The sequence below is a fragment of the Micromonospora sp. AKA38 genome (genome assembly GCF_027925725.1).
Classification (GTDB): Bacteria; Actinomycetota; Actinomycetes; order Mycobacteriales; family Micromonosporaceae; genus Micromonospora.
Window position 1 is genome coordinate 1,340,226 of record NZ_BNEI01000003.1, and the last position, 112,909, is coordinate 1,453,134.

At 73.2% G+C, this 112,909-nt stretch carries 105 protein-coding genes and 1 pseudogene (2 of these 106 only partly in view); 49 read left to right on the top strand and 57 right to left on the bottom strand.

Translation table 11 applies throughout. The features are described 5' to 3' along the window. Positions 1–2,563: the 5' portion of a VWA domain-containing protein gene (locus tag TPA0908_RS14795; protein ID WP_281938226.1), read on the bottom strand. Its footprint begins 362 nt before the window's first position; only the first 2,563 of its 2,925 coding nucleotides appear in the window; the start codon lies at positions 2,561–2,563; its stop codon lies off the left edge, out of view. Positions 2,564–3,168: 605 nt separating this feature from the next. Then, positions 3,169–4,287 carry a glycerophosphodiester phosphodiesterase gene (locus TPA0908_RS14800; RefSeq protein ID WP_281938227.1) on the bottom strand — a complete coding sequence of 373 codons (1,119 nt, stop codon included), beginning with the start codon at positions 4,285–4,287 and terminating at the stop codon, positions 3,169–3,171. Positions 4,288–4,393: 106 nt separating this feature from the next. On the opposite strand from TPA0908_RS14800, the gene TPA0908_RS14805 reads away from it, so the two are divergent. Beyond that, entirely contained in the window at positions 4,394–5,728 is a 1,335-nt protein-coding gene (locus tag TPA0908_RS14805; protein WP_281938229.1) for a TrkH family potassium uptake protein, read from the top strand. Next, positions 5,718–6,386, top strand: coding sequence for a potassium channel family protein (locus TPA0908_RS14810; RefSeq protein WP_281938230.1), 669 nt, complete (start codon positions 5,718–5,720; stop codon positions 6,384–6,386). Before TPA0908_RS14805 ends, TPA0908_RS14810 begins: the two co-directional genes overlap by 11 nt. A gap of 80 nt (positions 6,387–6,466) precedes the next feature. Here the strand turns inward: TPA0908_RS14810 and TPA0908_RS14815 are convergent, their stop codons facing one another. The 7 genes from TPA0908_RS14815 to TPA0908_RS14845 all read right to left on the bottom strand — a co-directional run bounded on the left by TPA0908_RS14815 (position 6,467) and on the right by TPA0908_RS14845 (position 15,193). Beyond that, positions 6,467–8,095: a serine/threonine-protein kinase gene (locus TPA0908_RS14815; RefSeq protein WP_281938232.1), complete on the bottom strand. Its 1,629-nt coding sequence runs from the start codon at positions 8,093–8,095 to the stop codon at positions 6,467–6,469. 71 nt (positions 8,096–8,166) lie between these two features. Beyond that, entirely contained in the window at positions 8,167–9,720 is a 1,554-nt protein-coding gene (locus TPA0908_RS14820; protein ID WP_281938233.1) for a fused MFS/spermidine synthase, read from the bottom strand. A gap of 36 nt (positions 9,721–9,756) precedes the next feature. Then, positions 9,757–10,797, bottom strand: coding sequence for a coiled-coil domain-containing protein (locus TPA0908_RS14825; RefSeq protein WP_374709211.1), 1,041 nt, complete (start codon positions 10,795–10,797; stop codon positions 9,757–9,759). A gap of 181 nt (positions 10,798–10,978) precedes the next feature. Further along, complete coding sequence (locus TPA0908_RS14830) at positions 10,979–11,788, bottom strand: inositol monophosphatase family protein (RefSeq protein ID WP_281938234.1); 810 nt, start codon at positions 11,786–11,788, stop codon at positions 10,979–10,981. Beyond that, positions 11,781–12,233 (bottom strand): response regulator, encoded by a 453-nt coding sequence (locus TPA0908_RS14835; RefSeq protein ID WP_107161837.1) that lies wholly within the window; start codon positions 12,231–12,233, stop codon positions 11,781–11,783. The genes TPA0908_RS14830 and TPA0908_RS14835 overlap by 8 nt, the downstream gene beginning before the upstream one ends. Next, complete coding sequence (locus TPA0908_RS14840) at positions 12,230–13,954, bottom strand: sensor histidine kinase (RefSeq protein ID WP_281938236.1); 1,725 nt, start codon at positions 13,952–13,954, stop codon at positions 12,230–12,232. Before TPA0908_RS14840 ends, TPA0908_RS14835 begins: the two co-directional genes overlap by 4 nt. Beyond that, positions 13,955–15,193 (bottom strand): PP2C family protein-serine/threonine phosphatase, encoded by a 1,239-nt coding sequence (locus tag TPA0908_RS14845; RefSeq protein ID WP_281938613.1) that lies wholly within the window; start codon positions 15,191–15,193, stop codon positions 13,955–13,957. A 270-nt stretch (positions 15,194–15,463) separates the two neighbouring features. Between TPA0908_RS14845 and TPA0908_RS14850 the strand changes: the two genes are divergently transcribed. The 7 genes and pseudogenes from TPA0908_RS14850 (at position 15,464) to TPA0908_RS14875 (ending at position 21,031) form a co-directional block, all read left to right on the top strand. Then, the gene (locus tag TPA0908_RS14850; protein ID WP_281938238.1) at positions 15,464–17,842 is read left to right on the top strand and encodes a M28 family peptidase; all 2,379 of its coding nucleotides are present in this window, start codon (positions 15,464–15,466) and stop codon (positions 17,840–17,842) included. An 86-nt stretch (positions 17,843–17,928) separates the two neighbouring features. Then, on the top strand, positions 17,929–18,531 hold the full coding sequence (locus TPA0908_RS14855) for a dihydrofolate reductase family protein (RefSeq protein WP_281938240.1): 603 nt from the start codon (positions 17,929–17,931) through the stop codon (positions 18,529–18,531). A 521-nt stretch (positions 18,532–19,052) separates the two neighbouring features. Beyond that, positions 19,053–19,244 (top strand): hypothetical protein, encoded by a 192-nt coding sequence (locus TPA0908_RS14860; protein ID WP_281938242.1) that lies wholly within the window; start codon positions 19,053–19,055, stop codon positions 19,242–19,244. Positions 19,245–19,273: 29 nt separating this feature from the next. Next, positions 19,274–19,480 carry a helix-turn-helix transcriptional regulator gene (locus tag TPA0908_RS14865; protein WP_278109326.1) on the top strand — a complete coding sequence of 69 codons (207 nt, stop codon included), beginning with the start codon at positions 19,274–19,276 and terminating at the stop codon, positions 19,478–19,480. A gap of 46 nt (positions 19,481–19,526) precedes the next feature. After that, a pseudogene (locus TPA0908_RS31785) lies at positions 19,527–19,868 on the top strand (SET domain-containing protein); the annotation flags it as partial. Between the two features lie 216 nt (positions 19,869–20,084). After that, positions 20,085–20,534 carry a GNAT family N-acetyltransferase gene (locus TPA0908_RS14870; RefSeq protein ID WP_281938614.1) on the top strand — a complete coding sequence of 150 codons (450 nt, stop codon included), beginning with the start codon at positions 20,085–20,087 and terminating at the stop codon, positions 20,532–20,534. A gap of 41 nt (positions 20,535–20,575) precedes the next feature. After that, the gene (locus tag TPA0908_RS14875; protein ID WP_281938247.1) at positions 20,576–21,031 is read left to right on the top strand and encodes a hypothetical protein; all 456 of its coding nucleotides are present in this window, start codon (positions 20,576–20,578) and stop codon (positions 21,029–21,031) included. 117 nt (positions 21,032–21,148) lie between these two features. Here the strand turns inward: TPA0908_RS14875 and TPA0908_RS14880 are convergent, their stop codons facing one another. The 3 genes from TPA0908_RS14880 to TPA0908_RS14890 form a co-directional block, all read right to left on the bottom strand. Then, the gene (locus TPA0908_RS14880) at positions 21,149–21,403 is read right to left on the bottom strand and encodes a Smr/MutS family protein (RefSeq protein WP_013288724.1); all 255 of its coding nucleotides are present in this window, start codon (positions 21,401–21,403) and stop codon (positions 21,149–21,151) included. A 56-nt stretch (positions 21,404–21,459) separates the two neighbouring features. After that, on the bottom strand, positions 21,460–21,822 hold the full coding sequence (locus tag TPA0908_RS14885) for a tetratricopeptide repeat protein (protein ID WP_281938250.1): 363 nt from the start codon (positions 21,820–21,822) through the stop codon (positions 21,460–21,462). Between the two features lie 87 nt (positions 21,823–21,909). After that, positions 21,910–22,680, bottom strand: coding sequence for an ROK family protein (locus TPA0908_RS14890; protein WP_107161877.1), 771 nt, complete (start codon positions 22,678–22,680; stop codon positions 21,910–21,912). 85 nt (positions 22,681–22,765) lie between these two features. Between TPA0908_RS14890 and TPA0908_RS14895 the strand changes: the two genes are divergently transcribed. The 3 genes from TPA0908_RS14895 (at position 22,766) to TPA0908_RS14905 (ending at position 25,925) form a co-directional block, all read left to right on the top strand. Continuing rightward, positions 22,766–24,403 (top strand): ABC-F family ATP-binding cassette domain-containing protein, encoded by a 1,638-nt coding sequence (locus TPA0908_RS14895; protein WP_281938252.1) that lies wholly within the window; start codon positions 22,766–22,768, stop codon positions 24,401–24,403. Between the two features lie 38 nt (positions 24,404–24,441). Beyond that, positions 24,442–24,750: a hypothetical protein gene (locus TPA0908_RS14900; protein WP_281938254.1), complete on the top strand. Its 309-nt coding sequence runs from the start codon at positions 24,442–24,444 to the stop codon at positions 24,748–24,750. A 449-nt stretch (positions 24,751–25,199) separates the two neighbouring features. Further along, a complete protein-coding gene (locus tag TPA0908_RS14905; protein WP_281938256.1) occupies positions 25,200–25,925 on the top strand; it encodes a methyltransferase domain-containing protein in 726 nt (241 codons plus the stop codon). A 132-nt stretch (positions 25,926–26,057) separates the two neighbouring features. On the opposite strand, the gene TPA0908_RS14910 is transcribed toward TPA0908_RS14905, so the two are convergent. After that, positions 26,058–27,059, bottom strand: a complete 1,002-nt coding sequence (locus tag TPA0908_RS14910; protein WP_281938258.1) for a LacI family DNA-binding transcriptional regulator — start codon at positions 27,057–27,059, stop codon at positions 26,058–26,060. Positions 27,060–27,212: 153 nt separating this feature from the next. Here TPA0908_RS14910 and arfA point away from each other — a divergent pair, with 153 nt between their 5' ends. From arfA to TPA0908_RS14935, 5 genes are read left to right on the top strand one after another with little or no spacing between them, the layout of a single operon-like run. Next, positions 27,213–28,724 carry an arabinosylfuranosidase ArfA gene (gene arfA, locus TPA0908_RS14915; RefSeq protein ID WP_281938260.1) on the top strand — a complete coding sequence of 504 codons (1,512 nt, stop codon included), beginning with the start codon at positions 27,213–27,215 and terminating at the stop codon, positions 28,722–28,724. Positions 28,725–28,762: 38 nt separating this feature from the next. Beyond that, a complete protein-coding gene (locus TPA0908_RS14920) occupies positions 28,763–30,097 on the top strand; it encodes an ABC transporter substrate-binding protein (protein WP_281938262.1) in 1,335 nt (444 codons plus the stop codon). Between the two features lie 6 nt (positions 30,098–30,103). After that, positions 30,104–31,066 carry a carbohydrate ABC transporter permease gene (locus TPA0908_RS14925; protein WP_281938264.1) on the top strand — a complete coding sequence of 321 codons (963 nt, stop codon included), beginning with the start codon at positions 30,104–30,106 and terminating at the stop codon, positions 31,064–31,066. A gap of 10 nt (positions 31,067–31,076) precedes the next feature. Next, positions 31,077–31,901 carry a carbohydrate ABC transporter permease gene (locus TPA0908_RS14930; RefSeq protein ID WP_281938266.1) on the top strand — a complete coding sequence of 275 codons (825 nt, stop codon included), beginning with the start codon at positions 31,077–31,079 and terminating at the stop codon, positions 31,899–31,901. Continuing rightward, entirely contained in the window at positions 31,898–32,920 is a 1,023-nt protein-coding gene (locus TPA0908_RS14935; protein ID WP_281938268.1) for a glycoside hydrolase family 43 protein, read from the top strand. Before TPA0908_RS14930 ends, TPA0908_RS14935 begins: the two co-directional genes overlap by 4 nt. 91 nt (positions 32,921–33,011) lie before the next feature. On the opposite strand, the gene TPA0908_RS14940 is transcribed toward TPA0908_RS14935, so the two are convergent. Then, positions 33,012–34,508, bottom strand: a complete 1,497-nt coding sequence (locus TPA0908_RS14940) for an APC family permease (protein WP_281938271.1) — start codon at positions 34,506–34,508, stop codon at positions 33,012–33,014. Between the two features lie 294 nt (positions 34,509–34,802). On the opposite strand from TPA0908_RS14940, the gene TPA0908_RS14945 reads away from it, so the two are divergent. Both TPA0908_RS14945 and TPA0908_RS14950 read left to right on the top strand, forming a co-directional pair. Beyond that, on the top strand, positions 34,803–36,458 hold the full coding sequence (locus tag TPA0908_RS14945) for a glycoside hydrolase family 10 protein (RefSeq protein ID WP_281938272.1): 1,656 nt from the start codon (positions 34,803–34,805) through the stop codon (positions 36,456–36,458). Between the two features lie 175 nt (positions 36,459–36,633). Then, positions 36,634–37,176, top strand: coding sequence for a phospholipase (locus tag TPA0908_RS14950; protein WP_281938275.1), 543 nt, complete (start codon positions 36,634–36,636; stop codon positions 37,174–37,176). Positions 37,177–37,277: 101 nt separating this feature from the next. Here the strand turns inward: TPA0908_RS14950 and TPA0908_RS14955 are convergent, their stop codons facing one another. Beyond that, on the bottom strand, positions 37,278–40,088 hold the full coding sequence (locus TPA0908_RS14955; protein ID WP_281938276.1) for an ATP-binding protein: 2,811 nt from the start codon (positions 40,086–40,088) through the stop codon (positions 37,278–37,280). Positions 40,089–40,213: 125 nt separating this feature from the next. Next, complete coding sequence (locus TPA0908_RS14960; protein ID WP_281938278.1) at positions 40,214–40,435, bottom strand: FmdB family zinc ribbon protein; 222 nt, start codon at positions 40,433–40,435, stop codon at positions 40,214–40,216. 56 nt (positions 40,436–40,491) lie between these two features. On the opposite strand from TPA0908_RS14960, the gene TPA0908_RS14965 reads away from it, so the two are divergent. From TPA0908_RS14965 to TPA0908_RS14975, 3 genes are all read left to right on the top strand, one after another. Beyond that, positions 40,492–41,853, top strand: a complete 1,362-nt coding sequence (locus TPA0908_RS14965) for a lytic murein transglycosylase (protein WP_281938280.1) — start codon at positions 40,492–40,494, stop codon at positions 41,851–41,853. Between the two features lie 72 nt (positions 41,854–41,925). Continuing rightward, entirely contained in the window at positions 41,926–42,942 is a 1,017-nt protein-coding gene (locus TPA0908_RS14970; RefSeq protein ID WP_281938615.1) for a GNAT family N-acetyltransferase, read from the top strand. Between the two features lie 94 nt (positions 42,943–43,036). Further along, positions 43,037–46,309 carry a lamin tail domain-containing protein gene (locus TPA0908_RS14975; RefSeq protein ID WP_281938282.1) on the top strand — a complete coding sequence of 1,091 codons (3,273 nt, stop codon included), beginning with the start codon at positions 43,037–43,039 and terminating at the stop codon, positions 46,307–46,309. Between the two features lie 24 nt (positions 46,310–46,333). On the opposite strand, the gene TPA0908_RS14980 is transcribed toward TPA0908_RS14975, so the two are convergent. Further along, positions 46,334–46,975, bottom strand: a complete 642-nt coding sequence (locus TPA0908_RS14980; RefSeq protein WP_281938284.1) for a helix-turn-helix domain-containing protein — start codon at positions 46,973–46,975, stop codon at positions 46,334–46,336. A 540-nt stretch (positions 46,976–47,515) separates the two neighbouring features. Continuing rightward, the gene (locus TPA0908_RS14985; protein WP_281938617.1) at positions 47,516–47,857 is read right to left on the bottom strand and encodes a MerR family transcriptional regulator; all 342 of its coding nucleotides are present in this window, start codon (positions 47,855–47,857) and stop codon (positions 47,516–47,518) included. Positions 47,858–47,920: 63 nt separating this feature from the next. Between TPA0908_RS14985 and TPA0908_RS14990 the strand changes: the two genes are divergently transcribed. Beyond that, the gene (locus tag TPA0908_RS14990; RefSeq protein WP_281938286.1) at positions 47,921–48,499 is read left to right on the top strand and encodes an NADPH-dependent FMN reductase; all 579 of its coding nucleotides are present in this window, start codon (positions 47,921–47,923) and stop codon (positions 48,497–48,499) included. Here the strand turns inward: TPA0908_RS14990 and hemB are convergent. The 5 genes from hemB to TPA0908_RS15015 are packed head-to-tail and all read right to left on the bottom strand — an operon-like array spanning position 48,493 to position 54,173. Beyond that, entirely contained in the window at positions 48,493–49,476 is a 984-nt protein-coding gene (gene hemB, locus TPA0908_RS14995; RefSeq protein WP_281938287.1) for a porphobilinogen synthase, read from the bottom strand. The two genes, TPA0908_RS14990 and hemB, sit on opposite strands and share 7 nt — an antisense overlap. A gap of 14 nt (positions 49,477–49,490) precedes the next feature. Beyond that, entirely contained in the window at positions 49,491–51,071 is a 1,581-nt protein-coding gene (locus TPA0908_RS15000) for a bifunctional uroporphyrinogen-III C-methyltransferase/uroporphyrinogen-III synthase (RefSeq protein WP_107162547.1), read from the bottom strand. Beyond that, complete coding sequence (hemC, locus tag TPA0908_RS15005; protein WP_281938289.1) at positions 51,068–52,036, bottom strand: hydroxymethylbilane synthase; 969 nt, start codon at positions 52,034–52,036, stop codon at positions 51,068–51,070. The genes TPA0908_RS15000 and hemC overlap by 4 nt, the downstream gene beginning before the upstream one ends. Continuing rightward, positions 52,033–53,406 carry a glutamyl-tRNA reductase gene (locus TPA0908_RS15010; protein ID WP_281938291.1) on the bottom strand — a complete coding sequence of 458 codons (1,374 nt, stop codon included), beginning with the start codon at positions 53,404–53,406 and terminating at the stop codon, positions 52,033–52,035. The genes hemC and TPA0908_RS15010 overlap by 4 nt, the downstream gene beginning before the upstream one ends. Further along, positions 53,403–54,173 carry a redox-sensing transcriptional repressor Rex gene (locus TPA0908_RS15015; RefSeq protein ID WP_281938293.1) on the bottom strand — a complete coding sequence of 257 codons (771 nt, stop codon included), beginning with the start codon at positions 54,171–54,173 and terminating at the stop codon, positions 53,403–53,405. The genes TPA0908_RS15010 and TPA0908_RS15015 overlap by 4 nt, the downstream gene beginning before the upstream one ends. Positions 54,174–54,562: 389 nt before the next feature. On the opposite strand from TPA0908_RS15015, the gene TPA0908_RS15020 reads away from it, so the two are divergent. Together TPA0908_RS15020 and TPA0908_RS15025 are read left to right on the top strand one after the other, a co-directional pair. Beyond that, on the top strand, positions 54,563–55,867 hold the full coding sequence (locus TPA0908_RS15020; protein ID WP_281938295.1) for a sensor histidine kinase: 1,305 nt from the start codon (positions 54,563–54,565) through the stop codon (positions 55,865–55,867). Positions 55,868–55,982: 115 nt separating this feature from the next. Continuing rightward, a complete protein-coding gene (locus tag TPA0908_RS15025; RefSeq protein WP_281938297.1) occupies positions 55,983–56,639 on the top strand; it encodes a LuxR C-terminal-related transcriptional regulator in 657 nt (218 codons plus the stop codon). Between the two features lie 10 nt (positions 56,640–56,649). Here the strand turns inward: TPA0908_RS15025 and TPA0908_RS15030 are convergent, their stop codons facing one another. From TPA0908_RS15030 to TPA0908_RS15040, 3 genes are read right to left on the bottom strand one after another with little or no spacing between them, the layout of a single operon-like run. Continuing rightward, on the bottom strand, positions 56,650–57,300 hold the full coding sequence (locus tag TPA0908_RS15030; protein WP_281938298.1) for an HAD family hydrolase: 651 nt from the start codon (positions 57,298–57,300) through the stop codon (positions 56,650–56,652). A gap of 14 nt (positions 57,301–57,314) precedes the next feature. Continuing rightward, entirely contained in the window at positions 57,315–57,569 is a 255-nt protein-coding gene (locus TPA0908_RS15035) for a glutaredoxin family protein (protein ID WP_107162553.1), read from the bottom strand. Beyond that, positions 57,559–59,187: an AMP-binding protein gene (locus tag TPA0908_RS15040; protein WP_281938301.1), complete on the bottom strand. Its 1,629-nt coding sequence runs from the start codon at positions 59,185–59,187 to the stop codon at positions 57,559–57,561. The genes TPA0908_RS15035 and TPA0908_RS15040 overlap by 11 nt, the downstream gene beginning before the upstream one ends. A gap of 558 nt (positions 59,188–59,745) precedes the next feature. Between TPA0908_RS15040 and TPA0908_RS15045 the strand changes: the two genes are divergently transcribed. The 3 genes from TPA0908_RS15045 to TPA0908_RS15055 all read left to right on the top strand — a co-directional run bounded on the left by TPA0908_RS15045 (position 59,746) and on the right by TPA0908_RS15055 (position 62,841). Then, on the top strand, positions 59,746–60,717 hold the full coding sequence (locus TPA0908_RS15045) for an ECF subfamily RNA polymerase sigma factor, BldN family (protein ID WP_281938302.1): 972 nt from the start codon (positions 59,746–59,748) through the stop codon (positions 60,715–60,717). Positions 60,718–61,008: 291 nt separating this feature from the next. Continuing rightward, positions 61,009–61,863: a DUF5667 domain-containing protein gene (locus tag TPA0908_RS15050; protein WP_281938304.1), complete on the top strand. Its 855-nt coding sequence runs from the start codon at positions 61,009–61,011 to the stop codon at positions 61,861–61,863. A gap of 51 nt (positions 61,864–61,914) precedes the next feature. After that, entirely contained in the window at positions 61,915–62,841 is a 927-nt protein-coding gene (locus TPA0908_RS15055; RefSeq protein ID WP_374709219.1) for an HAD family hydrolase, read from the top strand. An 8-nt stretch (positions 62,842–62,849) separates the two neighbouring features. Here the strand turns inward: TPA0908_RS15055 and TPA0908_RS15060 are convergent, their stop codons facing one another. The 10 genes from TPA0908_RS15060 to TPA0908_RS15105 form a co-directional block, all read right to left on the bottom strand. Then, entirely contained in the window at positions 62,850–63,707 is an 858-nt protein-coding gene (locus TPA0908_RS15060) for a lysophospholipid acyltransferase family protein (protein WP_281938619.1), read from the bottom strand. A gap of 302 nt (positions 63,708–64,009) precedes the next feature. Beyond that, complete coding sequence (locus TPA0908_RS15065; RefSeq protein ID WP_281938308.1) at positions 64,010–65,083, bottom strand: NAD-dependent epimerase/dehydratase family protein; 1,074 nt, start codon at positions 65,081–65,083, stop codon at positions 64,010–64,012. A gap of 119 nt (positions 65,084–65,202) precedes the next feature. Beyond that, positions 65,203–65,304, bottom strand: a complete 102-nt coding sequence (locus TPA0908_RS15070; protein ID WP_007465623.1) for a 30S ribosomal protein bS22 — start codon at positions 65,302–65,304, stop codon at positions 65,203–65,205. 219 nt (positions 65,305–65,523) lie between these two features. Then, the gene (locus TPA0908_RS15075) at positions 65,524–65,733 is read right to left on the bottom strand and encodes a helix-turn-helix domain-containing protein (RefSeq protein WP_013288759.1); all 210 of its coding nucleotides are present in this window, start codon (positions 65,731–65,733) and stop codon (positions 65,524–65,526) included. Positions 65,734–65,924: 191 nt separating this feature from the next. Continuing rightward, entirely contained in the window at positions 65,925–67,109 is a 1,185-nt protein-coding gene (locus tag TPA0908_RS15080) for an ABC transporter permease (protein WP_107162558.1), read from the bottom strand. Then, the gene (locus tag TPA0908_RS15085; RefSeq protein ID WP_281938309.1) at positions 67,106–67,963 is read right to left on the bottom strand and encodes an ABC transporter ATP-binding protein; all 858 of its coding nucleotides are present in this window, start codon (positions 67,961–67,963) and stop codon (positions 67,106–67,108) included. The genes TPA0908_RS15080 and TPA0908_RS15085 overlap by 4 nt, the downstream gene beginning before the upstream one ends. Further along, positions 67,960–69,357: an efflux RND transporter periplasmic adaptor subunit gene (locus tag TPA0908_RS15090; protein WP_281938311.1), complete on the bottom strand. Its 1,398-nt coding sequence runs from the start codon at positions 69,355–69,357 to the stop codon at positions 67,960–67,962. Before TPA0908_RS15090 ends, TPA0908_RS15085 begins: the two co-directional genes overlap by 4 nt. A 49-nt stretch (positions 69,358–69,406) precedes the next feature. Then, complete coding sequence (locus TPA0908_RS15095; protein ID WP_281938313.1) at positions 69,407–70,726, bottom strand: hypothetical protein; 1,320 nt, start codon at positions 70,724–70,726, stop codon at positions 69,407–69,409. A 1,161-nt stretch (positions 70,727–71,887) separates the two neighbouring features. Next, positions 71,888–72,457, bottom strand: a complete 570-nt coding sequence (locus TPA0908_RS15100; protein WP_281938315.1) for a TetR/AcrR family transcriptional regulator — start codon at positions 72,455–72,457, stop codon at positions 71,888–71,890. After that, positions 72,450–73,244, bottom strand: a complete 795-nt coding sequence (locus tag TPA0908_RS15105) for an alpha/beta fold hydrolase (RefSeq protein WP_281938316.1) — start codon at positions 73,242–73,244, stop codon at positions 72,450–72,452. Before TPA0908_RS15105 ends, TPA0908_RS15100 begins: the two co-directional genes overlap by 8 nt. A 77-nt stretch (positions 73,245–73,321) precedes the next feature. Between TPA0908_RS15105 and TPA0908_RS15110 the strand changes: the two genes are divergently transcribed. After that, complete coding sequence (locus tag TPA0908_RS15110; protein WP_281938318.1) at positions 73,322–73,594, top strand: VOC family protein; 273 nt, start codon at positions 73,322–73,324, stop codon at positions 73,592–73,594. Between the two features lies 1 nt (position 73,595). Here TPA0908_RS15110 and TPA0908_RS15115 read toward each other — a convergent pair whose 3' ends face one another. After that, positions 73,596–74,516, bottom strand: coding sequence for a proline dehydrogenase family protein (locus TPA0908_RS15115; RefSeq protein ID WP_281938320.1), 921 nt, complete (start codon positions 74,514–74,516; stop codon positions 73,596–73,598). A gap of 129 nt (positions 74,517–74,645) precedes the next feature. Between TPA0908_RS15115 and TPA0908_RS15120 the strand changes: the two genes are divergently transcribed. Genes TPA0908_RS15120 through TPA0908_RS15130 form a run of 3 tightly spaced genes read left to right on the top strand, consistent with a single transcriptional unit; the run spans position 74,646 to position 76,672 of the window. Continuing rightward, positions 74,646–74,918 (top strand): hypothetical protein, encoded by a 273-nt coding sequence (locus TPA0908_RS15120; protein WP_281938321.1) that lies wholly within the window; start codon positions 74,646–74,648, stop codon positions 74,916–74,918. A gap of 1 nt (position 74,919) precedes the next feature. Beyond that, a complete protein-coding gene (locus TPA0908_RS15125; protein ID WP_281938322.1) occupies positions 74,920–76,086 on the top strand; it encodes a glutathionylspermidine synthase family protein in 1,167 nt (388 codons plus the stop codon). 19 nt (positions 76,087–76,105) lie between these two features. Further along, positions 76,106–76,672, top strand: a complete 567-nt coding sequence (locus TPA0908_RS15130; RefSeq protein WP_107160407.1) for a CGNR zinc finger domain-containing protein — start codon at positions 76,106–76,108, stop codon at positions 76,670–76,672. Between the two features lie 67 nt (positions 76,673–76,739). Here the strand turns inward: TPA0908_RS15130 and TPA0908_RS15135 are convergent, their stop codons facing one another. Further along, positions 76,740–77,546 carry a sugar phosphate isomerase/epimerase family protein gene (locus TPA0908_RS15135; RefSeq protein ID WP_199199899.1) on the bottom strand — a complete coding sequence of 269 codons (807 nt, stop codon included), beginning with the start codon at positions 77,544–77,546 and terminating at the stop codon, positions 76,740–76,742. 76 nt (positions 77,547–77,622) lie between these two features. Further along, positions 77,623–78,567: a Ppx/GppA phosphatase family protein gene (locus tag TPA0908_RS15140; RefSeq protein WP_281938324.1), complete on the bottom strand. Its 945-nt coding sequence runs from the start codon at positions 78,565–78,567 to the stop codon at positions 77,623–77,625. 74 nt (positions 78,568–78,641) lie between these two features. Here TPA0908_RS15140 and TPA0908_RS15145 point away from each other — a divergent pair, with 74 nt between their 5' ends. Next, complete coding sequence (locus TPA0908_RS15145) at positions 78,642–79,451, top strand: hypothetical protein (RefSeq protein WP_281938326.1); 810 nt, start codon at positions 78,642–78,644, stop codon at positions 79,449–79,451. Here the strand turns inward: TPA0908_RS15145 and rraA are convergent. The 6 genes from rraA to TPA0908_RS15175 are packed head-to-tail and all read right to left on the bottom strand — an operon-like array spanning position 79,448 to position 84,780. Further along, on the bottom strand, positions 79,448–79,933 hold the full coding sequence (rraA, locus tag TPA0908_RS15150; protein WP_281938328.1) for a ribonuclease E activity regulator RraA: 486 nt from the start codon (positions 79,931–79,933) through the stop codon (positions 79,448–79,450). The genes TPA0908_RS15145 and rraA overlap by 4 nt on opposite strands. A gap of 19 nt (positions 79,934–79,952) precedes the next feature. Beyond that, positions 79,953–81,146: an MFS transporter gene (locus TPA0908_RS15155; RefSeq protein WP_281938330.1), complete on the bottom strand. Its 1,194-nt coding sequence runs from the start codon at positions 81,144–81,146 to the stop codon at positions 79,953–79,955. After that, positions 81,147–81,539: a universal stress protein gene (locus tag TPA0908_RS15160; protein ID WP_281938332.1), complete on the bottom strand. Its 393-nt coding sequence runs from the start codon at positions 81,537–81,539 to the stop codon at positions 81,147–81,149. It abuts the gene before it with no gap. Further along, the gene (locus tag TPA0908_RS15165) at positions 81,536–83,038 is read right to left on the bottom strand and encodes a tripartite tricarboxylate transporter permease (protein ID WP_281938334.1); all 1,503 of its coding nucleotides are present in this window, start codon (positions 83,036–83,038) and stop codon (positions 81,536–81,538) included. The genes TPA0908_RS15160 and TPA0908_RS15165 overlap by 4 nt, the downstream gene beginning before the upstream one ends. Further along, positions 83,039–83,767: a tripartite tricarboxylate transporter TctB family protein gene (locus TPA0908_RS15170; RefSeq protein ID WP_281938336.1), complete on the bottom strand. Its 729-nt coding sequence runs from the start codon at positions 83,765–83,767 to the stop codon at positions 83,039–83,041. A gap of 5 nt (positions 83,768–83,772) precedes the next feature. Continuing rightward, positions 83,773–84,780 (bottom strand): Bug family tripartite tricarboxylate transporter substrate binding protein, encoded by a 1,008-nt coding sequence (locus TPA0908_RS15175; protein ID WP_281938338.1) that lies wholly within the window; start codon positions 84,778–84,780, stop codon positions 83,773–83,775. Between the two features lie 99 nt (positions 84,781–84,879). On the opposite strand from TPA0908_RS15175, the gene TPA0908_RS15180 reads away from it, so the two are divergent. After that, on the top strand, positions 84,880–86,526 hold the full coding sequence (locus tag TPA0908_RS15180) for a sensor histidine kinase (RefSeq protein ID WP_281938339.1): 1,647 nt from the start codon (positions 84,880–84,882) through the stop codon (positions 86,524–86,526). Further along, positions 86,523–87,197 (top strand): response regulator, encoded by a 675-nt coding sequence (locus TPA0908_RS15185; RefSeq protein ID WP_281938340.1) that lies wholly within the window; start codon positions 86,523–86,525, stop codon positions 87,195–87,197. The genes TPA0908_RS15180 and TPA0908_RS15185 overlap by 4 nt, the downstream gene beginning before the upstream one ends. Positions 87,198–87,317: 120 nt before the next feature. Here TPA0908_RS15185 and TPA0908_RS15190 read toward each other — a convergent pair whose 3' ends face one another. Then, entirely contained in the window at positions 87,318–88,001 is a 684-nt protein-coding gene (locus TPA0908_RS15190; protein WP_107160420.1) for a response regulator transcription factor, read from the bottom strand. A gap of 21 nt (positions 88,002–88,022) precedes the next feature. Next, positions 88,023–89,303: a sensor histidine kinase gene (locus TPA0908_RS15195; protein ID WP_281938621.1), complete on the bottom strand. Its 1,281-nt coding sequence runs from the start codon at positions 89,301–89,303 to the stop codon at positions 88,023–88,025. Positions 89,304–89,493: 190 nt separating this feature from the next. Between TPA0908_RS15195 and phoU the strand changes: the two genes are divergently transcribed. Continuing rightward, positions 89,494–90,138 (top strand): phosphate signaling complex protein PhoU, encoded by a 645-nt coding sequence (gene phoU / locus TPA0908_RS15200; RefSeq protein WP_281938341.1) that lies wholly within the window; start codon positions 89,494–89,496, stop codon positions 90,136–90,138. 103 nt (positions 90,139–90,241) lie between these two features. Here phoU and TPA0908_RS15205 read toward each other — a convergent pair whose 3' ends face one another. Next, positions 90,242–91,009 (bottom strand): phosphoglyceromutase, encoded by a 768-nt coding sequence (locus TPA0908_RS15205; protein ID WP_281938343.1) that lies wholly within the window; start codon positions 91,007–91,009, stop codon positions 90,242–90,244. Between the two features lie 150 nt (positions 91,010–91,159). On the opposite strand from TPA0908_RS15205, the gene TPA0908_RS15210 reads away from it, so the two are divergent. After that, on the top strand, positions 91,160–92,485 hold the full coding sequence (locus TPA0908_RS15210) for an MDR family MFS transporter (RefSeq protein ID WP_281938345.1): 1,326 nt from the start codon (positions 91,160–91,162) through the stop codon (positions 92,483–92,485). 80 nt (positions 92,486–92,565) lie between these two features. After that, positions 92,566–93,816: an MDR family MFS transporter gene (locus TPA0908_RS15215; RefSeq protein WP_281938347.1), complete on the top strand. Its 1,251-nt coding sequence runs from the start codon at positions 92,566–92,568 to the stop codon at positions 93,814–93,816. 370 nt (positions 93,817–94,186) lie between these two features. On the opposite strand, the gene TPA0908_RS15220 is transcribed toward TPA0908_RS15215, so the two are convergent. The 3 genes from TPA0908_RS15220 to mshA form a co-directional block, all read right to left on the bottom strand. Then, positions 94,187–95,101: a hypothetical protein gene (locus TPA0908_RS15220; RefSeq protein WP_281938349.1), complete on the bottom strand. Its 915-nt coding sequence runs from the start codon at positions 95,099–95,101 to the stop codon at positions 94,187–94,189. 77 nt (positions 95,102–95,178) lie between these two features. After that, positions 95,179–95,712, bottom strand: a complete 534-nt coding sequence (locus TPA0908_RS15225; RefSeq protein ID WP_281938350.1) for a type III secretion system chaperone family protein — start codon at positions 95,710–95,712, stop codon at positions 95,179–95,181. 45 nt (positions 95,713–95,757) lie between these two features. After that, complete coding sequence (gene mshA / locus TPA0908_RS15230; protein ID WP_281938352.1) at positions 95,758–97,119, bottom strand: D-inositol-3-phosphate glycosyltransferase; 1,362 nt, start codon at positions 97,117–97,119, stop codon at positions 95,758–95,760. 171 nt (positions 97,120–97,290) lie between these two features. Between mshA and TPA0908_RS15235 the strand changes: the two genes are divergently transcribed. After that, entirely contained in the window at positions 97,291–98,052 is a 762-nt protein-coding gene (locus TPA0908_RS15235) for an SDR family NAD(P)-dependent oxidoreductase (protein WP_281938353.1), read from the top strand. Between the two features lie 62 nt (positions 98,053–98,114). Then, positions 98,115–98,894 carry a class I SAM-dependent methyltransferase gene (locus tag TPA0908_RS15240; RefSeq protein WP_281938355.1) on the top strand — a complete coding sequence of 260 codons (780 nt, stop codon included), beginning with the start codon at positions 98,115–98,117 and terminating at the stop codon, positions 98,892–98,894. Positions 98,895–99,069: 175 nt separating this feature from the next. Here the strand turns inward: TPA0908_RS15240 and TPA0908_RS15245 are convergent, their stop codons facing one another. Further along, positions 99,070–100,167 carry a UDP-N-acetylmuramate dehydrogenase gene (locus tag TPA0908_RS15245; RefSeq protein WP_281938357.1) on the bottom strand — a complete coding sequence of 366 codons (1,098 nt, stop codon included), beginning with the start codon at positions 100,165–100,167 and terminating at the stop codon, positions 99,070–99,072. A 70-nt stretch (positions 100,168–100,237) separates the two neighbouring features. Here TPA0908_RS15245 and TPA0908_RS15250 point away from each other — a divergent pair, with 70 nt between their 5' ends. From TPA0908_RS15250 to TPA0908_RS15280, 7 genes are all read left to right on the top strand, one after another. Beyond that, entirely contained in the window at positions 100,238–100,993 is a 756-nt protein-coding gene (locus TPA0908_RS15250; RefSeq protein WP_281938358.1) for a maleylpyruvate isomerase family mycothiol-dependent enzyme, read from the top strand. A 178-nt stretch (positions 100,994–101,171) separates the two neighbouring features. Further along, positions 101,172–102,479, top strand: a complete 1,308-nt coding sequence (locus tag TPA0908_RS15255) for an ABC transporter substrate-binding protein (protein ID WP_281938359.1) — start codon at positions 101,172–101,174, stop codon at positions 102,477–102,479. Positions 102,480–102,548: 69 nt separating this feature from the next. After that, complete coding sequence (locus tag TPA0908_RS15260) at positions 102,549–103,538, top strand: carbohydrate ABC transporter permease (RefSeq protein ID WP_107160442.1); 990 nt, start codon at positions 102,549–102,551, stop codon at positions 103,536–103,538. Further along, positions 103,535–104,368, top strand: coding sequence for a carbohydrate ABC transporter permease (locus TPA0908_RS15265; protein ID WP_107160444.1), 834 nt, complete (start codon positions 103,535–103,537; stop codon positions 104,366–104,368). The genes TPA0908_RS15260 and TPA0908_RS15265 overlap by 4 nt, the downstream gene beginning before the upstream one ends. After that, positions 104,365–105,792, top strand: coding sequence for a GH1 family beta-glucosidase (locus tag TPA0908_RS15270; RefSeq protein WP_281938362.1), 1,428 nt, complete (start codon positions 104,365–104,367; stop codon positions 105,790–105,792). The genes TPA0908_RS15265 and TPA0908_RS15270 overlap by 4 nt, the downstream gene beginning before the upstream one ends. Positions 105,793–105,811: 19 nt before the next feature. Continuing rightward, positions 105,812–106,819, top strand: a complete 1,008-nt coding sequence (locus TPA0908_RS15275; protein ID WP_281938364.1) for a LacI family DNA-binding transcriptional regulator — start codon at positions 105,812–105,814, stop codon at positions 106,817–106,819. Positions 106,820–106,912: 93 nt separating this feature from the next. After that, the gene (locus tag TPA0908_RS15280; RefSeq protein ID WP_281938365.1) at positions 106,913–107,818 is read left to right on the top strand and encodes a GNAT family N-acetyltransferase; all 906 of its coding nucleotides are present in this window, start codon (positions 106,913–106,915) and stop codon (positions 107,816–107,818) included. Positions 107,819–107,881: 63 nt separating this feature from the next. Here the strand turns inward: TPA0908_RS15280 and TPA0908_RS15285 are convergent, their stop codons facing one another. Together TPA0908_RS15285 and TPA0908_RS15290 are read right to left on the bottom strand one after the other, a co-directional pair. Continuing rightward, the gene (locus TPA0908_RS15285) at positions 107,882–108,397 is read right to left on the bottom strand and encodes an O-acetyl-ADP-ribose deacetylase (RefSeq protein WP_281938366.1); all 516 of its coding nucleotides are present in this window, start codon (positions 108,395–108,397) and stop codon (positions 107,882–107,884) included. Between the two features lie 26 nt (positions 108,398–108,423). After that, complete coding sequence (locus TPA0908_RS15290; protein ID WP_281938368.1) at positions 108,424–109,215, bottom strand: EI24 domain-containing protein; 792 nt, start codon at positions 109,213–109,215, stop codon at positions 108,424–108,426. A 41-nt stretch (positions 109,216–109,256) separates the two neighbouring features. On the opposite strand from TPA0908_RS15290, the gene TPA0908_RS15295 reads away from it, so the two are divergent. Beyond that, the gene (locus TPA0908_RS15295) at positions 109,257–110,321 is read left to right on the top strand and encodes a helix-turn-helix transcriptional regulator (protein WP_281938369.1); all 1,065 of its coding nucleotides are present in this window, start codon (positions 109,257–109,259) and stop codon (positions 110,319–110,321) included. Here the strand turns inward: TPA0908_RS15295 and TPA0908_RS15300 are convergent. Continuing rightward, positions 110,312–111,226 (bottom strand): SDR family oxidoreductase, encoded by a 915-nt coding sequence (locus TPA0908_RS15300; protein WP_281938371.1) that lies wholly within the window; start codon positions 111,224–111,226, stop codon positions 110,312–110,314. The genes TPA0908_RS15295 and TPA0908_RS15300 overlap by 10 nt on opposite strands. A 75-nt stretch (positions 111,227–111,301) precedes the next feature. Between TPA0908_RS15300 and TPA0908_RS15305 the strand changes: the two genes are divergently transcribed. Continuing rightward, a complete protein-coding gene (locus tag TPA0908_RS15305) occupies positions 111,302–111,973 on the top strand; it encodes a nucleotidyltransferase domain-containing protein (protein ID WP_281938373.1) in 672 nt (223 codons plus the stop codon). A gap of 1 nt (position 111,974) precedes the next feature. Here the strand turns inward: TPA0908_RS15305 and TPA0908_RS15310 are convergent, their stop codons facing one another. Beyond that, positions 111,975–112,712, bottom strand: a complete 738-nt coding sequence (locus tag TPA0908_RS15310; RefSeq protein WP_107160463.1) for an alanyl-tRNA editing protein — start codon at positions 112,710–112,712, stop codon at positions 111,975–111,977. A gap of 11 nt (positions 112,713–112,723) precedes the next feature. Then, positions 112,724–112,909: the 3' end of an alpha/beta fold hydrolase gene (locus tag TPA0908_RS15315; RefSeq protein WP_281938375.1), read on the bottom strand. Its footprint extends 702 nt past the window's final position; the window shows 186 of its 888 coding nt (coding positions 703–888); its start codon lies beyond the right edge, outside the window; its stop codon occupies positions 112,724–112,726.

Genomic DNA, 112,909 nt, shown 5'->3' on the forward strand with positions numbered 1-112,909 from the left:
TGATCGGGGTCGCCGCGTTGGTCGGTGCCGCGGTCAGCGTCCACTCGGTCGGGGCGGCCCTGCCCCAGACCTTCTTGACCAGGGTCAGGTGTGCCCCGTTCGGGTCGAGCTGGCCGTTACGCCAGGTGCAGGTGTACGCGCGGTCCGCGGCCGGGGTGAGCACGTTGCCCGGTGTGGGCGCCGGCTCGCCGGTGTCGTTGAAGACGCAACGCAACTCCGTCAGCTCGTACCCGGCCGGACCGCCGCTCTCGCTGAGGCCGTACGGCACGCCGGCCGTCACCTCGGCGTCGGTCACCGCCGGCTCGCCGCTGCGCCCGCTGACCGGGGTCGCGCCGGAGCCCTGCGGCGGGGTGGCGCTGAGCACCCAGTCGGTCGGCTTCGCGGTGCCGCCATGGGTGTTGCGCACCTCCTTGACCAGGGTCACCTGTGCCGGCTGGGCCTGGTTGACCGCGATGCAGACCACGGTCTGGCCGATCTGCACGGCCACCTGGCCGTTCTCGCCGCCGAAGTCGGGGCTGACGCCCGGTCCGCTGCGGTCGCGGACCCCGCAACTCCAGCTACCGGTGGCCGGCGGCTCGATCACCGCGCCCGGCACCACGGTCTGGGTGAAACCGGGAACGGTGCTCTCACCGAGCGAGTAGACGGCGCCCTCGACGACCGGGTGGGCCGGGTCGCCGCTCTTCACCGTGAACCCGTTCGGCCCGTACGCGGTCAGGTCCCAGGCCGTCGCCGGCGGCGCGGGCGGACCGTACGGGTTCTGCACGGACTTGGCCAGGATCAGCTTCGTCTCGCAGGTCACCGTGTTGGTGATCTGGTAGGTGTTGGTGCCGGCGGCGAGCGTCTGCTCACCGAGGTCGCCGCTGGCCGTGTTGGTGCACCCGGGCGGCAGCGCGGTGACGGTCTCGTCGATGACGACCGACTGCCCCGCCCGGAAGGTGCCGTACGCGACACCCCAGGCCGGCTGGTCCACGCCGGGCAGCACCAGCGCGGCCTGGATGGAGACGTCCTGCCGCGGGTCGGGGACGCTCTGCCCGTTGACCACCCAGGTCTTGTTCACCACCACGGTCGCCGGCTGCGGCTCGGCCTGGTTGATCATCACGCAGGCCACCGCGTCGTTGGCCAGCGCGTTGACGCTGAACCCGAACTCGCCGTTGTTGGCCACCAGCACCGGTTGGCCGCTGGCCGTGCAGGTGGCGTTGACGCCGTCCTGCTGGACCAGCGAATATCCGGCCTGCGGGGTCTCCGCGATCGCCACCGCCCGGCTGGGCTGCCCGTTCAGGTCGAATGCGAGGTTGACCGCGCCGGTGGAGGTGTCGGTGACGGCGCTCGGCGGGGTCACCCCGGTGCTGCTCGACGAGATGGTCCAACCACCGGTCGGCTGCGGGTCACCGCCGCCCGGTGGGATCACCAACTTGACCACGCTGACCGTGCCCCGGCAGTTGTCCAGGGCGAGTTCCCGGAAGACGGCGGCGAGTTGGTCGTAGTCGGTCTGGTAGTAGTCCGAGTTGGCGACCGGCCCGGAGATCGCGACCAGGTTGTCGGGCGCGCCGGAGACTCCGGTGCCCACACCGACCGCCACGACCCGGGTCCCCTTGGCCTTGACCGCGTTGGCGGCGAAGATGCCGTTCTCCACCTCGACGAACCGGGTGAAGCTGCCGGTTCCCTGGACCGGCGGCGGGCCGTACACGGTGGGGTTGCCGTCGGTCAGGATGATCACGGCGTCGTAGTCGTAGGGCGCGGCGGCGACTTGCCACAGCCCCTGGTCCCAGTTGGTGGTGCCACCGGCGGTGAGGCCGTTGATCGCCGCCTTGACCGTGTTCGCGCCGCTCTGGTCGGAGACCGGGATCGGGTTGAGCACCGCGGCGGCGTCGGTCGCGAACGTGTAGAGCGCGACCTGGGACGGGGTGCCGGTCAACGCGTCGACGAAGCCGTTCGCCGCGTTCTTGACCACCGGCAGGTCGGGCCGGATCGACCCGGACACGTCGATCAGCAGCGCGACGCGCAGGCCGCACGAGGCGGGCAGGGCCGGGTTGTCCCGCTCGTCGGCCCACACCGCGCCACGCGCGGTCCGGTTCGTGTTTCCGGTGGTCACCGCCGGGAAGGTGTACGTCCGGTTGTTGGCCACCGCCCCGGTGAACACTCCGTTGTACGGCGTGGACTGGTAGGGCGCGCTGCCGCCGTTGCCGGTGACCAGGCTGTCGACGATCCGCCAGCCGTTCGGCGCGCTGCGCTCGACGATCCAGTAGCCCTGGTTGGTGCCGGTCCGTCCCGGCACGTCGACCGAGCACCTGCCGCTGGCGTCGGTGGTGCAGGACGCGGCCGGCGTGGCACCCGGGCCGGGTCGGGTCCCGCTGACGCCCGCGTAGAAGTCGAAGGTGGCGCCGGCCAGCGGCCCGACGGTCTGTTCGCCGGTGCGGTCGCCGCCCTTGTCGACGACGAGCGTCGCGTTGTTGGCGTCGGCGGCGCGCGCCGGCGTCGCCGCATGCGGTCCCACCAGCGGCACCAGGCCGCCCACCAGAGTCAGGACGGCGGTGGCGCACCAGCGGCGCCGCCCACGTGTCATCGTGAGAATGGACATTCACAACCCCCGTACACGCCTGCCCTTGCCGCAGGACAACCAGGTCAGTATTGGGGAATATGTCCGTTTTTCGGAACGCTTTGCTGATGGTGAGCGTCCGTCACCTCCGCCCGGCGCGACAGCCTCCGGCCCCTAGCAACTTGAGGGCGTAAACGACTCACGCCCAGGCCCGCCAACAGGTCACGCCGGGCCCACAGGTTCACGCCGAACCTACTCCGTTCGTGTTCCACCCGTCGGCTGGGCGGGCCGTGACTGGCACGCGCCCAGGGCGACCCGTTTCCGCCATCAGGTTGTCAGGCAGCGCACCGGCACTTCCCTCGCCCGCCCTCCAGAGCTGACAGCAGCAACGACTCGCCCGTCGATCCGCGTGGCCCGAAGCCACAACCGGGCGCACGACAGAACCACCGCCGAGGCTTCCTCGGGAAGCCCCGCATCCGCGGCAGCGACGACCGCGGTGGCCGGCGGCGCAGCCTGAGTCGTTTCTGCTGTCAGCTCCAAAGGGCGGGCGAGGGGAAGTGCCGGTGCGCGAGCCGAACGCACGTCGGGGCGCCCGCATTGCGCGGGCGCCCCGACGGGGCGAGAAGCGGGCGTCAGCGGCCGGCGCGGGCGGCCACCGCCGTGTCCGGCTGGTCGGCGAACGCGCCGTCCAGGCCCAGGTCGAAGAAGAGTTCGTACTCGGACGTGATGTCACCGCGGGCGTTCGGGTCGGCGCCGAGCCGGAAGTCGGCCGGCAGGAACTGGTTCTCGGCGCGGAACGTCCAGGCGTGCACCACCAGGTGCAGCCGGTGCGCGTCCCGGATCACCGAGGTCGGCGCCAACAGCCGGCCGGCGGCGTCGCGGGGCACGATCAGGTTCTTGTTCAGGCCGACGCCGTCGGCGTACCGGGACACCCAGGCCAGGCCCGCGGCGGTGGCCAGATCGGCGTAGGTCCGGCGGTCCCCGGCCGCGGTGAAGTCGTAGGGTGCGCCGGTCGCGTCCATGAGCTGCACCAGCCGCACGTCGGTCATCGTGTCGAGCTTGCGCAGGTTGGCGGTCTCGAAGCTCTGCACGAAGACCGGGTCGTCGCGGCGGGTCAGCTTGTTCTTCCGGAGCGTCGCGACCAGCGGCTCCTCCAGCGCGCGCCCGATCGACGCGAAGTAGGTCGGGTGCTTCGTCTCCGGGTAGATGCCGATGGTCCGGCCGCGCGCCTTCGACTCGGCCCGCGCCAGGTCGATGACCTCCTGGAACGTCGGGATCTCGAACTGGCCGTCGAACGCGGTGTTGGTCACCCGCACCTGGGGCAGCCGCTCCTTGGCGCGCAGCGTCTTCAGCTCGGCGAGCGTGAAGTCCTCGGTGAACCAGCCGGTCACCGCCACCCCGTCGATGGTCTTCGTGGCCCGGCGGACGGCGAACTCGGGGTGGGCCGCCACATCCGTCGTACCGGAGATCTCGTTCTCGTGCCGGGCGACCAGGACGCCGTCCTTCGTCGACACCAGGTCCGGCTCGATGAAGTCGGCGCCCTGCCGGATCGCGAGCCGGTAGGACTCCAGGGTGTGCTCCGGGCGGTAGCCGCTCGCGCCGCGATGACCGATCACGATCGGCCGTTGGGTCGCGCGGGGGCGCTCGGCGCGCGGGTCCGGGCCGGCCTGGGCGGCCACGGCCGGCACCACCACGGCCGCGGCCGCGAGCAGCGCGCCGGCCACGCCGAGGGCAGAAAGGGTACGTCGCAACGCCGTCTCCTGTCGTCGATGGGTACGCACAGCAGACCCGGCGTGGTTGACGTCCAGTTGGTCGGTTCCTGACCTGCGGGTGAATCTCCGGACGGAAGATGACCTGGTGCGCCGCCTGCTCCGGAAGCCGGTCCGGCTGGTGCCGCTCGGATTCCTGGCGGTGATCCTGGTCGGCACCGGGCTGCTCATGCTGCCCTGGGCCACCCGTACGCAGCACTGGACGCCGTTCGAGACCGCGCTGTTCACGTCCACCTCGGCGGTCTCGGTGACCGGCCTGGCGGTGACCGACACCCCGAACTACTGGACCGACTTCGGGCTCGTGATGATCACCGTGCTCACGCAGCTCGGCGGCCTCGGCATCCTGACCGGCGCGTCCCTGCTGATCCTGGCCGTCTCCCGTCAGCTCGGACTGCGTAACCGGCTGCTGGTGCAGGCCGAGACCGCCGAGTTCGGCCTCGGCGACGTACGCCGGCTGCTGCTCCGCATCGCGGCCACCGTCTTCGTCACCGAGGCGCTGATGACCGCCGTGGTCGGCGGGCGCTTCTGGCTGGCCTACGACTACCCGCCGGGGCGGGCGCTCTGGTACGCGGTGTTCCACTCGGTCCAGGCGTTCAACAACGGCGGCTTCGCGCTCTACTCCGACGGGCTGGTCGCCTTCGCCCGGGACCCGTGGGTGGCGTTGCCGCTCGGCGCCGGCGCGATCATCGGCGGGCTCGGCTTCCCGGCGCTGTTCGAGGCGTTCCGGGAATGGCGCCGGCCGGGCGGCTGGGCGGTCGCCACCAAGCTCACCGTCTGGGGCAGCCTTGTGCTCACCGTCGGCGGCTTCGGCTACCTGCTGCTGGCCGAGTGGACCAACCCGGACACGATCGGCCGGTTCGACGTGCCGGGCAAGGTGCTGGCGACGTTCACCCAGATCGCGCTGAGCCGCACCGGCGGCTACGACGTGATCCACGTCGGGCAACTCACCGAGGAGAGCTACCCGATGCTCATCGGGCTGATGTTCATCGGCGGCGGCAGCGCCAGCACCGCCGGCGGCATCAAGGTCTCCACGTTCTTCCTGCTCGGCTTCGCCATCTGGGCGGAGCTGCGCGGCGAGCCGGACACCACGGTCGGGAACCGCCGGGTGTCCCCGGCCAGCCAGCGGCAGGCGCTGACGGTCGCGCTGCTCAGCGTGGCGCTGGTGGCCGGCGGCACGGTCGGCCTGATCGCGATGACCGCGCACGACCGCTTCTACGCCGCGATCTTCGAGGTCACCTCCGCGTTCAGCACCACCGGGCTGACCGTCGGCCTCACCCAGCGGCTGCCCGCGCCCGGCCAGTACCTGTTGACCGCGCTCATGTACGTCGGTCGGATCGGCCCGCTCACGCTCGGCTCGGCCATCGCGTTGAACACCCGACGACGTCTGTACCGCTACCCGGAGGAGCAACCCATTGTCGGCTAGACACTCGGACGACACCGGTGTCGTCGTGATCGGCCTGGGCCGATTCGGCTACCACCTCGCCCGCGCGCTGACGCGCCTCGACCACGAGGTGCTCGCCATCGACCGGAACCCGGCCCGGGTCCAGCGGTGGGCGGCCGAGCTGGACCGGGTGGTCCAGGCCGACGCCACCGAGGAGACGGCGTTGCGCCAGCTCGGCGTGGCGGACTTCGGCCGGGTGGTGGTGGCCATCGGCGCCTCGGTCGAGGCGAGCGTGCTCACCGTGCTGGCCCTGGCCGAGTTGGGCGTCCCGCAGATCTGGGCGCGGGCCACCTCGGAGAAACACGCCAAGATCCTGCACTCGGTCGGCGCGCACCACGTGGTGTTCCCGGAGGCGGAGACCGGTGAGCGGGTCGCCCACCTGATCGTCAGCCGGATGCTCGACTTCATCGAGTTCGGCGACGACTTCGCCATCGCCAAGGTGCGGGTGCCCGCGCCGCTTGTCGGACGCGCACTGCGCGAACTGTCCCCGCAGGAGCGGTACGGGGTGATGGTGGTCGGCGCGAAGCTGCCCGGCCAGCCGTTCCGCTACGCCGGGCCGGAGACGGTGCTGGCCCCGGAGAGCGTGCTCATCGTGGAGGGCAGCATCACCCAGGTGCAGCGCTTCGCGGCGCTGACCTGACCGGCGCGGACTCCGACCCGACCGTCAGCCCTTCGGTCCCTTGCCCTTGCCCTTGCCGTGCCCACCCCCCTTCGGCTGCTTCACTTCCCTTTTCCCTTGCCGCTCTCCTTGCCGCCCTTGCCCTTCGGCTTCGGCGGCTCGGCCTTGGGCTTCGGCGCCGGCTTCGCCCTGGTCGGCCCGCTCTTCGCGGCCGGCTTGGCGGCCGGCTTGACCGGTGCCTTCGTCGTCTTCGGCGCGGTGGTGATCGGCACCGAGCCGGCGATGCCCGACACCTGCACGCCGCACGTGCTGTTGTCGAGCTTGAACTCCACCGGCAGCGTGTTGCTCCCGGTGTAGCGCCCGCTCAAGGTGAGCTTCGTCGACGCGCCCGGCGCCAGCGTCGCGTCCGGCTTCGGGGCCGCCACCGACACGGTGCGCCCCACCTGCCGGACCGGTGGCTGCGCCGTGGTGACCGCCTGCTTGCCGGGGAAGCTGAAGCTCATCGTCCAGCCGCGCAGCTCCCGGGGGCCGGTGTTGGTCAGCGTCAACTCGGCGGAGAAGTCCCTACCGGTGTCGCGGCGCAGCGAGTAGTCGACCGCGCAGGGCACCGGCTCGGGCAGGCCCATCCGCGCCTCGGTCGGCTCCACCCCGCCGCTGGCCGGGCTCCGCGACGTCAGCCCCCACATCGTCGCGGTCACCGCGAGCAGGCCGGCGGCGGCCACCCCGGCCTCCACCCTGCGCCGCCGGGCCGCCGCCCCCCGGGTCCGGGTGCGGATCGCCGAGTACGGCACCGCGTCGGTCGCCGCCGACCAGGGCAGGATCGTGGTGCCTGCGTTCGCCATCAGCGCCGGGTCGATGCCGCCGAACGCCGGTGACACCGGCACGATCGACGCGATCCCCACCGCCTCGGCGAGCGTACGGGCCACCTCGGCGGTGGGCGGGCGGTCCTCGGGGCGCTTCGCCAGGCACCGCTGGACCAGCTCGGTCACCTGGCCGGGAAGGCCGGGCACCGGCGGCATCGGGTCCGGGTCGTGGTACATGTGCGCACGCAGCATCTCGGTGGTGGTGCTGGCCTGCCACGGCAGCCGGCCGGTGAGCATCCGGTAGAGCAGCAGGCCGACCGCGTAGATGTCGGTGGCGGGCGAGACGTGGCCGTTGTCCAGCCGTTCCGGGGCCAGGTAGGCGGGCGTGCCGAGCAGCGCGCCGTCCGGCCCCTTGTCGCTCTCCCCCACCAGCGCCGAGATCCCGAAGTCGACGACCTTCACGCCGGTCGCGGTGAGCATGACGTTGCCGGGTGTGACGTCCCGGTGCACCACGCCCCGGGCGTGCGCGGTGGCCAGCGCGGAGGCGACCTCCGCGCCGATGGTCAGCGCCTCCCGCCAGGGCAGTTGCCCGTCCCGGCCGAGCCGGCTGCTGAGCGGGCCGCCGTCGACCAGCTCCATGACCACGTACGGCACGGTCAGCCCGACCTGGACGGACTCGCCGTAGTCGTACACGTTGGTGATGTTGGGGTGGCAGAGCCGCGCGGCGGCCTGCGCCTCGACGCGGATCCGGTGCCGGAACGCCTTGTCGCTGGCGAGCCGGGAGGCGAGCACCTTCACCGCCACCTGCCGGCCGAGCACCTCGTCGTAGCCGCGCCAGACCACCGACATGCCGCCGGCGCCCAACTGCTCGACCAGGCGGTACCGCTCACCGAGCAGTTGCACGCCGTTCCTGACCGGTCCACCCATGGTCGGTGCAGTTGCCCGAAGTGGCCCCCGCTACACCTGAGCTGTCGGAATCGGTCAGAAACATCACCCGATCAGGCGGTCGCGAGGAGTTGGTCCACCGGGGCGTAGTCGTCGGTCAGCACCCGCGCGTCCCCGATCCACTCGGCGGTCGCCGCCTCGTCGAGCAGCTCGGCCGGCTCCGGAAGCGGCTTCAGGCCGGGCGGGATCGCGGCCAGCGGCAGCGGCGCGTCCGAGGCGACGATCACGAAGTTCGCGCCCTGCCGGCCGGCGACCGCGTCCGGCGGGGCGATCAGCGCGACGTGGTCGAACACGGCGGAGACGGTGGCCAGCTCGGCCCGGATGAACCGGCCCGGCGGGTAGTCGATGACGTTCTGCACGTAGATCCCGTCCGGGCGGAGCACCCGGCGGATGTCGGCGGCCATCTCCCGGGTGGCCAGGTGCCACGGCACCACCAGGTGGCCGAACGCGTCGCCGACGATGAAGTCCCGGCTGTCGGTCGGCTCGGCGCGCAGCAGCACCCGGGCGTCACCCACCCGGGCGGTCAGCTCCGGACCGGTCCGCAGGCCCAGCTCCCGCCGGTCCAGCTCGACCAGGCCGCCGTCGACCTCGAAGACCAGGTTGTCGGTGCCCGGCCGGGTGGCGGCCAGGTAACGCGGCACGGTGAAGCCGCCGCCGCCCAGGTGCAGCGCGTCCATCCGCTGCTCCGCCGGTCGCGCCACGTCCGCGACCAGGCCGATCCACTGGGTGTACGCGTACTCCAGGTGTCTCGGGTCGGTCAGATCGACGTAGGAGTGCTGGGCCGAGTTGAGGTAGAGCGTGCGCCCGTCCGTCCGGTCCGGGGCCGCCTCGACCCGGGCGCAGTGGTAGGCGGTCTCCACGTCGCACGGGTTCGGCGCCGCCGCGCTGAGCCCCGCGGCGGCGAGCCCGATCAGCGCCAGCGCCGCCTTCGCCCGGCCCGGCGTGGACAACGCCGCGCCGGAGCGTCGCCGCAACCAGAACCCGAGCACCAACCCGGTCACGCCGAGCACCGCGGCCAACGCCAGCACGATCACCGAACTGGGCAGCGCCGCCACCAGGATGAAGCCGGTGCCCAGCGTGGCGGTGATGCCGCCGAGCGTGCCGATGCTGGACAGCTTGCCGACCACCTGACCGGTGCGGCGCAGGTCGGCGAGCTGGAGCTTCACCACCAGCGGGGTGATCCCGGCCAGCAGCGCGGCCGGCAGCAGGACGGTCAGCGCGGTCAGCAGCAGCACCGCGCTTGCCGCGCCGCCGCGCAGCGCCTCACCGGCGTACCTGACGATGGGCAGGGTGACCGCGGTGGCGATGCCGGCCAGCACCAGCGCCGGGGCGAGCAGGGCGCGCGGGTCCCGCCGGTCGGCGAGCCACCCGCCCATCCACGCCCCGTACGCGATGGCGGCCAGCGCCATGCCGATGACCGAGCTGGTCACCTGGAGCGTCACCCCGACGTACGGGCCGACCAGGCGCAGCGAGACGGTCTCCAGCACCAGCACCGCCCCGCTGGAGAGGAAGACCAGGAAGGCGGCCAGCCCGTTCGGCAGGGCCCGCGGCGGGGCCGGCGCGTCGGTCGCCGGCGCGGTGACGAAATCGGACGATGTGCTGCTCACCGTGGCGAGGGTACGCGGCGTTCCTGACCGCCCGGGTCAGTACATCGAGATGTGAACATGGTTTGTGTGGTCGGCGGCCGGACTGCCGCCCCCGCTGTACGCCCGCCAACCGGTGTTCGGCATCCAGATCTGCCGGTACCAGATGACGTACATGATGCCGAGCCGGCCCGCGTTGTTCTTCGCCCAGTTGGCGAGGCTGTCGCCGTACGACTTGTCGCCGCCGGTCGCGGTCTTGTCCTCGAAGCCGCCGCTGGCGGCGGAGAAGTCGCAGGCCCGTCCCTTGGGGTGTTCGCCGCCGCCGCCGCTGCGGTGGCAGGACGCGTACCGCTTGTAGCCGGCGGCCTGGGCCTGCTGGAGCATGTGCAGCGTGCGCGGCGTGATGCAGCCGTCGGCCGGCGTCGGGTCGCTGACCGAGCAGGACTCCGACGGCCACGACCCGTCCGAGTTGCGCGGCGCCGGCTTGGCCGACGAGGAGCTGCCGCTGAACCCGGAGCCGGCGCCGGAGCTGACCTTGGCGAGCGCGACCTCGGCGTCCTTCTTCTTCTTGGCCAGCACGGCGAGCTGCTTCTGCTGCTCGCGCACCTCGGCGTCGAGGGCCAGCTTCGACTCGGTCGCCTCGGCCTTCGCGTCGGCCAGGTCACCGAGCCGCTTGCTGTCCCGGTGGGCCATCATGTCCAGCTCGGCGGCCCGGTGCAGGAAGTCGTCCGGCCCGGAGGCGGCCAGCAGCATCGACGCCGGGGTCAGCCGGCCCTGCCGGTAGGACTGCACGGCCACCTCACCGGCCTGGGCGGTCAGCCCGACCAGGCGTGCCTCGATGTCCTTGAGCTGGGCGGCCAGCGCGGTCTGCCGGCGCTTGGAGTTGTCCAGCCGGTTCTTGGCCTCGATGTGGCCCTTCGCCGCGGCTTCCAGCGCGTCCCGGAGCTTCTTGCTGCCGCCCTCGTCGGGGGCGTTCGGGCTGGGCGCGGCGGCGGCCGGGCCGGCGGTGGCGAGGCCGGCGCCGAGCAGCACGGCCGTCGCGGCGAGCAGCGCGAGCAGCGACCGGCGGACGCGCCGGCCGGTGAGCCTGGTCCTGGGCACGTGATGGTCCTTCCGTCGACCGCCGGCCCCCGATTCGACCGTGCGCGGCGGCGGCTCCACCGGCGCCGGGCGGCGGCCTGCTGGCGGAGACCGCCGGTCACGATACCGGACCGGACACGCCGCGCCAGGCCGGCGACCACTCGGGACACGCAACGTCGACGCAGCGTGCCGCCGTCGACGCTCAGCGTGCCAGCAGCGCCGCATACACCTCGTCCCAGATCTCCCCGCTGGCCGCGACCAGCAGGCCCCGGCCCTCGTCGGCCGGGTGGTAGTCGGTGCCGTCGAAGCGGCGGGCCACCCCGCCGGCCTCCCGCACCAGCAGCGTGCCGGGGGTGTGGTCCCACGGCAGCGTGCGCCAGAACAGCACGAACTGCTGCGCGCCGGTGAGCACGTCCAGGTATTCCCGGCCGGCGCAGTGCTGGCCGGGCAGCAGCTCGCCGATCCGGCGGCCCCCGGCCTCGACGTCGCGGCGGAAGTCGGCGGGCAGGAACTTCGTCATCGCGGTGCCGCGCAACGCGCCCACCCCGGGCACCGGCCGGTCGGGCCGGACGGGCGTGCCGTCCAGCCGGGTGCCCGCGCCGAGCCGGCCGGCCGCCATCGTGTCGTCGAGCGGGTCGTAGACCCAGGACGCCGCCGGTACGCCGTCGGTGAGCAGCGCCACCATCAGCGCGAACGGCCGCTTCCCGGCGGCGAAGTTGGCGGTGCCGTCGACCGGGTCGACCAGCCAGACGTCACCGCCGCCGCGCAGGTGCCGGAGCAGGCCCGGATCCTCGGCGACGCCCTCCTCGCCGACCACCACCGAGCCGGGACGCAGCCGCCGCAGCCCGTCGGAGATGAGCTTCTCGGCCTCGCGGTCGGCGACGGTGACCACCTCACCGGGCGCCTTCTCGGAGATGTCGGACGGGTCGAGCCGACGGAACATCGGCACCACGACCTCGGCCGCGGCCTCCCGCAGCAGCCCGGCGACGTCATCCAGCAGCGGGTCAGCCACGCGGCGGCAGCTTGACCACGCTGACGAAGAACTCGTCGATCTGGCGGACCACCGAGATGAAGCGCTCGAAGTCCACCGGCTTGGTCACGTAGGCGTTGGCGTGCAGCTGGTAGCTGCGCAGGATGTCCTCGTCGGCCTGCGACGTGGTGAGCACCACGACCGGGATCCGGCGGAGGTGCTCGTCCTTCTTGATCTCCTCCAGCACCTCCCGGCCGTCCCGGCGGGGCAGGTTCAGGTCGAGCAGGATCAGGTCGGGCACCACCGCGTCGGTGTACTGGCCCTCCCGGCGCAGGTACGCCAGCGCCTCGGCGCCGTCGGAGACGACCGTCAGGCGGTTGCGGAGCTTGTGCTCCTCGAACGCCTCCTGGGTCATCAGCACGTCGCCCGGATCGTCCTCGACGAGCAGGACCTCGATCGGGCTCTTGCCGTCCGCGGGCGCCGTCATCCCACCGTCTCCTTCATGCCACCGTTGGTTTCGTGCCGGTCCGCCGCCACGGCCGGCTCCTCGCTTGCCGCGCCGTCCGGCTGCCGGGCGACGTCCACCGGGGCGTCCTCGGCCGACTCGGCGGCCCCGGTCTCCTCCGTCGCCGCGTTCTCGGCCGCCTGCGCGGCCTCGACGTCGGCCTCCAGCGCGGGCAGCGTGAACCGGATGGTGGTGCCTTCCTCGGCGTCGGTGTCCACCCAGACCCGGCCGCCGTGGTATTCCACGATCTTCTTGACGATCGCCAGCCCGATGCCGGTGCCCGGGTACGCGTCCTTCGAGTGCAGCCGCTGGAAGATCACGAAGATCTTGTCGGCGAACTCCGGCTCGATGCCGATGCCGTTGTCCCGGCAGCTGATCTCCCACTCGCGGTCGACCAGCCGGGCCGACACGTGCACCCTCGGCGGCACGTCCGGACGGCGGAACTTCACCGAGTTGCTCACCAGGTTGACCAGCAGATTGGTCAACAACGGCTCCTCGCCGCGGATGGTCGGCATCTCGTCCCAGGTCAGCTCCGCGTCGGCGTACTGCCGGGCCGCCTCGGTCTGCCCGGCCACGTCACCCATCACCCGGTTCAGGTCGACCTCGGTGAAGCCGGTGGTGAGCCGGCCGATCCGGGAGAACGCGAGCAGGTCGTTGATGAGCCGCTGCATCCGCTGGGCGCCGTCCACCGCGAACGCGATGTACTGGTCCGCCCGCTCGTCGAGCTGCCCGGCGTAGCGCCGCTGGAGGAGCTGGCAGAAGCTGGCCACCTTGCGCAGCGGCTCCTGGAGGTCGTGCGAGGCCACGTACGCGAACTGCTCCAGGTCACGGTTGGAGCGGGTCAACTCCTCGGCCTGCTTCTGGAGCTGGTCGTTCACCCACTCGATCCGCTCCCGGGCCTGACGCACCTCGTCCAGGTCCTGGGCGATCTTCTGGCGCATCTGGTCGATGTCGTCGGCGAGCCGCAGGAACTCCGGCGGGCCGGAGCCGGAGATCCGGTGCTGGTAGTCACCCTCGGCCACCTCGCGCACCTGGCCGACCAGCGCGGCCAGCGGACGGATCAGGATCCGGTCGAGCGAGACCAGCATGACCGCGCCGGCCACCGCCACCACCAGCGCCGCGATGATCAGCAGCATGACCAGCGTGTTGCTCGTCGAGTTGACCCGGTCGGCGGTCTCCTTCCGGACGGTGAGGATCTCGTCCTGGAGCGTGGTGATCGACGCCCTTATCCCGTCGAACTGCTGCCGCGTCCGGTCGGTGATCAACGCCTGGCCGGCGGCCGGTCCGCCGCGCGCCGTGGTCGCGATCACCGGCTCGGCCACCTGGGCCCGCCACTGCGCGGTCTGCTGCTCGACCACGCCCACCTCGCGGCGCACGTCCGGGTAGCCGGCGGACAGGCCACGGATCGAGGTGATCAACTCCTGCTCGCGCCGCACGCCCTCCTGGTAGGGGGCCAGGTCGCTGCGGTCGCCGTTCACCGCGTACCCGCGGACCGCGGTCTCCTGGTCCAGCAGGACGCTCATCAGCTCCTGCGCCTGGACCCGCAGCGGGCCGGTCCGGAGCAGCACCGCGTCGATGTTCTGCCGGTTCTTCGCGGCGACCGCCGCCTCCGCGGCGGCCAGCCCGAGCAGCAGCGCGAGGACCACGCCGAGCAGCGCGCCCACCCGCCGCCGCAGCGTCCACCCCTGCTGGTACGTCTTCACCTATCGTCCCCCGCCCCGGGTCACCAACAGCATCGCCACGTCGTCGGCGAGCGGGCCGCCGTTGATCTGCTCGGCGCGGCCGACCAGCCACGCGGGCAGCTCGGAGAGCGGCACCGCCCGGTTCGCCGGCTCGGCGAGCAGGCCGGTCAGCCCGGGCACGTCGAGCCGTTCGTCGCCGCCGTCGACGCGACCCTCGATGAGGCCGTCGGTGTACATCAGCAGGGACCAGTCATCGGTGTCGAACTCCAGGTCGAAGGCAACGGGACGACGGGGCCGGACGCCGAGCAGCAGCCCACCCTTGGCCGGCACCGGGGCGACCTTACCGCCGCTGAGCAGCAGCGGCGGCGGATGGCCGGCGAGTCGCACGGTGGCCCGCGCGGACGCCAGGTCGAGGCGGACGGTGGCCACCGTCGCGAAGATCTCCTGGAGCCGGCGCTCGCTCATCAGCACCTGCTCCAGCGCGGGCAGCACCTCGTCGTCCGGCACGCCGGCCAGCACCAGCGCCCGCCAGGCGACACGCAGCTCGACGCCGAGCGCCGCCTCGTCCACGCCGTGGCCGCAGACGTCGCCGACGATCAGGTCGATCCGGTCCGGGCGGGTCTGCACCACGTCGTAGAAGTCGCCGCCGATCAGCGCGGCGTGCCGGCCGGGCCGGTAGAACGTGTGCACCGACACCTCGTCGGTGGTCATCAGCGGCTGCGGCAGCAGACCCCGCTCCAGGCGGGCCGACTCGGCCTGGCGCAGCTCCACCTCGCGCAACCGGCGGGCGTTCTCGTCGGCGCGCTTGCGCTCCACCGCGTACCGCAGCGCCCGGGTCAGCAGCACACCGTCGACCTGCCCCTTGACCAGGTAGTCCTGCGCGCCCTCGGCGACCGCCACGATGCCCAGGTGCTCGTCGGAGCGGCCGGTCAGCACGCAGACCGCGGCGCCGCTGGACATCTCCAGCACCCGGCGCAGCCCGTCCAGGCCCTGCGCGTCGGGCAGACCCAGGTCGAGCAGGACGCAGTCGACGCCCATCACCCGCTGGCGGGCCTCGCTGAGGCTGGTCGCGACCAGCAGGTCGATCATCGAGTTGGTCTCGGCGAGCAGCTCGCCGACCAGGAAGGCGTCGCCCTCGTCGTCCTCGACCAGCAGTACCCGCAGTCGCTCGCCGGGCGGCAGGCCGCCGGGCAGCCCCGCGCCGGCCCGGGGCACGACGGCGGCACCCGGAACGCCGGTCCCCCGGTGCGGCCGGGCCACCGCCGCGAGTCGCGGGAGGTCGCTGGTGATGTCGTACTCCTTCCGAGCGCCGTGGGCGATCCAGGCTAAGACAAACGGCCGCACCCCACCCGACCGCAGTCGGCACCAGCGGTCGGGTGGGCCCGTCCACCCGGACAGCGACGCGGCCGACCCCCGATGTTACGCGGGAGCGTGACCAGTCCGGCAGCGCACCGACCGGGGAGTGCCGCCACGACGGGCGGGGGTGCAGGATGATCCCCACCCCCGTAGATCCACCCCCGAGGAGTCCCCGTGGGCGCACCCCCCACCCGCCCCGCCGACCGGGCGTTCGCCAAGCCCCGCCGCCGGCTGCCCGCCGCAGTCGCCGCGCTGGCCGCGCTGCTCGCCGTCGGTGCGGGCGTCCTGGTCACCCTGTCCACCCCGGCGCCGCGCCCGGCCGACGCGCCGGCCGGTGAGTTCAGCGCCGCGCGGGCGTACCGGAACGTCGAGGTGATCGCCGCCCGGCCGCACGTGGCCGGCAGCGCGGCCAACGACCGGGTCCGCGAGCACCTGGTCGGCACGCTGCGCGGGCTGGGCCTGGAGACCGAGGTGCAGGACGCGGTGGCGCCCGAGGCCGGGCAACTGTCCGGCGCGGCCGGCGGCGCGACGCTGGCCCGGGTCCGCAACGTGGTGGCCCGCCTCCCCGGCACCGACCCGACCGGCAAGGTGTTCCTGGTCGCCCACTACGACTCGGTGCAGACCGGGCCGGGCGGCAACGACGACGCGGCCGGCACCGCCACCATCCTGGAGGTGGCCCGCGCGCTGACCACCGGCCCGCGCCCCCGTAACGACGTGGTCTTCGTGCTCACCGACGCGGAGGAGGCGTGCCTCTGCGGCGCGGCCGGCTTCGCCGCCGACCATCCGCTCGCCGCCGACGGCGGGGTGGTGCTCAACCTGGAGGCACGCGGCTCCACCGGTCCGGTGATCATGTTCGAGACGTCCCGGAACAACGCGAAGCTGGTGGACGTGTTCGGCCGGGCCGCGCCGCACCCGGTGGGCACGTCGTTCGCGGTGGAGATCTACCGGGCGCTGCCCAACGACACCGACTTCACCGCGTTCTCCGACCGTCGCTTCGTGGGCTTGAACTCCGCCTACATCGACGGCGGCGCGATCTACCACACCCCGCTGGACGTGCCGGCCCGGATGGACCGGGGCAGCCTCCAGATGCACGGCGACAACGCGCTCGGCCTGGCCCGCGAGTTCGGCCGCACCGACCTCGGCGACCTGCGTGCCGGCCACGACGACACCTACTTCCCGGTGCCGGGCGGTCTGGTCCGCTACCCCGGCGGGCTGACCCTGCCGCTGGCGGTGGCCGCGCTGCTCGCCGTCGGCGCGCTCGGCTGGCTGCTGCGCCGCCGGGGCCGGGCCACCGTCGGCACGCTCGCCGCCGGGGCCGGGCTGGCCCTGGTGCCGGTCGTCGTGGCCCCGCTGGGCGCCTGGCTGCTCTGGGCCGCGATCACCACGATCCGACCGGGGTACGCCGAGCTGCTCGACCCGTACCGTCCGGTCTGGTACCGCCTCGCGGTGGTGGCGCTCGCCGCCACGGTGCTCCTCTGCTGGTACGCGCTGCTGCGCCGCCGCGTCGGCCCGGCCGCGCTGGCGTTCGGCGGGCTGCTCTGGCTGGCCCTGTTCGGCGTGCTGCTCGCCGTGCTCGTACCCGGTGGGGCGTACCTGACGACCCTGCCGGCGCTGGCCGGCGCGGTCGCCGGCCTCGCGGCGCTGGCCACCCGCCTGGACGGCCCGTGGCCGGTGGTCGCGGTGACGCTGGCCGGCGCGGTGGCCGTGGTGGTGCTGCTGCCCCCGGTGGTGCTGCTGTTCCCGGCGCTCGGCATGGGCATGGGCGCGGTGGCCGCGCTGGTCGCGGTGCTGCTCGGCCTGGCGCTGCTGCCGGTGGTGGACCTGCTGCACCCGCGCGCCGGCGGCCAGCGCGGCATGCTGGCGCTGCGGGCCCGCCGCCTCGGCGCGCTGCCGGCCGGCGCGGCGTTCTTGGCGGCGGTGGTGCTCGCCGGCGTCGGCCTGGCCGTCGACCGCTTCGACGACGCGCACCCGGTGCCCACCCACCTGATGTACGCGCTGGACGCCGGCTCGAAGAAGGCGGCCTGGCTCAGCCACGAGGACATCCCGCAGCCCTGGACCGACCGCTACGTCGACCGGACCATCTCGGTGGCCGACGACTTCCCCGGCCTGGGCGACGGCGAGCTGCGCGCCGGCCCGGCCCCCGCCGCCTCGCTGCCCGCGCCGAAGCTGGAGACGCTCTCCGACACCCGCAACGGTGACCAGCGCGTGCTGCGGGTGCGGGTCACGCCGCAGCGGACGGTACGGCTGCTCACGCTGCACGTGGACACCCGCACCGCCACCGTCCGGTCCGCCTCGGTGGCCGGGCGGGACGTGCCGGTGAAGGCGCGCGAGGGCCGGTGGGGCTTCGGGATCGTGTTCCACGCCCCGCCGCCGGAGGGCGTCGAGGTGACGCTCACGCTGACGACCTCGGCGGACACGGTCAACCTGCGCGCCATGGACGCCAGCGACGGCCTGTCCGCGCTGCCCGGCTTCCGGCAGCGGCCGGGGAACGTGGGCGTGGTCGGCTCGCACACCTCGGAGATGCTGGCGGTGGCCCAGACGTACGCGCTCTAGATTTTTTTTTCCGGACGGATGTCGAGGGAGGCCGGCCGGCTTCTACTCCCGGGTGAAGGCTGATGCTGCGACCCGAGGAGAAACCGATGAGCACGGTGACCACCGGCGCGACCATGTCCCTGGACGGCTACGTCGCCGACTCGTCGCACGGCGGCTTCGACCACCTCTTCCAGTGGTACGGCAACGGTGACGTGGCGGTGCCGACCGCCAACCCCGACATGACGTTCCGGACGTCGGCAGCAAGCGCCGCGCACATCCGGGCGCTGACCGAGCGCACCGGCGCGCTGGTCGTCGGCCGCACGCTGTTCGACATCACCAACGGCTGGGGCGGCCGGCACCCGCTGGACATGCCGGTGGTCGTGGTGACCCACCGGGTGCCGGACGGCTGGGAGCCCGAGGGCGAGTCGTTCGTGTTCGTCACCGACGGCGTCGAGCGGGCGGTCGAGCGAGCCCATTCCCTCGCGGACGGGAAGGAGGTCGGGGTGAACGGCGGGACGATCGCGCGACAGGTGCTGGAGGCGGGGCTGCTCGACGAGGTGCACGTGGACCTGGTGCCGGTGCTGCTCGGGGACGGGATTCCGTTCTTCTCCGGACTGGGCATCGCGCCGGTGCAGTTCGACGGGCCGTTCCGGGTGGTCGAGGGCGTCGGCGTCACCCACCTGGCCTACCGCGTACGCCGACCGGCCTGATCCTTCGTCGCCCCAGCTTTCCTGGGCGAGTCAGATCGAACGACGCGTAATGTGCGGCCGTCTGGGTGGCCGGAGGTGCTTCTCCTTGTGCTGCCGGACCATCTCGTCCCACACGTCCTGAGGAAAGTCGGGGTCCGGCGGAACCCACCGGTGTGAGTTGTCGGAGTAGTGGAACTTCTCGTCACCGGGGTTGATCACGCTCACGACAGCCACCCGAGGAACCTACGGTGGAGAGCACCAGCAGAGGCCCAGCTCAGATCCTGCATGGCGGACAGCAGATGCGAGGCCATGTAGATCGACAGGGACACCCGCGCACAGGCGAACTCGGCCAGTAACTCGCGGCGACGTGCGGGACAGGGCCAGGGGCAGTTCGCACCCGGCACACGTCCAGAGAGGCAGAACAGGTCCGTGGTCCGTCACCGCCTCATCGCATCACATGGAGTTGTCTCCGTACAACCCCTTTGGGGGTTGTCTTACCCTGTTCATCTTCATGCAATACCCTGAGGCCATACCTTCGGATCGTGGAGCTGCTCGGGTTGGATGAGATCCGCGATCTGCTGGGCGGGATCAGCAAGCAGCGGGCCACGATCATCGTCGGCCGAAAGGGCTTCCCCGACCCGCTCGTCACCTTGAAGATGGGCCGCGTCTGGGAGGGCAAGGCCGTTCGATCGTGGATCGCCAAGAACCGTCCCGGCCCGGCCGACGAGGACTGACGGTCACAGCGGGCGGAGCGTTCGGAAACGTGGACCGTGGGCCAGGCCGTCTGATGGGGCCGTACGAGATCGCGCAGCGCCTCGGCGTCTCGCGACAGCGGTTCCAGCAGCTCGCCCGGTACCCCACCTTCCCGAAGCCGTACCAGGAGCTTCGTGGGATGAAGGTGTGGCTGGCCGAGGACGTCGAGGCGTGGATCAAGGAGCACCGCCAGCCCCGGCCCACCGACGAGGACTGACGCTCGCCACCTTGAATTGACTGGTCGGCGAAGCGAGAGTTGACGGGTGTGTCACACGCCCGAAGCCGACTGCTGGCTTCACCCGGACGTCGAGGTCCGTCCGTCCGGGATCTCGGGTGAGGGCCTGTTCGCCCGTGCTCCCCTCCCGGCCGGGACGCCGGTGTCCCGGCTCGGCGGCCAACTCGTCACCGACCAGGAGCTGCGCGACCTGTTCGCCCGACCGGACCGCCCCTACGTCGACACCATCACGGTGTGGGAGGACCGACATCTGGTCCTGCCGCTCGGGCGCCCCAACGGCAAGGGCAACCACGGCTGCGACCCGAACCTGTGGTGGGACGCGCCCTGGACCCTCGCCACCCGTCGAGACGTCGCAGCCGGTGAGGAACTGACGAACGACTACGCCACCAGCACCGGCACCGCCGACTTCGTCTTGGAGTGCGGATGTGGCTCGGCGCGCTGCCGCCGGCTCGTGACCGGCGACGACTGGCGGCTGACGGACCTCCAACACCGGTACGGGAACCACTGGGTTCCCGCACTCCTGGCCCGGATCAGGGCCGCCGATACCCGGTCGCCCGGCCCGGGTCCGCTGGCTACGCTGCCCCGCATGCGGCTGGCGAAGATCACCCCCGACAACTACGAGGCGGCTCTCGCACTGTCGGTACGCCCCGACCAGGAGGATCTGGTGGCGCCGGTGGTCAAGTCGCTGGCCGAGGCGTACGTCTTCCCCGAGCACGCCTGGCCGCGACTGGTCTACGACGGTGACCGGCTGGTCGGCTTCCTGATGGCGTTCTTCGACATCCCGTGGGGCGACGACCCTGGCGACCTGCGGGCCGGCCTGTGGCGGCTCAACATCGCGGCCGACGCGCAGGGCCACGGCTACGGCCGGTTCGCGGTCGACGCGGTTTGCGAGGAGATCCGGGCCCGGGGCGGCGACCGGGCCTACGTCACCTGGGAGCCACGCGACGGCGGGCCGGAACCGTTCTATCTGAAGCTGGGCTTCCGGCCGACAGGTGAGCAGAGCGGCGGTCAGACGGTCGCCGTCCGGGACCTCTAGGCACCTCCCGGTGTCGGCTCTCGCTGGCATGATCCACGCCCGTGGGCATTCTTTGTGACTACTTCTCGGCTTCCACCGACGAGACAGCCGCCGCAGTCGCCGACGTCCTTGGTGGTCCGCGCGCCGCGTCCGAGCCCGGGTTCGACGTCGTCGAACTGAAAGGGCTCGAACCGACCGTGCAGCTCGGCACGCTGGAGGCGCTCCTGACCAGCGTCGACTACGACGTCGTGACGCGGAACCCGAGGCAGGGCAAGGCTGTCGCGATCCACAATGACGGCGAGGTGCTGGTCATCTCGCTGACCGACGAGCTGCGCGCCGCGCTGGCTGCCGCCTCGGAGAGCCGGCTCCGAGAGGTGGCTGCGCCCTGGTCCGAGACCGAGGAGTTCTGGGGGCAGGCGGAGCCGTCGATCCTCGCCGAGGCCCTGATCGAGCTGGCGGGGCTGGCCCGTCGAGCGGCGACCCGCGGCGAGCGGCTGTACTGCTGGGTCTGCGTGTAGCTCCACCATCGCTGAAGATCTTGGTATGGAATGGCCCCTATGGGGGCCGTTTCGTTCCAAGATCTCGAAGGAAGTCACCACCTCAGTGAAGTGGAGTGGATCAAGCGCCGGGAGCGGCTACTTCCAACGGAAGTGGACGAAGAGGCGGCCGAAGTTCTTCGAGTCCTTCTCGACGCGGTGGTAGAGCTGCTTCACATCCTTCTGGTCGAGGAAGCGCAGCACCTTCTTCTTCAGCGCGCCGGAGCCCTTGCCCGGGATGATCTCCACGAGCGTGGCCTTCTTCGCCACCGCCTCGTCCATGATCCCGCGCAGCGCGCGGTCGATGTCGTGGCCCTTGTTGTAGATGTCGTGGAGATCGAGCTTCAGCTTCACGAGTCCATCCTAGGTACGCCGAAGGGCAGCCCACCCGGGCTGCCCTTCGACGGAACTCAGCGACCGACCCGACCCTCGACCCGGCGAAGAGCCGTGGTGTAGTCGGTGTTCGTCGAGTACATCGCCGCCGCGATGCGCAGGTGCCGCAGCGCGTCGGCCGGCCGGTTCATCCGCTCCAGCGTCCGGCCCAGCACGTGGTGCGCGTAGTGGTCGCTCGGGTCCCGGTCGACCAGCTCACGCAGGTGCTCCTCGGCGCGGTTGAGCTGCGCCGACTGGAAGTACGCCCGGGCCAGCAGCTGCCGTACCGAGGAGTTGTCGGGCTCCGCCTCGATGATCGGCTCCAGCAGCCGGGCCGCTCCGGTCGGGTCCCCCGAGTCGAAGAACATGGTCGCCCGCCGGTACTCCGCCAGAAGGTCCACTCGACCCACCTCCTCGTGTCGCGTCAGCCCTTTGTCCGACGCTGGCACAACACCGGCGGAAGCGCGAGTGTTCCACGGGGGTAAGGATCAGGGCGTGGGGTCGTACCTGTCGCCCACCAGGTCCCAGGCCCGGACACCACCCACGATTCCGGCCGTGTTCGGGACGACCACGACATCGTCCCCCATTCGCGCCACCTGCTCCGGCCGGATCAGCCGCGAGTTGCCGCCGCCCAGGTAGAGCCGGTCCCAGTGGAACACCGGCCGCAGGCCGTCCACCACCTGCCGGATCCGCCGGGACCAGAACGCGTCACCGAGGCGCCGCCGTTCCGGCTCCCCGACGTACGTGTCGTAGGTGGTGTTCCACCGCACCGGCGCGTGCGACAGCTCCAGGTGCGGCGCGATCGTCCCGCCGTCGAAGAGCGCGCTGCCCAGCCCGGTGCCGAGCGTCAACACCAACTCGCAGCCGGTCCCGGCGACCACGCCGGCGCCGTGCACCTCGGCGTCGTTGAGCACCAGCGCGGGCATCCCGAACGCCTCGGCCAGCGCGCCGCGCGCGTCGTACCCGGACCATTCCGCGACCAGGTCCGGGTCGACACGGCTGCGCGGCCCGGCGCGGGTCACGTAGTGCGGGGTGGCCACCACGACGCCGTGCCGGATCATGCCGGGCATGCCGACGGTGAGCCGGTCCGCCGCGGGCAGCCGGGCGCCGAGATCCAACAGCGTCCGCACGAACAGGGTCGGGGGCAGCGGGTACGGCGTGGGCACGCGCAGCGGGCGGGCCCGCATGGTGCCGGCGGCGTCCAGCACGGAGGCCTTGATCCCGCCGCCCCCGCAGTCGATCGCCAGTGTGGTCGCCACGGCTGTGAGTCTCCCTCAGCGGCGTACCTGCCCGAGCGCGGGTCACGGTAATCCGGATGCGCCCGCCGGTAGGCTCGGTGACCTGATGAGCGCCACGTTGATCGCCAAGGATCTCACCGCCGGCCACGGTGACCGTCTCCTCTTCGAAGACCTGAGCCTGGTCGTCGCGCCCGGCGACGTGATCGGCCTGGTCGGGGTGAACGGCGCCGGCAAGTCCACGCTGCTGCGCACGCTCGCCGGGCTCCAGGCCCGTGAGCAGGGTTCGGTGGCGTTGAGCCCGCCGGGCGCCACGGTCGGCTACCTGCCGCAGGAGCCGGAACGCCGGCCGGGTGAGACGGTCCGGGACTTCCTGGCCCGGCGTACCGGCGTGACCGCCGCGCAGGCCGCGCTGGACGCCGCCACCGAGGCGCTGACCGCCGGCGCGACCGGCGCCGACGACGCGTACGCGAATGCTCTGGAACGCTGGCTCGACCTCGGCGGCGCGGATCTGGACGAACGGGCCGAGCAGGTCGCGGCCGAACTGGGCCTGGACGTCGGCCTGGACCATCCGACGACCGGGCTCTCCGGCGGGCAGGCGGCCCGCGCCGGGCTGGCGTCGCTGCTGCTCAGCCGCTACGACATCTTCCTGCTCGACGAGCCGACCAACGACCTCGACCTGGCCGGGCTGGACCGGCTGGAACGCTTCGTCACCGGGCTGCGCGCCGGCACCGTGCTGGTCAGCCACGACCGCGAGTTCCTCACCCGCACGGTCAACCGGATCGTCGAGCTGGACCTGCACCAGCGGCAGGTCAACCACTACGGCGGCGGCTACGCGGCCTTCCTGGAGGAGCGCGCCGTGGCGCGCCGGCACGCCCGCGAGGAGTTCGAGGAGTACGCCGACACGAAGGCCGACCTGGAGGCGCGCGCCCGCACGCAGCGCGCCTGGATGGAGAAGGGCGTGAAGAACGCCCGGCGCAAGGCCACCGACAACGACAAGATCGGCCGCAAGTTCCGCACCGAGTCGACCGAGAAGCAGGCCGCGAAGGCGAAGCAGACCGCCCGCCTGATCGAGCGGCTGGAGGTGGTCGAGGAGCCGCGCAAGGAGTGGGAGCTGCGGATGGAGATCGCCGCCGCGCCCCGCGCCGGCGCCGTCGTGGCCGCGCTCCGAGGAGCCGTGGTACGCCGGGGCGGCTTCACACTCGGCCCGGTGGACCTCCAGATCGACTGGGCGGACCGGGTGGCGATCACCGGGGCGAACGGCTCCGGCAAGAGCACGCTGCTGGCCGCGCTGCTGGGGCGGCTGCCGCTGGACGAGGGGCACGCCGCGCTGGGGCCGGGCGTGGTGGTGGGCGAGGTGGACCAGGCGCGCGGGCTGTTCCTCGGCGACCAGCCGCTGCTCGACGCGTTCGCCGCCGCCGTACCCGATCTCAACCCGGCGGACGTCCGCACGCTGCTGGCCAAGTTCGGCCTGCGCGCCGACCACGTGCTGCGGCCGGCGGCGACGCTCTCCCCCGGCGAGCGGACCCGGGCCGCGCTGGCGCTGCTCCAGGGCCGCGGCGTCAACCTGCTGGTGCTCGACGAGCCGACCAACCACCTCGACCTGGCCGCGATCGAGCAGCTCGAATCGGCGCTCGCCACCTATCCCGGCACGCTGCTGCTGGTGACCCACGACCGGCGGATGCTGGACGCGGTGAGCGTGAACCGGCGGCTGCGGGTGCACGACGGACGGATCGCCGAGGACTGATCCGCACCGAGCGGCCGACCCGGGGCCACAATGACCTCATGCTCAAGTGGGAGTACGCGCTGCTGGTCCGCCGCCGCCAGGCGGCCGCCACCGACGCCGGGTGGGAGATCGTGTTCATCTGGTACGGCCCGGACGGCTCCATGATCGACGTCACGCCGTACGGCGACACCGCGCTGGCCCACCTGAACCGGGCCGGTGACCAGGGCTGGGAGCTGGTCTCGATGAGCGAGGACCCGTCCCTGCCCGGCAACGCCGAGTTGCACCGCTACCACCTCAAACGCCCGAAGCCGGCCTCCCCCCAGCCCCGCCAACGCATGCGCCCGACCCGCCGCACCCTCTCCACCTGACCCTCGCACTCCCTACCTGGTTTTGATCATGAAGTTGACGGCAGCGTGTGCCCGACTTGTCGCCGCCAACTCCATGGTCAAGGAACCCGCTCCGGCGACTTCACCGGCCAGCGGCCCGTGCCGAACCCGCGAGTGACAGCTGGCTGCTGTCCACCCGGCAGGACCGGGGAGGCAACGGGTCGCCGGTGTCGACCAAGGAGTTCGCGTCCCAGCAGGAGCCCCGCAGGGACACAAACCTGGGTCCCAGGCTGGGGCAGGAGTGGGGACGGGGCCTGTTGACCAAGGAGATTGCGTCTGGAGCGACGGGCGCGGGAGACGCAAACTCCTTGATCACGGGAGCGGGGGGTGATGGGGGAGGCGGGACGGGGTGGGGGCGGTGCCGGGGCGTCCAGCCGCAGGTGGGCGTATATCTGGGTGGAATGGGGGTAAGGCGCCGCCGGAGGTGGCGCATGGTGGCGATGGGGCAGGCCGCGCTCTCGGGTGAGCGGCTCCGGCAGGCCGACGGCTTCCTCGCCGAGGCGTGGGCCGAACTGGCCGAGCACGACGAGCGGTTGCGCGGGACGACGGTCGAGGTGCGGTTCGACCGGGGCGTGGCGCATCTGACCGGCGAGGTCGACGATCCGGCGCAGCTACGACTGGTCCGCGAACTGATCGGCCGGTTGTCCGGGGTGCTCGGGGTGTGGTGCCGGGTCACTGTCGCCGGCCGTCCGCCGGTGGTCGTCGACCTGGGCTGCGGGGCGACCAAGCAGTGGCCGGGCAACCTGGGGCTGGACATCTATCCGGCGCCGGGGGTGGACGCGGTCGCCAACCTGTCCGGCTCGCTGCCGCTACGCGACGACTCGGTGGACGTGTTCTTCGCGGTGCACATCGTCGAGCACCTGATCGACTTCCTGCCGCTGTTCGACGAGTGCCACCGGGTGCTCCGGCCCGGCGGCGTGCTGCACGTGATGAGCCCCTGGTGGCGGCACGTCAACGCGGTGGCCGACCCGACGCACGTCCGCCTGCTCGACGTGCAGACCTTCAAGGGCATCTGCGGTCAGCGCCCGCCCGGCGCGCCGCGCTGGTACCCGCTGCACGTCGGCTGCGACGGCGCCTCCGTCTTCGCCGACCTCACCCCGCTCCCCCCGAACGCCCCCGCCCCACCCCCCTCCCACCTGGCCCGCTTCTTCGACTGACCGCCCCCACCCGCCCCACTCACCCCACCTCGCCGATCTTGCACTTGGGGCCCTTGAAGTGGGGCAGATGTCCCGAATGCCGGGGCACGAACTGCAAGATCGCCGGGGAGGGAGGGGAGGGGGGAGGGACGGTCAGGGGGCGGATTCGCGGAGGGCCAGGCGGTGCGGGGCGACCAGTTCGCGGGGCGGGGCGTCGCGGTCGGTGGTGAGACGGCCGGCGAGCAGTTCGACCGCCAGGCGGGCGATGCGCTCCTTGTCCGGAGCGACCGTGCTCAGCGTGGGGATCGAGAACCGGCCGTCCTCGATGTCGTCGAAGCCGGCGACCGCGACGTCCTCCGGCACGCGCAGGCCGGCCTCGTGCAACGCGCGCAGCGCGCCGAGCGCGAGCGTGTCGTTGAAGCAGAAGACGGCGTCGGGGCGCACCTCGGCGGTGAGCAGGTGCCGCATGGCGGCGGCGCCGTCCGCGCGGTGCCAGGCCGGCGCGGGCGCCACCAGGCTGTCGTCGTACTCGATGCCGGCCTCGGCCAGCGCGGTGGCGTAGCCGGCCAGGCGTAGCCGGGCGCTGGCGCCCTCGGGAGTGCGCTGGGAGCCGATGGCGGCGATCCGGCGGCGGCCGAGCCCGACCAGGTGGGCGGTGATCTCCCGGGCGGCGGCCACATTGTCGATCATGACGTGGTCGGCGGGGCCGTGGTCGACACGCTCGCCGAGCAGCACCATGGGCAGGCCGTCAAGGCTGGCGAGGTCGTCGGCGGTGAGCGCGAGCGGGCTGAGGATCAGCCCGTCGATCATGTGGTCGCCGATCCCGCTGGCGGCCTTGCGCTCCTGCTCCGGGCCGCCGCCGGTCTGGTCGATCAGCACCGTCCAGCCGTGCTCGGCGGCGGCGGCGACCACGTGCCGGGCCAGCTCGGCGAAGTACGGGATGTCGAGCTCCGGGACGGCCAACGCGATCACGCCGGTGCGCCCCTTGCGCAGGTTGCGGGCCGACAGGTTGGGCCGGTAGTGCAGCTCGGCGATGGCCTCCTCGACCCGGGCCCGGGTGTCGGCGCGCACGTGCTGGTAGCCGTTGACGACGTTCGAGACGGTCTTCACCGACACGCCGGCCCGCTCCGCCACGTCCTTGAGCCTGTGCCGCACTGAACGTCCCTCCCCGCTGAGCACTCCGGCCGCACTCTACCTCGTCACGACGTCGTAACGACCTCTTTACATTGCAGGTTACAACGTTGTAGAAACCAGGGGCACGGTGACCACGGTCACCGGGGGAACAGCTCCGACGGAAAGGTGGCATCCGTGCCGAACGCGCAGCTCACTGTCGACCCGGCGATCCGGGTCGGTCCGGCCGACCGCCGAATCTTCGGCTCCTTCGTCGAACACATGGGGCGGTGCGTCTACGGCGGGGTCTACGAACCGGGCCACCCGGACGCCGACCCGCGCGGCTTCCGTCGCGACGTGCTGGACCTGACCCGGGAGATGGGCGTCTCGGTGGTCCGCTATCCCGGCGGCAACTTCGTCTCCGGCTACCGCTGGGAGGACGGCGTCGGCCCGGCCGGTGACCGGCCGCGCCGGCTCGACCTGGCCTGGAAGACGATCGAGACCAACGCGTTCGGGCTGAACGAGTTCATGACCTGGGCCGCCGAGGCCGACGTCGAGCCGATGATGGCGGTCAACCTCGGCACGCGCGGCATGCCCGAGGCGTGCGACCTGTTGGAGTACGCCAACCACCCGGGCGGCACCCAGCTCTCCGACCTGCGCCGCAAGCACGGCGCCGAGCAGCCGTACGGGGTGCGGCTGTGGTGCCTCGGCAACGAGATGGACGGCCCGTGGCAGGTCGGCCACAAGACCGCCGACGAGTACGGCCGGCTGGCCGCCGAGACCGCCCGCGCGATGAAGATGATCGACCCCTCGATCAGCCTGGTCGCCTGCGGCAGCTCCAACCGGAGCATGCCCACGTTCGCCGGGTGGGAGGCGACCGTGCTGGAGCACACCTACGAGCACGTCGACTACATCTCCGCCCACACCTACTACGACCCCTCCGACGGGGACCGGGCCAGCATCCTCGCCTCCGCCGTCGACATGGACGCGTTCATCACCGAGGTGACCGCCACCGCCGACCACGTCGGCGCCAAGCTGCGGCAGAAGCGCAAGCTGAAGATCTCCTTCGACGAGTGGAACGTCTGGTACCAGTCGCGCCTCCAGGCCGACCTGGACCGGCGCGGCTGGGTGGAGGCGCCCGCGCTGATCGAGGACGACTACACCGCGGACGACGCGGTGGTGGTCGGCGACCTGCTGATCACGCTGCTCCGGCACGCCGACCGGGTCGGGGTGGCCTGCCAGGCCCAGCTCGCCAACGTGATCGCCCCGATCCGCACCCGGACCGGCGGCCCGGCCTGGCGGCAGAGCATCTTCCACCCGTTCGCGCTGACCGCCCGGTACGCGCGCGGCACCGTGCTGCGCACCGAGCCGGTCGGCCCGACGTACGAGACCAAGCGGTACGGCGACGTGCCGGTGCTGGACACCGTCGCCGTGCACGACGAGGAGACCGGCGAGCTGGCCGTCTTCGCGGTCAACCGGGGCCCGCACGACCTCCCGCTCGACCTGGACCTGCGCGGCCTGCCGGGGCTGCGCGGGGAGGCGCACACCACGCTCGCGGCCGGGGACGACCCGGCCGCCACGAACACCGAGGCGGACCCCGAGCGGGTCACGCCCCGGGAGCTCACCACCCCCACCCTCGACGGCGGCCGCTGCACCGTGGCGCTCCCCGCCACCTCCTGGAACCTGCTGCGCTTCACGCCTCAGCAGTGACCGGGCCGTACTCCACATCCGTCCCCCAAGGAGTTCCCATGATCCAGAACGAGTTGAGCCGGCGGCGCCTGCTCGGCCTCGGCGTCGGCCTCGGCGCGGCGGCCTCGCTGACACTGGCCGGATGCGGTGGCGGCAGCAGCAGTCCCGACCGGGCCGGCTCGGCCGGCAACGGCGGCAAGGACTACACCGGCCCCAAGGTCGACCTGAAACTGTGGAACGGCTTCACCGGCGGCGACGGCGAGATCTTCAAGACGCTGGTCCAGCAGTTCAACACCGAGCACCAGAACATCGCGGTCAGCGTGGTCACCTACGAGTGGGCGGACTACTACAGCAAGCTGCCCGGCGCGGTCTCCAGCGGCAGCGGGCCGGACATCGCGGTCATGCACATGGACCAGCTCGCCACGTTCGCGGCTCGCGGCACGATCAGCGAGTTGGACGACGTGGCCAAGACGCTGGAACTCAGCGAGGGCGACTTCGCCCCCACGGTGTGGAAGGGCGGGCTCTACAACGAGAAGCGGTACGGCATCCCGCTGGACATGCATCCGCTCGGCTTCTACTACAACAAGGCGGTCATGCAGAAGGCCGGCCTGGACCCGGAGAAGCCGCCGACCACCCGGGACGAGTACACCGCCGCGCTGACCGAGCTGAAGAAGTCGGGCGTGCAGGGCTTCTGGGTCAGCCCGTTCCAGTTCACCGGCGGCATGACGTTCTACAGCCTGCTGCACCAGTGGGGCGGGAAGCTCTTCGACGACGAGGTGGCCAAGGCGACCTTCAACTCCGACCCGGCGGTCGAGGCGTGCACCTGGCTGGTCGACCTGATCAAGCAGGGCCACTCGCCGGCCAACGTCGGCCAGGACGCCGACTACCTGGCGTTCAAGAGCGGCAAGAACGCGTTCAACTGGAACGGCATCTGGCAGATCAACGACCTGAAGAAGAGCCCGAACGTGCAGTGGGGCGTGGCGCCGCTGCCCCAGATCGGCAGCCAGCAGGCCGCCTGGGCGAACTCGCACAACTTCACCATCGTCAAGCAGCGCTCGGCGAACGAGAACAAGGTCTCCGGCGCCAAGGTCTTCATCAACTGGCTCAGCCAGCACTCGCTGGACTGGGCCAAGGGCGGCCAGGTGCCGGCCCGTAAGGGGGTCCGGGAGAGCGCCGAGTTCAAGGCGCTCACCGAGGTCAACGCGCTCGCCCCGGAGTTGGAGTACGCGGCGTTCCCGCCGGCCGCGCCGGGCCTCGGCGAGGTCATCCTGACGTTCTACAACGCCTTCAACGAGGCCGCGCTGAACAAGAAGTCGCCGAAGCAGGCGCTCGACGACGGCGTGGCCAAGGCCAACAAGCAGCTCGAGGACAACCGCAAGAAGTACGGGAACTGATCCGTCGTGGCGGACGTGATCGAGGTCGGGGCGGCGCGGAACGGCGCGTCGCCCCCGGCGGGGCGTACCCGGCGCCGGCGCGCGACGGAACGCGGCAACCGGACGACGCCGTACCTCTTCCTCGCGCCGTACCTGGTCCTGTTCGGTGTCTTCGGGCTGGCGCCGATCCTGTTCGGCGTCTGGATCAGTCTGCACCAGTGGGACCTCCAGTTGCCCAACCGGCCGTTCATCGGGCTCGACAACTACCAGGACCTGTTCTCCAGTGACTCGGCCATCTACGGGGACTGGTGGTCCAGCGTCCGGGCGACCGGCATCTTCACGCTGTTCTCGGTGCCGCTGCTGGTGGTGATCCCGCTGGGGCTGGCGCTGCTGCTCAACCGCTCGTTCCCCGGCCGCACGTTCTTCCGGGCCGCGTTCTTCGCCCCGTACGTGCTGGGCGTGGCGGTGATCGGCCTGCTCTGGCGCTTCCTGCTGGACGCCAACCTGGGGCTGGTCAACCGGGTGCTCGGCGCGGTCGGGCTCCCCTCGGACACGCCGTGGGTCACCGACGTGCCGTGGGCCTGGGTCTCCCTGGTCGGCGTGACGGTGTGGTGGACCTGCGGCTTCAACGCGGTGATCTACCTGGCCGGGCTCCAGGACATCGCGCCGGAGCTGTACGAGGCGGCGAAGGTCGACGGCGCCGGCGGGTGGGACCGGTTCCGCCACGTGACGATCCCCGGCCTGCGCCCGGTCATGCTCTTCGTCCTCACCACCACGATCCTCGCCTCGGCGAACGTCTTCGGGCAGGCGTTCCTGATCACCCAGGGCGCGCCGGGCGAGCAGACCCGCACGGTGGTCTGGCGGATCGTGGACGAGGGCCTGCGCGACTACGACGCCGGTCGGGCCGCCGCGATGAGCGTGTTCTTCGCGCTGATGCTGGCCGTGGTGAGCGTCGTCAACTTCCGGCTGTTCCGCTACCGGGAAGACTGAGGGGACGACCATGTCGAATGTGCGTCAGGTGGTGCGCTACGCCGTACTGCTCCTGATCACCGCGATCTTCGTGACCCCTCTGGTGTGGATGCTGTTGACGTCGGTGAAGACGTACGACGCCGCCCAGCAGGTCCCGCCGAGTTGGCTGCCGAACCCGTTCTCCACCTACGGCTACGACCAGATCCTGAACAACACCGCCAACCCGGTGCTGCGCTGGTTCCTCAACAGCATGCTGGCGGCCACCCTGCACACGCTGGTGGTGCTGGTCACCGCGTCGATGGCCGCGTTCGCCCTGGCCCGGATGCGGTTCCGGGGCCGTAAGGTGCTGTTCGCGCTGATCGTGGGCACGCTGTTCCTGCCGCCCACCTCGCTGATCATCCCGAACTTCATCATCGCCGAGAAGCTGAGCTGGATCGACACGCTGACCGTGGTGGTCGTGCCCGGCGCGGCGAGCGCGTTCGGGGTGTTCTTCCTGCGTCAGTTCTTCCTCTCCATCCCGGCCGAGCTGGAGGAGGCGGCGGTGCTGGACGGGGCGAACCAGTGGCAGATCTTCCGGCAGGTGCTGCTGCCGCTGTCGAAACCGGCCCTGGCCACGCTGGCGGTGTTGTCGTTCCTGACCAACTGGAACGACTTCCTCTGGCCGGTGTACGTGTTGTTCAGCCCCGAGCGGCTGACCCTGCCGGCGGGTCTGGGCCTGCTCCAGGGCGCGTACGTGACCGACTATCCGGTGATCATGGCGGGCGCGATGCTGGCGAGCGTACCGGTGCTGATCCTGTTCGTGTTCGCCCAGCGTCACGTCATCCAGGGCGTCTCCCGCAGTGGCCTGAAGGGATGACCGGCCGACTCACCAGGCGGCGCGGCGCGGCGGCCCTGGCCACCGCGCCGCTGCTCGCCGCGCTGCTCGTCGCCGGTTGTGACGGCGGCTCCACCCCATCGAGTACGCCGGAGGGCGCACGCGTGTTCACCAACCCGGTCGTCCGGACCGACGCTCCCGACCCGCAGGCGATCCGGGTCGGCGACACCTGGTACCTCTTCCACACCAACGCCGGTGGGCGGAACGTCCCGGTGCTCACCTCGTCCGACCTGGTCGAGTGGACCGCGGCCGGTGACGCGCTGCCGGAGCTGCCGGACTGGGCGGACGCCGGCAAGACGTGGGCGCCGGAGGCGATCCAGCTCGCCCCGGACCGGTTCGTCCTCTACTACACCGTCGCCGACCGCGCCTCCGGCCGGCAGTGCCTGGGTCGGGCGGTGGCCGGTACGCCGCTCGGGCCGTACCTGGACGACTCCGACAAGCCGCTGGTCTGCCAGCCGGAGCTGGGCGGCTCGATCGACGCCAGCCCGTTCCGGGACACCGACGACAGTCTCTGGCTGCTGTGGAAGAACGACGGCAACGCGATCGGCGTGGACACCTGGCTCTGGTCGCAGCGCCTGACGCCGGACGGGCTGCGGCTGACCGGCCCGGCCACGAAGCTGCTGAAGCAGACCGAGCCGTGGGAGGGCACCCTGATCGAGGGGCCGTTCTTCCACCGGCACGACGGGAAGCTGTTCCTGTTCTTCGCCGCGAACGCCTACGACAGGGACGTCTACGCCGAGGGGTACGCGGTCTGCGAGAGCCCGACCGGCCCGTGCGTGAAGGCGCCGGAGAACCCGATCCTGAAGAGTAACGACGTGGCCACCGGGCCGGGGCACGCCTCGATCGTCGAGCAGGACGGCCGCACCTGGCTGCTCTACCACGCGTGGCCGCCGGGCCAGGAGGGCACCACCGACCCGGGCCGCCAGATCTGGCTCAACGAGCTGCTCTGGACCAACGGCAACCCGTCCGTCCACGGCCCCCTCCGCGAGGTGACCCGGTAAGGAGGGGCCCCCTCTTAACGCCTCCGGTAGAGAAGGGGCCCCCTCTCAACACCGAGTGTTAAGAGGGGGCCCTTCCTTCAACTGCGACGCGTCAGGGGGTGGGGGCGGGCTCGGGAGTGTCCTCCGCGTGCTCGCGGCGGGCCAACCGGTTCTTGCGGTGCCCGTAGCCGAAGTAGATGATCGCGCCGAGCGCCATCCAGATCAGGAACCGCACCCAGGTCTCCACCGACAGGTTGAGGCTGAGGTAGAGGCAGGCCACCGCCGTGACGATCGGCAGCACCGGCGAGAACGGCACCTTGAACGGCCGCTCCAGGTCGGGGCGCCGCTTGCGCAGGATCGGCACCGCGAGCGCGACCAGCATGAACGCGCAGAGCGCGCCGATGCTGACCAGGTCGGCCAGCGCGGAGAGCGGCAGGAAGCCGGCGAGCAGCGCCACCGCCACCGTCATGATCGCGGCGATCCGGTACGGGGTGCCCCAGCGCGGGTGCACCTTCGCGATCGACGGCGGGATGAGCCCGTCGCGGGCGATGGCGAAGCCGATCCGGCCCATGGCCACCAGGTCGACCAGGATGACGCTGGTCAGGCCCGCGACGGCGGCGATGGAGACGAGCACCGCGGCCCAGCCGGCGCCGACCGCCCGGAACGCGGACGCGATCGGCGCGCCCTCGTCGATCTCGGTGTACTTCACCATGCCGACCACGACCAGCGAGACACCGATGTACAGCGCGGTGGAGATGACAAGCGTGCCGAGCAGACCGAGCGGCAGGTCGCGCTTGGGCTTGCGGGTCTCCTCACCCAGGTTCGCCACGGCCTCGAATCCGGTGTACGCGAAGAACACCACCGCGGCGGCGGTGAGCACCCCGACGAAGCCGAACACGGACGGCTCCAGCCCGAACAGGAGCTGCGTCACCGGCTGCTTGATGCCGTCGTCACCGGCGCCGGCCGGCTCGGCGGACGGGATGAACGGGGTGAGGTTGGCCGCCTTCACGAAGAACAGGCCGGCGATGATGACGAAGGCACAGATCGCCACCTTCACCAGCACCAGCAGGTTGGTGACCCGGGCGGACTCGCGGATGCCGACGATGGCCACCACGCCGAGCACCAGCACGATGCCGATCGCGCCGAGGTTGACGATGCTGCCCTCCTCGGCGAACCAGGCGCTGGGCAGGCCGAACAGGTCGGTGAGATAGCCGGACCAGCCCCGGGCCACCACCGCCGCGCCGAGTGAGAACTCCAGCAGCAGGTCCCAGCCGATGATCCAGGCGACGATCTCGCCCATGGTCGCGTACGCGTAGGTGTAGGCGCTGCCGGCGGTCGGCACGCTGGAGGCCAGCTCGGCGTAGCAGAGCGCGGCGAGCAGCGCGACCAGGCCGGCGATGCCGAAGGAGATCACCACGCCCGGGCCCGCGCTGTTCTTCGCCTCCACGCCGGTCAGCGTGAAGATCCCGGTGCCGATCACGATCCCGATGCCGAAGCCCATCAGGTCGACGGGCCCGAGCCGGCGGCGCAGCCCCGGTTTGCCGTCTTCGCCGTCGGCGTCGCCCTGGGCGATGACGTCCTGGATCGGCTTGGTCCGCAGGACTGACATGGATCACCTCCCCAACGGTGCGACCACCGTGGTCGGCGGTCCGTGACCGGCCAAGCTACCCAGCGGTTCCGGTCCCCAATCCCGTACGTGAGGTGTCGGAATGGTCACGATGCGGCAGCGTGGGCCGGCGCGTCCGGGTGCGTTCCGGCGGGGCCGGCATCGATCCGGTCCAGGGTCTTGCGCCGGATCGGGATTGATGAAAGTTTCCTACTCGTGACGCACGTCGCACGGCGAATCTTGCCGACCGCGGCGGCGCCACCCGTCCCCCCGGACCCGACGAAGGGACCGCACCGCATGAAGGCAACTTCGCTCAGAGCCGCCGCGCTGGCCGTGGCGCTGCTCGGCGCGCTGGTCGCCGGCACCCCGGCGCAGGCCGCGCCGGCCGAGACGACCACTGACTCCACCGACTGCGTCACGAACCCGGCCACCCCCAAGCGGCAGTTCCGGGCCATGTGGATCGCCTCGGTGACGAACATCGACTGGCCCAGCAAGGACTCCTGGACCGCGCCGGACCAGGTCGCCAAGCAGAAGGCCGAATACCTGGGTTGGCTCGACCTGGCCCAGAAGCTCAACCACAACGCCGTCGTGGTCCAGGTCCGTCCGACCGCCGACGCGTTCTGGCCGTCGCCGTACGAGCCGTGGTCGGAATACCTGACCGGGGTACGCGGCAAGAACCCGGGCTGGGACCCGCTGGCCTTCCTGGTCGCCGAGTCGCACAAGCGGAACCTGGAGTTCCACGCCTGGTTCAACCCGTACCGCGTCTCCATGCCGGCCCCCGGTGGCGCCGGAGCCGACCTGTCGCAGCTCGCCCCGGACAGCCCGGCCCGGGCGCACCCGGACTGGGTGTTCGCCTACCCGCCGGCCGGCGTCGCCGGCAGCCGGCTCTACTACAACCCCGGCATCCCGGCGGTCCGCGAGTTCGTCCAGACCGCGATGATGGACGCGGTCAACCGGTACGACGTCGACGGCGTGCACTTCGACGACTACTTCTACCCGTACCCGAGCGGCACCTACCAGGTGCCCGACGACGCCACGTTCGCGCAGTACAACAGGGGCTTCACGGACAAGGCCGACTGGCGACGGGACAACATCAACCTGCTGATGCAGGAGATGAACGCCAAGATCAAGGCGGCCAAGCCGTGGGTGAAGTTCGGGGCCAGCCCGTTCGGGATCTGGCGCAACGCCTCGGCCGACCCGAACGGCTCGGACACCACCGGCTCGCAGTCGTACGACATCATCTCCGCCGACACCCGTAAGTGGATCAAGGAGGAGTGGATCGACTACGTCGTGCCGCAGCTCTACTGGTACATCGGCCAGTACCCGGCCGCCGACTACGCCCGGCTGGTGCCGTGGTGGGCCGAGCAGGTGCGCGGCACCAAGGTCCAGCTCTACATCGGCCAGGCCGACTACAAGAGCGGCGAGCCGGCGTACGGGTCGTTCTGGATGAACCCGCGCGAACTGTCCGACCACCTCACGCTCAACCGGTCGTACCCGGAGGTGCTCGGCAACGTGCACTTCTCCGCGGTGCAGGTCCGGGCCAACCGGCTCGGCGCCACCGACATCTACGCGGCCGAGCACTACTCGCGCCCCGCGCTGGTGCCCACCATGACGCACCTGCCGCACAAGCCGCTGCTGTTCCCGGTGGTCACCCGGGCCCAGCGGGAGGCGGACGGGGTACGGCTGAGCTGGCGGCAGCCCGCCGACGGCAAGGGCCCGCTCGGCACCGCCACCTCGTACGCGATCTACCGGTTCGACGGCCTCGGCCTGGCCGGGCGCTGCGACTTCGCCGACGCGTCCCACCTGGTCGGCACCGTCCGGGCCACCGACGGTGACGTGCAGTCCTGGGTGGACACCACGGCGGTCGCCGGCAAGCGCTACACCTACCACGTGACCGCGCTGGACCGCCTGGCGAACGAGAGCCCGGCCAGCCCGCCGCGCTTCGTCCGCTGACCCGCCGCGAATGCCCCCGGACGCCACGGCGACCCGGGGGCATTCGTCTGTTTAAGCGGATGTCAGCAAGCAGCCTTCCGAGCCATCCCCCGCCGTCACCGCATTGATCGACACTTCTCGAATTCCGGCTGATCCCGGAGCGCCCGTCCCGACGCCCATCCCGCGGAGGTCCCCCGTGTCCCGTCGCCTCGCCACCACGCTCGCCACCGGCGTGATCGCCCTGCTCACCACGCTCGGCCTGGCCTCACCGGCCGTCGCCGCGGTCAGCACCCAGCAGAAGCTGTCGGTGCTGTCCACCTGGACCCAGACCAGCGCCTCCAGCTACAACGCCTGGAACAGCGCCCGGCTCAACCGGGCACCCTGGACCGAGTACGGCTTCGACTGGTCCACCGACTACTGCTCGTCCAGCCCGGACAACCCGCTCGGCTTCACGTTCAACCTCTCCTGCTACCGGCACGACTTCGGCTACCGCAACCACAAGGCCATGGGCATCTTCTCCGCCAACAAGTCCCGCCTGGACAGCGCGTTCTACGAGGACCTGAAGCGGGTCTGCGCCACCTACAACTCGGTGGTCCGGCCCGCCTGCTACAGCCTGGCCTGGACCTACTACCAGGCGGTCAGCGTGTTCGGCTCGGTCGCCGCCGTGCAGCAGGCCGACCTCGACCGGGCCGCGAGGATGAAGGCCGACGCGGAACGCCGAGCCGCCACCCGCAACTGACCCACCCCAGCCGCCCCGTCCCCCGCTTTCCTGGAAAGAGTGGCTGTTCGGGCCCGAACAGCCACTCTTTCCGGGAATCAGCGCGCAGGAGGGGGTGGGGGTCAGCCTGTGGTGCTGCGGGGTTCGGCCGCCGGGCGGGGGGTGGGCGGGCCGAACCAGAGCGAGTCGGCCGACAGGTCCGGATGCTCGATGTGCAGCGCCAGCGCCGCCGCCTCGTCCAACCGCAGGCCCGCCCCCGCGCCGTACGCCGCGTCGAACGCCTCGTCGCCCAGAGTCCGGCGCAGCTCCGCCTGCCGGGCCAACCAGTACGGCTCGTAGATGCCCGGGGTGGCGCGCAGGCTCGCCCGGGTGGCCTGGGCCGCGCCGAAGAGCCGGGCCGCGGCCACCGCGTCCCCGGCCAGCGCGCAGCGCACCGCGATCGCGTTCACCGTGTCGCAGGCCCGACCCAGGTAACCGTGACTCATCCGGGACCGCAACGCCACCAGCAGGTGCTCGTGCGCCGCGACCAGATCACCCCGGGCCAGCGCCACCATGCCGAGCAGCATGTCCACCGAACGGCGGCCCCGCTCCACCGGGCGGGTCGCCTCCACCGGGCGCGCCGCGCCGAGCACCTCGGCCGCGTCGTCCAACGCGCCCCGGCGCCAGAGCAGCTCGGCGAGGTTGTAGACGGCGAGCAGCGCGTCGCCGACCACGTCCTGCGCGTACGCCCAGTCGATCACCTCGCGGCAGATCCGCTCCGCCTCGGCGAACTGGCCCATGTCCACGAGCGGCGCGGCGCGGCCGGCCAGCACCCGCGCCAGCAGGCCCAGGTCACCGGCCTGCCGGGCGGCCGCCTCGGCCCGCTGCGAGTAGCGCAGCTCCTCGGCGAACTCCCCGTCCGCGCCGGCGTGCAGCGAGTGCATGTGGTACGCGGCGGCCAGCTCGGCCTCCGGGATGTCCTCGCCCGTCTCGGCGATCCGGCCGTAGAGCCGGAACAGCCACAGTCGCCCCTCCCGGGCCAGGCCACGCTCCCGCCACCACTGGTCCAGCCCGCCGGCCAGGTGCAGCCCCGACCGGGCGCTGCCACCGGTGGCGCACCAGCGCAACGCGGCCCGCAGCTCCCCGGCCAGCGGGTCCAGCGCGTACAGGGAGAGCGTCACCGGCCGGCCGTCCGGCCCCAGGTGCGCCCGGTCCAGCGCGTGCCGGCACCAGGCGACGTGCCGGTCCCGGGCGCTCTGCTCCTCACCGGTCTCGATCAGCCGGCGGGCCGCGTACGCCCGGATCGGGTCCAGCATCCGGTAGGTGCTGCCCGAGGCGTGCGGCTCGGCCAGCACCATCGACTTGTCGACAAGCACCGACAGCGGGTCCAGCGGATCCTCGTCCAGCAGCCACTGCACCGTCGGCAGGTCCACCGGGCCGGCGAAGACCGCCATCCAGCGCAGCAGCCGGGACGAGCGCGCGCCCAGCGTCCGGTACGACCAGGTCACCGTGGCCTGGATGGTCAGGTGCCGCTCGCTGGCCGACCGCTGCACCGCCCGGGTCGCCGGCGTCGGCGGGGCCGCCCCGGTCGCGGCGGCCACCAGGTCCACGGTGTCCTGCTGGTTGCCGCTCCAACCGGCCTCGACCGGGGGCGGCTCCGCCGACTCGCGGCCGGCGTCCAACGTGCCCAGCATGTCGTCGAGCCGCTCGGCCAACTGCCCGGCCGAGAGCACCCGCAGCCGCGCCGCGGCCAGCTCGATGGCGAGCGGCAACCCGTCCAGCCGGCGTACCACCCGGCGCAGGTCGGCCTGCTCGGTCTCCGCCGCCGGCCGGCCGCCCCGGGCCGCCGCGGTCCGGTCCAGCAGCAGGGCGACCGCGTCGCTCGCGCCGCCGTCGGGCACCTCGTCGACCGACAGCGGCGGGATCCGCCACACCACCTCACCGGGTACGCCGAACGACTCCCGGCTGGTCGCCAGCACCCGCACCCCCCGGCCACCGGCCAGCAGCCGGGAGATCACCTCGGCCGACGCGGCCGGCTGGGCGTCGCAGGTGTCCAGCACCACAAGCATCCGGCGGGGGGCGGCGTACTCGACCAGGGTGTCGACCATCGGCCGGCCCGGCTCCGGGCGGAGGCCGAGCACGGCGGCGATCTCGAACGCGACCAGCCCCGGGTCGGTCACCGCGGCGATGTCGACGAACCAGACGCCGTCCGGGTAGTCCTCGACGATCCCGGAGGCCAGCTCCACGGCCAGCCGGGTCTTGCCCGCGCCGCCCGCGCCGAGCACGGTCACCAGCCGGTACGCCTCGACCAGCCGCCCCAGCTCGGCCCGCTCGAAGTGCCGGCCGACGAACGAGGTGACCTGGGTGGGCAGGTTGTGCGCCGCCGCGTCGGCCGTACGCGGACGCGGGAACCGCCGCTCCAGACCGGGCGCGACGAGCTGGAACAGCCGTTCCCGGTCATCGAACCCGCGCAGCCGGTGCAGGCCGAGATCCAGCAGCGACGCGCCGTCCGGCAGCGGATCCGCGTGTCGGGCGGTGGCCGCCGAGCAGAGCACCTGACCGCCGTGCGCGGCGGCGGCCACCCGCGCCGCCCGGTGCACCTCCGGACTGGCGTACTCACCGTCGCGGGGTTCGGCGTAGCCGGTGTGCAGGCCCATCCGGACCCGGGGGACGGCGTCGGCGTTGGGCCAGTCGTGGCTGGCGAGCGCACGTTGCGCGGTCAGGCAGGCGCGCACGGCGGCGGCCGCGTCCGGGAAGGCGAGGAAGAACGAGTCGCCCTCGGTCAGCAGCTCCGACCCGTCCGTGCCGGCCAGCGTGTCGCGCAGCAGCCGGCGATGCTCCCGCAGCACCGGACGGTAGACCGGGCCGAGCATCCGTGCCATCCGGGTCGAGCCTTCGATGTCGGTGAACACGAAGGTCACCCACCCGCTGGGGAGGTGGATCGGTGGCGACATGCGTCGAACCTCCCCCCGCTGACGTCGGGTTCATGCTGCCCTATGACCGCGCCGTCACGCATCGTGAGAACGGGTAGGCGGATTCCGACCAAAAGTTCCCACCGGCGAAGAACGCCCGACGGGGATCAGCAGCCGCAGGCGCCGCCGCAGCAGCCCCCGCCGGCCGGCGCGGGTGCCCCGCCGGCCGGGCCGGAGCCACCCCGGCCGGTGAACGCCACGGTGGAGAGCAGCTTCACCGTGTCGGCGTGGCCCTGCGGGCAGGTGGCGGGCCGGGCGGCCTCGGCCATCGGGCGGTTGACCTCGAAGGTGTCGCCGCAGGCGCGGCAACGGAATTCGTACCGGGGCATGCGTACAGCGTACGGCCGGGCCTGACGTCGTCGCACGGATGGGTGATACTCAACGGGTGGTGGACGGCGAACGGCGAGCGACGGCCCGGCCCCTGCGACCCGCCGCGCCGCCCGACGGCGGCGCCGGGCCGGTTCCCGGCCCACGGCGCGGCGAGCCCGGCCCACCTGCGAAGCCGGCTCCGCCCGCGGATTCCGCCGCGAAGCCCGCCAGGGCGGCGGAGGCGACGCCCGCGCCCGATGCGACGCCCGCGCCCGAAGTGACGCCCACGCCGGAGGCGACGTCCGCGTCCGGGGCGACGCCCTCGCCCGAGGTGACACCCTCGTCCGGGGCGACGCCCTCGCCCGAGGTGACACCCTCGTCTGGGACGACCTCCACGACCGAGGCGACGTCGGATCCGGTTGTCACGCCGGCAACCGGGCCCGCGTCCACAGCGGAGCCCGGAGTGCCGGCGGCCGGCGGCCGGCGACGGCGGATGCCGTTCGCGCACGCCGGCCCGGTCCGGCCGGGGCAGCTCGCCGCGGGCGCGGTCCGCGCCACCCGGGACTGGTCACGCCGGCCCAGCGGGCGCACCACGTTGCCCGCGCTGTTCCTGCTCGCCCTGGTCGGGGCCGCGGTCGCGGCCGGCGCGGTGCTCGTGCCGGCGGCCGTCCGCAAGCCGGAGCCGGTCGCGGTCGAGGCCACCAGCGCTCCCCCGGTCTACGGCGTGCCGCAGACCGGCGCCGTGCCGGGGCTGACCGGGGCGCCGCCGCCCTCCGGCCCCCCGACCGGCCTGCCCGGCACCGTCGGGCCGACCGGCACGCCGCTGCCGGGCGGGCCTACCGTCAACCCGGTCCTGCCCGGCGGTCGCCCGGCCGACGCGCTGGCCGGTTGGGCGCAGCGGGTCGGCCGCGCCACCGACATCCCGACCGTGGCGCTCCAGGCGTACGGCTACGCCGAGCTGGTGCTGGCGCAGACCCACCGCAGTTGCCAACTGAGCTGGACCACGCTCGCCGCGATCGGCTTCGTGGAGTCCGGGCACGGCTCGGCCAACCAGGCCAAGCTGGGCGCGAACGGGGTGGCCGTGCCGGAGATCCTCGGCGCGCGGCTCGACGGGCAGGGCGGCCGTTCCCGGATCCTCGACACCGACCAGGGCCTGCTCGACGGCGACAAGGAGTTCGACCGGGCGCTCGGCCCGATGCAGTTCATTCCCAGCACCTGGCAGGAGATCGGCGCGGACGCCGACAACGACGGGGTGAAGAACCCGCACGACATCGACGACGCGGCGCTCGCCGCCGGCGAATACCTGTGCAAGGGCGGCCGGAACATGACGATTCCCGGCGACTGGTGGGGCGCCATCCTCTCCTACAACGACGTCCGCCGGTACGCCCAGGACGTCTTCACCAAGGCAGACGAGTACGGGCGGCGCAGCGGTACGTGACGTGACGGCGCGCGTACATTCGCGGACTGAACCCTTCCGTCTAGCTGCGGTTGACGGCAAGCTGTACGGGTGATGGTGCGCGAGTGGGACCCTCGGACCGCGTCGTCCGCCGAGATCGCGTCGCTGCTGGACACGCTGAACGCGGTCCTGGCGGCGGATCTGCCCCAGGATCCGCCCTGGCAGGCGAACTCCCTGCGGGAGTACCTCTCCGAGGTGATGCCCGGCGAGCGGCGGATCTCCTGGGTCGCCCAGGACGACCCGGCGCCGGACGGCACGCCCGGTGCGATCGTCGGGCACGTGCACGTGCTGCTGCTCGGCGGCATCGGCGTGCTGGAGGTGCTGGTGCATCCGACGCTGCGCCGCACCGGGATCGGCCGTGAGCTGGTGCGGGTGGCCGCCCGCCGGGTCTGGGACGAGGGCTTCCAGTCGATCGGCGTGGAGGTGGTCGGCGGCACCCCGGCCGTCGCGTTCTACGAGGCGCTCGGTTTCACCCGGGAGTACGTCGAGACCCGCAGCGTGCTCGACCTGGGCGCGGTGGACTGGCCGGCGCTGACCGAGATGGCCGCCGAGGTGGGCGCGGGCTACCACGTCGAGTTCTGCCCCGGCGGGCCGCCGGACGAGCTGATCGAGCCGTACGCGCGGGCCAAGGCCGAGGTGCGCGACGCCGACGACGGCGAGCTGCGCCCCAGCTCCTACGATCCGGAGCGGCTCCGCGACAGCCTCGCCACGCTGCACCGGCGGGGCATGAAGCCGTACATCGTGCTGGCGCTGCACGAGCAGACCGGAGAGGTGGCCGGGCTGACCGAGGTGGTGGTGCCGGCGCAGCACCCGACCCGGGCCGACCAGTACGACACCATCGTGGTGCGGGACCACCGCGGCTACGGCATCGACCGGGCCATCAAGGCGCGGATGCTGCTGGAGCTGCGTTCGGCCGAGCCCGAGCTGACCGAGGTGCAGACCTGGAACGCGCAGGCCAACGAGTCGATGCTGAAGGTCAACGCGGAGCTGGGCTACCAGCCCGACCGCGACTGGTGCGAGTACGGCGTGGACGTCGCCGAGCTGGTGCACCGGCTGGACCCCCACCGCTGACGCCTGTTCACCAAACGGCTGCCCGGGGGATGGACGCCGGCCCGCCGCGACCCTTAACGTGCGTTAGTTCCCGCCCACCCATCGTGGAGGCTCCATGCGCCCGCGCCGCACCTTAGCCGCGCTCGCGACCACCGCGGCCGTGTCCGTCACGGCCATCGGGATCGCACCCCCCGCGGCCAGCGCCGCGCCCACCGACCTGTTCATCTCCGAATACGTCGAGGGGTCGTCCAACAACAAGGCCGTCGAGCTGTTCAACGGCACCGGCGCGCCGGTCGACCTGGCCGCCGGCGGCTACCAGCTCCAGCTCTTCTTCAACGGCGCCAGCACCTCGACCAACGTGGCGCTGACCGGCACCGTCGCCGCCGGGGACGTGTTCGTCCTCGCCGCCGCGGCGGCCGCGCCGGCGATCCTCGCCCAGGCCGACCAGACGTACGGCGGCGCGCTGTTCAACGGCGACGACGCGATCGTGCTGCGTAAGGGCGAGACGGTGGTCGACTCCATCGGCCAGGTGGGCGTGGACCCGGGCACCGAGTGGGGCAGTGGGCTCACCAGCACCGCCGACAACACGCTGCGCCGGCTGCCCTCGGTGAGCGCCGGCGACACCGACCCGGCCGACCCGTTCGACCCGGCCGCCCAGTGGGCCGGCTATGCCACCGACACGTTCGACGGGCTGGGCAGCCACACCGTCGACGGCGGCGGCCCGGTCGACCGGCCGGCGACGCTGACCTGCGGCGGCGCGCTGACCCTGGAGGCGGGTGCCACCGCCACCCGCGAGGTGACCGCGACCGACGTGGACGACACGATCACCGACCTGGCGGTCACCTCGGTCGTGCCGTCGCCGGCGAGCGGCTCGATCAGCCGTACCGCGTTCACGCCGGCGACCGCGACCGGCGGCACCGCCACCGCCACGCTGACCGCGACCGGCCTGCCGGCCGGCGCCTACACGGTCACCGTGACCTCGACGGACGCCGAGGGCGGCACCGCCACCTGCACGCTCGCGGTGCAGGCGACGAGCGTGCTGTCGGTGGGTGAGGTGCAGGGCCGCACCGCCGACGACGAGAGCGGTCGCACCGACCGGTCGCCGTTCGCGCCGGCCACCGGCAACGGCACCAGCACCACGCTGTACGACGTGCGCGGCGTGATCACCGGCAAGTCGCTGACCCGCGCCTCGGCCGGGGCCGACCAGTGGGGGTTCTACCTCCAGAGCCGGCTCGGCAGCGAGGACGGCGACCCGCTCACCTCGGACGGCATCTTCGTCTTCATGGGCTCGTTCACCACGCTGATCGGCGGCTACGCCCCGACGGTCGGTGACGAGGTGGTGCTGCGCGGCCGGGTCTCCGAATACTTCAACCAGACCCAGCTCTCCGGCGCCTCGCTGGTCCGCAAGCTCGACTCCGGGCTCGACGTGGACACCGCGGTCCGGGTGGTCGACGCGGTCCCGCCGGCCGAGGCGGACGCCGCCGACCTGTTCTGGGAGCGGCACGAGGGCGAGCGGGTGCGGGTCCGCGCCGGCAGCGGCGTCTCCGCGCCCCGGCACATCTACTCCTCCACCGCGGACTCCGAGATCTACGTGCTGGACCGCGAGGACCCGATCATGAAGCGGTCCGACCCGTACGCCCGTCGGGTGTTCCGGGACGCGCACCCGCTTGACGACATCCCGGGCACGCTCTTCGACAACGGCAACAACCAGCGCGTCCTGCTGGGCGCCGGCGGCGTGAAGGCGACCGCCGGTGACTCCGGCGCGCTGCTGCCCGAGGCGCGCACGTTCGACACGCTGACCGAGGACGCCTTCGGCTCCGTCTCGTACGCGTTCAGCAAGTACAGCGTGCAGCCCGAGCAGCTCACGCTGACCGGTGGCGCGGACCCGGCGGAGAACAACCCGCCGCGGCCGGCGGACCGCAACGGCGAGGTCGCGGTCGCCACCTACAACGTGGAGAACCTGTACGACTACCGGGACGACCCGTTCGACGGCTGCGACTTCGCCGGCAACAGCGGATGCCCCGGGGTCAGCCCGCCGTTCGACTACGTGCCGGCCAGCCCCGAGGCGTACGCCGCCAAGCTCGCCACGCAGGCCCGGCAGATCGTCGACTCGCTGCACAGCCCGGACCTGATCCTGGTGCAGGAGGCCGAGGACCAGGACATCTGCTCGGTGGTCGACGGCAGCCTGGCCTGCGGTGACACCAACAACGCCGACGGCGCGCCGGACACCGTGCAGGAGCTGGCGCTGGCCGTGGCGGCAGCGGGCGGCCCGGCCTACGCCGCCGCGTACGACCGGACCGGTGCGGACGCCCGGGGCATCGCCTCGGCATTCCTCTACCGCACGGATCGGCTGACGCTGGCCCAGGCGACCGCCACCGACCCGCTGCTGGGTTCCGCGCCGACCGTGCAGTACCGTTCGGCGGCGCTGCCGTCCAACGCGGACGTGCAGAACCCGAAGGCGTTCAACGCGGTGCTGCCGGACGACGTGGACCGGTCGACCGGGGTGGACGGCAGCAATGTCTACACTCGCGCGGCGCAGCTCGCCCGGTTCACCGTGCGGGCCGCGCCCGGCTCGGGCGAGCGCTTCACGCTCTGGGCGGTCGCCAACCACTTCTCGTCCGGGCCGGACAGCCGGGTCGGGCAGCGCCGCGAGCAGGCCGCGTACGGGGCCGCGCTGGTGCGGGCCGTCGAGGCGACCGACCCGGACGCCCGGGTGGTCTACGGCGGCGACCTGAACGTCTTCCCGCGCCCGGACGACCCGATCGCGACCGGGCAGAACCCGACCCCGTCGGACCAGCTCGCCCCGCTCTACCAGGCCGGCCTGCACAACCTCTGGGACGATCTGGTCGCGGACGCCCCGGCGGCGGCGTACTCGTACACGTTCAGCGGGCAGGCGCAGACGCTCGACAACATGTTCGTCAACGACCCGATGCACGACGACCTGGTGCAGGTGCGGACGGCGCACATCAACGCCGACTACCCCACCGAGGCCGCGGACCTGGGCGACCGGGGCGCCAGCGACCACGACCCGACGGTGGCCCGGTTCCGCTCCCGCGCCGCGCTGCGGGTGGCCGACACGTCGGTGACCGAGGGCGACAAGGGCACCACCACGATGACGTTCACCGTCACCGTGTCCCGTCCGCTCTCCGAGCCGGCGCTGCTCTGCGCGGCCACCTACGGCACCACGGCCCAGGCCGGTGCGGACTACGACCCGTACGTCGGCTGCCGGGTGCTGGCCGCCGGCCGCACCTCGCTCGCCTTCCCGGTCACCGTGCGCGGCGACCGCAAGCGCGAGGCGAATGAGCAGCTCACGCTGTACGTGGCCGGCGTGCCGGGGCTCCGGCTCACCGACCCGTCCGGCGTCGGGACCATCCTGAACGACGACTGAGCGGAGTTTCCGCGCGGCGGCCCGTCATCCGGCTCTCCAGCCGGGCGGCGGGCCGCCGCGGTGTCCGCGCCGCTGCGGGTCGGGCGGGGGCGGCACGTTCCGGTACTTGGCCACCCGCACCTCCCACTGACTGCGGCGTCGCAACGCGTCCCGGACGGCGCGGTCCCGGTAGAACGTCTCCGGGGGCCGGGCCAGCCCGTACCGGTCGGCCCACCACTCCCCCGGCTCCGGGTCGGTGACCACGTCGAGGTGGGACGGGTAACGCCGCTCCGCACCGTCGCGCAGGTCGGCCCGGTCCCGCATCGGCTTGAGCACCGTGCCGGCCTCGTCGACGACGACCAGCCGGAAGCCGGCGACGCCGAGGACGCGCGACAACATGGCGACGCTGGGCACGAGCGTGCCGGCCTCGATCCGCCCGACGGTGGTCGGGTGTACCCGGGCGAACCGGGCCAGCTCACGCTGGCTGGCGTCGGCGCGACGGCGAACCGCGCGAACGATTCCCGCCGCCGGGAACGGGACGTCGAACGGCTCGGTGAGTAGCGCCGGCGGGCCTTCCTCGGACGCGTGGCCGGGCTCCGGCGCGTGGCCTTCGGCGGGCACCATGGCTGCTTCCTCCGCGCCGGGCGTGGTGGCCATCTCGGGTGGGCCGTCGCCGGTTTCTGTCACCCCGCCACGTTCGCGCCTCCTCGGGATCCCGGCAACCCCCGCCCTTCCCGCTGTGGAAAACCCGCCAACCGGCGTTGACAGCCGCTTCGCAGCCTCGATGAGTTACGCACCGGACAAACACGGGGAGTAAAAATAACGGTGAGTTACGGCGAATGCTTGAGCCATCAAACTTCCGGAGCAGTTAAGTGACCAAAGCGGACGAAATTCCGCCACTTGTCGCCGGTCGGGGATAGAGCTGCCATCGCCTTTGCTCTGCAACCATGGAGGCACCAGTCACAGAGAGTGTCCGATGCCTCATTGGCTGCAGAGCAAAGGCGACGCGAAGGAATGGCATACGACGGCGGTATATCTACGCTGCGTAATCGAGGAGCTCTCGAACATCCCCTGGGAACAGCGAGCGGAGTGGACACCGCATCCGGCATGGCCAGCACGCAGGCGGCCTGGCACCCGAGCCGGATCGGGTGCGAGGCGCGGGGTAGGGCCGCGCAGGGCGGGAGCGGGGGCGGGGGCGGGGGCGGGGGCGGGAGGGAATGCAGCAGCTCACAGGTCGCAGAGCCGGCGGCCGGAGCGGATGTCGTCGAGCGCGGCGTGCAGCTCGGCGATGCGCCGCTCGGCCTCGGCGGTGAGCCCGTCGTGCAGCCGCTGCCAGTCGGCGAGGTCCGGCTCGGGCGGCAGCGCCGCGAGCAGGTCCCGGATCTCACCGACGCTGAGGCCGATCCGCTGCGCCACCCGGGCCACCCGCACCCGGCACGCGGCATCGGGACCGAACCGGCGCTGGTTGCCGCTGGTCCGGCTGGCCGCGATCAGGCCCTGCCGCTCGTAGAAACGGATCGCGGAACCACTGGCCCCGGACTCCCGCGCCACCTCGCCCACCGTCAGCATGCCCACGGCACTCCCCCGGAACGGCTTGACTTCAACATTTGTTCAAGTCTTAGCGTCCCCCGCATGACGACGCAAGAACTGCCGCTCACCCTTGCCGTGCTCGTCGCCAGCGTCCGCCGGCCCCGGATGGGTCGGTTGATCGCCGACTGGTTCGTCGACCACGCCGACCGTCGCGGCGGCTTCCGGACCGACCTGATCGATCTCGCCGAGGTGCCGCTCCCGCTGGCTGACACGCCGCCCGGCGGCAACCCGGCCAGCCCGATCGCCGGTCGCCTCGATGCCGCCGACGCCTTCGTCGTGGTCACGCCGGAGTACAACCACAGCTTCCCGGCGGCCCTGAAGAACGCCATCGACTGGCATCACCGGGAGTGGGTGGCCAAGCCGGTCGGGTTCGTCTCCTACGGCGCCGGCTCGGGCGGGATCCGCGCGGTCGAGCAGCTCCGGCTGGTCTTCGCCGAACTGCACGCCACCACCACCCGCACCGGCGTGGTGCTCACCGCACCGTGGGACCGCCTCGACCAGCAGGGCCGACTCGTCGACGACGGCCCGCTGGCACGGGCCGCCGCCGCGACGCTCGACGAGGTGGGCTGGTGGGGCGAGGCGCTGCGCGCCGCCCGCAGGAAGCGACCGTACGGTCAGTAGCGCTCGCGGAGCAGCTGGGCCGCCTCGACCGCCCAGTAGGTGAGGATGATCTGCGCGCCGGCCCGGCGGATCGAGGTGAGCGTCTCCAGCATCGTCCGCTCCCGGTCGATCCAGCCGTTGGCGGCGGCGGCCTCGACCATGGCGTACTCCCCGGAGACCTGGTAGGCGGCGACCGGGACGTCCACCGCGGCGCGGACCGCCGACACCACGTCGAGGTAGGGCAACGCCGGCTTGACCATCACCATGTCGGCGCCCTCGGCGACGTCCAGTTCGACCTCGCGCAGCGACTCCCGCAGGTTCGCCGGGTCCTGCTGGTAGGTGCACCGGTCGCCGTCCAGCGCCGACTCCACCGCGTCCCGGAACGGGCCGAAGAAGGCGGAGGCGTACTTCGCGGCGTACGCGAGCACCGAGACGTCCTGGTGCCCGGCGGCGTCCAGGGCCCGGCGGACCGCGCCGACCTGCCCGTCCATCATCCCGGACGGCCCGACCACGTGGACCCCGGCGTCGGCCTGGGCGACCGCCATCTCGGCGTACGCGGCCAGCGTGGCGTCGTTGTCCACGCCGCCGTCCGGGGTGAGCAGGCCGCAGTGCCCGTGCGAGGTGAACTCGTCCAGGCAGAGGTCGCCCATCACCACCGTCGAGTCACCGACCTCGGCGATCACGTCCCGGATGGCCACGTTGAGGATGCCGTCCGGGTCGAGGCCGCCGGAGCCGGTCTCGTCCCGCGTCGCCGGCACCCCGAACAGCATGATCCCGCCGACCCCGGCCTGGACCGCCTCGACCGCCGCCTTGCGCAGCGAGTCCCGGGAGTGCTGGAGCACCCCCGGCAGCGACGCGACGGCCCGTGGCTCGGTCAGCCCCTCCTTGACGAACATCGGCACGACCAGCTCGGCCGGGGCGACGCGGGTCTCGGCGACCAGCCGCCGCACGGCCGCGTTGCGGCGCAGCCGGCGGGGCCGGATCTCGGGGTACGGCATGGGGGTGCCTCCTGTCAGCGGAACCTCAGGGCGGTCGGGCCCTGCACCTTCGAGCCGCGGCGCTGCTTCGCCGGCATGGCGGCGAGCTTCTCGCGCAGCTCGACGGCGTAGGCGGCGAGCGCCTCCACCAGGTCGGGCACCGAGGCGTGCGGCGGCTGCACGTCGACCCGCAGGCCGAACTCCGTCGCGGTCTCCGCCGTCTTGGGCCCGATGACAGCAACAACGGTACGGGCGTGCGGCTTCCCGGCGATGCCGACCAGGTTCCGGACGGTCGAGGACGAGGTGAAGAGCACCGCGTCGAACCCGCCCGACTTGATCGCGTCGCGGATCTCGGCCGGCGGCGGCGCGGCGCGCACGGTGCGGTACGCGGTCACGTCGTCGACCTCCCAGCCGCGCTCGGTGAGCCCGGCCGCGAGCGTCTCGGTGGCGATGTCGGCGCGCGGCAGCAGTACCCGGCCGACCGGGTCGAGGATCTCGTCGTGCGGCGAGAACTCGGCCAGCAGGCCCTCGGAGGACTGCTCGCCGGCGGGGACCAGCTCCGGCTGGATGCCGAACGCGCGCACCGCGTCGGCGGTCGCCTCGCCGATGCAGGCGATCTTGACACCGCCGAAGTGCCGGGCGTCCAGCCCGTGCTCGCCGAACTTCTCCCAGACCGCCCGGACCGCGTTCACCGAGGTGAAGATCACCCAGGCGTACCGGCCGTCGACCAGGCCCTTGACCGCCCGCTCCATCTGGGCCGGGGTACGCGGCGGCTCGACCGCGATGGTCGGCACCTCACACGGGATCGCCCCGTACGCGCGCAGCCGCGCGCTCATCGCGCCGGCCTGCTCCTTGGTGCGGGGCACCAGCACCTTCCAGCCGTACAGCGGGCGGTTCTCCCACCAGCTCAGCTTGTCGCGGTCGGCGACGCCCGCGCCGACGGTGAGCACGACGCGGCCGGTGAAGCCGAGCGCCGCCGCGACGAACGAGTCCACGGTCGACGTGGTGGTGTACTGCGTCTCGCCGGTGCCGTCGCCGGTCACCCCGACCCCGGTGGCGCCGTCGACGCCGGCGGCCAGCAGTCCGTCCCGGACGGCGGCCAGGTCACCGGCGTCCACGGCCAGCGCCAGCGAACCCCGGCCCACCGCCGTGGCGAGCGCGTCGAAGTCCAGCGTGTTGACGTCCTCGACGTCGGCGGCGGTGCGCACGCCGGGCAGCGGCACACCCGCGTACGTGGCGACGCCCTCGGCCTGGCCGACGCCGGGCACCACCTCGAAGTGCGCGGCGGTGCGCGCCACCGCCTGCACCTCCTTGACCACCGAGTCGTGGCCGAACGGGTCGCCGGCCACCAGGTGCACGGCGTTCTGGCCGGAACGGGCCGCGGAGATCAGCACCTTCGCCACGTCCCCCGGCACGCCCTCGGCGGGGCTGAACTCGGCGTCGGGCCGGGCCTGGGCGCGGACGTGGGTCAGCAGCGACTCGGGGACTCCCCGGTCGTACACCACGTGGTCGGCCTCGACCAGGGCGTCGAGCGCCCGGCGGGTCAGCAGGCCCGGGTCGCCGGGGCCGGCCCCGACGAAAGCGATCCGGCCTACGGGCTTACGGGTGCGGGTCATTCTGTGCTCCCAAGTTGCTGGGTCCCCGGGCCGGCGTGTCCTTCTTGGCCGAGGATCGAGTCGGCGCCGAGTTCGAGGAGTTCGGCGGCGAGTGCCTTGCCGATCTCCGCCGCGTCGGCGGGCGTTCCGGTGCGGGACAGTCGGAGGTCACGGGAACCGTCCGGGCTGATCACCGCACCGCGCAGGTAGATCTCCTCACCGGTCTCACCCTCGGCGAGTTCGCCGTAGGCGGCCACCGGTGCGCTGCACCCGGCCTCCAGGGTGGCCAGCAGTGCCCGTTCCGCGGTGACCGCGGCGCGGGACGGTGCGTGGTCGAGCCGCGCGAGCAGCTCGACCAGGTCGTGGTCGTCGGCCCGGCACTCGACGGCCAGCGCGCCCTGGGCGGGCGCGGGCAGCATGAGCATCGGGTCGAGCGTCTCGGTGATGACGTCGGCGCGGCCGATCCGGGTGAGCCCGGCCCGGGCCAGCACGACGGCGTCGAGGTCGGCGTCCGGGCCGAGCACCCGGCCGAGCCGGGTGTCGATGTTGCCCCGGATCGGGGTGACCTCGAACTGCATGCCCAGCGCGTGCAACTGGGCGATCCGGCGCAGCGCGCCGGTGCCGATCAGCGCGCCGGGCGGCAGCTCGGCGAGCGTCCGGCCGCCGGTGGCGACCAACGCGTCCCGCGGGTCCTGCCGGGGCGGCACGGCCGCGATGTGCAGGCCGGGCGCCGCCGCGGTGGGCAGGTCCTTGTACGAGTGGACGGCGAAGTCGATCTCGCCGGCGGTCAGCGCGTCCCGCAGCGCGGAGACGAAGACGCCGACGCCGAGCCGCTGCACCGGGGCGGTGGAGCGGTCCCCGGCGGTCACCACCTCGACCAGCTCGACCGGGCGGCCGGTGGCCGCGGTGAGGGCCTCGGCGACGTGGCCGGACTGGGCCAGCGCCAGGACGCTGCCCCGGGTGCCGAGGCGCAGGGGGGCGGTCATCGCGCACCTCCGGTGGGCGGGACGTCGGCCGCGTCGAAGGACGGCCGGCCGTCGGTGTCGGTGGCGACCACGTCGGGGACGGTGTCGACCGGGGACGTCTGTGGCACCTCCAGGTCGAACAGCTCGCGCAGCAGGGCCGCGTACTGGTCGCCGCCGGGCTCGGCGGCGAGCTGGCGGACCCGTACGGTCGGCTGGTGCAGCAGTCGCTGCACGACCCGGTGCACGGTGCGGGCCACCTCGGCACGCTGGTCGTCGCTGAGGTCGGGGCGGCGCTGGCCGAGCCGGCGCAGCTCGGCGGTGACCACGTCGTCGGCGCGCCCGCGCAGCGCGGCCACGGTGGGTGCCACGTCGGCGCCGCGCAGCCAGGTCAGGAACGCCTCGACCTCACCGGCGACGATGCGGGCCACCTCGGCGGCGTCGGCGGCGGCCGGCCCGTCGGCGAGGACGGCGGCCATCCGGTCGATGTCGATCACCTCGACGCCGGACAGCTCGGCGACGCCGGCCTCGACGTCGCGCGGGACGGCCAGGTCGAGCAGGACCAGCGGGCCCCGGTCGGCGTCGCGGCGGGCCAGCGCCCGGGTCACCACGTCGTGGGTGAGCACCGGCTCGGCGGCGGCGGTGGCGGCGACCACGATGTCCACCGTGGAGAGCGCGTCGACCAGTTCGGCCATCGGCACGGCGGTGGCGCCGTACGACTCGGCGAGCCGGACCGCGCGGGCGGCCCCCCGGTTGGTGACGGTGAGCGGGCCGGCACCCAGCCGGGACAACGTGGCCACGCTCAGCGAACCCATCGCCCCGGCGCCGACCACCATGGCGGGTCGGCCGGTCAGGTCGCTGTCGAGCAGGCCGGCGGCGAGGTCGAGCGCGGCGGTGACCACGCTCTGCCCGGCCCGGTCGATGTTGGTCTCGGCGTGGGCCCGCTTGCCGACCCGCAGCGCCTGCTGCATCAGCTCGTGCAGCAGCCGGCCGGCGGAGTCGGCGCCGCCGGCGAAGTGGTAGGCGTCGCGGAGCTGACCGAGGATCTGCGCCTCGCCGACCACCATGGAGTCCAGCCCGGCGGCGACCCGGAAGACGTGGTCCACTGCGGCGGCGTCGTAGTGCACGTACAGGTGCGGCGCGAGCGCCGCCGGCGGGCAGCCGGCCTGCTCGGCCAGGACCGCGCAGATGTCGCCGAGCCCACCGTGGAAGCCGGCGACGGCGGCGTAGACCTCCACCCGGTTGCAGGTGGAGACCAGCACTGCCTCGGCGACGTACGGCTGGGCGACCAGCCGGTCCAGCGTGCGGGTGAGATCCGCGGGTGGGACGGCCAGTTGCTCCAGGACGGCGACCGGGGCGGTGCGGTAGGACGCGCCGACGACGAGCAGTTTCACGTGCCGATCGCCTCCTGGGTGTCGGTGGTCGCGAGCCCGCCGGGCAGGGCGGTGAGCGCGGACCCGCCGGTGGCGGGCAGCGCGGTCAGCGACGCCTTGCGGTGCTCGTGGAAGGACAGGATCTGCAGCTCGATCGCGAGGTCGACCTTGCGCACGTCGACCCCTTCCGGGACCGAGAGTACGCACGGTGCGAAGTTGAGGATGCTCGTCACGCCGACGGCGACCAGCTCGTCGGCGACCGCCTGGGCGGCCGGTGCCGGGGTGGCGATCACGCCGATCGAGATGGTCTCCTCGGCGACCACCCGGGACAGCTCGTCGACGTGCCGGACGACCAGCCCGTTTATCCGCTCGCCGACGCGGGACGGGTCGGCGTCGAGCAGCGCGGCGATCCGGAAGCCGCGGCTGGCGAAGCCGTCGTAGCCGGCCAGGGCGTGACCGAGATTACCCACGCCGACCAGCGCGACGGCCCGGCACTGGGTGAGCCCGAGCACCGACTCGATCTGGTCGATCAGCAGCGCGACGTCGTAGCCGACGCCCCGGGTGCCGTACGAGCCGAGGTGCGACAGGTCCTTGCGGAGCTTGGCGGAGTTGACGCCGACGGCGCTGGCCAGGCCCTCGCTGGACACGGTCTCGTGGCCGGATTCGGCGAGCGCGTGCAGCGCACGCAGGTATTCCGGGAGCCGGGACACGGTCGCCTCGGGCAGGTCCGGAAGCGCCGGTACGGCACCGGTGCGGCCGGGCGCGCCAGGGGGACGGTGCTGACTCATGAGACTCCGTGCGGTGCGATCCTCGACCGGCGACGGGGGCCGGCCGTTTCGGGACTCCCGCTGGCGACCGATGTTGCCGGCTGTGCTAGCAGGGCGCGTCGGAACTACAGAGTAGGCGCTTGTGAAGAGGTGCACAAATCGCGATCTTGATGACTCGCGATGCGGCTCCACCTGCCCCTCCATTCCCACAAGATCGATCAACCGCGCTCCTCGGTGGCGCGAGGCGATTATTGCTCAATCCCGACTTCTCTGACCAATCGCGTGCGTGCGGTAACGCTCCGCAGCCGACGCGGCGAGGCGCTTCTCACGTGCCGGGTGGGGAGAACCCCACCCCCGACCGGCCGGCGTACGGGATGGGCCGGCCGGGACCGCGCCCATAGCCTCGAACCATGACCGCCGCGCCGTTGGCCACCGCACCCGTTCCCTCCTCGCCCGTCCGGAGCCTGTTCCGGCGACTCGCCCACGACACCGGCTACGTGCTCTTCAGCCTGCCGCTGGCGATCGTCGGGTTCGTGCTCGCCGTGGCGGGGATCTCACTCAGCGTCGGGCTGCTGGTCACCACGCTCGGCCTGCCGGTCCTGGCCGGCGTGCTCTACGCGGCGCGCGGGCTGGCCGACCTGGAGCGGCTCCGGCTCCCCGGCGTGCTCGGCCGGCCCCGGGTCCGCCCGGTCTACCTGACCCCCGGGCGCGGCGCCCGGTTCTGGCGGCGGGTGTTCACCCCGATCCGCGACCCGCAGTCCTGGCTCGACCTGCTGCACGCGTTCCTGCGGCTCCTGGTGACCCTGCCCACGTTCGTGCTGATGGTGGTCTGGTGGGCGCTGGCGCTGACCGGCACGCTCTACGGCGGGTACGACTGGGCCATCCCGCGCGGGCCGGACCAACAGGACCTCAGCCAGCTCCTCGGCATGGGTGACGGGGCCGGCGCGCGGATCGCGCTGAACACCGCCATCGGCCTGTTCGCGCTCCTCACCCTCCCGCTGGTGGCCCGTACCCTGGCCCGGATCCAGGGCGGCCTGGCGTACTCGCTGCTCACCGGCGTGGCCGAGATGCGGCAGCGGATCGTCACGCTGGAGGAGCAGAAGCGGGCCGCCGCCTCGGCCGAGGCGTCCGCGTTGCGCCGGTTGGAGCGGGACATCCACGACGGGCCGCAGCAACGCCTGGTCCGGCTCGCCATGGACCTGGGCCGGGCCCGCCACCAGCTCGCCGCCGACCCGGACGCGGCCCGGCGCACGCTGGACGAGGCGGTCGCCCAGACCCGGGAGACGCTCGACGAGCTGCGCGCGCTCTCCCGGGGCATCGCGCCGCCGATCCTGGTCGACCGGGGACTGCCCAGCGCGCTCGCCGCGCTCGCCGCCCGGGCGCTGGTGCCGACCGAGCTGCTCGTCGACGACGACCTGGGCACCACCGGCGGCCGGCTCGACCCGGGCCTGGAGAGCACCGCCTACTTCGTGGTGGCCGAGGCGCTGACCAACGTCGCGAAGCACAGCCGGGCCGACGCCTGCCGGGTGGAGGTGACCCGGAAGGTGGGCCGCCTGGAGATCACCGTCGCCGACGACGGGATCGGCGGCGCGCACCTGGCCAAGGGGCACGGGCTCAGCGGCATCGCCGACCGGGTCCGGGCGGCCGGCGGCACGCTGGAGGTGGACAGTCCGGCCGGCGGGCCGACCCGGATCCACGCGGAGCTGCCCCGGTGACCGCCCGCCGCCCGGACCGGCGACCCGCCGAACCGCCCCGGTGACGGCCGCCGGCGACCCGCCGCACCGGGTCGAGGCCGCGCGGTGGGACCCGGACGTGGTAGACACCGGACCCATGCGGGTGGTGATCGCGGACGACGCCGTGCTGCTCCGGGAGGGGCTGATCCGGCTGCTGACCGAGTTCGGGCACCAGGTGGTGGCCGCCGTCGGCGACGGGGACGCGCTGGTCGACGCCGTGGTGGCGCACCGGCCGGACATCTCGGTGGTGGACGTGCGGATGCCGCCGTCGCACACCGACGAGGGGCTGCGCGCCGCGGTGGAGGCCCGTCGCCGGGTGCCGGGCACGCCGATCCTGGTGCTGTCCCAGTACGTCGAGGTGTCGTACGCCGACGACCTGCTGGACACCGCGGGCGGCACCGGCGGCGGCATCGGCTACCTGCTCAAGGACCGGGTGGCCGCGATCGACGAGTTCCTGGACGGGCTGGCCCGGGTGGCCGCCGGCGGCACCGTGCTGGACCCGGAGGTGATCAGCCAACTGCTGGTGCGGCGGCGGCGCGACGACCCGTTGGCCGCGCTGACCCCGCGCGAGCGCGAGGTGCTGGCGCTGATGGCCGAGGGCCGCTCCAACACCGCCATCGCCCGCGCCCTGGTGGTGAGCGACGGCGCGGTGGAGAAGCACGTCCGCAACATCTTCACCAAGCTCGACCTGCCGCCGGACGCCACCACCCACCACCGCCGCGTGCTGGCCGTCCTGGCCCACCTCCGCGCCTGACGCGCCCGGCTCAGCGCAGCGCGCGGGCCAGCGTGACCGCCTCGGTGAGGGTGTCGGCGGTCGGGTGACCGCTGGCACGCAGCCGGGCCGGGTCGGAGAGGCCGCCGGTGTAGAGGACGGCCGCGCCGCCGACCGAGGTGGCCGCGTCGGCGTCGTCGAGCGAGTCACCGATCAGCACCACGTCGGCGCCGGCCAGCCCCAGCTCGGCCAGGTGCTTCTCCAGCCACTCGGCCTTGGGCCCGCCGCCGACCGCGGCGCGCAGCCCGTCCACCCGGCTGAAGTGCGGGGTCAGCCCGTACGTGTGCACGGTGGGCACCAGCTCGTCGTGGAACCACATGGACAGCAGCGACTGGCTGCCCGGCCAGGCGGCGATCGCGGCGGTGGCGTCGGCGGCCAGCGCGCAACTGGTCAGCCCGGCCCGGTACGCGTCGTGGAAGATCCGGTCGAGCGCGCCGAACGCCTCGGCGTCGACCGCCCGGCCGAGCATCTCCGCGTAGTAGTCGGCGATCGGCCGGCGGAACCGCACCCGGTGCTCGTCCGCGCTGACCGCCGGACCGCCGGCGCTGGCGAACGCCACGTTGGTGGCGCGCACCACCAGGTCGAGGTCGTCGAGCAGGGTGCCGTTCCAGTCCCACACCAGGTGGCGCCGTGCAGCCGTCACCCGAGCACCATAGTTCACAGTTGCGGGGTGGTCAGGTCCCGCAGCAGCCGGTCCTCCTCGACCCGCCAGTAGCCGTGCTCCTTGCCGTCGAGCAGCACCACCGGCAGCCGGTCGCCGTAGTCGCGTTCCAGCTCGACGTCGCCGGTCACGTCCTTCTCCACCCAGCGGTCGCCGGTGACCGCCACCACCCGGTCGAGCGCCGCCTTCGCGTCCTCGCAGAGGTGGCAGCCGGGCCGGGTGATCAGGATGAGCCGCGGGTCACTGGACATCGGGTACCTCCGTGCGGGTCTCGGTCGGCGGTGCCGGCGACGGCACCACGGGTGCCGGGCGCAGCTCGGTCTTGCGGACCTTCCCGATCGCCGAGTACGGCAGCGCGTCGACGAACTCGACGGCGGTCGGGCACTTGAACCGGGCCAGGTTACGCGCGCAGTGGGCGAGCAGCTCCGCCGCCGTCACCGACGAGCCGGCCGCGCGCACCACGTACGCCCGCACAGTCTCGCCGGTCCGCGGGTGCGGCACGCCCAGGACCGCCGACTCCGCCACCCCGGGGTGCGCCTGGAGCACCGACTCGACCTCGTGCGGGTAGACGTTGAAGCCGTTGACCAGGATCAGCTCGCCGAGCCGGTCGACCAGGAACAGGTCGCCGTCGCCGTCGGCGTACGCCACGTCGCCGGTGGCCCACCAGCCGTCCGGGCCGGGCCCGCCCCGCCCGTCGGGCCAGTAGCCGGCGAACAGGTTCGCGCCGCGCACCACGATCTGCCCGGGGTCGGTGCCGACCGGGTCGTCGGTGAGGTCCATCCCGTCGTCGTCGGTCTCGGCGGCGGGCACCCCGTCGCGCCACAGCTCGTCGCCGTCGGACCCGACCAGGCGCAGCTCGACGCCGGGCAGCGGTCGGCCGATCGAGCCGGGTTTCGGCTCGCCGCCGACCAGCGTGGAGGTGAGCACCGGCGCGGTCTCGGTGAGCCCGTAGCCGACGTGCACGGGATGCCCGGTCAGCTCGGTGAAGCGCGCCCCGACGGGCAGCGGCAGCGGAGCCGCGCCGCACACCGCGACCCGCACCCCGGCCAGCGCCGCGCTCGGGTCGCCGGCCGCGTCGGCCCAGGTCAGGAACATCGACGGTACGCCGAGCAGCACGCTGACCCGGTGTCGGGCGATCTCGTCGAGCGCCCCGGTCGGGCCGGGCTCGTCGACGAGCACGCCGGTGGCGCCGTGGTGCAGCACCGCCCCGAGCCCGGCGTTCAGCCCGTACGCGTGGAACAGCGGCAGCGCCAGCAGCACGGTGTCGTCGGGGCCGACCACCGGGGGGTCGATCCGGTCGGCCTGGGCGTGGTTGGCGGCCAGCGCCCGGTGCGACAGCATCGCGCCCTTGGGCCGGCCCTCGGTGCCCGAGGTGTAGAGCAGTACCGCCAGGTCGTCCCCGTCCCGCGTCGGGAACCGGGCCGGGGCGTCGTCGTCGGCGACCGGCGGGACGGAGTGCACCGCGCGCAGCGAGGGCAGGTCGGCGGGGTCCACCCGGGCGGTCACGTCGGCGGCGCCGACCAGGACGGCGGCGCCGGAGTCGGCGAGCACGTGCCGCAGTTCCCGGCCGGTCAGCGCGGGGTTGACCGGCACGGCGACCAGGCCGGCGCGGAGCGTGGCCAGGTAGGTGACCACGAAGTCGGGGGTGTTGCCGAAGCCGATCGCCACCCGGGGCGGGTGTGGCGTGCGGTCCGCCGGCGGCGCGGCGGCGTGCAGCGCGTGGGCGGTGGCGGTGACCACGGTGTCCAGCGCGGCCCAGGTGAGCGTGGTGTCGCGCCAGTGCAACGCGACCCGGCCGCCGTGGTCGGCGGCGGCCCGGCGGAGGCGGTCGGCGAGGTTCGGCGCGGTGCTGTCGGCGGCGTCCTGCACGGTGGCTGAGTCTGGCACAGCGGGGTGCGCCGGGCCATGCCCCCGAGCGCCGCCCGGGTCCGCCGGGTGAGACCGCGATTGACAGTGGACGCAATTCCCATGAGTGGGAGCGTGATCTTCGCGGGCTGCGGGGGCGTGAATGGAGACGGGTTCGCGAAACGCGCTCACGACACGCCGGGCGGCCGAAAAATCGGCCTCGACCTGGGCTTCCACCGCGCACCAGGTTGCCGCACGAAAGTCAACCACGAGCGACGGACAACCGGTCCGGCAGGAGTGCGAGCACGCGGGAAATACTTCCGCTCTGTGTAACGGACTTGCCACGCGCGGGTGACGTTGGGCCTATCATCACTCGGGTCGGCTCACCCATTTGCCGTGAGTCGACACCCCTCAGCCCGAGGAGGCCCCCGTGCCCGTGAGCGCATTGGACCAGCACCTCAACGGGACGTGCCGCCCGCCGACACGTCCCGCACCGGCCGCGCCCCACCGGGTCGCGCCCGGCCCCGCAGCGCCGCACCGGCGCCCGGCCAGGTTGCTGCCCATCTGGACCGGGGAGGCACGGTGACCACGTTCGGTTACGCGGAACGGCCGGCCGGGGTGACCGGCCCGACCCAGCGGAACCCGCTCAACGAGCGCGCCGAGCCCGCGCCACGCGCGGACGGCCTGCTCGCGCTGAGCGGCGAGACCCGACGGACCCGCAGCCGCGCGCACCACGGCAACGAGGCGCCGCTGCGCCCGGCGTCCCCCGGCGGCAACGCGAAACCCACCGCCGGGCGCGTCGGCGCCCCGCCCCGCCCGGCCGTCCCGCCGGCCCAGGCCCGCCGCGGTGACGCGGCGACCAGCGCCGAGCCCCCCGCCGCCGAGACCGCGGTGCTGCCGGTGGTGACCGTCGGCGACACGGCGGTGCTGCCGGCCGTCCCCGCCGCCACGCCGGCCACCGGCTTTCCGAGCCGCCCCGACCCGTCCGACCCGGCCACCGAGGTCTGGACGCTCGTCGAGCGGGCGCAGGCCGGCGAGTCCGAGGCGTTCGGCCTGATCTACGACCGGTACGTCGACACCGTCTTCCGGTTCGTCTACTTCCGGGTCGGCAACCGCCAACTCGCCGAGGACCTCACCTCCGACACGTTCCTGCGGGCACTCAAACGCATCGGCAGCTTCACCTGGCAGGGGCGTGACCTGGGCGCCTGGCTGGTCACCATCGCCCGCAACCTGGTCGCCGACCACTTCAAGTCCGGGCGCTACCGGCTGGAGGTGACCACCGGCGACGTCCTCGACGCCGACCGGGAGGACCGCGGCCCGGAGGGCAGCCCGGAGGCGGCGGTGGTCGAGCACATCACCAACGTCGCCCTGCTCACCGCCGTCAAGCAGCTCAACCCGGAGCAGCAGGAGTGCATCGTGCTCCGGTTCCTGCAGGGCTTCTCGGTCGCCGAGACGGCCCGTGCCATGGGCAAGAACGAGGGCGCCATCAAGGCGCTCCAGTACCGGGCGGTACGGGCGCTGGCCCGACTGCTGCCCGACGGCTTCCACGCCTGACCCGCCGCATCCCCGTCCCGCCACCGGCCCGACGCCGGTGGCTGACGCACGCCCCGGCCCGCCCGCGACCCCCGTCACACCCGGTTATTTCGCCCCCGAACGGCCCGTAACCGGCGGCCGGCGCGAACCGTTTCTCCGGGTGCGACCAGTGGTTGTCCCGGCGTCCCCCGGGCCCACCCGGTCCGGCGGGTCAGGTCGGCCGTCCCGGTCGGCACTCGGCCACACGCTGCCACGGGTCGCTGGTGACGACGACGGCCGCCCGGCCGTGACCAGCGAGAGGGGGTGCCCGCGGTGGACAGCGACCTCTTCTCCGGTCGGCGAGCCGAGCGCTTCGCGCAACTCCTCGACGAGGCCAACGGCGGACGCCGACACCACGTCCGGTCCCGCGCCGACGGCGAACTCACCGCGCTCGTGGGAGTGACCCGCCGGCTCACCGTCGAGCGGCCCACCGTCGAGGTCGACGCCGACTTCCGCACCGGCCTGCGCGCGATGCTGGTGGCCACCGCCGAACGTGAGGGCCTCCCCGCCACCACCGACGCCGGCGCCGGCGGGCTCGGCGCGCTGCTGCCCGCCATCACCGGCCGCCGGGCGCGGGCCCGGGGCGCGATCCTGGTCGGCGTGGCCGCCGGTGCGATCGCCCTCTCCGGCATCTCCGCCGCCAGCGAGAACGCGCTGCCCGGCGACGCGCTGTACGGCATGAAGCGCTCCACCGAACGCGCCCAGCTCGCCCTGGCCAGCTCGGACATCAGCCGCGGTCAGCTCTTCCTCGACTTCGCCCGGACCCGGCTCGACGAGGCCGCCACGGTCCGCGACGACCGGCTCGGCTTCAGCGCCGTCCTGGACGACATGGATGCGGACACCCGCCAGGGCGTACGCCTGCTGACCACGGTGGCCGCGCAACGCTCCGACCCGACCGCGCTGGACGCCGTGGACACGTTCCTCGCCGGTCAGCGCCGGGTGGTCAGCGGCCTGCTCGCCCGGCCCGACCACGCCGACCGGGACCGCACCCGCCGCTCGCTTGCCCTGCTCGACGCCGCCGGCCGACGCGCCGACGCGCTGCGCGAGACGATCGCCTGCGGGCTGCCCGCGCCGACCGCCAGCGACACACTCGGGCCGGCGCCGACCACCTGCCCCGGCGAACGCTGAGCGCGCGGCCACACTTCCCCCGACGGACACCCGACCGTCACGAGACGCCGGATACGGTGGACGCGGCACGCGTACCAGGCTCGTCGAGGGAGGGAGGTCGCGGTGACCGGGTCCCGCAAGGTGACGGTCAGCACCGACGTCCACGGGCACACCGCCGGTTGGGCGGAGACCCCGGCGGCACCCGCGACCACGATCGCGCCGGACCCGACGGCCGCCGCGTTCTTCGACGTGGACAACACGATGATGCAGGGCGCGTCGATCTACTGGTTCGCCCGCGGGCTGGCCGCCCGGAACTACTTCACCGCCGGTGACCTGGCCCGGTTCGCCTGGCAGCAGGCCCGGTTCCGACTGCTCGCCACCGAGCACGCCGGGACCATGTCCCAGGCCAAGGAGGCCGCGCTCGCCTTCGTGCAGGGCTGGCGGGTCGACGACGTGGAGCGGCTCACCGAGGAGATCTTCGACGAGCTGATGGCGCCGCGCATCTGGGCCGGCACCCGCCGGCTGGCCCAGCGTCACCTCGACGCGGGCGAGCGCGTCTGGCTGGTCAGTGCCGCCCCGGTGGAGATCGGCCGGGTGATCGCGGCCCGACTCGGCCTGACCGGCGCGATCGGCACGGTGGCCGAGGTGGTCGACGGGGCGTACACCGGCCGACTGGTCGGCGATCTGATGCACGGGCCGGCGAAGGCGGAGGCGGTCACCCAGCTCGCCGCCGTGGAAGGGCTGGACCTGACCCGCTGCGCGGCCTACAGCGACTCCGCCAACGATCTGCCGATGCTGTCCGCGGTGGGCCGCGCGGTCGCGGTCAACCCCGACCCGGCGCTGTCGCGGCGGGCCCGGGAGCGGGGCTGGGAGGTCCGTGACTTCCGCACCGGCCGTCGGGCCGTCCGCATCGCCGTGCCGTCGACCGCCGCCGCCGGGCTGCTCGCCGGCGCGGTGACCGCCGGGCTGGCCCTGCACCGCCGCCGCCAGCGCGCCTGACCCGACGCTCAGGGGCCGAACGGGTCCGGGCGGCGTTCGAGCAGCTTGTGCAGCGTCTGCTGGATGGTCTCCCGCACCTGGTCGGCGAGGTTGAACACGACAAGCGGGTCGTCCGCGGAGTCCCGCAGGTGCGCGGTCGGGATCGGCGGGCAGAACTCGATCAGCCACTTGCTCGGCAGCGGCACCATGCCCAGCGGGCCCAGCCAGGGGAACGTCGGCGTCACCGGGAAGTACGGCAGCTTGAGCAGCCGGGCGAGCGGCTTGATGTCGGCGAGCATCGGATAGATCTCCTCGCCGCCGACGATGGCCACCGGCACGATCGGCGTGCCGGTACGCAGCGCGGCGGAGACGAAGCCGCCCCGGCCGAAGCGCTGGAGCTTGTAGCGGTCGGAGTAGAGCTTGCCGATGCCCTTGAAGCCCTCCGGGAACACGCCGACCAGCTCGCCGTTGCCGAGCAGCCGTTCGGCGTCCGGGTTGCAGGCGACCGTGCCGCCGGTCTTGCGGGCCAGCTCGGACACCACGGGCATCCGGAAGACCAGGTCGGCGCCGAGCAGGCGAAGGTAGCGGTGGCTCGGATGCCGGTCGTGCAGCGCCGCGGAGAGGATCAGCGCGTCCAGCGCCACGGTGCCGGAGTGGTTGCCCACCACCAGGCCGGCGCCCTCGGCCGGCACGTGCTCCAGGCCGCCGACCTCGGTGCGGAACCAGTCCCGGTAGAGCACCCGGACCAGCGGATGGAAGACCGCGTCGGTGAGGTCCGGGTCGAAGCCGAACTCGTCGACCTCGTAGTCACCGGCGAGCCGGCGGCGCAGGAACGCGAGCCCCCGCGCGACCCGACGGTCCCACTGGTCCCCGGGCCGGTCGCCCACCGCCGGCCCGGACGGGCCGTCCCCGGGGGTCGCGCTCTCCGCCACCGCCTGCCTCGCCACGGCCTTCTTAGCGACCGCCTTCTTCGCGACCGCCTTCTTCGCCACGGTCTTCCTCGCGACCGGGCGGGTGGTCGGCTCGTCGGCGGAGGTGTCCGGCTCGTCGGCCGGCTCCGGGGGCGCGGGCGGTCGGGCGGCCGGCGCGGTGACCGGCCGGTGCCCGTTGCGCCGCGCCGGCTCCGCGTCCGGCCCGGGCCCGGTCGGGGGTACGTCGAAGCGGGCGTCCCACCGCTCCGGTGTGCTGCTCACGAGCGCTCCCGGACGGTCGAGCGGACCTGACGGATGCTCTCCAGCACCAGTTGCTCGGCCGCGGCGAGCTGGTCGCGGGTCACCACCACCCCGCCGTGGTGGGCGCGGACGAAGTCGTCGAAGGCGGCAGCGGTCGAGCGGGGGGTGAAGCCGAACTCACGCTCCAGCCGGGTGGTGTCCACCACCCGACCGTGCACGAAGAGGTCGACCTGGTCCAGGCCGTACCGGCCGAAGCCCAGGGTGCGGGCGACCGCGGCCACCCCGGCCAAGCCCGGCTCCAGCACCGGCACGGCCACCCGGCCGGCCCGGCGGATGGCCTGTGAGAGCGACAGCACGCCCGGACCGGCCACGTTGAACGTCCCCGGGTGCTCCTCGGCGACCGACCGGTGCAGCACCGTCAGCGCGTCGTCGATGTGCAGGAACTGCAGGCGCGGGTCGCGGCCGAAGATGGTGGGCACCACCGGCTGCGCGAAGTAGCGGGTGAGCGTGGTGTCGGCCGTGTAGCCGATGAACGGCGCGAAGCGCAGCACGGTGGCGGTGACGTCGGGCCGGCGGCGGCGGAAGCCGCGAACGTACCCCTCGATGTCGAGGATGTCGCGGCCGAACCCGCCGCGCGGCACCTCACGCGGCTCGGTCTCCTCGGTGAAGACGGCCGGGTCGCGGAACGACACCCCGTACGCGGCGGTCGACGAGCGGACCACCAGCCGGCGCAGGCGCGGCGCGCGCTGGGCGGCGGCGAGCAGCTGCATGGTGCCGATGACGTTCTGTTCCTTCATCGCCGCCCGACCGCCGTGCTGCGGGTCGGGCGCGGTGACCAGCGCCAGGTGCGCCACGGCGTCGACGTCGAGGTCGATCAGGAGACCGCCGAGCGAGTCGAGGTCGAGCCGGACCAGCTCGACGTCGGAGAGCAGGTCGGCCAGCTCGGGGTTCGGCGGGGCCGGGTCGACGCCGATGACCCGCTCGATGCGTGGGTCGGCGGCGAGCCGGGCGGCGAGGTTGGCGCCGAGGAACCGGCCGACTCCGGTGACGACGACGACCCCCGGGGCACCGGAGGTGCCACCGGGGGTCATGTCGTGCGCCTTGCGCGGCAGGCAGGATCGAGCCGGAACGTCCGCGGCCTGATCACCTGAGCCTCCGAGGGTCGACAGTTGGCAAGTGGTGCCGGTGCCGGGTCAGCGCCCGGCCCCGGTCACTTGCCGAGACGGCGACGCTGGACGCGGGTCTTGCGCAGCAGCTTGCGGTGCTTCTTCTTAGCCATGCGCTTGCGGCGCTTCTTGACCACCGAGCCCATACGACAGCCTTTCGATGCAACGTGCGGGGCGGACCGGGAGGCACCACCAACGCGGTGGCGCCCTGCCCGCTTGCGGACAACGGACCGGACCAGCGTGGTGGGCCGGGCACACCAGGAGCGATCACGGTCGGGCTCCAGGGTAGCCGGAGTGCGTCAGCAGGACCAACGCGCCCCCGTCGATGCCCCTTTTCGTCGCACTCGGCGGGCGTCGCCGAGGGCTCAGGCGGACTCCTGGAACGCGCCCCGGAGATATTCGTGCACGGCGTGCTCGGGCACCCGGAACGAACGACCGACCCGCACCGCGGTCAGCTCACCGCTGTGCACGAGACGGTAGACCGTCATCTTGGAGACCCGCATGACCGTTGCCACCTCGGCGACGGTCAGGAACCTGACATCCGACAGCCGTGCGTCGGACTGCGACCCGGCCATGGCTCACCGACCCATTCCCGTGCCCGGCGCGTGCCACCGGGCAGGTGCTCCCGCCTCGACGAGCGACGCGCGTGTAATGAGTACGGTAGCGGGACGGCTGTGACCTGCGCGATCCCTTCCGTCCTTTGATCATGGCGGGGCGGGCGCCCGCCAGGGCTTTTTCGCCCGGACGGGTGGCGCGTCCGGATCGCCTACTCGGCGCGCAACGCCACCACCGGATCGAGCCGGCCGGCCCGCTGCGCCGGCACCACACCGAACACGATGCCCACCGCCGCCGAGACGCCGAACGCCAGCGCCAGCGACCACCAGGTGATCGCGGCCGGGATCGGGGAGAACGCGTCGACCAGCAGCGCGGTGCCCACCCCAAGCGCCATCCCGGTCAGGCCACCGATCGAGGTGAGCAGCACCGCCTCCAGCAGGAACTGCACGCCGATGTCCCGGGGCCGGGCGCCGACCGCCTTGCGCAGGCCGATCTCGCGGGTGCGCTCGCGTACCGAGACCAGCATGATGTTGGAGACGCCGACGCCGCCGACCAGCAGCGAGATGCCGGCGATCGCGGCCAGCACGCCGGTGAGCACGCCCAGGATGTCGCCGAGCACGCCGAGGATCTGCTGTTGGGTGACGGCGCTGAACTCGGTGTCCGGGTGCCGGCGGGACAGCTCCGCGACGATCCGCTCGCCGAGCTGGTCGATCCGCTCCCGGTCCGGCGCCTTGACCGCGATGCCGTCGATCCGCTGGGTGCCCCACAGCCGCTGCGCGGCGGTCACCGGGACGTGCACCTCGTCGTCCCGGTCCACGCCGAGGCTCTGCCCGAGCGGGGCGAAGACGCCGATCACCCGGAACCGTACGCCGGCCAGCGTGACCTGCTGGCCGAGCGGATCACGGTCGGGGAAGAGCGTCCGGGCCACCGACGCGCCGAGCACCGCCACCCGACGGCTGGTGTCCACGTCGGCCCCGGACAGGTAGCGGCCCCGGGCCAGCGACCGGGTGAACACCGACGGGGTGGTCTCCAGCACGCCCTGCACGGTGGTGAAGTCGGACCGGTTGCCGGCCCGCGCGGTCGCGCCGGAGGCCACCGTCACGGCCACCCGGCCGGGATCGCCGACCACCCGGGAGACGGCGTCGACGTCCTTGAGGTCCAGCGGCGACACCACCGGCGCGGTGCCCACCTCGATCTTCCCGGGCACCACCAGCAGCAGGTTCGAGCCGAGCCCCTCGACCTGCTGCTCGACCTGCCGCTTCGTGCCGGTGCCGATGGCCACCAGGATCACCACCGAGGCGACCCCGATGATCACGCCGAGCATGGTCAGCAGACTGCGCATCCGGTTGGCGCGCAGCGCGTCCAGCGCCACCCGCCACGCCTCGGCCACCCTCACCGGGCCGCCCCGTCGCCGTCACGCGGAAGGCGTCCGGTGGCTCCGGTGGCGCCACCGGAGCCACCGGACGGGTGCCCCGGGCCGCTTCCGGACGCGGACCGGGGCTCCGCGCTGGGAGCGGGATCCAGTGTCGCAGGTCCGTCCGCGTCGTCCGACCCCGGTCGATCATGAGCGGTGTCGGACCGGATCAGCCCGTCCCGGACCGCGATCCGCCGACGTGCGCGGGCCGCCACCTCCTGGTCGTGCGTCACCATCACCAACGCCACCCCGGACTCCGCGTTCAACCGCTCCAGCAGCTCCAGCACCGCCTCGCCGGTGACGCTGTCCAGGTTGCCGGTGGGCTCGTCGGCGAGCAGCACCGCCGGCTCGGTGACCAGCGCCCGGGCGATCGCCACCCGCTGCTGCTCGCCCCCGGAGAGCTGGTTCGGCCGGTGGTGCAGGCGGTGCCCCAGCCCGACCCGGCCCAGCATCGCCGCCGCCCGTTCCCGCCGCTGCCGCGCCCCGACGCCCCGGTAGACAAGCGGCAACGCCACGTTGTCCACCGCGGACGTCCGGGCCAGCAGGTGGAACGCCTGGAAGACGAAGCCGATCGTCTCGTTGCGCAGCGTCGCCAGCTCCGGCGCGGTCAGCGTGGCCACGTCCCGGCCACCGATCACCAACCGGCCGCCGGTGGGCCGGTCCAGCCCGCCCAGCAGGTGCATCAGCGTGGACTTGCCGGAGCCGGAGGGCCCGATCACCGCCACGTACTCGCCCTGGTCGATGGTGAGCGACACACCGCGCAGCGCGGACACCGACACCCCGTCCAGCTCGTACGCGCGCGAGACGTCGACCGCCTCGACCGCGGCGACGGTCACGGCAGCTCCTGGCCGTCGCGCACCTGGTCGGCGCCGCGCACCACGACCCGGTCGCCGGCCCGCACCCCGTCGACGATCTGCACCAGATCCTGGCCCTGCACGCCGACGGTCACCGGCACCCGGTCCGCCCGGCCGCCCCGCAGCACCCAGACCGCGTCCCGCCCGTCGGCGGAGAAGACCGCCGAGGCCGGCACCGCCACCGCGTCCGTCGCCTCCCGGACCCGGAGCCGGACCACCGCGTTCATGCCCGGACGGGGCGCCGGGGCGGCCTCCTCGCCGAGCCGGCCGGCGCCCAGGTCGAGCCGGACCCGGTAGGTGACCCCGCCCCGCGCGGAACTGGTGGGCAGCATGTCGACCGAACGGACCGTCGCCTCGTACGTCGCGCCGGTCACCGCGTCCAGCTCGACCGAGGCGGGCACTCCGGCGCGGACCAGCAGCACGTCCGTCTCGTCCACCTCGGCGAGCAGACCCAACCGGCCGATGTCCACCACGGTGAGCACCGGCGTGCCGGCGGTGACCCGGCCGCCGGCCGGCACCGCGTCGTCGACCCCGGCCGGCGGGCCACCACCCGACCCGGCCGCGCCCGCCGCCGACGGGTCGAGGCCGGGCACCCCCGCGCCGCCGGCCGCGCCGAGCAACCCGGCCAGGTCGGTCGGCGTCGCCGCCCGGGTGCCGCCCGGCTGCACCACGCCGGCGATCGGGGCGCGCAGCGTCAACGCGTCGACGGTCGTCTTCGCCAGGTCGTACGCCTGCTGGGCCTGGAGGCGCTGCGCGGCCGACAACGCGCCGACGGCGCTGTTCAGGCCCGCCACGCCGCGCTGCACGGCGGCGACCGCGCGGTCGGCGGCGCGGGCGGCCGACGCGTACTGCCGCTGCGCGGACTCGACCTGGAGCAGCAGCGCGGCCCGGGCCTGCGGGTCGCCGACCTTGCCGGCGGCGGCCCGCGCGGCGGCGAACGCCTCGTCGGCGGCCCGGTCGGTGCCACGCCGGTTGCCGCCCAGGTCGCCGACGCCGACACCCCGGCCGGCCCGCTTCGCGGCGCGCAGCGCGTCCCGCGCCCGGGCGAGGCGCTCCCGCGCGGACGGCGAGTCGATCACCGCGAGCACCTGGCCCCGGGTGACCCGCTGTCCGGGCTGGACCTTCAGGCCGGCCACCGTGCCGTCGGCGGGGGCGGTGAGCGTCGCCGCGGCCCGCGCGGTGACGGTGGCCGGCGCGTCGATCACCTCGGTGACCGGCGCGCGCCCCACGGCGGCGACGCTGACCGCGGGGGTGTCGTCGCCGCACCTGGCGGCGGTGGTGCCGGTCAGCGCGACGGCGGCGAGAAGGGCGGTGACGAGACGGGGGCGGCGGGCCGCGGGCAGCCGCGGCGAGGGGGTGCGGGCCACCCGGCCCATGCTACGACCCGTCGACCGGTGTCGACGCCTCGGCGCTTCGGGTCGCGGCTCAGCCGGCGGCCGACCGGACGTAGGTGACGCAGTCGTCGTGCAGCGCCGGCCACGGATCGCCGAACACCTCGTCGGCGGCCTCGTCCGGGGCGCGGCGCTGGTGCACCACGGCCCGGAAGAAGTCCAGCACCCGCTGCTCGCCGTACCTGTCGACCAGGTGGCGCACCGCCAGGTACCCGACGCCGTAGGCGCCGCCGACCCGGTCGTCGGTCGCGTCGTCGGCCGGTGCCACCGCGTCCAGCCGGCCGGACCACCCGCCCCGGAGCAGCTTGCGCACCTCGGCCAGCCCCTCGTAGCGGTCCACCGGCTGGCCGTCCGCGCCGGCGTACTCGGCCAGCCCCTCCACCAGCCACCAGTCCGCGCGGTCCGCGTAGCCCTGGTCGGGCAGCGAGGCGGCGTGCGTCAACTCGTGCCGGAGCAGGTCGTCGACGCCGGCCGGGGCGAGGCTCTGCGCGTTGAGCACCACGTCGTGGCGGCCACCGCCGACACCCACCGCGTAACCGGCGGTCCACTTCGGCCGGCCACCGCCGTACCAGCGCTGCCACTCGGCCTTGCCGGCGTAGTAGACCAGGTACCGGTCCGGCGCCGGGCCGACCGCGTACCGGTCGGCGGCCCGGGCGGCGGCCTCGGCGCGGGCGAGCAGGCCGGGCAGCTTGGCCCGCTGGGCCGGCGTGGTGGCCACCAGCGCCCGCTTACCGACCGCCACCGCCAGGTCGTCCACCTCCCACGGGCGTACGCCGGTCGGGTCCGTCCGGGACGGCTCCACGGCCACCAGCCGTGGCTCCTCCCCCACCAGCCGCCACCGGGTGCCCAGCTCCGCCGTGCTCGGCGCGCAACCCGGCACCACGAAGCAGTAGCCCACCGTCACGGTCAGTCGCCACTGACCGGGCTGCCCGTCCACCGCCACCGGCACCCGCTCGGCGCCGGGCCGCCACGTCGTGACCCGGAGCGCCCGAAGCGCCGCGTACCGCCTGGTGAGCGCCGGCCGCGCGGTCGGCTCCGCCACGGCGAGGAAGCCGGCCTTGTCGCCGCGCAGCAGCGCGCTGCCCTGCCGGTCGAGCTGCGCGACCATCCGCGCGGCGAGTTGCCGCTCGGCCGCCGTACCGGGCGCCTCCCGGCCCGCCGTCTGCTGGCCGGCCGCGTCCGGCGCGAGCTGCCGCAGCAGTACGCCGGGCACCGCGCCCGCGACCAGCCCGAGGGCCAGCCCGAGCACGGTCCAGAGCGGCCACCGCCGCCGCCTCCCGCTCGTCAGGGTGGGGGCGGGCACGGCGGGTACGACGGCCGTCTGCGCCGCCGTCGGGGTCAGTGGTGTGGGCAAGGCCGGGCTCGACTTCGGCTCGCGCGGTTGCGGCACGGCCGACGTCGGCTCGCTCGATTGCGGCACGGCCGACGTCGGCTCGCGCGGTTGCGGCACGGCCGACGTCGGCTCGCTCGATTGCGGCACGGCCGACGTCGGCTCGCGCGGTTGCGGCACGGCCGACGTCGGCTCGCTCGATTGCGGCACGGCCGACGTCGGCTCGCTCGATTGCGGCACGGCCGACGTCGGCTCGCTCGATTGCGGCACGGCCGACGTCGGCTCGCGCGGTTGCGGCACGGCCGACGTCGGCTCGCTCGGTTCCGTGGCGCTCGCCGTGGCGGCCGTCGACCCGGGTTCGGTCGACGCCGACGCGGTCGGTGTGGTGCCCGCCGCCGGGACAGTCGACCCCGGCGTGGGCGGCAGAGGCGGTGCCGGCGCCGCCTCTGCCGGCGGAGGCGGTGCCGGGGCAGGCGACTCCGGGGCAGACGGTTCCGGGACAGACGGTGCGGGGGCAGGGGTGTCCGGGCTCGCGTCCGGAGCGGACGGCTCCGCGACGGAACCGGTCGGCCTCAGCTCGGGCAGGGCCGCCGGCACGGCGGGGACGGATGCGTCCGCCTCAGCGGCCACGGAGGTGCTCGCGTCGGGGCCGCTGTCCTCGCTCGGCTCGGGTACGGCCGGACTCGGGACCGCGGCCACCGCTGGCGGGCTGGGGGCGGCCGGTCGCGGTGTGACCGGGTCCAGCGACGACGGGGGCGGACCAACCGTCGGGGTCTTCGCGGCCGGGGCCGGGCACGCCGGCACGTCGTCGGCCTCGGCGCGCGGGTGCTGCTCCGCGCCGTCGGTCCCGACGCACGGCTCGTCGCCGTCGGCTGCCCGGCCCGGGGGCTCCTCGTCGCCGTCGGTCACCGGCGAAGGGTACGACCAATCGGGCGTTCCGGGAAAGAGTCCTGCAAGTAATCCCTTCGTTCCCGCCCCGCACCAGATCTTGGAAGGAAACGGCCCTCATGAGGGCCCTCCGCTTCCAAGATTCGTGGAATCCACCGAGATCTTGGTACCGATCCGCCCCTCGGAGGGCGTCCTCGTACCAAGATCCGCTGCGCCGGGCGGGAAGCACGGCCGTCCCCGGGACCGCCCGCCCGCCACCGGCATGCCCGCCCGGAGGGACGGGACCCGGCTCGCTCGTCAACGGGACCGCCAGCCGCGGTACGCGAGGTCGAGCCCGTCGATCATCCGGTCGAACGAGCGGTCGACGTCCCGGGGCAGCCCGAATCCGCCCGCCGCCTCCAGCGTGACGAAGCCGTGCACGGTGGCCCGGAACATCCGGGTGGCGTCGACGGCGGCGTCCCCGTCGATGCCGTACCCGCGCAGGATCGCGAAGATCGCGTCGACCGCGCGTTCGGCGGCGGCCAGGTGCGCGGGGTCGGCCGGGTCGGGCGCGCGCTGGGTGGCCGGGTAGCGGCCGGGGTGCCGCCGGGCGTACCCCCGGTAGGCGGTGGCGACCGCGCGCAGCGCGTCGTCGCCGGCCCGGCCCGCGGCGGCGCTGGTCAGCACGTCGGCGATCTCGGTGGTGGCGAGCACGGCGAGCTTCTGGTGCAGCGCGTCCACGCCCCGCACGTGCTTGTAGAGGCTGGGCAGCGCGACGCCGAGCCGGCCGGCGAGCGCGGCCAGGGTGAGCCGGTCGTGGCCGACCTCGTCGGCCAGCACGGCGGCCTCCCGGACCACCGTCGCCGGGGTCAGGCCGGCCCTAGGCACGCGCGATCACCGCCAGGAACTCGACCAGGTCGGCGGCGGTGGCGTCGGGCTGGTCGGCGTGCGGGTAGTGGCCGGAGTCGGCGATCATGCGCGCCTCGGCGACGGCGAACTGCCGGCGGGCGGCCCGCGCCTCGGCGCCGGGGTCGGGGAAGTCCGGGTCCTTCGCGCCCATCAGCACCAGCACCGGCTGGCGCACCTCGCGGGCCCGCGCGGTCCAGTGCGGGTCGACCGGCGCGACCACGCCGCGCACCGCGTCCATCCGGCCGCGCAGCCTGGCGACCAGTTCCTTCCGGTACGCGGCGTCGTCGGCCGGCCGGCCGCAGGGGAAGAGCGTGCGGTGGAACATCCCGAACAGTCGTGGGCTGCGCAGCACGGCGGCCTGGAGCGCGCGCATCACCGGGTTCGGCTTCGGCTGGCTCACGAACGGGCTGATCTGCACGATGCCACTGACCAGCTCCGGCGCGTCGGCGGCGGCGAAGACCACGGCCGCACCGCTGGACGAGCTGCCGACAAGCGCGGCCGGCCCGCCGCCCACCTCGCGCACCACGGCGAGCAGGTCGCCACCGACCTCGGCCGGGGCGTACGTGGGCCAGTGCGGGCTGGAGTCGCCGTGCCCGCGGACGTCGATCGACGCGACCCGGTAGCCGGCCGCCACCAGCAGCGGCACCAGGTGTCGGAACGCCGCCCGGTTCTCCCCCATGCCGTGTGCGAGCACCACCAGCGGCCCCGCGCCGTGCACCTCGTACGCGATCGTCCCACCGTCCCGCACCACCTGGCTAACTGTCATAGCCATGAGGCTAATGGCATTAGCTTTGCGCGTCAAGGCTTGACCTCAACTCGACCTGAGGTCGGACGATCACCGACATGCCGATCTCCGCCGACACCCACGTACGCCTGGCGCGGCCCAGCCGCGACCTGGCCGCAGCCGTCCGGTTCTGGGCCGACGGCCTGGGCCTGGACGTGCTCTACCGGGGCGCGGCCGACGGGCCGGGCGAGCACGGCCTGGTGGCGAGACTGGAACGGGCCGGCGGGACCAGGGTCTCCGCCGGCCCGTACTGGGACAGGTGGGGGATCACGTTCGCCGACCCGGACGGCTACCGCCTCGTGCTCTGCACCCGGACCTGGTCGAACGACTGACTCACTTCTTCGACATCACCGCACGGCCGAAGAACGCCAGGTTGGCCGGGCGCTCGGCCAGCCGGCGCATCAGGTAGCCGTACCACTGGTCGCCGTAGGGGACGTAGGTGCGCACCGTGTAGCCCTCGCCGACCAGGCGCTGCTGCTCCTCCGGGCGGATGCCGTAGAGCATCTGGAACTCGAACCGGCCCGGGTCGCGGTCGAACCAGCGCGCCCGGTCCTCGCCGATCGCGATCAGGCGCGGGTCGTGGGTGGCGAGCATCGGATAGCCGTCGCCCGCCATCAGCACGTTCATGCAGCGCACGTACGACTTGTCCACCTCGCGGGCGGACTGGTACGCCACCGACTCCGGCTCCTTGTACGCGCCCTTGCACAGCCGCACCCGGGACCCGGCGGCGGCCAGCTCGCGGCAGTCCGACTCGGTCCGCCGCAGGTACGCCTGGAGCACCGCGCCGGTCGACGGGTGGTCCTTGCGCAGTTTGGCCAGCACGTCCAGCGTCGAGTCGGTGGTGGTGTGGTCCTCCATGTCCAGCGTGACAGTGGTGCCGGCCGCGTCCGCAGCCACGCAGATCTGCCGCGCGTTGTCGTACGCGAACTGCTCGTCGAACGCCTGGCCGAGCGCGGACAGCTTCACGCTGACCTCGGCGGCCGGGGTGAGGCCGGCGGCGCCGAGCAGGCGCAGCAGGGAGAGGTACTCGTCCCGGGTGGCGTTCGCCTGCTCCGGGGTGGTGGTGTCCTCGCCCAGGTAGTCGAGGGTGACCGCTTGGCCGTCGCCGACGAGTGCGCGGGTCGCGCGCAACGCGTCGTCGGTACCGGCGCCGGCGACGAACCGGCGGACGACGTCCCGGGTGAACGGGGCCGTCGCGACGAGCCGCTCCACCTGGGATGACCGGGAGGCGGCGAGGATGACGGAACGGAGCATGAGCCGAGCGTAACGCCCACCCCCACACCCGCGCCGGGCACGTGCGAGGCGGGGCCCCTGTTATCACCCGGCGATAACAGGGGGCCCCGCCCATCACACCGACTGGCGACGATCAGCTACAACGTTCACGTGGAACGACACCCCCGCCGCCGGCTCCGCTCCGCCACCGTGCAGCTCGGTGCGCTGACCGCACTGGCGCTCGCGCTCTCCGGCTGCAACAACGGCTACGACGACGACGATGACGACTGCGCCCTCGGGCCGGCCGGCGGGGGCGGTGACACCGTCGCGGTGGCGCTACGGGTCCCCGCGCCGGCCGCCGCGCGCGGCGACGCCGCCCCGACCACCGCCGCGCTGCCCGACCGCGGCGGCTTCGGCACCTTCCTCGCCTCCTGCGGCGGCTGACGTGCGCCGCGAGGCCAGCACGCCGCGCCCCGACTGGGACGACACCATCCGGGCCCAGGGCCTGGTGTACGTCGACACCGAGCTGCCCGACGGCGAGATCATGTCGTACTGGGACGAGACCGCGGCGTACGCGTTCACGCTGGACGAGGTGCTCCGGCTGGAGGAGGCGACCGAGGAGCTGCACCGGATGTCGGTCGCCGCCGCCGAGCACGTGGTGGCCCGCCGCCGCCACGCCGAGTTCGGCATCCCGGAGTGGGCCGCCGAGGCGGTCGCCCGCTCGCTGCGGGAGGCCCCGCCGACGCTCTACGGCCGCTTCGACCTCGCCTACGACGGCAGCTGGCCGCCGAAGATGCTGGAGTACAACGCGGACACCCCGACCGCGCTGGTCGAGGCCAGCATCGTGCAATGGTACTGGCTGGAGCACACCCACCCGGACGCGGACCAGTGGAACAGCCTGCACGAACGGCTGGTCGGCGCGTGGGCCAAGATCGGCGCCGGGCTGCACGACCCGCGTGTGCACGTGCTCTGGTCGAACGAGGAGGAGTCGGGCGAGGACCAGATCACCGCCGGCTACCTCGCCGAGACGGCCCGCCAGGCGGGGCTGGACGTGACGCTCATGCCGATCCAGCGGGTCGGCTGGGACGGGCGGCGTTTCGTCGACGCCGACGACCGGCCGATCACCACCTGCTTCAAGCTCTACCCGTGGGAGTGGATGCTCGCCGAGCCGTACGGGCCGCCGGCGCTGGACCCGGGCACGCCGACCACCTGGATCGAGCCGGCCTGGAAGCTGCTGCTGTCGAACAAGGCGCTGCTGGCCGTGCTCTGGGAGCTGTACCCCGGGCACGAGCTGTTGCTGCCGGCGTACCTGGACTCGCCACGCGGGATGTCCGAGTACGTAGCCAAGCCGTTGCTCGGCCGCGAGGGCGGATCGGTACGCATCGTGACCGGCGACACCGAGATCACCAACCCGGGGATCTACGGCGACGAGGGCTTCTGCTTCCAGGAGTTCCGCGCGTTGCCCCAGTTCGACGGCAACCACGTGGTGCTCGGAAGCTGGGTCGTGGACGGCGGGTCGGCCGGCGTGGGCGTACGCGAAAGCGAGAGCCTCATCACAGACGGTTACGCGCGGTTTCTGCCCCACTACATCGACGCGCCGCGTCCGCGCTGAGTCGTCTACCGTTGGTCCCGTGAACTTCGACGCGTACGCCCGGACCGGGGTCGAGCTCGTCAACGCCCGGCTGGACGACCTGGACGGCCTGCGGGCCCTCTTCCCGGACGAGAACGCCTGGATGCGCGACGAGGTCGCGGAACGGGACCTGGCGATCTTCCGGCGGGCGCAGAAGCGCCTCCGGGACGTCTTCGAATACGGCACGTCGGGGCGTGACGCCGACGCCGTCACGGAGCTGAACGCGCTGCTGGAGGCGTTCCCGGTGCAGCCCCGCATCTCCGGGCACGACTCCTCCGACTGGCACATGCACGTGACCAGCCGGGGCGCGTCGGTCTCCGCCGAATACCTGGCCGGCGCGGTCTGGGGCCTGTCGGTCTGGCTCTGCGAGTACGGCAGCGCCCGGTTCGGCGTCTGCGCGGACGAGCGCTGCGGCAACGTCTACCTGGACACCTCGTCGAACTGCTGCCGGCGGTTCTGCTCGGAGCGCTGCGCCACCCGCTCGCACGTGGCGGCGCACCGGGCCCGCAAGCGCGCCGCGGTCGGCGAGCAGCCGGTGCCGGCCCAGCCGCTCGCCCCGGTGAGCTGACGTCCGGGCAGGCGGCCGGTTCCGGGGCCGCCGTGCCGGGTGCCGGTGACGTCGACGACCCGGCCGGTCAGGCGTCGACCGGGGAGGGGGCGGTCAGGTTCGCGCGGGCGAACTCCAGCGCCTCGCGCAGATCCGCCTCGCGGACCGCGCGGCTCTTCGCGCCCCGGGTGGTCACCTCCACCGCGACCGAGCCGGTGAAGCCGCGCCCGGCCAGCGAACGGAGCAGCTCCGCGCAGGGCTGACCGCCCCGGCCGGGCACCAGGTGCTCGTCCCGCCCCTCACCGGTGCCGTCACCCAGGTGCACGTGCGCCAACCCGGCGCCCATCCGGTCGGCCATGGCCAACGCGTCGGTGTGCGAGGCCGCGCAGTGCGACAGGTCCAGCGTGTAGGAGGCGTAGCCGGTGTCGGTCGGGTCCCAGCCCGGCACGTACGGCACGAACTGCCGGCCGGCCATCCGCACCGGGAACATGTTCTCCACCGCGAACCGCAGCCCGCCGAACCGCCCGGCGGTGGCCTCCAACCCGTCGCCGAACGTCCGCGCGTAGTCACGCTGCCAGGTGAACGGCGGGTGCACCACCACGGTCGGCGCCTCCAGTGTCTCGGCCAGCTCGGCGGCCCGGCGCAGCCGCTCCCACGGGTCGGCGCTCCACACCCGCTGGGTGACCAGCAGGCACGGCGCGTGCACCGAGAGCACCGGAATGCCGTAGTGCTCGGCGAGGCCGCGCAGCGCGCCCGCGTCCTGGCTCACCGGGTCCGTCCAGACCATCACCTCGACGCCGTCGTACCCGAGCGCGGCGGCGAGCTGGAACGCCGCCGCGGTCCGTTCGGGAAAGACCGAGGACGTGGACAGGAGCACCGGCACGCGGGAAGTCACACCCCTCAGGGTAGCCGCCCCCGCCAGGAGGCATCGGGACGAGCACCCGCAAAGCGCCCGAAGCGAGCGCCCCGGATCACATCGGCGCGAGCTGATCCAGCCGACGCAGGATGACCCCCTCCCGCAACGCCCACGGGCAGATGTCCAGGCTGTCGACGTCGAGCCGGCGCATCACCGCCTCGGCCACCACCGCACCGGCGAGGAGCTGGTGGGCCCGCTGCGCGCTGACCCCCTCCAGCTCCGGCAGGTGGGCCGGCGGGATGTGCCGGACGAAGCCGAGCACCTGCCGCAGCCCGGTGCGGGTCAGGCTGCGCCGGGCCCAGAGACCGGCGCCGGACGGCGCGGCCCCGGCCAGTCGGGCCAGCGTGCGGAACGTCTTCGAGGTCGCCACCGGACGCTCCCAGCCGACCTCGGTCAACTGCTTCACCACCGGGTCGAGCTGCGCGTCCACGTACTCCCGCAGCCCCTCCACGGCCACGGCGGACGGCGGCAGCAGGCCGGCCGGATCGACCGCCAGCCGCTCCCGGCTGAGCCGACCCGCGCCGAGCGGCAGCGAGACCGCGACGTCCGGATGCTCGTCGATGCCGGCGGCCAGCTCCAGCGAGCCGCCGCCGATGTCCATCGCCAACAGCCGGCCGGCGGACCACCCGAACCACCGCCGCACCGCGAGGAACGTCATCCGCGCCTCGTCCGCGCCGGAGAGCACCTCCAGGCGTACGCCGGTCTCGTCGCGGACCCGGGCCAGCACCTCGCCCGCGTTGGTGGCGTCCCGGACCGCGCTGGTGGCGAACGCCAACAGGTCCTCGGCACCCAGCCCGTCGGCCGCCGCCCGCGCCATGCCGACCGCCTTGACCAGCCCGTCCGCGCCCGCGTCGGTCAACGCGCCGTCCGGGCCGATCTGCTCGGCCAGCCGCAGCACCACCTTCTCGGAGTGCGCCGGCCAGGGGTGCGCGCCGTGGTGGGCGTCGACCACAAGGAGGTGCACCGTGTTGGAACCGACGTCGAGGACACCCAGTCGCATGGGAAAGACCCTAGGGGCAACACGTTTCGTCGGCTCGCCGGCCGGGCGGGGAGAGCACGCGTACGCTGGTCCGGGTGACAGGGCAGATCGAGCTTCGCGTGCTGGTGGACGACCCGGACGACCCGCGCAGCCGCGAGGTCGGGCTGGACTTCCCCCGGGAGTGGATCGAGTTCGTCGACCCGGCCGACCCGAAGCACGTCGTCCGCGCCGACCTGACCTGGCTGCTCTCCCGCTGGACGTGCATCTTCGGTCAGGGCTGCCACGGCATCGTCGCCGGGCGGGCCGCGGACGGGTGCTGCTCGCACGGCGCGTTCTTCACCGACTCCGACGACGAGAAGCGGGTCCGGGCGGCCGTCAAGCGGCTCACGCCGGAGACCTGGCAGCACTTCCGTCGTGGCTTCAAGAACTGGACCGAGAACGACACGGTCGACGGCAAGACGCCGGCCCGGCGCACCGCCACCCGGGACGTGGACGCGCCCTGCGTGTTCCTCAACGACGCCGACTTCCCCGCCGGTGGCGGCTGCGCGCTGCACGCCCAGGCGCTGCGCGACGGCGTGCACCCGCTGGAGTACAAGCCCGACGTCTGCTGGCAACTGCCGGTCCGCCGGGACCAGGAGTGGCACAAGCGGCCGGACAACACCAAGGTGCTCATCTCCACGCTTGCCGAGTTCGACAGGCGCGGCTGGGGCGCGGGCGGGCACGACCTGGACTGGTGGTGCACCTCCTCCACGGACGCGCACGTCGGCGCCGAGCCGATGTACGTCTCCTACGGCCCGGAGCTGACCGCGCTGATCGGCGCCCCCGCGTACGCGAAGCTGGTCGAGCTGTGCGCCGCCCGCCACCGCCAGGGCCAGATCGCCCCCCACCCGGCGAGCGAGGGCTAGTCCCGCCCGGCGACCAGCAGCACGACGACGCCGTCGTCGTCGGCGTGCACGAGGGCGCCAGGCGGGAAGACGCAGTCACCGAACGACACCGGCACGTCCCGTTCGCCGGCACCGGTCTTGGCGCTCTTGCGCGGGTTCGTGCCGAGCGCCTTGATGCCGATCGGCAGTGCGCCGAGGGCCACCGCGTCGCGGACCGCGCCGTTGATCACCACGCCGGCCCAGCCGTTCGCCGCGGCGGCGCCGGCGATCAGGTCGCCCATGAGGGCGGTGTGCAGCGAGCCGCCGCCGTCCACCACCAGGACCCGTCCCTCCCCTCGTTCGGCCACGATCGACTTGATCAGGGCGTTGTCCTGAAAACAGCGCACCGTGACGGCACGGCCGGCGAAGGCCCGGACGCCGCCGAACTGGCGGAGCTGGGTGTCGCACGAGCCGAGGGCGTCGCCGTGCAGGTCGTAGAGGTCGGCGGTCGTCCGGGTCTCCATGGCGTCCTTCTTTCTCTTCTCAGGGATGCGGGTCCGCTGGTCGGTGCAGGCGGGTGGCGGCGACGGCCGCGCCGGCCAGGCCGGCCGCGGTGCAGCCGAGCACGCCGGCCGCGCCGGTGCCGGCCGCGAGCGCGCCGGCCGCGCTGGGGATGAGCACCTGACCCAGCCGGTTGCCGGTGAGCCGCAGCGACATGGCCCGGCCGCGCAGCCCGGGTGGCGCCACCTCGGCCAGGAACGACATGGTCAGCGGCTGGCCGGCGCCCAGCCCGAGCCCGGCCACCGCGACCACCGGCAGCAGGACCGCGAACGGCAGCGGCGGCAGCAGCAGGGCCAGGCCGACGGCGGAGAGCGCCACGGTGCCGACCAGCACGACCCGCCGGCCGAGGGCCGCCACCAGCCGGCCGAGCAACAGCCGGGACGCCATCGAGGCGAACGCCCGGACCCCGAGCAGAATGCCGATCGAGCCGGCGGCGATGCCGCGTTCCGCGCCGAGCGCGGGCAGGTAGACCAGGGTGATGTCGACCGCCGCCAGGACGACACAGCTCACCGTCAGGGCACGGATCAGGCCGGGCCGGCGGAGCAGGTCGCGCAGCCCACCGGCGTCGCGGCCGTCGGCGGCCCGCCGGTGGCATCCGGACGGACGCAGGAACAGCGCCACGACCAGCAGTGGCAGCGCCACCACCATGGCGCCGAGGAAGATGGCCCGGGTGTCGGGGATCGTGCGGTCCCCGCCGAAGAGCACGATGAGGCCGGGGCCGAGCGCCTGTCCCAACGAGGCCGCGAAGGTGTAGTAGCCGAACGCGGCGTCGTACCGGTCGGCCGGCGTGCGGTTGGCGACCAGCGCCTGCTGGGCGACCACCGCGCAGAGGTGCGCGGTGCCGAGCGCCATGCTGGCCAGGACCAGTCCGGCCACCGAGCCGGCGAGCACCACGAAGCCGAGGCCGGCGGCGACCAGCAGGGCCGACCCGACGAGCGCGACGCGGCGCTCGCCGAACCGGTCCACGGCGTGCCCGGAGGGCACGGCCAGCACCAGGGGTACGACGGCGAAGCTGGCCCCGAGCACGCCCAGCCAGGCCCCCGGCACGTCCAGCTCCAGCGCCCGGTACGCGGACGCCGGCCGGAGCATGAAGGTGACCGCCTGCACGGTCACGGTGTGCGCCAGCAGCAGGCCGGTCTGGGCGCGCCCGGGAACCGCGGGGCCCCCGGGCGCCATTCAGCCGGCCTTCACGGCGAGCACCGGACAGGGCACCCGGAGCAGGATCTCCTGCGCCGTCGAGCCCATGATCAGCTTGCCGACCGGCGTGCGGTGCCGGATGCCGATCACGACCAGCGACACGTCCTCCCGCTCGACGATCTCGACGATCTCCTCCGCCGCGTCCCGGCCCCGCATGAGCTGCCGGACATTGTGTGGCACCCCGGCGGCGACCAACTCGCGGACCACCCGCTCCAGGTCCGGTTCCGGGGCGAGCCGCGGGTCGGCGTACGCGTCGCCCCGTGAGGTGTTCACCACCAGCACCGGCTCGCCCCGGAACCGGGCCTGCTCGATCGCGGCGCGCAGCGCCGCCTCGCCCAGCGGCGAGGGGACGTACCCCACCAGCACCGTCATGCCGTCACCCACCTTCCGCGCAGCGGACGGACCACGAACCGGCCGATCAGCGGCCAGAGGAGCACCACGGCGATCGTGGCGTAGATCAGCCAGGACACCCAGCCGCCGATCAGCCCGTGCAGCTCACCGCCGGAGAGCTGCAACGCGCGCCGACCCTGCAACTCGGCACGCGGTCCGAGAATGGTGCCGACGATCAGCGGCAGGATCGGCAGCCCGAAGCGGCGCATGCCGAAGCCGAGCAGACCGAGGGCGAGCAGCAGGTACAGGTCGAACGGCTGCGCGTTGACCGCGTACGCGCCCATCGAGGCGAAGAAGAGGATCCCGGCGTAGAGGTAGGGGCGTGGGATCCGCAGCAGCCGCGCCCAGGCCGGGGCGAGCGGCAGGTTCAGCACGAGCAGCAACAGGTTGCCGATGAAGAGACTGGCGATCAGCGTCCAGACCAGGCTCGACTCCCGGGTGAAGAGAAGCGGACCGGGCTGGATGCCGTACCCCTCGAAGGCGGCCAGCATCACCGCGGCGGTGGCGTTGGTCGGCAGGCCGATCGCCAGCATCGGCACCAGGGTGCCGGCGGCCGAGGCGTTGTTCGCGGCCTCCGGCCCGGCGACCCCCTCGATCGCACCCCGGCCGAACTCCTCCGGGTGCTTCGTCAGCTTCTTCTCGGTGACGTACGACAGAAACGTGGGGATCTCCGCTCCGCCGGCCGGCACCGCGCCGAACGGAAACCCGAACGCCGTGCCGCGCAGCCACGGCTTCCAGGACCGCTTCCAGTCCTGCTTCCCCATCCACGGCTGGCCCACCGGGATCACCTCGCCGGACTTGCGGCGCAGGTGCGCGGCGATCCAGAGCGCCTCGCCCACGGCGAAGATGCCCACCGCCACCACGACCACGTCGATGCCGTCGGCGAGCTGCGGCAGCCCGAAGGTGAGCCGCTGCTGGCCGGACTGGTCGATGCCGATCACACCGATCACCAGGCCGATCAGCAGCGAGGCGAAGCCGCGTACCCGGGACGCGCCGAGGACCGCGGTCACGGACACGAACGCCAGCAGCATCAGCGCGAAGTAGTCGGGTGCGCCGAGACTGATCGCGAACTGCACCACCGGCGGGGTGACCACCACCAGCAGCACGGTGGCGATGGTGCCGGCGACGAACGAGCCGATCGCGGCGGTGGCCAGCGCCTGAGCGGCCCGACCCGCCTTCGCCATCTTGTTGCCCTCGATCGCGGTCACCACCGACGAGGACTCGCCCGGGGTGTTCAGCAGGATCGAGGTGGTCGAACCGCCGTACATGCCGCCGTAGAAGATGCCGGCGAACATGATGAACGCCTGGGCCGGCTCCATCCCGTAGGTGACCGGCAGCAGCAGCGCCACGGTCATCGCCGGGCCGATGCCGGGCAGCACGCCGACGGCGGTGCCGATGGTCACCCCGATCAGCGCGAACAGCAGGTTCATCGGGGTCAGCACACTGGCGAACCCGTCGAGCAGGTTGGCGAGGTTGTCCATCTACAGAATCCCTTGCAGCACGCCGGCGGGGAGGTCGACACCGAGCCCGATGGCGAAGGTGTAGAACGTGATCAGGGACAGCGCGACGGCGATCAGCAGGTTGCGCACGTAGTGCCGGTTGCCCAGCGCGTACGCGGACCCCCAGAAGAGGATCGTTCCGCTGATCACCCAGCCGAGCCGGTCGATGAGCACGGCGTTGACCGCGAACGCGCCGATCAGCAGCAGCACCGTGCGCCAGTCGACGGGAAGACTCAGGTCGACGTCCTCGCCGGCCTCCGGCTCGCCGGCGCCGCCGCGGGCCACGTCCACGCCGTAGATCACCGCGACGACGAGCAGCAGCACGCCGAGCAGGATCGGCACCGGCTTCGGGCCGATCGGGTCGGCCGTGTTGAGCGCGCTTCCGATCCGGGTCGTGGCGTCAACGACGACCAGCCCGCCGACCAGGGCGAGAAACGCACACACGCCGTACTGGGCCCGGTCCGACTTCGGGGCCGGCTCGGCCACGGCGTCCGCCGCCGGGTCCGTTTCGGCCGTCGCCGCCGGCTCCTGCGGCGTACCCGGCTCGACCGGCTCGACCGGCTCGGCTGGTGCCGCCGGTGCCGGGGGCGGCTCGACCGGTGCGGGGGACACGCCGGCCGGCGCGGTCGCCGGGCCCGGCTGCGCCGGGACGACCGGTACGCCCGGAGGCCGGGACGGCGGGTCGCCGCCCCGGTCCGGTCGCGTCGTCATGCCGCTCATGCCAACCCGAGCTGCTTGAGCACGTCGGCGACTGCCTTGTCCTGCTCGGTCAGGAAGGTGCCGAAATCGTCACCGGTGACGAACGCGTCGGTCCAGCCGCGCTTCGTCAGCTCGGCCTTCCACTCCGCGGAGTCGTGCATCTTCGTCAGCGCGTCGATCCAGACCTTCTTGTCGGCGTCGCTGATGCCGGGTGGCGCGACGATGCCCCGCCAGTTCGTGAAGACCAGGTCGATGCCGGCTGACTTCAGGGTCGGCACGTCCTTGAGCGCCTCGATCGGGGCCTCGCTGGTCACCGCGAGGACCCGGATCTGGCCGGCCTCGACCTGGTCGAGGAACTCTCCGAACCCGCTGGCGCCGAAGGCCACCTTGCCGCCGAGCACGGCCGGCAGCAGTTCGCCGCCGCCGTCGTACGAGACGAAGTTGACCTGCTTGGGGTCGATGCCGACGGTCTTGGCGAGTTGCATGGGCAGCAGGTGGTCCGGGCCGCCAGGTGAGGAGCCGCCGCCGACCGCGATGCCCTTCGGGTTGGCCTTCCACGCCGCGACCAGGTCGTTGATGGTCTTGTACGGGGAGTCCTTCGGCACCACGATGGCGCCGGCCTCCTCGATCATCTTAGCCAGCGGGGTGGTCTGGGTCAGCGTCGCCGCGGACTTGGAGGTGTAGGAGGCACCGACCACGCCCAGGCCCATCTGCATGGCCAGCTTGCCGTTGCCCTTCTCGTTCACGGTCCGCTGGAGGCCGACCGTGCCGCCCGCGCCGGGCAGGTTGAACACCTGCACGCCGGTGGCGATCTTGGCGTCCTCCATCACCTTCGCGGCGGTCCGGGCAGTGGTGTCGTACCCGCCACCAGGGGTGTTCGGCACCATGATGCGGAGGCCGCTGACCGGTTTGCCGTCGTCGCCGGAGCCGCCCTCGTTCTTGTCGGCGGTGGCGCCGCAGGCAGCCAGGGCCAGCGCCGTGGCGGCGGCGACCCCCATGACCAGCACGTTTCTTCTGGTTGCCATCTTGTTTCTCTTCCGTTTCGACTGAGTCCAGCGGCAAGATGGTGGCCTCCACGCGGGCGCCTTGTCTGCGTTCTGTCACCAGCGGAAGTTGAGGTCTTTGTGGTCGCGGTCACGTCCCGGCGTCGTACGCTCGCCGGGCAGCTGCTGATCCTCCAGCTCGCGATCATCGTCGTGGTGCTGGTGGCGGTGGCCGCCGTCTCGCTGGCGCAGTCGGCGGCGACCTTCAACCGGGTCGAGGGACGCCGGGTCGCCACCCTCGGCGAACGGCTCGGCGGCAGCCCGCTGCTCCGCGACCAGCTCGACCAGCCCTCACCCGGCGAGGCGATCGCCCCGCTGGTGCAGAACACCCTCACCCAGTACGGCGTCACCTCGGTGACCGTGGCGAACGCCCGGGGCCGGGTGGTCGCGTCCACGAACCCGACGCTTGTCGGCAGCCCGGTCGTGCTCGGCGACCCCGGCGTCGCGCAGGGCCGGAGCTGGTTCGGCGAGCTGGAGACCGACGGGTCACGGGAGCTGACGGCCCAGGTGCCGGTGCTCGGCGACGACCCGAAGACGAAGAAGAACCTGGGCCGGTACCTCGGCGTGGTGGTGGTCGGCGAGGCGTCACCGACCTGGTCGCAGCGGCTCGTCGGCGCCTCGTCGTACCTGCTCACCTACCTGGGCATCGCCTGCGCCCTCGGCGTGGTCGGATCGTGGCTGCTCGCCCGCCGGATCAAGCGGCAGACCCTCGGCCTGGAACCCCGCGAGATCGCCGGGCTGGCCGAGCACCGGGAGGCGCTGCTGCACGGCATCGCCGAGGGGGTGATCGCACTGGATACGCAGCACCGGGTCACCCTGGTCAACGCGGTCGGACGGCGGCTGCTCGACCTCCCCGAGCACTGCCTCGGCCGGAGCCTCACCGAGCTGCGCATCACCGGCCGGCTGCGGGACGTGCTGGCCGGTGCGGGCAGCGGCACGGAGGCCCGGGACCAGGTGGTGGTCCGGGGCGGCCGGGTGCTGGTGATGAACCGGATGACGGTTCGCAAGGACGGCCGGCGGCTCGGCTCCGTCACCACGCTGCGGGACCGCACCGAGCTGGCCCGCCTGGAGCAGGAGATCGGCTCGTTCCGCAGCACCACCGAGCTGCTCCGGGCGCAGACCCACGAGTTCGCCAACCAGTTGCACACCATTTCCGGGCTGATCCAGATCGGTGAGCACGACGAGGTGGTCCGGTACGTCGACACGCTGAGCCGGCACCGCGCCTCGCTCGACCTGACAGTGACCAGCCGGATCCACGACACGGCGGTGGCGGCGCTGCTCATGGCGAAGTCGGCGGTGGCCGCCGAGCGCCGGGTGGAGCTGCGGATCTCCGAACGGACCGGGCTGGACCGGCTGCCGCCGGAGCTCGCCGCCGACGTGGCCACCGTGCTCGGCAACCTGCTGGACAACGCGGTCGAGGCGGTGGCCGGCGACCCCTCCGACCACGCCGCCTGGGTCGAGGCCGAGCTTCGCCAGGACGCCGCCTCGGTGGAGATCGTGGTCCGCGACTCCGGCCCCGGCGTGGCGCCGGAACTGGCCCAGGAGGTGTTCACGCACGGCTTCACCACCAAGGCTGCCGAGGGCGGCGAGCGCGGTATCGGTCTGGCGCTCACCCGGCTGGTCTGCCACCGTCGTGGGGGCGAGGTCGCGGTGACCAACACCGACGAGGGAGCGATGTTCACCGCTCGGATGTCGGTGCGCGCCGACGTGCCGGAGGGGGCGCGATGATCGACGTACTCGTCGTCGACGACGACTTCATGGTGGCCCGGATCCACCGTGGCTTCGTCGACCGGATCGACGGCTTCCGGGTGGTCGGCACCGCCAGCACCGGCGAGGAGGCGGTGGGCGCGGTCGACCGGCTCCGCCCCGACCTGGTCCTGCTCGACCTCTACCTGCCCGACATGTTCGGCCTCGACGTGGTGACCCGCATCCGGGCCGCCCGGCACGACTGCGACGTGCTGGTGATCAGCGCTGCCCGGGAGGCCGAGGCGGTCCGTCGCGCGGTCCGCTACGGCGCGGTCAACTACCTGCTCAAGCCGTTCGGCTTCGACGAGCTGCGCACCCGCCTGGAGCAGTACGCCGTCCGCCGTACCGCCGTCCGCGCGACGGTCGTCGCCGACCAGGCCGACGTCGACCGGGTGCTGTCGCGCAGCGGCTCGCCCGCTGCCACCGCGACCCTGCCCCGGGGCCTCAGCGCGGAAACCGCCGAGCTGGTCGAGCGCGCCCTGCGCGAGCACGACGGGACGCTCTCGGCCAGCGAGTGCGCCGATCGGGTCGGCATCTCCCGGGTCAGCGCCCGCCGCTACCTGGAGCACTTCTCCGGTACGGGTCGGGCCGAGGTCACCCTGAAGTACGGCGCGGCGGGGCGCCCCGAGCGCCGCTACACCTGGCGGGCCTGACGTCCCCGACGCCGACCCGACCCGACCCGACCCGCCGATCATGGAGTTGGCGGCACGATTCGGTCGGATTTGTCCGCGCCAACCCGATGATCGACGCAGCGAAGAGGGCGGGGTGGACGGTTACGGCTCGAACTTGTAGCCCAGGCCCCGGACCGTGACGATGTAGCGCGGCGCGGACGGTTCCGGCTCGATCTTGGAGCGCAGCCGCTTCACGTGCACGTCGAGCGTCTTGGTGTCGCCCACGTAGTCGGCGCCCCAGACCCGGTCGATGAGCTGCCCCCGGGTGAGCACCCGGCCGGCGTTGCGCAGCAGCAGCTCCAGCAGCTCGAACTCCTTGAGCGGAAGCTGGACGCCCGCGCCCTCCACGGTCACCACGTGCCGCTCGATGTCCATCCGGACCGGGCCGGCGGCCAGCGTCGGCGCGCCCGACTCGCTCGCCTCGGTGCTCTGCCGGCGCAGCACCGCCCGGATCCGGGCGACCAGCTCACGGGGCGAGTACGGCTTGGTCACGTAGTCGTCGGCGCCGATCTCCAGGCCGACCACCTTGTCGATCTCGCTGTCCCGGGCGGTGACCATGATGATCGGGACGTGCGACCGCTGGCGGAGCTGGCGGCAGACCTCGGTGCCCGACATCTCCGGCAGCATCAGGTCGAGCAGCACGATGTCGGCGCCGGTCCGGTCGAACTCGGTGAGGGCGGAGGTGCCGGTCGCGGCGACCGAGACCTCGAACCCCTCCTTGCGGAGCATGTAGGACAGGGCGTCGGAGAACGACTCCTCGTCCTCGACCACCAGTACGCGGCTCAACGGGTGTTTCCTTTCCTGTGGTCAGACCTGCCGGAGCTCGGCCGGGCCGGCCTCGATCCCAGCGGAGGCGAGTGTCGCCTCCAGGTCGTCCGGGGGGCGAGCAGGCAGCCGGAGGGTGAACGTCGAGCCCCCACCAAGGGTGCTCGACACATCCACCCGACCGCCATGGTTGCTGGCGATGTGTTTCACGATGGCCAGCCCCAGGCCGGTGCCACCGGTCGCCCGGGAGCGGGCCTGGTCGGCGCGGTAGAAGCGCTCGAAGATCCGGTCGACGTCGTTCGGGGCGATGCCGATGCCCTGGTCGGCCACCGCGATCTCGACGTGTTCGTCGGTGGCCCGCGTGGTCACCCGGACCGTGGTGTCCTCGGCCGAGTAGGTGACCGCGTTCTCCACCAGGTTGGCCACCGCGGTGGCGAGCTGGCTGTCGCTCCCGTACGCGGTCAGGCCCCGCTGCCCGGCCATGACGATCTCCACCCGGCGGGCGGTGGCCGCGGTGCGGGTCCGGTCGACCACCTCGGCGAGCACCCAGTCCAGCGAGACCGGCTCGGGTGGGGGCTGGGGTTCGGCGCCCTGGAGCCGGGTCAGCTCCAGCAGCTCCTGCACCAGCCGGCCGAGCCGGGTCGACTCGTGCTGGATCCGCTCGGCGAACCGCCGCGCGGCGATCAGGTCCTCGGACAGGCCGGGCCCGTCGTCGGCGGCCGGCTCGGTGGCGTCCACCAGCGCCTCGGCGAGCAGTTGGAGCGCGCCGATCGGGGTCTTCAGCTCGTGGCTCACGTTGGCCACGAAGTCGCGGCGGACCCGGGCCAGACGGTGCGACTCGGTGACGTCGACCGCCTCGATCGAGATGTAACCGGCGCCGAGTCCCATGGCCCGCAGGTGCACGCCGAGTGGGTTGTCACCGGCGCTGTCGCGACCTCGGGGCAGGTCCAGCTCGATCTCGCGACGCACGCCCGTGCGGCGGACCTGACCGGCCAGCGTACGGATCAGCGGGTGCGCCGCGATCGAGCCCGGCGTCGCCCCGGCCCGGAGCAGGCCCATCGCGCGGGCCGCCGGGTTCACCAGCACCGGCACGTCGTTCGGGTCGAGCACCACCACGCCGGCGCGCAACGAGTCGATCGTCTTGCGGCCGAGCCCGGAGAGGCCCCCCTGCGCTTCGTCCGGAATCGTCGGCCTCCCTGCGTCACGGCGGGCGGTTCCGCCGCCCCGCGACGCCCACCGGCGCCGCCACTGTCCCACCGGCCCGGACAGCATCGACCCGGCGACCAGTCCGGTCACCAGCGCCACGGCCACCGCGATGGCCACCGCCCACTCCACCCGGCGATCGTAGGGTCATTGTTAACCCAGGGATCGGTCAGAAAGGGATGAATCACTCTCGCTTCCGGGAATGTTCACCCACGGGTCCCGCGTCGTTCATCCGCGTTCACCCTGGTGCCGGCCGTCCGGCCTACCGTGGGGCGCGCACCTGCTCATGCCGTACCCGAAGGAAGTGACGATGCGCGACGAGTTCCGGGCCGACCTGCAGATTGTCAGCCAACTGCTGGTGGACATGGCCGAGGCGGTGCGCGCGGCCATGCGGCAGGCCACCAGAGGGCTGCTCACCGCGGACCGCGTGGCGGCCGAGACGGTGATCGCGCGGGACGCCGAGATCGACGATCTCTACCGGCACGTGGAGGAGCGGGTCTGCGACCTGCTGGCACGGCAGGCCCCGGTCGCCTCCGACCTGCGGGCCATGATCACCGCGTTGCACGTGGCGGCCGACCTGGAGCGGATGGGCGATCTGGCCGACCACGTGGCCAAGACGGCGTTGCGCCGGCACCCCTCCCCCGCGGTGCCGGCCGAGCTGCGGCCGGTCTTCACCGACATGGCCGGTATCGCGGACCGGATGGCCGAGAAGATCGGCGCGGTGCTGGCCAAGCCCGACGCGGACGTCGCCGCCGAACTGGACCGCGACGACGACGCGATGGACGACCTGCACAAGAGCCTGTTCGGCGTGCTGCTCGGCGACGACTGGCCGTACGGGGTGGAGACCGCGATCGACGCGACGCTGCTGGGCCGCTTCTACGAGCGCTTCGCCGACCACGCGGTGAACGCCGGTGAGCACGTGGTCTACCTGATCACCGGCTCCTCGTCCGCCTGACCCGACCCGCACCGGGGGGAGGAAGGGGCCCCTTCTCAACAGGGGAGTGTTGAGAAGGGGCCCCTTCTCTACCAGAGGCGTCAACAAGGGGCCCGGCCTTACATCAGCGGCCCTGGTTGGCGACCGCGGCGGCAGCCGTCTTGGCCGCGTCGGGGTCGAGGTAGGTGCCGCCGAGCACCTGGGGGCGCAGGTCGGCGTCCAGGTCGTAGCGCAGCGGGATGCCGGTCGGGATGTTCAGCTTGGCGATGGCCTCGTCGGAGATCTGGTCGAGGTGCTTCACCAGGGCGCGCAGCGAGTTGCCGTGCGCCGCCACCAGCACCGTCCGGCCGGCCAGGATGTCCGGCACGATCGAGTCGTACCAGTAGGGCAGCATCCGGTCGACGACGTCCTTGAGGCACTCGGTGCGCGGCATCAGCTCCGTCGGCAGCAGCGCGTACCGGGGGTCGCCGACCTGCGACCACTCGTCCGCGTCGTCGATCGGCGGCGGCGGCGTGTCGTACGACCGGCGCCAGAGCATGAACTGCTCCTCGCCGTACTCGTCCAGGGTCTGCTTCTTGTCCTTGCCCTGGAGCGCGCCGTAGTGGCGCTCGTTGAGCCGCCACGACCGGCGTACCGCGATCCAGTGCCGGTCGGCGGCGTTCAGCGCCAGCTCGGAGGTGCGGATCGCCCGGCGCAGCAGGCTGGTGTGCACCACGTCCGGCAGCAGGTCGTGCTCACGGAGCAGTTCGCCGCCACGCCGCGCCTCGGTCTCGCCCTTCTCGGTCAGGTCGACGTCCACCCAGCCGGTGAAGAGGTTCTTGGCGTTCCAGTCGCTCTCGCCGTGCCGCAGCAGGACCAGCGTCCCGATGGTGGGCCCTTCGCTCGCAGTCATGCCGATCATCCTGCCGTACCGGCCCGACGGACACGCGGGGACCTGTGGTGACGACCACCACGTGGAAATGCGGGTGACCGGCGTTCCGGCCGGCCACTAGGTTGTAAGGCATCTGAGTTTGATCGGTCATTACCAACGGGGGCGTCGGGGATGCGGACGGTACAGGGCTGGTTCCGGGACACGGCGGGCGGCTTGCCGCGTTCCTTCTGGTACCTCTGGACCGGCACGCTGATCAACCGGCTCGGCTCGTTCGTGCTGATCTTCCTCGCCATCTACCTGACCCGGGAGCGCGGCTTCTCGGCGGTCCAGGCCGGCCTGGTGATCGGCCTCTGGGGCGTCGGTGGCGCGATCGGCACCACCGTCGGCGGCATGCTCACCGACCGCTGGGGGCGGCGACCCACGCTGCTCACCGCGCACCTCGGCGCGGCCACCATGATGGTCGGGCTCGGCCTGGCCCGCCCGCTCTGGGCGGTGGCCGCGGGCGCGCTGCTGCTCGGCCTGTTCGCCGAGGCGGCCCGCCCGGCGTTCGGCGCGATGATGGTCGACGTGGTGCCGGAGAAGGACCGGCTCCGCGCGTTCTCGCTCAACTACTGGGCGATCAACCTCGGTTTCGCCTGCGCCGCCGTGCTGGCCGGCCTCGCCGCCCAGGCCGGGTACCTGCTGCTCTTCCTGGTGGACGCGACCACCACGCTGGTCACCGCGCTGATCATCTTCACCCGGGTCAAGGAGACCCGGGTCGCGCCGACGGTCGTGGTCGCCAAGGGCGCGGCGGTTCCGGCCGGCGCGCTGCGCACCATCCTCCGGGACCGGGTCTTCCTCGGCTTCGTGGCGCTCAACCTGTTCGCCGCGCTGGTCTTCCTCCAGCACATCTCGATGCTGCCGATCGCCATGGGCGACTCCGGGCTCAGCCCGGCCACCTACGGCTCGGTGATCGCGCTCAACGGCGTGCTCATCGTGGTCGGGCAACTCTTCGTACCCCGACTCATCTCCGGTCGCAGCCGGTCGCACGTGCTGGCGTTGTCCGCGCTGATCATGGGCGTCGGGTTCGGGCTGACCGCGTTCGCGGACACGGTCTGGCTCTACGGCCTCACGGTGCTCATCTGGACGCTCGGCGAGATGCTCAACTCGCCCTCCAACGCCACCCTGATCGCGGAGCTGTCGCCGGCCGCGCTGCGCGGGCGCTACCAGGGCGTGTTCTCCCTCTCCTGGCAGCTCGCCGGCGCCAGCGCGCCGATCCTCGGCGGCCTGCTCCGGGAGCAGGCCGGCAACACCGCGCTGTGGCTGGCCTGCGCCGCGATCGGCGCGCTGACCGCGATCACCCACCTGGTCTCCGGCCCGGCCCGGGAACGGCGGGCCGCCCAGCTCCGCGCCGCCGGCACCCCGGTCGCGCCGGTCACCCTCACCCGCACCCCGGCGCCGGAGTCGGCCGAGGCCGCGGCGGCGTCCCCCGCCGCGCCGGTCCGGGCCGGTTCCTGAGTACGCCCGCGCGCGCCCGCCGCCGACGCGGTCGCTACCGTGTCGGAAGGATTCAGTAAGGAAACCTTCCTGGAGGACGGGTGCGCGGCCTGCGGCGCTGGTGGGACGACACGGCCGGCGGCCTGCCCGCCACCTTCTGGTACCTCTGGTCCGGCCTGCTGATCAACCGGGCCGGCGCGTTCGCGCTGCTGTTCCTGTCGCTCTACCTCACCGCCGCGCGGGGCGCCTCGCCGTCGCTGGCCGGGCTCGTCGTCGGCGCCTACGGGATCGGCGGCGCGGTCGGCACGCTGCTCGGCGGCGTCCTGGCCGACCGGTGGGGCCGGCGGGCCACCCTGCTCGCCGCCCACCTCGCCGCCGCCGGGCTGATGGCCACGCTGGCGTTCAGCCGGCACCTGGCGGTGATCGCCGTGCTGGCCACGCTGGTCGGGGTGGCGCACTCGATGCCGAGCCCCGCGTTCGTGGCGGCCATCGTGGACGTGGTGCCGGAGGCCCGCCGGTCCCGCGCGTTCAACCTCCAGTTCTGGGCGTTCAACCTGGGCATGGCGGTCGCCTCGCTGCTGGCCGGGGTGCTCGCCGAGGCGAGCTTCCTGGCGCTGTTCCTGGTCGACGCCGGGGCCACCCTGGCGGCGGCGGTGGTCATCGCGCTCAGGGTGCCGGAGACACTGCGCCACCGTCCGGCGGTGACCCCGGAGGCGGTGGTGGGGCGGCGACCCGGGCTGCACACCGCGCTGACCGACCGCACCTTCCTCACCTTCGTCGCGCTGACGTTCCTGCTGGCGGTGCTGACCATGCAGACGTCGACGATCATGCCGCTGGCGATGCGCGCGGACGGCCTGCGCCCGTCCGCGTACGGGCTGGTGGTGGCGCTCGGCGGGGCGCTGATCGTGGCCGGGCAGCTCTTCGTGCCGCGGCTGATCGAGCCGTACCGGCGCTCGACCGTGCTGGCCGTCTCGACCGGGCTGATGGCGCTCGGCTTCGGCACGCTGACCGTCGCCGACGGGCTGCCGCTCTATCTGGGGGCGGCGGTGGTCTGGACCGCCGGGCAGATGCTCGCCGCGCCACCGAACGCGCAGATCAACGCGGACCTCGCGCCACCGGAGCTGCGCGCCCGTTACCAGTCGGTGTTCTATCTGACGTTCCCGGCGGCGTCCTTCGTGGCGCCGGCGCTCGGCGGGCTCAGCCTGGAGCGGCTCGGCGACCGGCACTGGCTGGTGGTGGGCGGGCTGGGCCTGCTGGCCGCAGCCGGCCACCTGATCGCCGGGCCGCCACGGGAGCGCCGGGTCGCCGCGCTGCGGGCCGCGTCCCGACCGGTGGAGACGATCCGCCGGTGAGAACGGCCGAGCGCCCACCCCGACCCCCGTCGAGATGGGCGCTCGCACCGTACGCCCGGCGGCGGCGGGCGACACTCACCCCCGTAAGCGTCGCCCGCTCGCGCCGCCGGTTACCACGGGCGGCACCGTCCCCCAACGGTGTGCTCCACCCGATCTTCGCGTCGCGCCTGCGCGGATCTGATCGATCCGCCGCTCCCCCGAACGAAAACAAGCGGGACGCGGTGCAATAAAGTTAGTTCGCCCGGATTCCGGATTCAACCCGGATCGCTGTCTTACCCGTCACAGCATCCGTGTCGGGAATCCGGCTGTCCCTGCTGCGGCCTCCCGGGGTGGCCAACACGCGGATTCCCGCCGGCCATTCCCGTAAACCTCAGCCGTCCTCGCGATTCGGGTTCTCGGTACGGAAGAAGTTGCTCTGCCGGCCGTCCCGAAGCTGCTCCTGGTAGATCAGATTGAGCCGCCGTGAGTCGAACGTCCGGAACCAGGCGTCCCAGGTGATCTCCCGGAGCCGGCTGCTCTCCCGGTAACCCGGCAGGTTGAACGTCAACACGCCGGGCCGGTCGCCCCGCTCGGTGCCGGCGATGGTGGCCGGTTTCGCGCCCCGGGCCCGCGCCCAGCGCTGGATCACCTCGTGGTTGCGGGTCACCAGGCTGCGCCCCGGGCGCTCCGGACGGTCCGCGAGAGACGTGATGAGCTGGGACGATCCGATCGACCGGCTGGACGCCGGCCCGCGCGTCGGCGCCGCCTGCGCCCGTGCCGGCGCCGACTTCGCCCGGGACGAGGTGGCCCCGGCCCGCGCCGGTGTCGCCTTCGCCCGGGAGGGCACCGCCCCGGCCCGCGCGGCGGTCGCCTTCGCGCGGGCGGGGGCCGCCTTGCGCGTACCCGTCGCCTTGGCCCGGGCGCCGGCGGCCCGGGTGGCCGGCGCGGCCTTGGCCGCGGAGGTGGCCTTCCGGCGGGCCGGCGCGGTCTTCCGGGCGGCGGTCTTCTTCGCCGCGGTGGTCTTCTTCGCCGCCGCCGGCCGACCGGCCGGGCCGGTGCTCCGCCGGGCCGCGCCGCCGCGCCCCTCCGCGCGCATGGTGCGCGCGAGCGTCTTCACCAGTTCCGGCTTGCGCAGCGTGGAGGTCCCGGAGACCCCGCGCCGGCGGAGCTGGCCCCGGATGTCGTCGACCTTCATCCGGGAGATCTCGGACTCCGACACCTTCGGGGTGTTCGGCGTCCGGTTACCGGTGTGCCGCTTGGTCCGGGTCGCGGTCGTGCCGCGACCTGAGCTGTTGCGCTGAGCCATGGGACACGCTCCTCGACAGTCCGTCCTCGGCGCGCGGCGGGTCCCGATGCTCCGCACCGCGCGAGGCGGCATACCCGTCAGGCGGGGCCTGAACCTCCGGCGGCCGGGCCGGCCGGGGTCGACGGATCGAAGAGGTGGGCGAACGCGGCCAGGTTGGCGGTCGACTCGCCGCGCTTCACCCGCCACTCCCACTCCCGGCGGATGGCGGTCCCGAAGCCGATCTCCAGCATGCTGTCGAACGACTCGTCGGCATAGGTCAGCACGGAGCCGAACAGGCGGTCCAGCTCGTCGGCGTCGAGCCCGGCCAGGTTGACCCGGCCGGTCAGGTAGACGTCGCCGACCGCGTCGATGGAGAACGAGACGCCGTACATCCGCGCGTTGCGCTGCAACAGCCAGGCCCACAGCTCCTCGCGGCGCTCGTCGGGCTGGCGCATCACGAACGCCTCGATCCGCAACGCGTGCTCGCCGACGATCAGGTTGCAGATCGTCTTGAGCTTGTGCGTGCCCGGCAGGGTCACCGCGTACGACGCCTCGCCGGTGGACTCCCACTCCAGCTCGCGCTCCGCGCAGACGGCCTCGATCAGCGCGGCGACCTCACTCGTACGGCTCATCGCGTCCACTCTACGGTCGGCCGGGCCTCCTCGCCCGACGGGCGGTCACCAGGAGCAGCTCAGCGCCGGGTCGCCGAGCCGGCCGGCCAGCCGGGCCCGGTGCTCGGTGATCGCCTCCCCGTAGACCGCGAGCAGCCCGGAGACGGTCCGGTGCCAGGAGAAGTCGCGGGCGTGCCGCTCGGCGCCCCGGGACAGCACGGCGCGCCGCCTCCGCTCGGGCAGCAGGCGGGCCAGGGCGTCGGCCCAGCCGACCGGGTCGTGCCCGTCGATCAGCATCCCGCTGACGCCGTCGCGTACCGCGGTCACCAGCCCGCCCACGGCGGCGGCCAGCACCGGCGTGCCGCAGGCCTGCGCCTCCAGCGCGACCAGCCCGAACGACTCGTTGTGCGACGGCACCGCGACCAGGTCGGCGGCGCGGTAGAGCGCGGGCAGGTCGTCGCCGGTCCGCGGCGGGAGGAAGCGGACCCGGTCGGCCACGCCGAGCGAGTGGGCCAACTCGATCAGCGCGGTGGGCCGGTCCAGCCCGCTGCCGCTGGGGCCGCCACAGATCACCACCGTCAGCTCGTCGGCGAGTGCCGGGTCCCGTTCGCGCAGCGCGGCGACGGCGCGGACCAGCACGTCCGGGGCCTTGAGCGGCTGGATACGGCCGACGAACGCGACCACGTAGCCGTCGACCGGCAGATCGAGCCGGCGGCGGGCGGCCCGGGTCGCGGCCTCCCGGTCACCGGCGGCCGGGCGGAACCGGTCCAGGTCCACGCCGGGCTCCACCACGGCCACCCGGTCGGGGTCGGCGGCGTACCTGTCGAGCAGGTCGCGGGCCTCCACCCGGGTGTTGGCGACGAGCCGGTCCGCCTCGGCGACCACCTGCTCCTCGCCGATCACCCGGGCCTTCGGCTCCGGCCGGTCACCGGCGGCGAGCCGGGCGTTCTTGACCTTGGCCAGGGTGTGCGCGGTGTGCACCAGCGGGACGCCCCAGCGCTCCTTGGCCAGCCAGCCGACCTGGCCGGAGAGCCAGTAGTGCGAGTGGATCAGGTCGTAGTGGCCGGGCGGGCGGGCCGCCTCGGCACGCAGCACGCCGGCGGTGAACGCGCAGAGCTGCCCGGGCAGCTCCTCCTTGGTCAGCCCCTCCAACGGCCCGGCGGTGACGTGCCGGACGGTCACCCCGGGCGCCATCTCGACCACCGGGGGCAGGTCACCGGCGGTGGCCCGGGTGAAGATCTCCACCTCGACGTCGGCCTCGGCCAGCCGCCTTGCGACCTCCAGGATGTAGACGTTCATGCCGCCCGCGTCGCCCGTGCCGGGCTGGTGCAGCGGCGAGGTGTGCACCGACAGGGTGGCGATGCGACGTGGCCGGGGCCACGGCAGGGCACCTCGCTGACGACCGACACCGGTGTGCACATCCGCCACGTCCGCTCCCTCTGTCACGGTTGATGCCGTCCCGCACGACCGGCGCCTCTCGGTCAACCCGTACGCCGGGTGTCATCTTCCCCATCGGGGTTCGGAAATGCCTGTCGCGGGTTCCCGGGCGTGACGGACCTCATCACGTCGCGGGCCGCGACGGCGGGAGAGAATGACCGGATGACCTCAGTCGCCATCGTCACCGGAGCGTCCAGCGGGATCGGCGCGGCCACCGCCCGCCGGCTGGCCGCCGAGGGTTTCCACGTGCTGGCCGCGGCGCGGCGTACCGACCGACTGGCCGCGCTGGTCGCCGAGATCGAGGCGGCCGGCGGCGCGGCCACCGCGGTGGCCTGCGACGTGACCTCGGACGAATCCGTCGCCGGCCTGGCCGCCGCCGCGGACGCCGCGCCCGGGCCGGTCACGCTGTTGGTGAACAACGCCGGCGGCGCGCGCGGCCTGGACCCGGTCGAGACCGCCGACGTCGGCGACTGGCAGTGGATGTACGACGTCAACGTGCTCGGCACGCTGCGGGTCACCAAGGCGCTGCTGCCCGCGCTGGAACGCTCCGGCGCCGGCACCGTGGTGATCGTCAGCTCGACCGCCGGGCACGTCGTCTACGAGGGCGGTGGTGGCTACACGGCGGCCAAGCACGCGCAGACCGCGATCGCCGGCACGCTCCGCCTGGAGTTGTGCGGCCGGCCGGTCCGGGTGGTCGAGATCGACCCGGGCATGGTGCGGACCGAGGAGTTCGGCCTGGTGCGGTTCGACGGTGACGCGGAGCGCGCCGAGGCGGTCTACGCCGGCGTGGCCGAGCCGCTTGTCGCCGACGACGTGGCCGACTGCGTCGCCTGGTGTGCCACCCGCCCGCACCACGTCAACGTCGACCGGCTCGTGGTCCGACCGCTGGCCCAGGCCGCGCAGCACAAGGTGCACCGGGTCTAGCGTGAAGCGCGAGGAGTGAGCCGGGTCTGCGAGCCCCGCAGTCGCGAACCGGGGAGGCGCTGATGAAGCCCCTGGGCGTCGTCACCCGCGGCACGACGAACCCGAACCGGCTCCGGCGGGTGGACAACTGGATCGTCGGGGCCTGCGGCGACGCGCTCCGCGCCGCCGCCGACCCGCTCGTGGTGGACCTCGGCTACGGCGCCACCCCGGTCACCCCGGTCGAACTGCGGGCCCGGCTCGCGACCGGCGTCCGCGCGGACGTGCGGGTGGTCGGGCTGGAGATCGATCCGGTACGCGTGGCCGCCGCCCAGCCGGCCGCGGACCCGCCCGGGCTGACGTTCGCCCGGGGCGGCTTCGAGCTGGCCGGGTTGCGTCCCGCCCTGGTGCGGGCGTGCAACGTGCTGCGCCAGTACGACGAGCGCGAGGTCGCCGACGCCTGGCGCACGATCACTGGGCAGCTCGCGCCGGGCGGGCTGCTGGTCGAGGGGACCTGCGACGAGCTGGGCCGGCTCGGTGCCTGGGTGCTGTTGGACGCCACCGGCCCGCGCACGCTCACGCTGGCCGCGAAGCTGACCACGCTGGAGAGCCCGGCGTCGCTCGCCGAGCGGCTGCCGAAGGCGCTGATCCACCGCAATGTGCCGGGTGAGCGCGTGCACGAGTTGTTCGGCGCGCTGGAGCACGCCTGGCGCTCGGCCGCCGGCTACGCCCCGTTCGGCCCCCGCCAGCGCTGGCTGCGCACCGTGGCCGCCCTGAAGGAGGCCGGCTGGCCGGTCCAGGACCGCCCCCGAGCCTGGCGCCACGGCTACCTGACCCTCCCCTGGCCCGCCATCGCCCCCACCTGACCACCCCCGCCCCGCCCCGCCCCCTCCCGTCCCCGCCTCTCTCCGCGATCTTGCAGTTGCGGCCCTCGAAATGCGGCATTGACGACGATTGTCCGGGCCGAAAGTGCAAGATCGACGGGCGGGGTGGGACGGGTGGGGTGGGGTGGGACGGGTGGGGTGGGACGGGTGGGGTGGGTTAGAGGGTGCAGTTGATCAGGACGGGCTCGGGGTGGAGGGGGACGCCGAAGCGGGCGTGCACGCCGTCGCGGATCTCCCGGGCCAGCGCCACCAGCGCGGCGGTGCTGGCGGTGCCGGACCGGTTGGTGAGCGCCAGCGTGTGCTTGGTGGAGATGGCGACGCCCTCCGGGCCGGCGTACCCCTTGCCGAAGCCGGCCTGCTCGATCAACCAGGCCGCGCTGATCTTCACCACGTCACAGGCGCCCGGCCAGGCCGGCGGCTCGCCCGTGCCCAGGCCGGCCGTGCGCGCCCGGAGCAGCTCGTACGCCTCGCGGTCGAGCACCGGGTTGGTGAAGAACGAGCCGACCGACCAGGTGTCCGGATCGGCCGCGTCGAGCACCATGCCCTTGCCGGCCCGCAGTCGACGCACGGTGGCCCGGGTGTCGGCCAGTGGCGCCCGGTCCCCCACCTCGACGCCGAGCGCGCGGGCCAGCTCGGCGTAGCGGATCGGGGCGGACAGCGGCGAACGGGTGAGCCGGAAGTCGACCGAGAGCACCACCCAGCGGTCGCTGTACTTGAAGATGCTGCCCCGGTAGGCGAAGCCGCAGTCGGCCGCCGGGATGCGGACCACCTCGCGGTGCGCGCGGTCGTACGCCTCGACCGCGACGATCGTGTCGGCGACCTCCTGGCCGTACGCGCCGACGTTCTGGATCGGCGTCGCGCCGGTCGAGCCGGGGATGCCGGAGAGGCACTCCAGGCCGGCCCAGCCGCGCTCGACGGTGGCCGCGACCAACTCGTCCCACGGCTCGCCGGCGGCGACGCGTACCGTGACGGTGTCGCCGTCCTCGGCGACGACCGTGAGGCCCCGGGAACGGACGAGCACGACGGTGCCGGGGAAGCCCTGGTCGCCGATCACCACGTTGCTGCCGCCGGCCAGCACCAGGACGGCCTGGTCGCGGGCCTCCGCCGCGCGCACCTTCGCCACCAGATCGGCGGCGTCGCCGGCGATCTCCAGCCGCCCGGCCGGGCCGCCGAGCCGCAGCGTGGTGTAGCGCGCCAGGGTGGCCGGATCGGTCGGCCCGGCGGCGGTCGTCGGTTCGGCGTAGACGTCTGGCACGCCTTTCACCCTAGGCTGAGGGGTAGCCGTGGCACCCACTGGTGGCCCGGTCACCCCCGGGAGGATGGCGATGAGCAGACTGCACCACACGAAGGACTTCTGGATCGGCGCGTTGCGGACGGAGGGGCCCGCGTTCGCCACGGCGGTGGCGGAGGCGCCTCCCGAGACACCCGTGCTGTCCTGTCCCGGCTGGACGGTCACCGATCTCGCCCATCACCTGAGCCGCGCCTACCTCTGGGTGGGCACGGTGCTGACCGCCGGTGGCACCGGCCGTCCGGAGCGGCACGAGGCGGAGCCGCCGGCCGGTCTCACCCCGGCCCAGTGGTACGCCCAGGAGTACGAGCGGCTGACCGCGCTCCTGGAGGGGCTGGACCCGGAGGCGCCGGCGTGGAACTTCGCGCCCCAGCCGAAGAAGGCCGGTTTCTGGCCGCGCCGGGTGGCGCACGAGACGGCGGTGCACCGCTGGGACGCCCAGCTCGCCATCGGTGCGGGCGACCCGATCGAGGCCAAGCTCGCGGCCGACGGCGTGAGCGAGGTGCTGGACACCTGGCTGCCGGCGGGCCGGCGGGTGCGGTCCGGCCAGTGGCACGGGGTGGTCCAGTTGACCGCCACCGACGCCGCGCAGGAGTGGTACCTGCGGTTGCGGGGCGAGGGGGTCGCGCTGCTGGACACCGCGACGATCCTCGACCACGACGACCACCGGGCGCGGGCGCAGGTGACCGGCACGGCAAGTGATCTGCTGCTGGCGCTGATGGGTCGGATCAGCTTCGACACGCTGGGCGTGGCCGGCGACCGCACCCTGTTGGACGGGCTGCGGGTGGGCTGACCGAGGCTGCGATACCGGGCGGAGAGGGGCGGGAACGGCTCCTCTCCGCTTTTTCCGGGCAGCAAGAGAGCGCTCTCTTGACAGGATCGAGGGCATCGACCACGCTCTCGTGAGAGCGCTCTCTGAGTACCGGAACCGCCCTCCACCACCCGTTACGACCCCGAGAGGTCAGGACAGCATGCTCACCTTCACGCGCCGTCGAATGGCGGCGGTGGCCCTCGTCGCCGCCACCGCACTGCTCGGCACCACCGGCTGCGGCGGCGGCGACGAGTCCGCCGCCGACGGGCCGGTCACGCTCACCGTCGATGTCTTCGGCCAGTTCGGCTACGCGGACCTCTACCAGGAGTACATGGCCAGCCACCCCGACGTGAAGATCGTCGAGCGGGGCACCGGCAGCAACCTCGACGAGTACTCGCCGAAGCTCACCCAGTGGCTCGCCGCCGGCAAGGGCGCCGGCGACGTGGTCGCCATCGAGGAGGGGCTGCTGGTCGAGTACAAGGCCAACCCGCAGAACTTCGTGAACCTGCTCGACCACGGCGCGGCCGACCTGAAGGGCAACTTCCTCGACTGGAAGTGGAACCAGGGGCTCACCGGCGACGGCAAGCAGCTCATCGGTCTCGGCACCGACGTCGGCGGCATGGCCATGTGCTACCGCAAGGACCTGTTCGCCAAGGCCGGCCTGCCCACCGACCGGGAGGCCGTGTCCAAGCTGTGGCCCACCTGGCAGGACTACGTCAAGGTCGGCGAGCAGTTCACCGCGAAGAAGACCGGCGCCGCGTTCCTCGACGCCGCGACGAACACGTTCAACACCATCCTGCTCCAGACCGCCGGCAACACCAGCGGCTACAGCTACTACGACACCAGCAACAACCTGGTCGTGGGCAGCAACCCGGCGGTACGGCAGGCGTACGACACCACGATGGACATCATCGACTCCGGCCTCTCCGGCAAGTACGGCTCCTGGTCCGAGGAGTGGGTCTCCGCGTTCAAGCAGTCGAAGTTCGCCACCATCGCCTGCCCGGCGTGGATGACCGGCGTGATCGAGGGCAACGCCGGCCCGGCCGCCAAGGGCAAGTGGGACATCGCCCAGATCCCCGGCAACGGCGGCAACTGGGGCGGCTCCTTCCTCGCCGTGCCGAAGCAGAGCAAGCACCAGGCCGAGGCGATCGAGCTGGCCAAGTTCCTGACCAGCGCCAAGGGTCAGATCGGCGCGTTCAAGCTCAAGGGCCCGCTGCCCTCGTCCCCGCAGGCGCTGGCCGACCCGGCGATCGTCGACTCGAAGAACGCCTACTTCTCCGAGGCCCCGGTCGGCAAGATCTTCGCCGAGGGCGCCAAGAGCCTGAAGCCGGTCTACATGGGCCCGAAGAACCAGGCCGTCCGCACCGAGGTGGAGAACGCCGTGCGCACCGTGGAGCTGGGCAAGCGCTCCCCGCAGCAGGGCTGGAGCGACGCCGTCGCCAACGCCGAGAAGGCCGCCGCCAAGTAACCCGAGCAGCGCGTGCGGGCGGTCCCGGCGACGGGTGCCGCCCGCACGGCGGAGAGGAGTTCTCAGGTCATGGCCGTCCAGCTCGACGCCCGCCCGCCGGTCGCACCGGCCCCCCGGCACAGCCGTCCCGTCCGGGGCGCCCGGCTCAGCCGGTTCGACACGAAATACTCGCCGTACCTGTACATCGCCCCGTTCTTCCTGCTCTTCGGCGTCTTCGGGGCGTACCCGCTGGCGTACACGTTCTGGGTCTCGTTGCACGACTGGGACCTGCTCGGCGCGGAGCACCCGTTCATCGGCCTCGACAACTACAGCCAGCTCCTCGCCGACCCGGACTTCTGGCACTCGGTGGTCAACACGCTGGGCATCTTCGTCATCTCCACGGTCCCGCAACTGCTGGCCGCGCTCTGGCTGGCCAACCTGCTCAACCGCCAGCTCCGGGCCCGCACCACCTGGCGGATGGCGGTGCTGGTCCCGAACGTCACCTCGACCGCCGCGGTGGCGATCGTGTTCGCGGTGCTGTTCGGCCGCGAGTTCGGCATGATCAACTGGCTGCTCGACCACGTCGGCGTGAGCGCGATCGACTGGAAGGCGAACAGGTTCGCCGCCTGGGTCGCCATCTCCACCATGGTCGACTGGCGGTGGACCGGCTACAACGCGCTGATCTTCCTGGCCGCCATGCAGGCCATCCCGCGCGACCTGTACGAGTCGGCGTCGATCGACGGCGCCGGCCGGGCCCGCCAGTTCTGGTCCATCACCGTGCCGCTGCTCAAGCCCACCATCATCTTCGCGGTCATCATCTCCACCATCGGCGGCCTGCAACTCTTCACCGAGCCGCGGATGTTCAACTCCGGCACCAACGCGATCCGCGGCGGGCCGCTGCGCGAGTCACAGACCGTGACCATGTACATGTTCGAGAACGCGTTCGCGCCGCACTACAACTTCGGTTACGGCTCCGCCATCGCCTGGCTGCTCTTCGCGCTGATCGCGGTGGTCGCGGCGATCAACGTCCTGCTCCTGCGCCGGCTCGGCGGCGGCTCCCGCAAGGAGGTCTCCCGATGACCCGCGTCTGGTCGGCCAGCCGGCTCACCTATCTGGCCCTGGGGTTGTCGGCCCTGCTGTCGATCTTCCCGATCTACTGGATGTTCGTGGTGGCCAGCCGCACCAGCGACGCGATGGGCCAGGTCCCACCGCCGCTGACGCCCGGCGGCAACCTCGGCGCCAACATCGCCCGGCTGTTCGACAACACCGACGCGTACTTCCTCACCGGCCTGATCAACTCGACGATCGTGGCCGTCACGGTGACCGTCTCGGTGGTCTTCTTCGCCACGCTGGCCGGGTTCGCGTTCGCCAAACTGCGCTTCCGCGGTCGCAACGCGCTGCTGCTGGTCATCGTCGCCACCATGATGGTGCCCACCCAACTCGGCGTGATCCCGCTCTACCTGCTGATGACGAAGTTGAACTGGAACGACCGGCTGCCCGCCGTGATCGTGCCGGCGCTGGTCACCGGCTTCGGCGTGTTCATGATGCGGCAGTACGCCGGCCAGGCGGTCAGCACCGAGCTGATCGAGGCGGCCCGGATGGACGGCTGCAACACCGCCCGGATCTACTGGAACGTGGTGCTGCCCGCGCTGCGCCCGGCCGCCGCCGTGCTCGGCCTGCTCACGTTCATGACCACCTGGAACGACTTCCTGTGGCCGTACGCGGTGCTCAACGACCCGGAGAACCCCACCGTGCAACTGTCGCTGCGGGCCCTCTCCGACGGTTACTACCAGGACATGTCGCAGGTGTTCACCGGCACGGCCATCGCCACGTTGCCGCTGCTGCTGGTCTTCGTCCTGTTCGGCCGCCAGATCATCGGCGGGATCATGGAAGGTGCGGTCAAGGCATGAGCGCGAGGAGTGAGCCGGTTTTGCGAGCCCCGCAGTCGCGAGTGACAGGCGGCGCAGTAACGGATCTCCGATTTCCCGAGGGCTTCGTCTGGGGCGCGGCCACCGCCGCGTACCAGATCGAGGGCGCTGCCCGCGAGGACGGCCGCGGCCCGTCGGTCTGGGACACCTTCAGCCGTACGCCGGGCGCGGTGCACTCCGGCCACACCGGCGACGTGGCCTGCGACCACTACCACCGGTACGCCGAGGACGTCGCGCTGATGGCCGAGCTGGGGCTGCGCGCGTACCGGTTCTCGGTGGCCTGGCCCCGGATCCAGCCGGACGGCACCGGCCCGGTCGAGCCGCGCGGGCTGGACTTCTACGACCGGCTCACCGACGCGCTGCTGGCGCGGGGCATCGACCCGATCGTCACGCTCTACCACTGGGACCTGCCGCAGTCGCTGGAGGACCGGGGCGGCTGGACCGTCCGGGAGACCGCCGAGCACTTCGCCGACTACGCGGTCGCGGTGCACCGCTGCCTCGGCGACCGGGTCCGCACCTGGACCACGCTCAACGAGCCGTGGTGCTCGGCGTACCTCGGCTACGGCAACGGGGTGCACGCGCCGGGCCGGCAGGACGGCGGGGACGCGTTCCGGGCCGTACACCATCTGCTGCTCGGCCACGGCCTGGCCGCGCGGGCGCTGCGCGCGGCCGGCGCGGAGACGCTCGGGATCACGCTCAACCTGGCCGACGTGCAACCGGCCGACGCCGGCAGCGCCGCCGACGCCGAGGCGGTACGGCTCGTCGACGGGCTGCACAACCGGATCTTCCTGGACCCGCTGACCGGCGCCGGCTACCCGGAGGACGTGCTGGCGCACGTGAGCCGGATCGTGGCGACGGACTTCGTGCGGGACGGCGACGAGAAGATCATCGCCGCGCCGCTGGACCTGCTCGGCCTGAACTACTACTCGCCCACCTACGTCGCCGGGCGGGCGGACGGCGCGGGCGGCAGCGCGTACCCGGGCACCGAAGGCGCGGTCGAGTTCCTGCCGGCGGCCGGGCCGCTCACCGACATGGGCTGGGCCATCGAGCCGGCCGGGCTCACCCGGCTGCTGGAACGGGTGGCCGCCGACCACCCCGGGCTGCCGCTGATGATCACCGAGAACGGCGGCGCGTTCCCGGACGCCGCCCGGGACTCCTCGGGCCGGGTGGCCGACGCCGACCGCACCGCCTACCTCGACGGCCACCTCCGCGCCGCGCACCGGGCCATCGCCCGCGGGGTCGACCTGCGCGGCTATCTCGTATGGTCGTTGCTGGACAACTTCGAATGGGCCGAGGGTTACCGGAAGCGGTTCGGGATCGTCCACGTCGACTACCTGACCCAGCGGCGCACACCCAAGCAGAGCGCCCGCTGGTACCAGGAGGTGATCGCCCGGAACGGGCTGTGACGAGGTGGTGGTAACGGGGATGACGACGGCACAACGGCCGACCCTGGAGGCGGTGGCCCGGCGGGCCGGCGTCTCCCGGGCCACGGTCTCCCGGGTGGTCAACGGCTCGACCACGGTCGCCGAGTCGATCCAACAGGCGGTCCGTCTGGCGGTCGAGGAACTCGGGTACGTCCCGAACCTCGCCGCCCGCAGCCTGGTCACCCAGCGCACCGACTCGGTCGCGCTGGTCATGCCGGAGGCGGCCACCCGGGTCTTCTCCGACGACCAGGTCTTCCCCGGCATCATCCGGGGCGCCGCCCAGGAGCTGGAGGCGGCCGACAAGCAGCTCGTGCTGATGCTGGCCGGCTCGCCGGCCGGGCACGAACGCGTCGAGCGGTACACCACCGGGCGGCACGTCGACGGCGTGCTCTTCGCCTCGCTGCACGGCGAGGACCCGCTGCCCGGCCGGCTCGCCCGGCTCGGCATCCCGGTGGTGTGCAGCGGCCGGCCGCTCGACGGCGCCGACGTGCCGTACGTCGACGTGGACCACGAGGGCGGCGTCACCCGGGCGGTGGAGCACCTGATCGCCACCGGCCGCCGGCGGATCGCCACCATCGCCGGGCCGCAGGACATGGTCGCCGGCATCGAACGGCTGATCGGCTACCGGGCCGCGCTCACCGCCGCCGGGCTGCCGGAGCTGGTCGCGTACGGCGACTTCACCCGGGAGTCCGGCACCGCCGCGATGCGCGCACTGCTCGCCGCCGACCCGGAGCTGGACGCGGTGTTCGCCGCCTCCGACCTGATGGCGCACGCCGCCCTGCGGGCCCTGCGTGAGGCCGGGCGGCGGGTGCCCGAGGACGTCGCGGTGATCGGGTTCGACGACATCGAGACGGCCGCGTACACCGAGCCGCCGCTGACCACCGTGCGACAGCCGATAGTGGAGCTGGGCCGGGCGATGACCCGGCAGCTCCTGCGCATCGCCGCCGGCGAGCACGTCGAGCAGGCGCTGATGCTCCCCACCGAGCTCATCCTGCGCGACTCCGCGTAAGGCGGGGCCCCCCGTCAACGCATTCTGCACAGCAGGGGGCCCCGCTCAACAAACCGGTCGCGGTGCCGACGCGGGGTGGCTAGCGTCGCCCGGATGAGTGAAGCCCTGATCCGGCCCGCCCGCGTCGACGACGCGCCCGCCGTGGTGGCGCTGCGCGCGCTGGTCTTCCCCTACCTGGTACGCGGCGTCGAGTCGACCCGCCGGATGATCGGCCAGCCGCCGCCCGGCGAGGACTGGGCCGCCTGGGTCGCCGAGGCGGACGGGCAGGTGGTCGGCTGGACGTCGGCGTACCGCAACACGCAGACCTCGACGCCCGGGGTCGGTGAGATCTCCACGCTGCACGTCCACCCGGGCCATCGCGGCCGGGGCACCGGCACCGCGCTGCTCGACACCGCGCTCGACCATCTGCGGGCGCTCGGGTCGACCCGGGTTCTCACCCACGCCCGCGCCGAGTCGCTCCCGTTCGCGCAGCGGCACGGCTTCACGCCCAGCCGGGAACTGCGCTACTCCGCACTCGACCTCGACCCGACCCCACCGGCGCCGGAGCCGCCGCCGGGCGTACGGCTGCTGCCGACCGCCGGGCTCGACCCGCGCCGGGTCCATCGGGTGGACTCCGAGTCGGCCCGCGACGAACCGGGTGACGTGCCGACGGACGCGCTCGGCTACGACCTGTGGCTCCACGAGTGCTGGGAGAACCTCGGGCTGGACCGGGAGGCCAGCACCGTCGCCGAGATCGACGGCGAACTGGTCGCGGTGAGCCTGGTGAAGCGCGACGGCGACCGGATGTGGTCGGACTTCACCGGCACGCTGGCCGCGTACCGGGGTCGGGGGTTGGCCCGGCTGACCAAGCAGGCCGCGCTGCACGCCGCCGCCGCGCGCGGGGTGCGGACCGCGTACACCTCCAACGACGAGGCGAACGCGCCGATGCTGGCGATCAACGCGGCGCTCGGCTACCGGCCGGTCGACAGCCAGTGGTCGTGCCGGCGCACGCTCACCTGAACCGACCGGCGGCCCGGTGGACGTGCCGGTGCGCACTCAGCGTCGTGCCGGTGCACGCTCAGCTCAGCGCCCGGCGGCGACCCGCACCGCGGTCGCGTACGCGTCGGCGCCGAACAGCACCAGCCGGGCCTCGACCAGGTGCGCCGGGTCGGCCGCGTGCAGCACGGTCAGCGCCTGCGCCACCGCGTCCTCGACCGGCCAGCCGTAGATCCCGGCGGAGATCAGCGGGAACGCGACGGTCAGCGCGCCCAGCTCGTCGGCGACGCGCAGGCTGTTGGCGTAGCAGTCACGCAGCAACGCCGAGCGGTCCTCGCGCGGCGAGAAGACCGGCCCGACGGTGTGCACCACCCAGCGCGCCGGCAGGTCGCCGGCCGTGGTGGCGACCGCCTGCCCGGTCGGCAGCCCTCGCCCGTAGCGGGACGCGCGCAGCGCCCGGCACTCCGCCAGGATCGCCGGCCCGCCGCGCCGGTGGATCGCGCCGTCCACGCCCCCGCCGCCGAGCAACGACGAGTTCGCCGCGTTGACGATCGCGTCGACCTGCTGGGCGGTGATGTCGCCCTGGATCAGCACCGTGTCCATGGTGTCAGCGCTCCTCGTCCATGGCGTCAGCGCTCCTCGACGTGCTGGCCGAGTGACCGGCGGGTCAGCAGGGCGGCCCCGGCGACGGCGGCCGGCATGACCAGCACCGCGCCGAGCGGGATCAGGAAACACAGGAAGACCGCCACCCCGAAGCCCAGCGCGGTCGGCCGGTCCGCCCGTAGCTTCGACCGCCGGTCCGGCAGCCGCATCCCGCGCCGCTGGAACGGCGCGCCGACCAGCTCCAGCGCCAGGAACCAGCCGCCGACCAGGGCGCCGACCACCGGCACCACCGTCTGCCCCACCAGCGGGATGAAACCGGCCACGAACAGGGGTACGCCGACCAGCGCGGAGATGGCCACCAGGCGCAACGAGTCGGCGATGCTGCGCCGCATCGAGGCCCAGAACGGCACCTCCACCATGCCCGGGGTGCCGCCGAGCCGGTCCTCGACCCGCTCGGAGATGGCCTCGTAGAACGGGTCGCCGACGGCCAGCGTGACAGCGGTGAACGTGAGCACCCCGACCAGTGCGGCCACCCCGACGACGGCCAGCCCGGCGGCGACCCGCAGCAGCCCGCGCGCGGTCGACGACCAGTCGTCGGCGAACGGGGTGAGCCAGGCGGCCAGGTCGTCCACGAAGTAGAGCAGGGTGGCGAAGAGGGCCAGGTAGAGCACGCCGGAGATGAGCGCCGGCACCACGCCGAGCAGCATCAGTTTCGGGCTGCGGACGTACATGCCGAAGCCACGCAGCAGCAGGCCGGCGCCGCCGAGGAAGCGGGTCGCCGCGCCGGTGACGGGCGCGACGGTACGGGAGGCGTTCACGACGGCACAGCCTAGTGGGCCCGCGCACGCACAATGGGTGGGTGCGTGCGTCGCGGCTGATCTCGTTGGTGCTGCTGCTCCAGTCCCGGGAGACGATGACGGCGGCCGAGTTGGCCCGCGAGCTGGAGGTCTCGGAACGCACCGTCTACCGGGACGTGCTGGCGCTCTCCGCCGCCGGGGTGCCGGTCTACGCCGACCGGGGCCGGGCCGGCGGCTACCGGCTGCTCGGCGGCTACCGGACCCGGCTGACCGGGTTGAGCCGCGACGAGGCCGAGGCGTTGTTCCTGGCCGGGCTGCCCGGGCCGGCCGGCGACATGGGACTGGCCGACGCGGTGGCCGCCGCCGAGTTGAAGGTGCTGGCCGCGCTGCCGCCGAGCCTGCGGGACGCGCCCGCGCGTACCGGTCAGCGGTTCCACCTGGACGTGCCGGGCTGGTTCCGGGAGAGCACGCCGCCACCCCGGCTGGCCGAGCTGGCCGGGGCGGTCTGGCGGGACCGGGCCGTCGAGCTGCGCTACCGGCGCGGTGACCGGGAGGTGACCCGCACGCTGGCGCCGTACGGGCTGGTGCTGAAGAACGGCGTCTGGTATCTCGTCGGCCGCGTCGGCGACGGGTGGCGGACGTACCGGGTGGACCGGGTGGTCGACGTCGAGGTGGGTGCGGAACGCTTCGACCGGGACGAGCGCTTCGACCTCGGCGCGTACTGGCGGGAGCAGGCCGCGGCGTTCCTGCGCGACCTGCTGCGGGACCGGGTCACCGTGCGGCTCGGGCCGGCCGGGCTGCGGGTGCTGCGGCACCTGGTGGACGCGCCGTTCGTGTACGAGGAGGCGGTCGCCGCGGCCGGCCGGCCCGACGGGCAGGGCCGGCTGGTGCTCCGGCTGCCCGTCGAGTCGGTCGACGTGGCGTACGGCCAACTGCTGGCGCTCGGCCCCGAGGTGGAGGTGCTGGCGCCGGTGGAGCTGCGGGCCCGGTTCGCCGAGGCGGCCCGCCGCGCGGCGGCGCTCTACGCCGACCCGCCGCAGGACGCCGGCCCACCCCGGGGCGCGGACCCGTCACCGGACGCCGGACCGCCCGGAGACGGACCGTCCGGGGACGCCGGTCAGCGGTAGCCGGTGTCGTCGGCCGGCTTGCCCGGCGCGACCACCTCGTCGTGGTAGCGGGCCCAGTGCGGGCGGGTGCCGTCGAGGTCGGTGAAGCCGTACACCTGGGCCAGCCCGCCGCTGTCCAGCGACTGCCCGTTCCAGCGGGCCCGGTCCGGGTCGGCGGCCAACGCGACCACGGCCCGGCCCACGAACGCCGGCGTCTCGGACATGACGAAGTGCCTGTCGGTCTTCGCACCGTCGCGCCAGTTCGCCTCCGTGACGCCGAAGTGCTCCAGCATCGCCTCGGAACGCAGCCAACCGGGGGTGAGCGCGACCGCGGTGCCGCCGTGCGGGGCCAGCTCGTGCGCCTGGGTGAAGCCGAGCCGATTCACCGACACCTTGGCCAGGTCGTAGAAGACGGAGAGGCGGTACGTCGTGTCGTTGTACGCCTTCGTGCCGTCGCCGATCTCGACGACCAGCCCGCCCGGGTTGCGGATCAGCAGCGGCAGCGCGAAGTGGCTGGTGATGATGTGGGTGTCGACGGCCAGCCGCAGCGTCCGGAAGCCGGCGTCGAGCGGCTGCTCCCAGACCGGCTTCTCCCAGGTGATCAGCGGGTCCGCGCCCCAGATGTCGTTGACCAGCACGTCGAGCCGGCCCTGCTCGGCGTCGATCCGCTCGGCCAGGCGGCGTACCTGTTCCGGGTCGAGGTGGTCGACGGCGACCGCGATGCCGGTGCCGCCGGCGGCGGTGACCAGCTCGGCGGTCTCCTCGATGGTCTCCGGCCGGTCCATCTCCGAGCGGCGGTCCCGGGTGGTGCGGCCGGTGGCGTAGACGGTGGCTCCGGCGGCGCCGAGCTGGACGGCGATCTGCCGGCCGGCGCCCCGGGTCGCGCCCGCGACGAGCGCGACCTTTCCGGTCAGTGGTGAGTTCATGGGTTCACCGTGTCACCGATACCTGACAGCCGAAGTCCGGTTTCCCGACGACAGTGGATCGGCGATCATGACGGCATGCACCTGCTGCTCTCCGGCATCGTCGGCTCGGTCGCGTACGGGCTGGCCGGCCCCGGCTCGGACACCGACCGGCTCGGCGTCTTCGCGGCGCCGACGGTGGCGTTCCACGGCCTGCGTCCGCCCCGGGAGTCGGTGGTCACCACCGAGCCGGACGTCACGCTGCACGAGGCCCGGAAGTACGCGCTGCTGGCGCTGAGCGGCAACCCGACCGCCACCGAGCTGATGTGGCTGCCGGACGACTGCTACGAGACCCGGACCGCGTTCGGCGATCGACTGATCGGCATCCGGGCGGCGTTCCTCAGCGCGCCCCGGGTCCGGGACGCCTATCTCGGCTACGCCGCCCAGCAGTTCCGGCGGCTGACCACCGCGCCGGCGGACGTGGGCGGCCGGCGACGGTCGGCCAAGCACGCCCGGCACCTGGCCCGGCTTCTGCACCAGGGCCGGGTCCTCTACGCCACCGGCGTGCTGGAGATCCGGCTGGCCGACCCGGAGTGGTTCCGGGCGTTCGGCGAGCGGGTGGCCGGTGGCGCGCTGGCCGAGGCGCAGGCGCTGGTGGCGAGCGCCGAGGCGGACTTCGCCCGGATCCGCACGCCGCTGCCGGAGCGCCCGGACGAGGAGCCGGTGGAGCGGTGGCTGCTCGACGTCCGGGCGGCCCACCTGCCCCGCTGACTCAGTCCGCGAGGCGGACCCGGACCCGGCGGTTGGCCCGGCCCTTGCTCTCCACCTTGACCACCTGGACCTTGCCGATCTGGGCGGTGGAGGCGACGTGCGTGCCGCCGTCGGCCTGGACGTCCAGCCCGACGATGTCGACGATCCGCACCTCCTGCTCGTCCGGCGGGATCAGGTTGGACTGGGTTCGGATGATGTCCGGCAGCGCCAACGCGTCGGCGCGCGGCAGCACCCGGACCGCGACCGAACGGTCGGCGGCCACCTCGGCGTTGACCAGCTCCTCGATGCGGGTCTTGAAGTCCGACGGCACCTCGGGGAGGTTGAAGTCCATCCGGGCCTCGCCCGGTTCCATGTTGCCGCCGGTGACCAGCGCGCCGAAGTCCCGGAACACCACGCCGCAGAGCACGTGCAGCCCGGAGTGGGTACGCATCAGCATGGTCCGGCGGGCGTCCTCCACCGCGCCGGTGACGTCGACGCCGACCGGCGGCACCGGGTCACCCTCGGCCGGGATCAGCCACAGGTCGTCGCCCTTGCGGGTGCCCACGATCCGGGTCTGTACGCCCTGCCAGAGCAGCACCCCGTGGTCCGGTGGCTGGCCCCCGCCGCCCGGGTAGAACGCCGACCGGTCCAGCACGATGCCCTGCTCGGGGTCGGCCGCCAGCACCCGGCACGTCCACTCGCGCAGCGTGGGGTCGGCGAGGTCGAGGCGGTGCGTACGGCCGTGGTGTGTGACGCCCATGCCGCCCGACGTTACCCGTTGAGGAACGACGAGACGCGCTCCCGTACGTCGGCGCGTTCGGTCCAGAGCACGCCGGGCCGGTCGTACACGTGCAGGGTGGCGGCCGGCAGCGCGGCGGCGAGCTGCTCGGCGACGGCGACCGGGTGCAGGTCGTCGTCGACGCAGCCGATCACCAGCGCCGGGGCGGTGACCGCGGC

What these genes read in the sequence shown, in the direction of transcription:
- TPA0908_RS15225 (WP_281938350.1), bottom strand. Translation starts at nt 95,712, where the DNA reads ATGAGCCGTACGAGTGAGGTCGCCGCGCTGATCGAGGCCGTCTGCGCG.
- TPA0908_RS15270 (WP_281938362.1), top strand. Translation starts at nt 104,365, where the DNA reads ATGAGCGCGAGGAGTGAGCCGGTTTTGCGAGCCCCGCAGTCGCGAGTG.
- TPA0908_RS14930 (WP_281938266.1), top strand. Translation starts at nt 31,077, where the DNA reads ATGTCGAATGTGCGTCAGGTGGTGCGCTACGCCGTACTGCTCCTGATC.
- hemB (WP_281938287.1), bottom strand. Translation starts at nt 49,476, where the DNA reads ATGCCGTACCCCGAGATCCGGCCCCGCCGGCTGCGCCGCAACGCGGCC.
- TPA0908_RS14855 (WP_281938240.1), top strand. Translation starts at nt 17,929, where the DNA reads ATGAGCACGGTGACCACCGGCGCGACCATGTCCCTGGACGGCTACGTC.
- TPA0908_RS15070 (WP_007465623.1), bottom strand. Translation starts at nt 65,304, where the DNA reads ATGGGCTCGGTGGTCAAGAAGCGCCGCAAGCGCATGGCTAAGAAGAAG.
- TPA0908_RS15140 (WP_281938324.1), bottom strand. Translation starts at nt 78,567, where the DNA reads ATGCGACTGGGTGTCCTCGACGTCGGTTCCAACACGGTGCACCTCCTT.
- TPA0908_RS14935 (WP_281938268.1), top strand. Translation starts at nt 31,898, where the DNA reads ATGACCGGCCGACTCACCAGGCGGCGCGGCGCGGCGGCCCTGGCCACC.
- TPA0908_RS14905 (WP_281938256.1), top strand. Translation starts at nt 25,200, where the DNA reads ATGGTGGCGATGGGGCAGGCCGCGCTCTCGGGTGAGCGGCTCCGGCAG.
- TPA0908_RS15000 (WP_107162547.1), bottom strand. Translation starts at nt 51,071, where the DNA reads ATGACCCGCACCCGTAAGCCCGTAGGCCGGATCGCTTTCGTCGGGGCC.
- TPA0908_RS15015 (WP_281938293.1), bottom strand. Translation starts at nt 54,173, where the DNA reads ATGAGTCAGCACCGTCCCCCTGGCGCGCCCGGCCGCACCGGTGCCGTA.
- TPA0908_RS14870 (WP_281938614.1), top strand. Translation starts at nt 20,085, where the DNA reads ATGCGGCTGGCGAAGATCACCCCCGACAACTACGAGGCGGCTCTCGCA.
- TPA0908_RS15105 (WP_281938316.1), bottom strand. Translation starts at nt 73,244, where the DNA reads ATGACAGTTAGCCAGGTGGTGCGGGACGGTGGGACGATCGCGTACGAG.
- TPA0908_RS15285 (WP_281938366.1), bottom strand. Translation starts at nt 108,397, where the DNA reads ATGGACACGGTGCTGATCCAGGGCGACATCACCGCCCAGCAGGTCGAC.
- TPA0908_RS15165 (WP_281938334.1), bottom strand. Translation starts at nt 83,038, where the DNA reads ATGGACAACCTCGCCAACCTGCTCGACGGGTTCGCCAGTGTGCTGACC.
- rraA (WP_281938328.1), bottom strand. Translation starts at nt 79,933, where the DNA reads ATGGAGACCCGGACGACCGCCGACCTCTACGACCTGCACGGCGACGCC.
- TPA0908_RS15250 (WP_281938358.1), top strand. Translation starts at nt 100,238, where the DNA reads ATGAGCAGACTGCACCACACGAAGGACTTCTGGATCGGCGCGTTGCGG.
- TPA0908_RS14895 (WP_281938252.1), top strand. Translation starts at nt 22,766, where the DNA reads ATGAGCGCCACGTTGATCGCCAAGGATCTCACCGCCGGCCACGGTGAC.
- TPA0908_RS14985 (WP_281938617.1), bottom strand. Translation starts at nt 47,857, where the DNA reads ATGCTGACGGTGGGCGAGGTGGCGCGGGAGTCCGGGGCCAGTGGTTCC.
- TPA0908_RS15185 (WP_281938340.1), top strand. Translation starts at nt 86,523, where the DNA reads ATGATCGACGTACTCGTCGTCGACGACGACTTCATGGTGGCCCGGATC.
- TPA0908_RS15220 (WP_281938349.1), bottom strand. Translation starts at nt 95,101, where the DNA reads ATGGCTCAGCGCAACAGCTCAGGTCGCGGCACGACCGCGACCCGGACC.
- hemC (WP_281938289.1), bottom strand. Translation starts at nt 52,036, where the DNA reads ATGACCGCCCCCCTGCGCCTCGGCACCCGGGGCAGCGTCCTGGCGCTG.
- TPA0908_RS15025 (WP_281938297.1), top strand. Translation starts at nt 55,983, where the DNA reads ATGCGGGTGGTGATCGCGGACGACGCCGTGCTGCTCCGGGAGGGGCTG.
- TPA0908_RS14990 (WP_281938286.1), top strand. Translation starts at nt 47,921, where the DNA reads ATGACGACGCAAGAACTGCCGCTCACCCTTGCCGTGCTCGTCGCCAGC.
- TPA0908_RS15265 (WP_107160444.1), top strand. Translation starts at nt 103,535, where the DNA reads ATGACCCGCGTCTGGTCGGCCAGCCGGCTCACCTATCTGGCCCTGGGG.
- TPA0908_RS14900 (WP_281938254.1), top strand. Translation starts at nt 24,442, where the DNA reads ATGCTCAAGTGGGAGTACGCGCTGCTGGTCCGCCGCCGCCAGGCGGCC.
- TPA0908_RS14920 (WP_281938262.1), top strand. Translation starts at nt 28,763, where the DNA reads ATGATCCAGAACGAGTTGAGCCGGCGGCGCCTGCTCGGCCTCGGCGTC.
- TPA0908_RS15075 (WP_013288759.1), bottom strand. Translation starts at nt 65,733, where the DNA reads ATGGCCGGGTCGCAGTCCGACGCACGGCTGTCGGATGTCAGGTTCCTG.
- TPA0908_RS14960 (WP_281938278.1), bottom strand. Translation starts at nt 40,435, where the DNA reads ATGCCCCGGTACGAATTCCGTTGCCGCGCCTGCGGCGACACCTTCGAG.
- TPA0908_RS15065 (WP_281938308.1), bottom strand. Translation starts at nt 65,083, where the DNA reads ATGACCCCCGGTGGCACCTCCGGTGCCCCGGGGGTCGTCGTCGTCACC.
- TPA0908_RS15260 (WP_107160442.1), top strand. Translation starts at nt 102,549, where the DNA reads ATGGCCGTCCAGCTCGACGCCCGCCCGCCGGTCGCACCGGCCCCCCGG.
- TPA0908_RS15310 (WP_107160463.1), bottom strand. Translation starts at nt 112,712, where the DNA reads ATGGGCGTCACACACCACGGCCGTACGCACCGCCTCGACCTCGCCGAC.
- TPA0908_RS14835 (WP_107161837.1), bottom strand. Translation starts at nt 12,233, where the DNA reads ATGACGGCGCCCGCGGACGGCAAGAGCCCGATCGAGGTCCTGCTCGTC.
- TPA0908_RS14945 (WP_281938272.1), top strand. Translation starts at nt 34,803, where the DNA reads ATGAAGGCAACTTCGCTCAGAGCCGCCGCGCTGGCCGTGGCGCTGCTC.
- TPA0908_RS15160 (WP_281938332.1), bottom strand. Translation starts at nt 81,539, where the DNA reads ATGACGGTGCTGGTGGGGTACGTCCCCTCGCCGCTGGGCGAGGCGGCG.
- TPA0908_RS14955 (WP_281938276.1), bottom strand. Translation starts at nt 40,088, where the DNA reads ATGTCGCCACCGATCCACCTCCCCAGCGGGTGGGTGACCTTCGTGTTC.
- TPA0908_RS15175 (WP_281938338.1), bottom strand. Translation starts at nt 84,780, where the DNA reads ATGGCAACCAGAAGAAACGTGCTGGTCATGGGGGTCGCCGCCGCCACG.
- TPA0908_RS15300 (WP_281938371.1), bottom strand. Translation starts at nt 111,226, where the DNA reads ATGAACTCACCACTGACCGGAAAGGTCGCGCTCGTCGCGGGCGCGACC.
- TPA0908_RS15035 (WP_107162553.1), bottom strand. Translation starts at nt 57,569, where the DNA reads ATGTCCAGTGACCCGCGGCTCATCCTGATCACCCGGCCCGGCTGCCAC.
- TPA0908_RS14970 (WP_281938615.1), top strand. Translation starts at nt 41,926, where the DNA reads ATGGTGCGCGAGTGGGACCCTCGGACCGCGTCGTCCGCCGAGATCGCG.
- TPA0908_RS15210 (WP_281938345.1), top strand. Translation starts at nt 91,160, where the DNA reads ATGCGGACGGTACAGGGCTGGTTCCGGGACACGGCGGGCGGCTTGCCG.
- TPA0908_RS15240 (WP_281938355.1), top strand. Translation starts at nt 98,115, where the DNA reads ATGAAGCCCCTGGGCGTCGTCACCCGCGGCACGACGAACCCGAACCGG.
- TPA0908_RS15305 (WP_281938373.1), top strand. Translation starts at nt 111,302, where the DNA reads ATGCACCTGCTGCTCTCCGGCATCGTCGGCTCGGTCGCGTACGGGCTG.
- TPA0908_RS15110 (WP_281938318.1), top strand. Translation starts at nt 73,322, where the DNA reads ATGCCGATCTCCGCCGACACCCACGTACGCCTGGCGCGGCCCAGCCGC.
- TPA0908_RS14815 (WP_281938232.1), bottom strand. Translation starts at nt 8,095, where the DNA reads ATGGGTGGACCGGTCAGGAACGGCGTGCAACTGCTCGGTGAGCGGTAC.
- TPA0908_RS15255 (WP_281938359.1), top strand. Translation starts at nt 101,172, where the DNA reads ATGCTCACCTTCACGCGCCGTCGAATGGCGGCGGTGGCCCTCGTCGCC.
- TPA0908_RS14975 (WP_281938282.1), top strand. Translation starts at nt 43,037, where the DNA reads ATGCGCCCGCGCCGCACCTTAGCCGCGCTCGCGACCACCGCGGCCGTG.
- phoU (WP_281938341.1), top strand. Translation starts at nt 89,494, where the DNA reads ATGCGCGACGAGTTCCGGGCCGACCTGCAGATTGTCAGCCAACTGCTG.
- TPA0908_RS15155 (WP_281938330.1), bottom strand. Translation starts at nt 81,146, where the DNA reads ATGGCGCCCGGGGGCCCCGCGGTTCCCGGGCGCGCCCAGACCGGCCTG.
- TPA0908_RS15235 (WP_281938353.1), top strand. Translation starts at nt 97,291, where the DNA reads ATGACCTCAGTCGCCATCGTCACCGGAGCGTCCAGCGGGATCGGCGCG.
- TPA0908_RS15205 (WP_281938343.1), bottom strand. Translation starts at nt 91,009, where the DNA reads ATGACTGCGAGCGAAGGGCCCACCATCGGGACGCTGGTCCTGCTGCGG.
- TPA0908_RS15115 (WP_281938320.1), bottom strand. Translation starts at nt 74,516, where the DNA reads ATGCTCCGTTCCGTCATCCTCGCCGCCTCCCGGTCATCCCAGGTGGAG.
- TPA0908_RS15170 (WP_281938336.1), bottom strand. Translation starts at nt 83,767, where the DNA reads ATGACGACGCGACCGGACCGGGGCGGCGACCCGCCGTCCCGGCCTCCG.
- TPA0908_RS15090 (WP_281938311.1), bottom strand. Translation starts at nt 69,357, where the DNA reads ATGGGCCGGGTGGCCCGCACCCCCTCGCCGCGGCTGCCCGCGGCCCGC.
- TPA0908_RS14940 (WP_281938271.1), bottom strand. Translation starts at nt 34,508, where the DNA reads ATGTCAGTCCTGCGGACCAAGCCGATCCAGGACGTCATCGCCCAGGGC.
- TPA0908_RS15280 (WP_281938365.1), top strand. Translation starts at nt 106,913, where the DNA reads ATGAGTGAAGCCCTGATCCGGCCCGCCCGCGTCGACGACGCGCCCGCC.
- TPA0908_RS15020 (WP_281938295.1), top strand. Translation starts at nt 54,563, where the DNA reads ATGACCGCCGCGCCGTTGGCCACCGCACCCGTTCCCTCCTCGCCCGTC.
- TPA0908_RS15275 (WP_281938364.1), top strand. Translation starts at nt 105,812, where the DNA reads ATGACGACGGCACAACGGCCGACCCTGGAGGCGGTGGCCCGGCGGGCC.